Annotated in this window: 95 protein-coding genes (2 of these 95 only partly in view); 30 read left to right on the top strand and 65 right to left on the bottom strand. The window is 62.5% G+C overall.

The window, feature by feature from the left end; all coding sequences use genetic code 11:
• The 6 genes in view from lspA to F4Y38_15240 are tightly spaced (at most 44 nt apart) and all read right to left on the bottom strand, a layout consistent with a single transcriptional unit that may run on beyond the window.
• Positions 1-210, bottom strand: the 5' portion of a protein-coding gene (gene lspA / locus F4Y38_15215; protein MXY50627.1) for a signal peptidase II. It extends 276 nt beyond the left edge of the window; the window shows 210 of its 486 coding nt (coding positions 1-210); it begins with the start codon at positions 208-210; the stop codon falls past the left edge of the window.
• A gap of 10 nt (positions 211-220) precedes the next feature.
• Positions 221-595 (bottom strand): TraR/DksA family transcriptional regulator, encoded by a 375-nt coding sequence (locus tag F4Y38_15220; GenBank protein ID MXY50628.1) that lies wholly within the window; start codon positions 593-595, stop codon positions 221-223.
• Positions 585-1,343 carry a hypothetical protein gene (locus F4Y38_15225; protein ID MXY50629.1) on the bottom strand — a complete coding sequence of 253 codons (759 nt, stop codon included), beginning with the start codon at positions 1,341-1,343 and terminating at the stop codon, positions 585-587. The genes F4Y38_15220 and F4Y38_15225 overlap by 11 nt, the downstream gene beginning before the upstream one ends.
• A gap of 44 nt (positions 1,344-1,387) precedes the next feature.
• Entirely contained in the window at positions 1,388-1,873 is a 486-nt protein-coding gene (locus F4Y38_15230) for a DivIVA domain-containing protein (protein MXY50630.1), read from the bottom strand.
• A 40-nt stretch (positions 1,874-1,913) separates the two neighbouring features.
• On the bottom strand, positions 1,914-2,738 hold the full coding sequence (locus tag F4Y38_15235) for a YggT family protein (GenBank protein ID MXY50631.1): 825 nt from the start codon (positions 2,736-2,738) through the stop codon (positions 1,914-1,916).
• A 34-nt stretch (positions 2,739-2,772) separates the two neighbouring features.
• Positions 2,773-3,462, bottom strand: coding sequence for a YggS family pyridoxal phosphate-dependent enzyme (locus F4Y38_15240; protein ID MXY50632.1), 690 nt, complete (start codon positions 3,460-3,462; stop codon positions 2,773-2,775).
• A gap of 207 nt (positions 3,463-3,669) precedes the next feature.
• Here F4Y38_15240 and F4Y38_15245 point away from each other — a divergent pair, with 207 nt between their 5' ends.
• The gene (locus tag F4Y38_15245) at positions 3,670-5,211 is read left to right on the top strand and encodes a YifB family Mg chelatase-like AAA ATPase (GenBank protein MXY50633.1); all 1,542 of its coding nucleotides are present in this window, start codon (positions 3,670-3,672) and stop codon (positions 5,209-5,211) included.
• A gap of 119 nt (positions 5,212-5,330) precedes the next feature.
• A complete protein-coding gene (locus F4Y38_15250) occupies positions 5,331-6,461 on the top strand; it encodes a hypothetical protein (protein MXY50634.1) in 1,131 nt (376 codons plus the stop codon).
• Between the two features lie 34 nt (positions 6,462-6,495).
• On the opposite strand, the gene F4Y38_15255 is transcribed toward F4Y38_15250, so the two are convergent.
• Positions 6,496-7,788, bottom strand: a complete 1,293-nt coding sequence (locus F4Y38_15255; protein ID MXY50635.1) for an aminotransferase class III-fold pyridoxal phosphate-dependent enzyme — start codon at positions 7,786-7,788, stop codon at positions 6,496-6,498.
• 56 nt (positions 7,789-7,844) lie between these two features.
• Entirely contained in the window at positions 7,845-8,795 is a 951-nt protein-coding gene (locus F4Y38_15260; protein MXY50636.1) for a hypothetical protein, read from the bottom strand.
• A gap of 167 nt (positions 8,796-8,962) precedes the next feature.
• On the opposite strand from F4Y38_15260, the gene F4Y38_15265 reads away from it, so the two are divergent.
• A complete protein-coding gene (locus F4Y38_15265; protein ID MXY50637.1) occupies positions 8,963-9,949 on the top strand; it encodes an aldo/keto reductase in 987 nt (328 codons plus the stop codon).
• Positions 9,950-9,969: 20 nt separating this feature from the next.
• On the opposite strand, the gene F4Y38_15270 is transcribed toward F4Y38_15265, so the two are convergent.
• From F4Y38_15270 to F4Y38_15280, 3 genes are read right to left on the bottom strand one after another with little or no spacing between them, the layout of a single operon-like run.
• Positions 9,970-11,358: a TolC family protein gene (locus F4Y38_15270; protein MXY50638.1), complete on the bottom strand. Its 1,389-nt coding sequence runs from the start codon at positions 11,356-11,358 to the stop codon at positions 9,970-9,972.
• Positions 11,355-14,525, bottom strand: a complete 3,171-nt coding sequence (locus F4Y38_15275; GenBank protein ID MXY50639.1) for an efflux RND transporter permease subunit — start codon at positions 14,523-14,525, stop codon at positions 11,355-11,357. The genes F4Y38_15270 and F4Y38_15275 overlap by 4 nt, the downstream gene beginning before the upstream one ends.
• Positions 14,526-14,555: 30 nt before the next feature.
• Positions 14,556-15,719, bottom strand: coding sequence for an efflux RND transporter periplasmic adaptor subunit (locus F4Y38_15280; GenBank protein MXY50640.1), 1,164 nt, complete (start codon positions 15,717-15,719; stop codon positions 14,556-14,558).
• Between F4Y38_15280 and F4Y38_15285 the strand changes: the two genes are divergently transcribed.
• Positions 15,689-17,134 (top strand): hypothetical protein, encoded by a 1,446-nt coding sequence (locus F4Y38_15285; GenBank protein ID MXY50641.1) that lies wholly within the window; start codon positions 15,689-15,691, stop codon positions 17,132-17,134. The genes F4Y38_15280 and F4Y38_15285 overlap by 31 nt on opposite strands.
• A gap of 10 nt (positions 17,135-17,144) precedes the next feature.
• Here F4Y38_15285 and F4Y38_15290 read toward each other — a convergent pair whose 3' ends face one another.
• From F4Y38_15290 to F4Y38_15305, 4 genes are read right to left on the bottom strand one after another with little or no spacing between them, the layout of a single operon-like run.
• On the bottom strand, positions 17,145-19,124 hold the full coding sequence (locus F4Y38_15290; protein ID MXY50642.1) for an acetylxylan esterase: 1,980 nt from the start codon (positions 19,122-19,124) through the stop codon (positions 17,145-17,147).
• A 2-nt stretch (positions 19,125-19,126) separates the two neighbouring features.
• Positions 19,127-20,074, bottom strand: coding sequence for a transglutaminase family protein (locus F4Y38_15295; GenBank protein MXY50643.1), 948 nt, complete (start codon positions 20,072-20,074; stop codon positions 19,127-19,129).
• Complete coding sequence (locus F4Y38_15300; protein MXY50644.1) at positions 20,031-20,999, bottom strand: alpha-E domain-containing protein; 969 nt, start codon at positions 20,997-20,999, stop codon at positions 20,031-20,033. Before F4Y38_15300 ends, F4Y38_15295 begins: the two co-directional genes overlap by 44 nt.
• Positions 21,000-22,433, bottom strand: a complete 1,434-nt coding sequence (locus tag F4Y38_15305; GenBank protein MXY50645.1) for a circularly permuted type 2 ATP-grasp protein — start codon at positions 22,431-22,433, stop codon at positions 21,000-21,002.
• 433 nt (positions 22,434-22,866) lie between these two features.
• Here F4Y38_15305 and F4Y38_15310 point away from each other — a divergent pair, with 433 nt between their 5' ends.
• The 7 genes from F4Y38_15310 (at position 22,867) to F4Y38_15340 (ending at position 32,329) form a co-directional block, all read left to right on the top strand.
• The gene (locus F4Y38_15310) at positions 22,867-25,191 is read left to right on the top strand and encodes a hypothetical protein (GenBank protein ID MXY50646.1); all 2,325 of its coding nucleotides are present in this window, start codon (positions 22,867-22,869) and stop codon (positions 25,189-25,191) included.
• A 6-nt stretch (positions 25,192-25,197) separates the two neighbouring features.
• A complete protein-coding gene (locus F4Y38_15315; protein MXY50647.1) occupies positions 25,198-26,091 on the top strand; it encodes a protease modulator HflC in 894 nt (297 codons plus the stop codon).
• A gap of 16 nt (positions 26,092-26,107) precedes the next feature.
• Positions 26,108-27,442 (top strand): FtsH protease activity modulator HflK, encoded by a 1,335-nt coding sequence (gene hflK, locus F4Y38_15320; protein MXY50648.1) that lies wholly within the window; start codon positions 26,108-26,110, stop codon positions 27,440-27,442.
• Positions 27,384-28,607, top strand: coding sequence for an ABC transporter substrate-binding protein (locus tag F4Y38_15325; protein MXY50649.1), 1,224 nt, complete (start codon positions 27,384-27,386; stop codon positions 28,605-28,607). Before hflK ends, F4Y38_15325 begins: the two co-directional genes overlap by 59 nt.
• Positions 28,608-28,631: 24 nt before the next feature.
• Entirely contained in the window at positions 28,632-29,120 is a 489-nt protein-coding gene (locus tag F4Y38_15330) for a hypothetical protein (protein MXY50650.1), read from the top strand.
• A gap of 80 nt (positions 29,121-29,200) precedes the next feature.
• A complete protein-coding gene (locus tag F4Y38_15335) occupies positions 29,201-30,073 on the top strand; it encodes a hypothetical protein (GenBank protein ID MXY50651.1) in 873 nt (290 codons plus the stop codon).
• A 27-nt stretch (positions 30,074-30,100) separates the two neighbouring features.
• Positions 30,101-32,329, top strand: a complete 2,229-nt coding sequence (locus F4Y38_15340; protein MXY50652.1) for a copper-translocating P-type ATPase — start codon at positions 30,101-30,103, stop codon at positions 32,327-32,329.
• A gap of 68 nt (positions 32,330-32,397) precedes the next feature.
• On the opposite strand, the gene F4Y38_15345 is transcribed toward F4Y38_15340, so the two are convergent.
• The 6 genes from F4Y38_15345 to F4Y38_15370 form a co-directional block, all read right to left on the bottom strand.
• Positions 32,398-34,581 carry a HAMP domain-containing protein gene (locus tag F4Y38_15345; protein ID MXY50653.1) on the bottom strand — a complete coding sequence of 728 codons (2,184 nt, stop codon included), beginning with the start codon at positions 34,579-34,581 and terminating at the stop codon, positions 32,398-32,400.
• A complete protein-coding gene (locus F4Y38_15350; GenBank protein MXY50654.1) occupies positions 34,578-35,789 on the bottom strand; it encodes an ABC transporter substrate-binding protein in 1,212 nt (403 codons plus the stop codon). Before F4Y38_15350 ends, F4Y38_15345 begins: the two co-directional genes overlap by 4 nt.
• Positions 35,786-36,211, bottom strand: a complete 426-nt coding sequence (locus tag F4Y38_15355) for an ATP-binding protein (protein ID MXY50655.1) — start codon at positions 36,209-36,211, stop codon at positions 35,786-35,788. Before F4Y38_15355 ends, F4Y38_15350 begins: the two co-directional genes overlap by 4 nt.
• 2 nt (positions 36,212-36,213) lie before the next feature.
• Complete coding sequence (locus F4Y38_15360) at positions 36,214-37,377, bottom strand: SpoIIE family protein phosphatase (GenBank protein MXY50656.1); 1,164 nt, start codon at positions 37,375-37,377, stop codon at positions 36,214-36,216.
• Between the two features lie 100 nt (positions 37,378-37,477).
• On the bottom strand, positions 37,478-37,816 hold the full coding sequence (locus tag F4Y38_15365; protein ID MXY50657.1) for an STAS domain-containing protein: 339 nt from the start codon (positions 37,814-37,816) through the stop codon (positions 37,478-37,480).
• Between the two features lie 142 nt (positions 37,817-37,958).
• Entirely contained in the window at positions 37,959-38,750 is a 792-nt protein-coding gene (locus F4Y38_15370; GenBank protein MXY50658.1) for a phytanoyl-CoA dioxygenase family protein, read from the bottom strand.
• Positions 38,751-39,040: 290 nt separating this feature from the next.
• Between F4Y38_15370 and F4Y38_15375 the strand changes: the two genes are divergently transcribed.
• Positions 39,041-40,018 (top strand): phytanoyl-CoA dioxygenase family protein, encoded by a 978-nt coding sequence (locus F4Y38_15375; GenBank protein MXY50659.1) that lies wholly within the window; start codon positions 39,041-39,043, stop codon positions 40,016-40,018.
• Positions 40,019-40,157: 139 nt separating this feature from the next.
• Here F4Y38_15375 and F4Y38_15380 read toward each other — a convergent pair whose 3' ends face one another.
• The 6 genes from F4Y38_15380 to F4Y38_15405 all read right to left on the bottom strand — a co-directional run bounded on the left by F4Y38_15380 (position 40,158) and on the right by F4Y38_15405 (position 46,137).
• Positions 40,158-41,438, bottom strand: coding sequence for a cysteine desulfurase (locus tag F4Y38_15380; GenBank protein ID MXY50660.1), 1,281 nt, complete (start codon positions 41,436-41,438; stop codon positions 40,158-40,160).
• 58 nt (positions 41,439-41,496) lie between these two features.
• Complete coding sequence (locus F4Y38_15385; protein MXY50661.1) at positions 41,497-41,811, bottom strand: DUF59 domain-containing protein; 315 nt, start codon at positions 41,809-41,811, stop codon at positions 41,497-41,499.
• A gap of 32 nt (positions 41,812-41,843) precedes the next feature.
• Positions 41,844-43,241, bottom strand: a complete 1,398-nt coding sequence (sufD, locus tag F4Y38_15390) for a Fe-S cluster assembly protein SufD (GenBank protein ID MXY50662.1) — start codon at positions 43,239-43,241, stop codon at positions 41,844-41,846.
• 28 nt (positions 43,242-43,269) lie between these two features.
• Positions 43,270-44,034 (bottom strand): Fe-S cluster assembly ATPase SufC, encoded by a 765-nt coding sequence (sufC, locus tag F4Y38_15395; GenBank protein ID MXY50663.1) that lies wholly within the window; start codon positions 44,032-44,034, stop codon positions 43,270-43,272.
• 103 nt (positions 44,035-44,137) lie between these two features.
• Positions 44,138-45,571, bottom strand: coding sequence for a Fe-S cluster assembly protein SufB (gene sufB, locus F4Y38_15400; protein ID MXY50664.1), 1,434 nt, complete (start codon positions 45,569-45,571; stop codon positions 44,138-44,140).
• A gap of 47 nt (positions 45,572-45,618) precedes the next feature.
• Positions 45,619-46,137, bottom strand: coding sequence for an Rrf2 family transcriptional regulator (locus F4Y38_15405; protein MXY50665.1), 519 nt, complete (start codon positions 46,135-46,137; stop codon positions 45,619-45,621).
• A 279-nt stretch (positions 46,138-46,416) separates the two neighbouring features.
• Between F4Y38_15405 and F4Y38_15410 the strand changes: the two genes are divergently transcribed.
• Together F4Y38_15410 and F4Y38_15415 are read left to right on the top strand one after the other, a co-directional pair.
• Positions 46,417-47,508: an exo-alpha-sialidase gene (locus F4Y38_15410; protein ID MXY50666.1), complete on the top strand. Its 1,092-nt coding sequence runs from the start codon at positions 46,417-46,419 to the stop codon at positions 47,506-47,508.
• A 39-nt stretch (positions 47,509-47,547) separates the two neighbouring features.
• Positions 47,548-48,678, top strand: coding sequence for a hypothetical protein (locus F4Y38_15415; protein ID MXY50667.1), 1,131 nt, complete (start codon positions 47,548-47,550; stop codon positions 48,676-48,678).
• A 55-nt stretch (positions 48,679-48,733) separates the two neighbouring features.
• On the opposite strand, the gene F4Y38_15420 is transcribed toward F4Y38_15415, so the two are convergent.
• Positions 48,734-49,924: a D-galactonate dehydratase gene (locus F4Y38_15420; GenBank protein MXY50668.1), complete on the bottom strand. Its 1,191-nt coding sequence runs from the start codon at positions 49,922-49,924 to the stop codon at positions 48,734-48,736.
• Between the two features lie 34 nt (positions 49,925-49,958).
• Entirely contained in the window at positions 49,959-50,936 is a 978-nt protein-coding gene (locus tag F4Y38_15425; protein ID MXY50669.1) for a TIM barrel protein, read from the bottom strand.
• Positions 50,937-51,261: 325 nt separating this feature from the next.
• On the opposite strand from F4Y38_15425, the gene F4Y38_15430 reads away from it, so the two are divergent.
• Positions 51,262-51,987, top strand: coding sequence for a hypothetical protein (locus tag F4Y38_15430; GenBank protein ID MXY50670.1), 726 nt, complete (start codon positions 51,262-51,264; stop codon positions 51,985-51,987).
• A 59-nt stretch (positions 51,988-52,046) separates the two neighbouring features.
• On the opposite strand, the gene F4Y38_15435 is transcribed toward F4Y38_15430, so the two are convergent.
• From F4Y38_15435 to F4Y38_15450, 4 genes are read right to left on the bottom strand one after another with little or no spacing between them, the layout of a single operon-like run.
• A complete protein-coding gene (locus F4Y38_15435) occupies positions 52,047-54,035 on the bottom strand; it encodes an ABC transporter ATP-binding protein (protein MXY50671.1) in 1,989 nt (662 codons plus the stop codon).
• Entirely contained in the window at positions 53,995-55,266 is a 1,272-nt protein-coding gene (locus F4Y38_15440) for an aminotransferase class I/II-fold pyridoxal phosphate-dependent enzyme (GenBank protein ID MXY50672.1), read from the bottom strand. Before F4Y38_15440 ends, F4Y38_15435 begins: the two co-directional genes overlap by 41 nt.
• 54 nt (positions 55,267-55,320) lie before the next feature.
• On the bottom strand, positions 55,321-56,985 hold the full coding sequence (locus F4Y38_15445; GenBank protein MXY50673.1) for a GMC family oxidoreductase: 1,665 nt from the start codon (positions 56,983-56,985) through the stop codon (positions 55,321-55,323).
• A 13-nt stretch (positions 56,986-56,998) separates the two neighbouring features.
• Positions 56,999-57,679 carry a gluconate 2-dehydrogenase subunit 3 family protein gene (locus F4Y38_15450; GenBank protein ID MXY50674.1) on the bottom strand — a complete coding sequence of 227 codons (681 nt, stop codon included), beginning with the start codon at positions 57,677-57,679 and terminating at the stop codon, positions 56,999-57,001.
• Positions 57,680-57,876: 197 nt separating this feature from the next.
• On the opposite strand from F4Y38_15450, the gene F4Y38_15455 reads away from it, so the two are divergent.
• The 7 genes from F4Y38_15455 (at position 57,877) to F4Y38_15485 (ending at position 65,699) form a co-directional block, all read left to right on the top strand.
• Complete coding sequence (locus tag F4Y38_15455; GenBank protein ID MXY50675.1) at positions 57,877-58,833, top strand: LD-carboxypeptidase; 957 nt, start codon at positions 57,877-57,879, stop codon at positions 58,831-58,833.
• A 70-nt stretch (positions 58,834-58,903) separates the two neighbouring features.
• Complete coding sequence (locus F4Y38_15460) at positions 58,904-59,845, top strand: D-glycerate dehydrogenase (GenBank protein ID MXY50676.1); 942 nt, start codon at positions 58,904-58,906, stop codon at positions 59,843-59,845.
• 7 nt (positions 59,846-59,852) lie between these two features.
• A complete protein-coding gene (locus tag F4Y38_15465) occupies positions 59,853-61,436 on the top strand; it encodes a Ppx/GppA family phosphatase (protein MXY50677.1) in 1,584 nt (527 codons plus the stop codon).
• Position 61,437: 1 nt separating this feature from the next.
• Positions 61,438-62,166 (top strand): phytanoyl-CoA dioxygenase family protein, encoded by a 729-nt coding sequence (locus F4Y38_15470; protein MXY50678.1) that lies wholly within the window; start codon positions 61,438-61,440, stop codon positions 62,164-62,166.
• Positions 62,148-63,836, top strand: coding sequence for a dihydroxy-acid dehydratase (locus tag F4Y38_15475; protein MXY50679.1), 1,689 nt, complete (start codon positions 62,148-62,150; stop codon positions 63,834-63,836). Before F4Y38_15470 ends, F4Y38_15475 begins: the two co-directional genes overlap by 19 nt.
• 27 nt (positions 63,837-63,863) lie before the next feature.
• Positions 63,864-64,649: an isochorismatase family protein gene (locus tag F4Y38_15480; GenBank protein MXY50680.1), complete on the top strand. Its 786-nt coding sequence runs from the start codon at positions 63,864-63,866 to the stop codon at positions 64,647-64,649.
• A gap of 90 nt (positions 64,650-64,739) precedes the next feature.
• Entirely contained in the window at positions 64,740-65,699 is a 960-nt protein-coding gene (locus F4Y38_15485) for a carbohydrate kinase family protein (GenBank protein ID MXY50681.1), read from the top strand.
• A 19-nt stretch (positions 65,700-65,718) separates the two neighbouring features.
• Here F4Y38_15485 and gcvT read toward each other — a convergent pair whose 3' ends face one another.
• Positions 65,719-66,816 (bottom strand): glycine cleavage system aminomethyltransferase GcvT, encoded by a 1,098-nt coding sequence (gene gcvT / locus F4Y38_15490; protein ID MXY50682.1) that lies wholly within the window; start codon positions 66,814-66,816, stop codon positions 65,719-65,721.
• Positions 66,817-66,986: 170 nt separating this feature from the next.
• Between gcvT and F4Y38_15495 the strand changes: the two genes are divergently transcribed.
• The 3 genes from F4Y38_15495 to F4Y38_15505 all read left to right on the top strand — a co-directional run bounded on the left by F4Y38_15495 (position 66,987) and on the right by F4Y38_15505 (position 71,167).
• Positions 66,987-68,846: a hypothetical protein gene (locus F4Y38_15495; protein MXY50683.1), complete on the top strand. Its 1,860-nt coding sequence runs from the start codon at positions 66,987-66,989 to the stop codon at positions 68,844-68,846.
• Positions 68,847-68,985: 139 nt separating this feature from the next.
• Positions 68,986-69,933: a ribose-phosphate pyrophosphokinase gene (locus tag F4Y38_15500; GenBank protein MXY50684.1), complete on the top strand. Its 948-nt coding sequence runs from the start codon at positions 68,986-68,988 to the stop codon at positions 69,931-69,933.
• A 109-nt stretch (positions 69,934-70,042) separates the two neighbouring features.
• Complete coding sequence (locus F4Y38_15505) at positions 70,043-71,167, top strand: TRAP transporter substrate-binding protein (GenBank protein ID MXY50685.1); 1,125 nt, start codon at positions 70,043-70,045, stop codon at positions 71,165-71,167.
• 20 nt (positions 71,168-71,187) lie between these two features.
• On the opposite strand, the gene F4Y38_15510 is transcribed toward F4Y38_15505, so the two are convergent.
• The 15 genes from F4Y38_15510 to F4Y38_15580 all read right to left on the bottom strand — a co-directional run bounded on the left by F4Y38_15510 (position 71,188) and on the right by F4Y38_15580 (position 85,830).
• Positions 71,188-71,904 (bottom strand): hypothetical protein, encoded by a 717-nt coding sequence (locus tag F4Y38_15510; GenBank protein MXY50686.1) that lies wholly within the window; start codon positions 71,902-71,904, stop codon positions 71,188-71,190.
• Positions 71,901-72,875, bottom strand: a complete 975-nt coding sequence (locus F4Y38_15515; GenBank protein MXY50687.1) for a phytanoyl-CoA dioxygenase family protein — start codon at positions 72,873-72,875, stop codon at positions 71,901-71,903. The genes F4Y38_15510 and F4Y38_15515 overlap by 4 nt, the downstream gene beginning before the upstream one ends.
• 94 nt (positions 72,876-72,969) lie before the next feature.
• A complete protein-coding gene (gene ptsP, locus F4Y38_15520; GenBank protein ID MXY50688.1) occupies positions 72,970-74,730 on the bottom strand; it encodes a phosphoenolpyruvate--protein phosphotransferase in 1,761 nt (586 codons plus the stop codon).
• A 1-nt stretch (position 74,731) separates the two neighbouring features.
• On the bottom strand, positions 74,732-74,995 hold the full coding sequence (locus tag F4Y38_15525; protein ID MXY50689.1) for an HPr family phosphocarrier protein: 264 nt from the start codon (positions 74,993-74,995) through the stop codon (positions 74,732-74,734).
• 38 nt (positions 74,996-75,033) lie between these two features.
• Positions 75,034-76,017 (bottom strand): HPr(Ser) kinase/phosphatase, encoded by a 984-nt coding sequence (gene hprK, locus F4Y38_15530; protein ID MXY50690.1) that lies wholly within the window; start codon positions 76,015-76,017, stop codon positions 75,034-75,036.
• A gap of 10 nt (positions 76,018-76,027) precedes the next feature.
• The gene (gene raiA, locus F4Y38_15535; protein MXY50691.1) at positions 76,028-76,330 is read right to left on the bottom strand and encodes a ribosome-associated translation inhibitor RaiA; all 303 of its coding nucleotides are present in this window, start codon (positions 76,328-76,330) and stop codon (positions 76,028-76,030) included.
• 48 nt (positions 76,331-76,378) lie between these two features.
• The gene (gene rpoN, locus F4Y38_15540) at positions 76,379-77,842 is read right to left on the bottom strand and encodes an RNA polymerase factor sigma-54 (protein ID MXY50692.1); all 1,464 of its coding nucleotides are present in this window, start codon (positions 77,840-77,842) and stop codon (positions 76,379-76,381) included.
• Positions 77,843-77,857: 15 nt separating this feature from the next.
• Positions 77,858-78,592, bottom strand: coding sequence for an LPS export ABC transporter ATP-binding protein (gene lptB / locus F4Y38_15545; GenBank protein ID MXY50693.1), 735 nt, complete (start codon positions 78,590-78,592; stop codon positions 77,858-77,860).
• A 21-nt stretch (positions 78,593-78,613) separates the two neighbouring features.
• Complete coding sequence (locus F4Y38_15550) at positions 78,614-80,131, bottom strand: hypothetical protein (protein ID MXY50694.1); 1,518 nt, start codon at positions 80,129-80,131, stop codon at positions 78,614-78,616.
• A complete protein-coding gene (gene lptC, locus F4Y38_15555; GenBank protein ID MXY50695.1) occupies positions 80,028-80,639 on the bottom strand; it encodes an LPS export ABC transporter periplasmic protein LptC in 612 nt (203 codons plus the stop codon). The genes F4Y38_15550 and lptC overlap by 104 nt, the downstream gene beginning before the upstream one ends.
• A 104-nt stretch (positions 80,640-80,743) precedes the next feature.
• Complete coding sequence (locus F4Y38_15560; GenBank protein ID MXY50696.1) at positions 80,744-81,640, bottom strand: lysophospholipid acyltransferase family protein; 897 nt, start codon at positions 81,638-81,640, stop codon at positions 80,744-80,746.
• A 19-nt stretch (positions 81,641-81,659) separates the two neighbouring features.
• Positions 81,660-82,490, bottom strand: coding sequence for a 3-deoxy-8-phosphooctulonate synthase (kdsA, locus tag F4Y38_15565; protein ID MXY50697.1), 831 nt, complete (start codon positions 82,488-82,490; stop codon positions 81,660-81,662).
• On the bottom strand, positions 82,487-83,257 hold the full coding sequence (kdsB, locus tag F4Y38_15570; protein MXY50698.1) for a 3-deoxy-manno-octulosonate cytidylyltransferase: 771 nt from the start codon (positions 83,255-83,257) through the stop codon (positions 82,487-82,489). Before kdsB ends, kdsA begins: the two co-directional genes overlap by 4 nt.
• Positions 83,258-83,264: 7 nt before the next feature.
• Entirely contained in the window at positions 83,265-83,549 is a 285-nt protein-coding gene (gatC, locus tag F4Y38_15575) for an Asp-tRNA(Asn)/Glu-tRNA(Gln) amidotransferase subunit GatC (GenBank protein ID MXY50699.1), read from the bottom strand.
• A gap of 70 nt (positions 83,550-83,619) precedes the next feature.
• Positions 83,620-85,830 (bottom strand): AAA family ATPase, encoded by a 2,211-nt coding sequence (locus F4Y38_15580; GenBank protein ID MXY50700.1) that lies wholly within the window; start codon positions 85,828-85,830, stop codon positions 83,620-83,622.
• Between the two features lie 260 nt (positions 85,831-86,090).
• Between F4Y38_15580 and F4Y38_15585 the strand changes: the two genes are divergently transcribed.
• From F4Y38_15585 to F4Y38_15595, 3 genes are read left to right on the top strand one after another with little or no spacing between them, the layout of a single operon-like run.
• On the top strand, positions 86,091-87,548 hold the full coding sequence (locus tag F4Y38_15585; protein MXY50701.1) for a GHMP kinase: 1,458 nt from the start codon (positions 86,091-86,093) through the stop codon (positions 87,546-87,548).
• Positions 87,549-87,582: 34 nt separating this feature from the next.
• Positions 87,583-88,488, top strand: a complete 906-nt coding sequence (locus tag F4Y38_15590; GenBank protein MXY50702.1) for a hypothetical protein — start codon at positions 87,583-87,585, stop codon at positions 88,486-88,488.
• Positions 88,489-88,504: 16 nt separating this feature from the next.
• On the top strand, positions 88,505-89,221 hold the full coding sequence (locus F4Y38_15595; GenBank protein MXY50703.1) for a ribonuclease activity regulator RraA: 717 nt from the start codon (positions 88,505-88,507) through the stop codon (positions 89,219-89,221).
• A gap of 4 nt (positions 89,222-89,225) precedes the next feature.
• Here the strand turns inward: F4Y38_15595 and F4Y38_15600 are convergent, their stop codons facing one another.
• From F4Y38_15600 to F4Y38_15620, 5 genes are all read right to left on the bottom strand, one after another.
• Positions 89,226-91,580, bottom strand: coding sequence for an MFS transporter (locus tag F4Y38_15600; protein MXY50704.1), 2,355 nt, complete (start codon positions 91,578-91,580; stop codon positions 89,226-89,228).
• Entirely contained in the window at positions 91,552-93,072 is a 1,521-nt protein-coding gene (locus F4Y38_15605) for a sodium/solute symporter (protein ID MXY50705.1), read from the bottom strand. The genes F4Y38_15600 and F4Y38_15605 overlap by 29 nt, the downstream gene beginning before the upstream one ends.
• A gap of 129 nt (positions 93,073-93,201) precedes the next feature.
• Positions 93,202-94,647: a pyruvate kinase gene (gene pyk / locus F4Y38_15610; protein MXY50706.1), complete on the bottom strand. Its 1,446-nt coding sequence runs from the start codon at positions 94,645-94,647 to the stop codon at positions 93,202-93,204.
• Between the two features lie 14 nt (positions 94,648-94,661).
• Positions 94,662-97,910 carry an isoleucine--tRNA ligase gene (locus F4Y38_15615; protein ID MXY50707.1) on the bottom strand — a complete coding sequence of 1,083 codons (3,249 nt, stop codon included), beginning with the start codon at positions 97,908-97,910 and terminating at the stop codon, positions 94,662-94,664.
• Between the two features lie 225 nt (positions 97,911-98,135).
• Positions 98,136-98,837 (bottom strand): M48 family metallopeptidase, encoded by a 702-nt coding sequence (locus F4Y38_15620; protein ID MXY50708.1) that lies wholly within the window; start codon positions 98,835-98,837, stop codon positions 98,136-98,138.
• A 285-nt stretch (positions 98,838-99,122) separates the two neighbouring features.
• Between F4Y38_15620 and F4Y38_15625 the strand changes: the two genes are divergently transcribed.
• Positions 99,123-100,523: a sulfatase-like hydrolase/transferase gene (locus F4Y38_15625; GenBank protein ID MXY50709.1), complete on the top strand. Its 1,401-nt coding sequence runs from the start codon at positions 99,123-99,125 to the stop codon at positions 100,521-100,523.
• A 146-nt stretch (positions 100,524-100,669) separates the two neighbouring features.
• Here F4Y38_15625 and F4Y38_15630 read toward each other — a convergent pair whose 3' ends face one another.
• The 8 genes from F4Y38_15630 to F4Y38_15665 all read right to left on the bottom strand — a co-directional run bounded on the left by F4Y38_15630 (position 100,670) and on the right by F4Y38_15665 (position 111,674).
• A complete protein-coding gene (locus tag F4Y38_15630; GenBank protein ID MXY50710.1) occupies positions 100,670-102,346 on the bottom strand; it encodes a hypothetical protein in 1,677 nt (558 codons plus the stop codon).
• Positions 102,334-102,912 carry an RNA polymerase sigma factor gene (locus F4Y38_15635; GenBank protein ID MXY50711.1) on the bottom strand — a complete coding sequence of 193 codons (579 nt, stop codon included), beginning with the start codon at positions 102,910-102,912 and terminating at the stop codon, positions 102,334-102,336. Before F4Y38_15635 ends, F4Y38_15630 begins: the two co-directional genes overlap by 13 nt.
• Positions 102,913-103,010: 98 nt before the next feature.
• Positions 103,011-105,938, bottom strand: coding sequence for a formate dehydrogenase subunit alpha (locus F4Y38_15640; GenBank protein ID MXY50712.1), 2,928 nt, complete (start codon positions 105,936-105,938; stop codon positions 103,011-103,013).
• Entirely contained in the window at positions 105,931-107,604 is a 1,674-nt protein-coding gene (locus tag F4Y38_15645) for a nitroreductase family protein (protein MXY50713.1), read from the bottom strand. Before F4Y38_15645 ends, F4Y38_15640 begins: the two co-directional genes overlap by 8 nt.
• 24 nt (positions 107,605-107,628) lie before the next feature.
• The gene (locus F4Y38_15650; GenBank protein ID MXY50714.1) at positions 107,629-108,396 is read right to left on the bottom strand and encodes a phosphodiesterase; all 768 of its coding nucleotides are present in this window, start codon (positions 108,394-108,396) and stop codon (positions 107,629-107,631) included.
• A gap of 3 nt (positions 108,397-108,399) precedes the next feature.
• Positions 108,400-109,959, bottom strand: coding sequence for a leucyl aminopeptidase (locus F4Y38_15655; GenBank protein MXY50715.1), 1,560 nt, complete (start codon positions 109,957-109,959; stop codon positions 108,400-108,402).
• A 96-nt stretch (positions 109,960-110,055) separates the two neighbouring features.
• A complete protein-coding gene (locus F4Y38_15660) occupies positions 110,056-110,280 on the bottom strand; it encodes a zinc ribbon domain-containing protein (protein MXY50716.1) in 225 nt (74 codons plus the stop codon).
• A 62-nt stretch (positions 110,281-110,342) separates the two neighbouring features.
• Positions 110,343-111,674, bottom strand: a complete 1,332-nt coding sequence (locus tag F4Y38_15665; GenBank protein MXY50717.1) for a (Fe-S)-binding protein — start codon at positions 111,672-111,674, stop codon at positions 110,343-110,345.
• 209 nt (positions 111,675-111,883) lie between these two features.
• On the opposite strand from F4Y38_15665, the gene F4Y38_15670 reads away from it, so the two are divergent.
• On the top strand, positions 111,884-112,903 hold the full coding sequence (locus tag F4Y38_15670) for a dihydrodipicolinate synthase family protein (GenBank protein MXY50718.1): 1,020 nt from the start codon (positions 111,884-111,886) through the stop codon (positions 112,901-112,903).
• A gap of 7 nt (positions 112,904-112,910) precedes the next feature.
• Here the strand turns inward: F4Y38_15670 and F4Y38_15675 are convergent, their stop codons facing one another.
• The 3 genes from F4Y38_15675 to F4Y38_15685 form a co-directional block, all read right to left on the bottom strand.
• Complete coding sequence (locus F4Y38_15675; GenBank protein MXY50719.1) at positions 112,911-113,969, bottom strand: tartrate dehydrogenase; 1,059 nt, start codon at positions 113,967-113,969, stop codon at positions 112,911-112,913.
• A 98-nt stretch (positions 113,970-114,067) separates the two neighbouring features.
• Complete coding sequence (locus F4Y38_15680) at positions 114,068-114,634, bottom strand: HEAT repeat domain-containing protein (GenBank protein MXY50720.1); 567 nt, start codon at positions 114,632-114,634, stop codon at positions 114,068-114,070.
• 13 nt (positions 114,635-114,647) lie between these two features.
• Positions 114,648-115,343: the 3' portion of a hypothetical protein gene (locus F4Y38_15685; GenBank protein MXY50721.1), read on the bottom strand. It continues 210 nt past the right edge of the window; the window shows 696 of its 906 coding nt (coding positions 211-906); the start codon falls outside the window, past its right edge; its stop codon occupies positions 114,648-114,650.

Here is a 115,343-nt window from a genome sequence, read left to right on the forward strand (position 1 = left end):
GATGACCGACAGCACCAGGTAGAACCAGCGGCCGCCGAGAGTAATGCCGAACGCGGCTCCGGGATTCAAAATGTACGTTAACTGGACCACTTCCCCCAGGAGGGGATAGGACTGGTGAAGCGCCATCCCCTGCTGAACGGCTATCTTGGTAATCTGGTCCAGGATCAGGATACCGGCGCAGATGACGGCCGGCTTTGCCAAAGCTTTCAGTCCGGAGATGTTAGATCAGACCTCGTTCTTCCTTGGATTTACACTCAATGCACATCCGGGCGTGGGGTACGGCCTCGAGCCTGGCCTTGCCGATTTCTCCATTGCATACGTAGCAAAGTCCGTAAGCGCCGTTCTTGATGCGCTCCAGGGCTTCGTCGATATGAAACAGGAATCGTCCTTCGCGGGAGGCGAGGTCATAGGCCTGTTCCTGCTCCATCGATTCGGTACCCTGGTCCGCCGGGTGTTCCGAAAAGGGATAGCTGCCCGCGACATCGCGCGCCGCGGAGTTAATCGTCTTGTTTCCGAAATAGCCCAACTCATGCAAAAGCGTTTCGCGCTTTTCGAGCAGGAGCTTTTCGAATCGTTTCAGATCTTCACCCGTCATCCATACCTCCACGGCAAAGCAGACAATGATCGATGATAGCTGCCAACCTTCCGTAATCCTCACTTCGCGCGAGTATCGACGAACATAAGACTTTTCCGTCGACCGTCAAACTCTTTTCAATGACACCTACCGCGGCGACCGGCAGGCCACAGTGTGCGGCCGTGATCACTTCATCCAGCAAACCTTCGCCGACCACGTCGATTCCCGCCCGGACCCACGCGGCGAGCTCATCACAGGAACCGGACCGCGCGACCCGTCCATACACGACGCCCCGCAACTCAAGACCCAGGGAAGCCGCGCCCCTTTTGAGGCCATTCGACCAGCGTGCGTCATAGGGCGCACTCATGTCCGGATACCTCGGCCCCAGCCGTTCGTCGTTCGGTCCCCGCAGCGGATTCTCGCCGGTGCAGTTTACATGGTCGTCCACGATCACGAATGAACCCGCTTCGCAACCGAGATTCAGCGCGGAACAGCCGAAGGCGCTCAAAAGGCTTTCGGCCCGCAGCATCCGCAGGACCCGCACCGCATCGATGCGGCGTTCCGCGTCCATGGCGCTTCCAAGACAGGGGAGCAGTACCGGCCCGGCCCGGTAGACGGCTTCGAAGGGCGCCCAGGACCCGGGCGCATTCACCGCGCTCCAGGGACAGGCCTCCGGAGATACATCCGGCAACGACAGGCCAACGATCCTGTTTCCCCGCAGGTAGTCGCCTATCCTGCCGGCCAGCTGCGAGATTCGCTCGTGCGTCATTCGTTACCGTGTGTCTGCCTTTAGATATCGGGCGGCCCCGGGAATCAGCCCGGTGCCGGATGCTCGCCGCTATCCCGGTCCATGCTCCGCATGGTGTCCAGTTGCTCCTGGTGGGATTCGAGCAGAATCCTGAATTTGACCTCGTAATCCTTCCTCAACGTGGTAAGCGCGCCCAGTTCCCGCTTGATTTCAGCGACCTGGTTGTTCGCGTCGGAGATCCACCGGTCCGCCTTGTTCTCCGCATCTTTCAACACGTTTTCCGCTTCTTTCATTGCGTTGGCCTTCATGTCGTGAATGACCTTCTGCGCGGACACGAGCGCGTCCTCGAGCAGTTTCCGCCTCCGGCCCACATCGGACAACTCGCCGTCCATCTCCGCCATCCTCGCCCGCAGCGATTCGTTTTCCTTCGCGAGGTTTTCGAACGCGCCTGCGGTGCTGTTCAGAAACGCTTCCACTTCATCCATATCGTAGCCGCTGACCCAGCGCGTCTTGAACTTCCGTTCCCGAATTTCCTCCGGACTGATGTCCATGCGTTCACCTCTGTTTCCTGGTCCGCCGGTCGCGCTCCTGTCAGATCCGCAGCAACAGGGGCAGGAGACTCACCTGGATAAACCTCAGTATCAGAATGGCGATCAGCGGCGAAAAATCGATGCCGTACGTCGACGGCAGGATCCTGCGGATCGGCGCCAGAATGGGATCGCTGAAGAGAATGAGTATCTGGAACAGCGCGTTGCCCGTGTCCGGGTTGAAGAACGAAAGCACCGCGCGTACGAGTATCACGATGAAGAGCACGTCGAAAATGAAGTCGATCACGTAGACGATGCTCTCGAGGATCATGTCCACCGGAGCGCCGGCGGCCTGTGCCACCAACGCGCCGGCCTGGTACAGTACGAGACCGTGCAGAACGCCCAGCAGTACGATGCCCATCAGTGCGGAAACGTCCGGCCGCCCGATCCGGTAGCCGGTGAAACGGCGGATCGGGGCCAGGAAGAAGTGGGCGATGTTGTGCATCATATGCCCGGACTGGCTGAAGGCGAAAGGAGACTCGATGGAGATGAAAAAAGCGCCGAGGAACAGGATGGCGAGCACCCGCACCACGAAATCGAATACGTCCAGCATTCCGGCGGCCAGGGAAGTGGGCAGTGGCACGCCCATGACGGCCGTCACCAGGAATCCCCGCACGATCACGAGAGCGATTATGGCAAAAACGGGCGACCAGTCGAAACGCGGTTCGCCGCGCATGATCACCTGGCGGATGGGCCGAAGCACCGGTTCGGTCGCCGTGTACAGTCCCCGCTGGATCGGGTTCTCGCTGAAGGGGCTCGCGGCGGGCATGAACAGGCGGAGTCCGAAGGCCAGCATGTAGATGTTGATGATGAATTCGATCAGTCCCATGTAGAGTCCCGTTCACTGCCGGATAAACGGCGTTTCATGCCTGGCGTGCACCGAAAACGGCCGTACCGATGCGGACCATGTCCGCGCCTTCCTCTATGGCGACCTCGAAGTCATGGGACATGCCCATGGAGAGTACGTCCATGTCTACGCCCGCGACCCCGGCGGAAGCAATGCGGTCTCGCGTTTCACGGAGCAGCCGGAAAGCGGGCCGGGCATCTTCGGGATCGGGCGTGAACGCGGGGATCGTCATCAGTCCCCTTACGGACAGCCCAGGCAGGACGGACAACTGCTCCGCGAGCTCCAGGGCGCAGTCCGGCTCCACGCCGGCCTTCGTCTCCTCCGACGACGTATTGACCTGGATCAATACGGGCATGGTCCTTCCCGCGGCCTGCAGACGCCGGTCGAGTTCCTGTCCAAGGGAAAGGCGGTCGACGGAATGAATCATGTCGAACATCCGCACGGCGAACCTGGCCTTGTTGCGCTGCAGCGGACCGATCAGGTGCCAGGTTGCTCCGTCGTCCTGCCGGATCTTCTCGAGCGCTTCCTGGACCCTGTTTTCACCGAAATCCGTGACACCGGCCCGCCTGGCCTCTTCGATCATCGAAAGGGGCTTGGTCTTCGATACGGCGATGAGCTGAATGGACGAGGCCTCGCGGCCGGCTCGCTCGGCAGCCCTGGATATACGGTCGTACACCCGGACCAGATTGTCTTTGATCGTGGACAAAAGATCAACCTCACCGAAAAACCAGTCTGCTAATATATGCGAACAGGGGCCTGGTCGCAACAGAAATCAGTAAACTTCGAGGGTGCGAAAGGAAACGAGATCCCGCCCCGTCCCGCCGACTGATATGAATGTGCTAGCGCCGATTGAATCCATCCTGATTGGTCGGTTGATGATTCGAGACGGTACCATTATTCGAAGGAGGACAGCTTGTTATCACGTGTATCGAGCGGCGCCGTGCAGGGGATCGAAGCGATTCCCGTGGTGGTGGAAACCCACATCGCCAACGGCCTCCCTCATTTTTCGACCGTCGGACTGCCGGACAGCGCCGTGCGGGAGAGCAAAGACCGCGTCGTGGCCGCCATCAAGCAGTCCGGTTTTAACTATCCGTACCGGCGTATCACCGTCAACCTGGCCCCCGCGGACGTGCGCAAGGCGGGCACTTCCTTCGACCTGCCCATTGCCGTGGGCATTCTCGCCGCGTCGGCACAATTGCCGGCCCAGTCGCTCGAAGACACGATCCTGCTGGGTGAGTTGTCGCTGGACGGCGCGCTCCGGCCGATCCGGGGCGCACTGCCCGTTGCGCTCGCCGCGCACCGCCTCGGCGCGCGCAGGCTGATCGTTCCGAGCGAGAACGCGGAAGAAGCCGCGATGGGCGGCGGTATCGACGTCTACGGCGTGCCTTCTTTGGAATCCGCGGTCCACTTCCTCCAGGGTCGGAAGCGATTTGAACGGTCCCGGTACGATGCCGGCCCGATGCTCTCTTCCGGCGCCGATTATCCCTTCGATTTCTCCATCGTCAAAGGACAGGATCACGCCAAGCGCGCCATCGAAGTGGCCGCCGCGGGATCACACAACCTGCTGCTCATCGGTCCACCGGGTTCCGGCAAGACGCTGCTTGCCCGTTGCGTGCCGTCCATACTGCCCGATTTCACCCTGGAGGAAGCGCTGGAAACGACCCAGATTCACAGTGTAGCGGGGAAAATCCCGCCCTTTACCCCCCTGGTCACCACCCGGCCCTTCCGGGCGCCTCACCACACCATCACGGAAGCGGGCCTGATCGGCGGCGGGAGCATACCGAAACCCGGAGAGGTGTCGCTCGCCCACAACGGCGTGCTTTTTCTGGACGAGCTGCCCGAATTCCGGAAGCATGTGCTCGAAATGCTCCGGCAGCCCCTGGAAGACGGCAAGGTCAACCTGTCCCGCGTCTCCAGGTCCCTATCCTATCCCGCACGGTTTACCCTGGTCGCCGCCATGAATCCGTGTCCATGCGGATACCTCGGCGATCCGAGCCGCGAATGCACCTGTCCGCCTGCACGGATTCACCAGTACATGTCCCGGATCTCGGGACCGCTGCTCGACAGGATCGATTTGCACGTCGAGGTGCCGCCGGTGCCGTGCGGGGACCTCGGCGGCGGTTCCGGCGGTGAACCTTCCCGCCGCGTCAGAGACCGGATCAACCGGGCCAGGGAACGACAGTTGACGCGTTTTGCCGACCATCCCGGGACATTTGGTAACGCGCACATGACTCCTCGCGAACTGCGTCGGTTCTGTGGATTGGACGGCAGGGCCCGCGACTTGTTGCGGAACGCCATTGCCCGCCTGGGTCTTTCGGCCAGGGCCTACGATCGCGTGCTGAAAGTCGCCCGGACCATCAGCGACCTGGCCGGCGGGGAAACGATAGGTGCCGAGCATGTGGCTGAAGCCATACAGTACCGGTCCCTGGACCGCGGCAAATGGATGGATCACTGAGCGGGTTGCTTCGTCCATAAACAACTTTGAATCCACCGTGCCCTGTGCTATAGTAAATAAGAATTGTGAGACCTGAACGACGAACCGACAGTCCACCGAAATACCCGGGAAAGGAATCCATGCTCAGAACCGGTACGGCGTTGGCCGGCCTTTCCGCCATGCTCCTTCTGATCGCGGGATGCGGCGGTGCCGGGCAGGCGGAATCCGCCGTTTCCTTTTCTCCGGAACGCTATGCGGCCCTTGTGGATACCCTTTCAGAGCCCGGCGGGTTTTTCGACAGCGACAACCTCGTTTCCAACGAGGCCGGCTATCTCCACGTAAAGCATACGCTTAAGCGGCTCGGTGTCGAGGGCGGCGTCTACATCGGCGTGGGGCCGGACCAGAATTTCACCTACATCGCGCAGGTTCGTCCGCGGTACGCCTTCATTCTCGATATCCGCCGGGACAACCTCATCGAGCATCTGCTCTACAAGGCCATTTTCGCCCTTTCGGAATCGCGGGCGGAATTCCTTTCCATCCTCTTCAGCAAACCCATATCGCGTGCCGGATTCACTGACGGCCAGCCCACGATCGAAGCGTTGGTGACGTATTTCGATCGAACGGACGGCGACGAAGATCTATTCCGCCGCAACCTGGAGCGCATTCGGGCTCAGGTAAGGGCTTTCGAAGTCCTGTCGGGAGATCGTGATGCCCGGCGCGTGTCCGAGTTGTACCGTTCATTCTTCGAGCGGCATCTGGACCTGAGGTGGGAGTACCGGTCGGACGGGGACCGGGGCATATCCTTCATTACCTACAGGAAGTTCCTTCTGGGCCGGGACCTTGAGGGTGCTTACGGCAATTTCCTGGCTTCGGACGAAGACTACCGGTTCATCCGCGATATGCAGGCTCGCAACGCCATCATTCCCGTCACGGGAGACTTCGCGGGCGGCCACGCCCTCAAGGCCATTGGGGATTTCGTTCGGGGAAGGGAGGACCGCATCTCCGCGTTCTATCTTTCGAACGTAGAGTACTACCTCCAGCCCGAGGGCCGCCTCGACGAGTTCGCGGCAAACGTCCGGTATCTGCCGACGGACGGACGGAGCGTATTGATTCGCGCCTTCGTAAACCTGAGGCAGCGCGCTCATCCGTTACGTGTGGAACGGGAACTGATGACCACGGTACTCCAGTACACGCGCTCGTTCAGCCAGCTATTCGCCGACGGGGCCTACCGGTCCTACCTGGACCTGGGCGTGAAGAACTACATGCAGTAGGGTCGAAGCGTACCAGGATCGGAGCGTCCCAGGGTCAGAGCGTCCGCTCGACGGCTACAACTGCTTCGCGGAGCACCTTGGCTATCCTGTCCACCTCGCCTTCGCTGACGGTGTATGGCGGACTGATCGCGACGTGATCGCCGTAGACGCCGTCCATGGGTCCCGGCGCTCCCGGCATGATCAGTACGCCGCGGTCGAAGGCTTCACGGACCACCCGACCCGTCACGCCCAGCGACGGTTCGAAAGGTGCGCCTTGTGCCTTGTCCGCTGTAAACTCGACTCCGCAGAGCAGGCCCTTTCCGCGCACCGTGCTCACCATGGGCAGTTCGGTCAGCGTCTGCAGCTGTTCCAGCATCACCTCGCCCATTTCAGCGCAATGCGCGACGAGATCATGACGATCGACATATTCCTGCACGGCCAGCGCGGTGGCGCAGGAAAGGGGATTGCCGCCGTAGGTATGGCCATGTACGAAGGTTGGCGCGGTTTCATAGATGGTCTCGTAAATCTCGTCCCTCGCTATCGTCGCGGCGATGGGCGTGTATCCGCTGCTCAGGCCCTTCCCGGTAGCCATCAGGTCCGGCACGACGCCCCAGTGGTCGATCCCGAAGTCGACCCCGGTCCTTCCGTACCCGGTGACGACTTCATCGATGATCAGGAGAATCCGGTAGTGATCGCAGAGGTCCCTGACCGTGCTGAAGTAATTGTCCGGCGGCGCCATCCCGGCGGCTGAGGTTCCCAGGACAGGTTCTACGATAAAGGCGGAAATGTATTCCGCGCCGACCTGGCGGATCACGCGTTCCAGTTCGTCGGCGCTGTGTTGCGAGATGTGAGGAAAATCCAGCAGGTACGGCGTATAGTCTTTCCGCCAGGCCGACCGGCCCGACATGGACAGGGCGCCGATCGTATTGCCGTGCCAGCTCTGCCAGCATGAAATGACCTGGTACTTGGACGGGTTGCCGGATTCCAGGTGGTATTTCCGCGCGATCTTCAGCGCCGCTTCCGTGGCCTCCGACCCGCCGGACACGAAAAACACCCGGTCCATTCCCTCCGGAGCCATATCGGTGATCTTCCGGGCCAGGTCGATTTGCGGCTGACTGATGAACTGGCCGTAGGCGAAGGCGACCTTCCGGGCCTGATCGGCCATGGCCTCCGCGATTTCCTCCACACCGTGGCCTATGCTGACCACGTGCACGCCGGCACAGGCGTCCAGGTAGGCCATGCCGTCGGTATCATACAGGTAGCATCCACGGCCGTGTGAAATCCGCGGCCAGTGGTCCTTCCGCGCACGGTGGAAGATTCGCTCTGTCGGTTCGCTCCGACCGTCCATGTACTCTCCAGGAATCGCGCGTGCTGCCCGCAAATGGTGTGGTCGATCCGGCCCGCCTACCTCAGGATGCGCTGGTCGCTCAGGTCCTTGCCCCCTACGGTCTCCACGATACTTGCGCCCACGAAGGCGATTTGCTCCAGGCCCGCCAGGGCGTTAACGATATGGTACTGCGTGGGCAGGTCCCGCCATTCCGCCCGGTGGAACCGCACCTTTCCCCGGCCTGTGCGCTGCGCCGTCACCCTGCGGTTCGGGGTGGCAGATGGGGTCAGTACGGCGTACTCCGCGTCGGCCTCGTCCCATTCTCCGGTCCGTGGTATGTATTTGTAGTGCAAGGTTCCGGTAAGCTCGGTGTCCACCGCTTCTGCCACGGGGGCTTCGCCCTGGGTTGGGGGCGCTTCGGCCTCCGCCGCGGATTCCGCGACTGGCCCCGTGGGCGCTTTGGCCTCCGCCGTGGATTCCGCGACTGGCCCCGTGGGCGCTTTGGCCTCCGCCGCGGGTGGCGTTTCCATTTCCGACAGATTCATTTCCATGAAGCGAAATCCTAGCCAGTCCGCCGTGCACCGCGTCTCGCCCTTCAGCACGGATGGCGGAGGGATCGCGCAGTATATCTTCGAGAAACCGAGTTGTTCCCTCCCGGTGAGAATCGGATCGGCCAGGTTCTCCCACAACACCGCGAGGAAGGGGCCGAGGGCCCGGTCCCGTTTCCCCCTGTACTCGGCCGGGAAACTCACGCCGAGTGTATTGTAACCCCTTCCGGCCAGCCACTCGATCTCGGTCATACAGGAAACCGTCACGGTCACCGCGGGATCTCCGGCCAGCCGGAACTTCGCCGGCAGCAGCACTTCGAGCTGTTCCGGCCGGGTCAGGAAACTCACCGAATACGAGGTGGTCCGCGGCGAGTCCACACCGTCGAACCGGCCTCCATCGGGCCCCTGCCGAGGACCCGCGGCAGGGCCGAAATGGGTCGGCATCATGTGCATCCGGCCGGGCTGAAGCTTGTAGGGCATGGACGTTCTCTCACTGAAACCGCCGGTCCGCCGTCCGGTCGAGGTACGTACCGGGACGCGTGAACACACACCGGTCTATCGAATATATGCTGGCGTTGCGATGGTCGGACTATATACAATCCACTCCAGACCTGTCAAGTGGAGGGAATCGGCACACGGAGGCAGTCATGCGACACAGGATCCTCGGGAAGACCGGTTTACGGGTCAGCGAGATTGGAATGGGCGGCCTGTTCGTTTCATCCCATGGCTCGGACCGGGCCGAGGGTATTCGGGCGGTGCGTCGGGGACTGGAACTCGGCATAAACTACGTGGACACGGCGCCTTCGTACCGCGATTCCGAGGAAGTGATGGGGCTGGCTCTGGATGGGGTGACGCAACCCTTCATCCTTTCGACCAAACTCGGTGGGCGGCCCCAACCCTTCGATCCCAGGGACCCGGATCTGTTGCGCCGGTCCGTGGAGACCAGCCTGGAACTGTTGAAGAGAGCCGCGATCGACATCCTCATGATCCACGAACCCGACCGCCCCGGCCAGTACGACTGGTTTACGGACTGGGAACTGTTTCACGGTCCCGTCTGCGAGCTGCTCGAAGCGCTGAAATCCGAAGGCGTGATCCGGTACACCGGGCTGGGGGGCACCACGGCATATACACTGCCCGCCATCATGGCGACCGGCGCGTACGACGTCGTGCTTACTGCGTTCAACTACAGCCTGCTCTGGCAGGAAGCGATCCACGCGGTGCTTCCCGAAGCCGAGAAGCAGCACATGGGGGTTGTCGTGGGATCCCCCCTGCAGCAAGGGGCGCTTTCCGCGTGTTACTCGGAGCAGGTGGAGCGCGGGGCGCCCTGGTTGTCGCCGCCCCGGCGCGAGCAGTTCAGACGGCTGTACGCCCTGGTTGCAGAACTGGATATGCCGCTGCCGGAACTGGCGATCCGGTGGGTATTGTCCAATCCCGCCGTCTCCACGGTCCTGTCGGGATCGAGATCGGTCGAGGAGGTCGAGCAGAACGTCGGTTACGTAAAGTCGGGGCCGCTCCCGGAGGCGGTTCTGGACCGGGTGCAGGAGATCGCGGGCCTGGTGCCCTTCCGGCCCTTCGAGGAACCCTTCGGCCTGCCCTTCACACGCGCCTACCGGGGGCCCGGCATGGCGCGGTAGACCGCAACGAACCGGTTGCGTTACCGGTCATCCGATCGATCGTCCATCATGCCCAGGACATTCCGCAGGTTCGCGGCGGCCGTGGCGTAGTCGTACTTCGCCGTAACGTGATCGGTCTCGGCCTGTTTCAGGACGAACTGGGCGTCGATGAGTTCGAGCTGCGTGCTGACGCCGCCCTCGTACTGAACCTGCGCGATGGACAGGCCGCGGCTTGCCAGTTCGACGGCCTCCTCGCCCGCCCTTACGCGTTCCGACGCCTCCACCACGTTGAGCACGGCCTCGGTGGCGTCCACCTCGATCTGCTTCCCGAGCTGGCGTTCGACGTAACGCGACAGTTCATAGTCCGCCTGGGCCTGCATGATGCGGCCCGAGTTCTGCCTTCCGTCGAAGACCGGAATCGATACGTTGATGAGCGTGTTCCAGCTCCGGGAGAAGTCGTTGAACCCAAGTGACTTGAAACCGGGATCGTTTACCTGGGCCTGCATCAGGTATCCCGCGGAAAGCGATACGTCGAGTCCGTTTTCTCCCCGGGCGAGCCGGATCGCCGCATCGTTCATCGTGGTCTGCAACCGGGCGGCTTTCAGGTCCGATCGATTCGTCAACGCCCGGTCCACGGCCGTTTCGATGTCCTCCGGCAAGCCGGATACGTCTACGTCGAGGCTGCCGGTACACCGTATACGCGCCTTCCGCGGCAGCCCGATCAGGCGCTTTAAGTCCGCTTTCGCGATCGCGAGCCGGTTCCTGGCCTGGGTGACCGGCGGGAGGGCGTTGGTCACTTCCACCCGGGCCCTGAGTACGTCATAATCCGATACCGTCCCGGCTTCGTAAAACCGCTGTACGCCTTCGTACTGGGCCTCGGCACGGTCATAGGCCGCCGTGGAGACCTCCAGCGTGGCTTCGGCCAACAAGACATCGTAGTACCCGTCGTGGATCTGGTGCACGATGTTTCCTCTCATCCGGTCCGTGTTGGATGCCGAAATCCGCTGGTAGTAACGCGCGATTCTCAGGCCGACTCCGACCTGTCCGCCCCGATAGATGGTCTGGGAAAGATCGAGTCCGAAGTTGATTACGTTGTCGGTGCCTACCTTGAAGGTCTGACCGCCGAAATTAAACTCCGGAAGGGCCCAGTTCCGGGTGATGGAGCTGCTGAAGTCTAGCTTGGGCAGCGCTTCTGAATACGCTTCCCGCACGCGCGCCCGGGCACGGTCTTCCTCCACCCTGGTGCTCAGCAGGGCTTCGTTATTCCTGAGCGCAAGCTCGACGGCCCGATCGAGCGAAAGCACGATCTCGTCGTCCTGCTGGGCGGACGAGGGAAGTGCGACGCCGGCCGAAATGACGATCGACACCACTGCATTTATCACGGTGCGAATCATGCTATCCTCCAGCTTAACTCTCCGGCTTACGGTCATACTGCTGGTACGGGCTGCTCCACGACGGTCACGTCGTCCCGCCCGCTTTCTTCCTCTGCCTTCGATTCCCCGTCACCCCGTTCGGTCCATCCCGACACGAAGTCGTACATGACGGGAACCACGACCAGGGTCAGCACCGTGGCTATGGCCAGTCCGAAGATCACGGCCACCCCCATGGGACCCCACCACTGCGAGCTTTCTCCACCGATCTCGAGCGTGAGCGTCATGAAATTGAAGCTGAACCCGGTGGTCAGGGGAATAAGGCCGAGAATCGTCGTCATCGCCGTCAAAAGGACCGGCCGCAGCCGGGTCACCCCGCCCTGGACGATCGCTTCCCTTCTCCGCAGGCCGCGGTTTCGTAGCTTCCTTATGTAGTCGATCAGCACGATGGCGTTGTTGACGACCACCCCGGCCAAGCTGATGACCCCGATTCCGGTCATGATGATGCCGAAAGGCGTGGCCGTCACGATCAGTCCCAACAGGACGCCGATCAGCGACAACACCACGGACATCATGATGATGAAGGGCATGGTGACGGAATTGAACTGCGTGACGAGCACGAGCGTGATCATGATCAGGGCGATGAAAAAGGCCCTGGACAGAAAGTCGGTCGCTTCCTCCTGCTCGACGTTCTCACCGGCGTACCGAATGGCGTATCCCTCGGGCAGATCGAGATCCGCCAGGGTGGCCTGTACGTCCGCGAGCACATCGTTCGCGAGCCGGCCTTCCACGTCGCCTTCGATGGTCAGCACGCGTTCCTGGTCCTTCCGCCTGATGGACCCCACGCCGCCGTCCACACGGGTCCGCGCCAGGGTGCTTAGCGAGACCAGTTCGTCTTCATGGATGATATGTATGCGTTCCAGGTCGGCGAAGGTGGCCCGTTCGGGTTCGGCGAACCGGACCACGATGTCGTATTCTTCCTCACCGACCCGGTACTTGGAGGCTTCCGTGCCGTTGATGGCGGTGCGCACCGCCCGCGCGATCTCGGCGGTGTTCATTTCCAACAGGGCGGCCTGTTCGCGGTCGATTTCGACTTTCAGTTCAGGCTTGCCCGAATCGTAGTCGTCCTTGAGGTCCACCAGCCCCGGGATGTTCTCGATGCGCAGCATCACCTGGTCGGCCAGCCCGCCAAGTACGACGAAATCATCCCCCACGATTTCGATATTGACGGGCGCCGCGGTGGGCGGACCGGGCTGCGGGGTGATGATTTCCACGTCGGCGCCGATGAGACGTTCCATCCGCCGCCGGATCATCTCCACCGTTTCGAAAGAGGACTGCGCCCTGTCCTGCCGTTCAAAAAGGTCGACGATGATCCGCGACCTGTGGGGCGTTCCACCGCCGCCGCCACCGCCGGGATTCTGGGAATCCGAGGCCGCTCCCACGCTGGCGACGTACTGGTTCATGTCGGGCACGTCCTGTATGTAATCCTCCGCCTCCCGGACCACGCCGTCGGAGACGTCCAGCTGGGTGCCGATCGCCGTGTTTACGTCGATGTAAGCCTGGTTCGGTTCGGTCTCCGGGAAAAACTCGACGCCTTTGCCGATCAACCCGTAAAGTACGATCATACCGACGAGCACGCTGCAGGTGACGAACATGACCGGCGCCCTGTGGCCCAGCGCCCACATGAGAAACCGGCTGTACCGCCCGCGCAGTGCTATCAGCCACTTCTGGTCCTTCCGGGCTGTATTTACGGTGAGCAGCACGGAGCAGACCGTGGGATTGATGATGAGGGCGACGAAAAGCGAGGCGGACAGGGTGATGATCAGCGTGGCCGGGAGGTAACTCATGAAGTCGCCGATGATGCCCGGCCAGAACAGCATGGGGGCGAAGGCGCACAGCGTGGTGAGGGTGGAGGTGCAGACCGGCACGGCCACCTCGCCCACGCCTTCACGGGCGGCGCGGACCAGGGGCCTGCCTTCCTCGCGGTGGCGGTAGATGTTCTCGACGATGACGATGGCGTTGTCCACCAGCATGCCGAGGGCCAGGATCAGGCTGAAGAGCACGATCATGTTCAGGGTGTAGCCCAGGATATCGAGCACGATGAAGGAGATCAGCATGGACAGCGGAATCGCTATGGCCACGAAAAGGGCGTTACGCACGCCCATGAACATGAACAGCACGCAGACCACGAGGATCAGGCCCGAGATGATATTGTTCTCCAGGTCGCTGACCATGGAACGGATGTCCTTGGACTGGTCCGCCAGTACCGCCAGGCTTACGGTCTGCGGTAAACGCCCCCGTTCTTCGTCCAGCAGCCCCTTTACGGCGTCGGCGATCTGGATCAGGTTTTCCCCGCTGCGTTTCTGTACGTTCAGGGTAACACATGGCAGGCCGTTCAGCCGGGCGAAGGAGGTTTCTTCCTTGAAACCGAACCGGACCTCCGCCACGTCCGCGATGGATATGGGTTGACGATTGCGGGTCTCGACCACCAGCGCCCCGATCTCTTCCGGTGTCGTGAATTCGCCCGGTACCCTGACGGCGTAACGCAGGGTTCCGGTCTTGATCGATCCGCCGGGCATATTCAGGTTTTCCTGGCGAATCGTTTCGATGATATCATCGAGCTCAAGTTCGTAGTATACCAACCGGTCCGGATCGATGTTTACCTGGACTTCACGTTCCAACCCGCCGGCGACCGTTACATCCAGCACGCCCGGGATCTGTTCGATCCGCTGCTCCAGGTCCTCCGCGATGTCTTTCAGCGTTACGAGGCTGTGGGTTCCCGCGACGTTGATCACCAGGATGGGGATGTCGTCGAAGTTGATCTCCTGGATGGTGGATTCCTCCGCGTCTTCCGGAATCTCGGTCCGCGCGATGTCGACCTCTTCACGCACCTTCTGGAGCGCATTGTTGATGTCGACGTCGGTTTCGAATTCGATGACCACCGTCGAGATCCCCTCGCTGGAGGTAGAGGTGATCACCTTCACGTTGGACAGTTCTTCGAGATGCTTCTCGATCGGCTGGGTAACGAGGTTCTCGATGTCCGCGGGAGCCACGCCGAAATAGGGGGTGGCGACAAAGACGATCGGTATGGTGATCGAGGGGGTTGATTCGCGCGGCAGGGACAGGTAGGACATGAAGCCGAGGAGTATGACGGCTCCGGTCAAGACGAAGATGCTGATTCTGTTTTTGATCGCCAGGTCAGAGACTTTCAAGTACGGATACTCCAGTGGATGTGTGGGGCGAACAGGGTCACCGGGCTACATCCCTTCGTTTCTGACCTGAATGGATTCACCGTTGACCAGGTTCCGGTGGCCCACGACGATCAGGGAATCACCGACCGACAGTCCGTTGGTGACCAGGACCTGGTCGCCCGAAGTCGAACCCAGTGCTACCGGTACGGACCGGGCGACGTTCTGATCCGCCAGGAATACGATCCGCCCCTGGTCGGTGTCGATTACGGCGTCCTGGGGGATGACGATGGCTTCTGGTATGTTATCTTTGACGACGCGGATGGTGGCGGCCATTTCTGGTTTGAGCCGGTGCGCCGGATTGTCCAGTATGATCTCGAACGGTACGGTGCGGCTGTCCGGGTCCAGCGTCGTGCCTATATAGGAGATGTCCGCTTCCAGGGTGAGGTCCGGATAAGCGGGAAACGTCAGAGTAGCCCGCGTGCCGTCGGTGACGTGTTGCAGATGCCGTTCAGGGACACCGGCCACGATCTTGACCCGGTCGATCTCCACCAGGTCCATGAACTCTACTCCGGGTGCGGCCAGTTCGCCCACCTCGAGATTGCGGCTGTCCACCACCCCGGAGATCGGCGCCCGGATGATCGTCTTGCTCAGGTAGGTCTGGGCCTGCTGATGCCGCGCGAGATTCATGTCATGGCGATATTTGGTGTCGAGGTATACGGATTCCGCCAGGGCTTTCTGCTCCAACAGTCGTTTCTGGTTGCGCAGGGTCAGGCCACTGGCGTTCACGGCTGCTTCGGCCTCGTCCGCGGCAGCCGTGAGCAGCTCGTCGTCCAAACGGGCCAACACGGCATTCTGTCGTACAGACTCGCCCTTTTCGACCTCGATGCGCTCAACCAGACCGGTCGCTTCGATACTCACCACGACGCGCCGGACCGGCTTGACCTCGCCCACCAGCCTGAGGTGATTAATAAACTCCCGAGGCTCGACCACCCGGGTCACCACGTTTACAGACCGCGTCTCCTCCACGGCGGACGCTTCGTTGGCGGCACTGCCGCTTTCACTGCAGCCCGCGGCCGCCAGTACGACCGCAATGCATACGGCCGAACCCAACCAGTGCCTGGCGCGGTTGATCATCGATGTCTGCTCCTTCGCAAAATCTCGTATCTCACGTATAGTTATCAAGTATTGAACTGTTCCATATGACAACGGGCACGGGGCAATGGTTTCCATTATCTCTGCATATCTGCCGTGTCCGTTTCCAACGGCCAACACCGACTTGCCGGGACGGCCGAAATAACGTAATATCAGGACATCCTGTCAAGTACATCTATACAAAAGGGGACGGGGCGTCATTCAATAAAACCGCGGTACGTACCGAGGTCGATTCGATGTCCGGGGAACCACGCCGCGCACGTCGCCGACAGGTTATGTGGAAAACGATCAACAACATCGCGTACCGGCTCTACTTCGCGTACCGGAATCGGATATCGCGCCGTGAAAACAGGCGATGGACGGTCCGGGTTGCACGATCGCCGGACCCGGAGCCCAGACCCGTGCTATACGTGGCATGGGGAAGGATCGGAGACGTGGTCCTGGCCACCGGGCATCTCAAACGGATGCGGCGGTGGTTTCACCCCAGTCCGGTCTGGTTCCTGGGAAGGTCCCGCGTTAGGCCGCTCGTCGAACCGCACGTGGACGCCTTCCTGCCGTTCCCCGAACCGGCCGCACACCTGACCGGGTCCGGCGTCAACCCGGCCGCATCGCTCGAAGGTATCGCGGACCGGTCGTTCCGATGCGTCATCGCAGACATCCACACGTTCTACGGCGGGCTCTTCGCCCTGGATGCCGTGCTAGCCGCCGTGCGGGCGGACCACAGGTTCGTCTACGAAGGATACCACCTCGGCGAAGACCTGGCACCGGAACGGCCCTATCCGGCCGGGTTCGAGGTCGTGCCGAAGTTCGAGGACGGGGATGGCGGGGGAAAGGACAGCGCCCCAGGCCATCTACTGCATCACAACGGCCATTACATCCGACGCGTGCTGGAGCACTGTGGTGTCGAATCGGATGACGGGGAAGCGTGGCGGCCGGAACTGGATCACGTCGGATCGGGTGCCGACGCATGCCATCGGTTCGGGATCGAACCCGGGGAGTACGTGGCGTGGCAACCTCGCAGCGACAATCGGAGGAAGGACTACCCGACGGCGCGTTGGGCGGAGACGATCCGCGCATTCCCTGAATTGCAGTTTGTAGCACTGGCCGAGCCCGGCAGGGCCGATGAAGTGAACCGGACGGTGCCACCCGGCGTTCGCTTGATTGAAACCTCACTAACCGGGGTGATGAAGTTGATAAGGGAAGCACGCCTGTTTGTCGGACTGGACTCTGGACTGAGCCACATCTCGACGGTCATGGGAACACCCACGGTATGTGTCTGTCCGGACAGCCACCTCGGGTACTTCTTTCCCTATCCGGAAAGCTACGGTTTCCGCAACCTGCACACCGTCTCACATTCGGACTACCTGCCGTGCCGGGGTTGTTTCATGACCTGCCGTCACGAACCCCTCACGTCGACGATCACCCGGGGCGCCCTCTGCCTCCGCACGTTGCCTTCCCGGCTGGTCATCGAGGCCATCCGGTACGCATTGTAGTTCCGTGCCGTCAAAGTTCGGCGGCCGATCTGAGTTCGACCCGGGCGGGGCGGACCAGCGCGATGAGATCCTCGATATCGAATTCTGCCAACAGTCCAAAGCAGAACAGGGGCGAGAGGGATTCGTACCGTCCGGGTTCATCGATCAACCGGTGCAGGCTGGCAAGGCCGCGATGCAGTATAATTTTGTCGACCGCCCGGCCGCAAAGGGACGCTGCCATCAGGGCGATGACCGAGGACACGGGACCTTGCGACGCGAGCCCCAGCGGGGCCGCCACGCCCGGACGGACCGGGTCCGGACGGGCCGGGCTCATATGCTGCATGACCGCCGCGAGCTGGGCGACCTGGAGACCCAGCATCCGGCCTCCGCTCGACGCCATCATCATCGTCCACTGATGCGGTGCCTTGCCCAGTCCGCAGGCGCCCTGCATGACCACTTCCACCTCCGTGGCCGTGGCCTGGTCCCGCAGGGCTTCCTCTGCCAGGACTTCCGTCCCCTGCCGCCCTTCATCCGCCAGGATCAGAAGCTTCCTTCCGGAGCCCTGGCCCGTGGGTACGGTGGTCACGGCGGGTAGTTCCCATCCGTCCCTCAAATGGTAACAGGCGTATGCCGGCCGGCGGCCGTTTCCTGTGCGCGAAGCCTGACCGGTCACGCGTTCAACGGTCAGGGACCGGTAACGCAGCAAGGACGTCAGCCGTTCCCTGCCCGCCGCCTGCCACCGGGGGAACGCGGCGGGATTCTCCGGCGGCTTCCGGCGTTTCAGTCCACGGGCCAGGGACCGTGCCAGGGAGACGAAATCGGCGTTATCCGCCGGCGTTCCGACCCACAGTGCTTCTTCGGTGCGGACTTCGTCTTCCGAGGGAATCTCTTCTTCGCGGGACGGCGCACCAGGCCGGCCGTCCAGGAAATGCCGGTTCAAGAACCTGTAGAAACGCTCCCGGTGTTCCCGCTCGTAGTTGTGGGTGCCCGGATCCAGGTTGTTATGGAATGCAAAGGCGTCCGGTCTTCCGAGCGAAGCGTACAGCGGCAGAACAGGTTCATAGACCGAGGGACGCGCCCTGGCGGTCTGGAAGCAACAATCGTCATATTCGTTATACATCAGCAGGGCCGGACGGGGCGCCAGCAGGGCCGTGAGCATGGGATAGTCGGCCGTCACGGCGAAGTCCGAGGCGTTCTGTTCGATGTCACCACGGTCGGCCCTGTGGTTGACGCGGCTGTCCAGGCCGATGTAACCGGCATTGGGCGCGGCGAGGCGCACCCTCGTGTCCAGGGCGGCGAGCACGATCGTCTGCCAGCCTCCACCGGACAGTCCGGTCACTGCGACACGCTCCGGGTCGACCTGCTCCAGGCCCAGCAGCACCTCCAGCGCGCGGCACATGACCAGGTAGAACACGGCAATGCCGGCCACACCGCACAGATCCAGGTAGCTCGCGTTGTTGTGCTGGTAGCCCGGGCCCTGCAGTTCTCCGAAGCTCATCCACTCCGGATTCAGCGCAAACACGCCCCGGCGGACCAGGTTGACGCAACGTATCTGCTTGTAATCTACCGCCTTGCCCGGCGGGCCCACATGCCCGTTCAGGTTCAACACGCCCGGCGCCGAAACCGTCGGATCATCCGGTTCGTAAAGCAGGGCGGGAATGACCAGGCCGGGCTGACCGGGCTGACCGGGATGACCCGGCTGGCCGTCCTGACCGGGGAGTGCGCGGTAGGTCAGCTTGCGAATCCGGTACCCCTTGCCGGTTTCGATCACGTCGCTCCACTCGACGTCGGGCGCGCCGTTTCTCCACGCGTCGGGCACGCCCTTGAAAATCACTTCTTCCAGCACGGTCTGTCGCAACTTACCGGCCTCTTCCTCCCAGGTCGCGGGATCGGGAAGGTCAAATCGAGGGATACGGCTCAGCAAGTAAGCCTTCAGCGTGTCCACCGTGTGCGATTCCCCGATCGGTGTGACGGGGCCATCCTGACGCCCGGGGTTGTCCAGGTCATTCATCTTTACAGCTCCTCGTGCATCGAATAGGATGAATCGACGGTATTTTCAGGTATCGATTCCATATTCACCTCCACTTCAAGCTCGATATCGCCCCCTCCGAACAGGATGCCTCGCGTGGGGGACACGTCCTGGTAGTCCCGCCCCACCGCCACCCGTACGTGTCGTTCGTCGGCCAGCGTCGCGTTCGTGGGATCGAATCCCGTCCAGCCGGGTCCGGGCAACCGGCACTCCACCCAGGCGTGGGAGGTCGTTCCCCCTCCTGCCGCGGACTCGTCATGGAGATAGCCGGATACGTACCTGGCGGGAATGCCCCAGGTCCGCGCTACGGCGATCATGACGTGGGCGTAATCCTGGCATACGCCGCGGCCGGTATCCAGGATGTGTTCGATCGTGGAAGAGATCGTGGTGCTCCCGGGCACGTACTCGAAGCGTTCAAAGAGTGCGCCTGACAGCCGTTTCAGCGCGGCCAGCGGGTCTCCCGCGGGTGCAATGCCGTTCCGTTGCACGAACCTTTCCAGGGCGGGCGAAGGAAGGGCCAGGCCGCTGTGATCCATAAAGTCCCATTGGTGGAACGAGTCTCGCCAGCCCCGGATGGTCTCCCAAGCGCCTTCTTCGCATTCCCCGGGCGGTGTGTCCCGTGGCGTAACGTCCACCGTGGAGCGCGCGGTGATGGACAGCGACTGGTGATTGCGGTTCAGGTGAAGCTGGTGGCGCGTATTGCCGAAGGCGTCCGAGACCGGAAAGACCGTGCCTACCGGTTCCGTCCCGATCCGGAAGGCGGTGACGTGCTGCCAGCGATCCTCGAGCGGTCTGAGCGCCAGGGACATCGCGCAGTTTCGCACGGGGAAGCCATAACGGTACTTCGTGACATGCTCGATCCGGTATCGCACGTTTTCGGCCATGGCGTCAGCGGACAGACAGGGATTCCAGGGGATAGTCGATGTAGACACCCATAATCTGCTGGTGAAGCTTCCGGCTGTCGCCGTTCACCTGTTCCAGCGTGGCGCGCCATGCCGTAACGTCGTTCCTGCCGTCCCGGACGATCGCGCTAAGGGAGGCAATGAGCACCGCCGCTTCCCTGCCCGCGCCGGGAGACGGACCCGAACCGATGGCGTCCAGCACGGAGGCGATCCCGTCGAGGGACCGGCGCACCGAACCCGGAAGCAGTTCGTCCGTTACGATCAGGTCGAGCACCTGTCCGGGCTGAACCACGACGCTGTAGGAATGCACGTAGGCGTCGAAGGCGCGGAACACATGCAGCAAGTTCGCCCAGTCCGCGTCAAACGATTCGTCCTGCCCGTCCTGTGCCGCAATCTGCGACAACAGGATTGATGCGGAAAGCTGCACCCGTTCGATGTAGCTGCCCAGCTGAATGAAATGCCACCCTTCATCGCGGTACATGGTCGACTCGGCCACGCCGGTGAAGGTGGCGATATCCTTTGCCGTTCCCGCGTAGAAAGACTCCGGGGCCGTCTTCCAAATCTCCTGGATAGTCAATCCCTGCAGGCGCAGGAAGGTCATGTTCAGCGACAGCCACATCTCGGCGCTGATGTAATTGCGGACCTGCCGCGCGTTCTCCCGGGCGTACGCGAAGCAGTTCCATATGGAATCCGGATTCGTGGGTTCGAAAGTAAGATGATCGGCCAGGGTATAGGAGTCGGCCAGCGCATAGTCGTCGCTCCCGAAGGCTTCCAGCGTACCGGCGGGCGGTAACTGGTTCATGCTGCTGTACACACGGTTCCATCCAAAGTGGATCTCGCGCAGCGGACGATCCACCAGCGTTTCCACCTGCAGTTGCATCAGCCGGCTGAGGTGTGCGGCGCGTTCGAGATACCGGCCCATCCAGTACAAGCCCTGTGCGCTTCTGGACAGCATTCAGTCCCCCAGTATCCAGACGTCCTTGCCTCCGCCTCCCTGGCTGGAGTTTACCACCAGGCTGCCCTCCCGCAGCGCGACCCGGCAGAACGCACCCGGCACGATTCGCGTCTCGCGGCCATGGAGCACGAAGGGCCTCAGGTCCACGTGCCGCGGCGCGGCGCGGCCCCCGATCAGGCAGGGGGCGCGCGAAAGGTCCAGTACGGGTTGCGAAATGAAGTCCGCGGGGTTTTCCCGCAAATCACGGGCGCAGGCTTCCCGTTCATCGGGCGTCGATTCCGGTCCGACCAGCATGCCGTATCCCCCAGACTCGCCCACCCGCTTCACGACGAGTTCCCGCAGGTTGTCCAGGGTGAATTCGAGGTCCTCCGGCCGGCGGCAGATATAGGTCTTTACGTTTTGCAGCTGCGGTTCTTCGGCCAGGTAATAGCGGATCATGTCGGGGACGTACGCGTATACGCTCTTGTCGTCCGCGACGCCCGTGCCCGGCGCGTTCACCAGGGTGACGTTCCCGGCCCGGTAGACGCCCATGAGACCCGGGAGACCCAGCAGGGAGTCCGGCCGGAATACGAGCGGGTCCAGGAAATCGTCGTCCACCCGGCGGTAGATGACGTCCACCCGTTGCAGCCCCGAGGTGGTGCGCATGTACACATATCCGCCGTCGACCAGCAGGTCCCGGCCCTCGACCAGGGTCGCCCCGATCTCGTGCGCCAGGTAGATGTGCTCGTAAAACGCCGCATTGTATACGCCGGGCGTCAGCAGCACCACGCAGGGATCGTCTTCCCCGCGAGGCGCGAGTTCCTTAAGCGTTTCGCGGAGCAGGCGCCCGTACTGCTCGACTTCCCGCACCCGGCAGCTGCGGTAAAGCCGGCGCAGGTTGGCCTTGACCGCTTTCCGGTTGGCGACCATGTAGGATACGCCGGACGGCACGCGCAGGTTGTCCTCGAGCACGTGGAATCCTTCATTCGTGCGGACCAGGTCGGTGCCGCAGACCGCAACATACGTCCCGTGCGGCACGGGCACCCCCCGCATTTCGACGCGGTACTGGGGACAGCCGCGCACCAGGTCGACCGGGACGACACCGTCTTCGACAATACGGGCGGGACCGTATACATCGGCGAGAAACCGGTTCAACGCCTTCAGCCGCTGGGCAAGTCCGGCTTCGAGCTGCCGCCATTCTTCGGCGGGCAGGATCCGGGGCAGGCAGTCGACGGGCATGATGCGCTCGCCGGCTTCATCTCCGCCGTATACCGTAAACGTGATGCCTTCGCTGGAAAAGGAATGCGTGACCCGTTCCTGCATGCGAACGAGTTCTTCGACGGGAAGCCGGAGCAGTGATTCGTGCAGACTGCGGCAATGAGCGCGCGGCGTACCGTCAGGGAGGAACATCTCGTCGTAGAAAGCGCTATCCAGGTCGTATGCGTCGAAATCCATTACGAGGGTCTCCGTCTCCGATCGTCGGACCCGTGAAATCCCTGTACTGGAATCGCAAGGCTTGAAGCGGTCTGGGTTTGACCCTCACGCCTTGCTCATGCAATGCTCATATCTTGCTCATGCTTTACACCGGCTAACATGTTATATTGGGTCATGCGGCAGATCAAGGGGAAGTCTGCCGCGTGTTCAACGCCCGGCCGGCATGAATGCGGAATACGGTGCGGTATTCGGCCGGATCGATCGCGAACCTGCTTTCCGTTATGTACATTTCTATTGCACTTTCAGGTTCTCTCGGTATAATCACTTTTACACGTATCATCCGCGCGAATCCTTTGATGATATCCGTTGCTTCAGTCTGATCGTCCTGCATTCACGACCTGAGAAATAAGAACCCGAGGTTTCCGCGTCAGTCAAAACAGCGGGAGATGTATTGATGGGCGTTACGCTGGCGAATTCACTTACCGCGTATTTCGACTTCATCTGGATGTCGTTCCTGTTGCTGGGGCCGATGCTGATCCTGGGTCTGCTGCTCTCCGGCCTGATCCACGTGTTCATCTCCCGGGAAGCGATCCTCAAATGGCTCCAGGACGACAGCCTCCGGTCGGTCTCCGTCAGTTCCGCGGTTGGCGTGCCGGTCCCCCTCTGCAGCTGTTCCGTCGTTCCCGTCGTGGCCGAAATGCGCCGGAAGGGCGCTTCCCGGTCGTCCTGCATGGCCTTCCTGATCACCGCGCCGGAAACCGGAGCGGACTCCATCCTCGTCACCAACGCGTTTTTCGGGTTCATCGCCGCCGTGGTACGCCCCGCCATCAGTTTCATAACGGCCGTCGTGGCGGGCATCTTCTGCATTGGTCTGATCCGGGACGACAGCGGTGAAGTCAAACCGGGCGAGGAAGATCACGACCATCACAGCCATGATCACGACCACCACGGCCATGACCACGATCACGACCACGATCATGAACACGCGGTCCACGATCCGTTGATATCGGACAAGGACGACTGCTACGTCAGTCCCGCCGCCATGAAGGTCCTGATGGCGCGATGGATCAAGAGTATAACCACCGTGGCCTCCACCTGGAAGTTCGGATCGTGGATCAAACCCGAATTCTACCGCGAAATCGCCGGGGAACAGGCGAAAAAGTCCAGTGAGGCCGTCAAAGTGGACCGGGTGGCGGAGGAATATCCCGGTCTCGATTTCAAGAAGATCGTCAAACACATCATGCACTACGGCTTTGTAGAGATCGCCGACGATATCCTCTTCGCGCTGCTCGTCGGCATCGCACTGGGCGGCGTGCTCTTTCTCGTCATTCCGGCCGACCTGATGTCGAACGAGTACGCGCGCTGGCTGTCCTACCCCGTCATGATCATCGTAGGCGTGCCCCTCTACATTTGCGCTTCGGCCAGCACCCCGATAGCGGCCGCGCTGGTAGCCCGAGGCGTGAGCCCCGGCGCCGCGCTGATATTCCTGATGACCGGACCGGCTACCAACACGAGCACCATCGCCATCATCATGAGCCAATTCGGTGCGCGTTTCGCGGCCATCTACGTGACCACCGTCATCGTGGTTACGGCCGTGATCGGCATCGCCATCGATTTCATGCTGCTGGCGACGGGCTTCGCGATTTCGGTCAACCTGCTCCCTTCCGAATCCCCCGCGATCCAGTTCATCCAGTGGGGCGGCGCGATCTTATTAATCGCGCTGATCCTCTGGCGGTACCGCGCGGGCGCCATGCGCAGAGGGTACGAAGACATGATGGTCAACGTCCGTCCGTTGTCCAGGCCCTGGCGCAACGCCTGGAAGCGGCTGACGCGGGACCGGTCCTTCCGGGGTACGGTCTCGCCCGCCACGCCGCTGGGCATGATGCTCTGGGGCCTGCTGCTGGTCCTGTTCCTCGGCAGCGGGTTCACGACCGTGCCGCCCGGGCACGTCGGATACGGCCTGTTGTTCGGACAGGTATACTGGAAAGACCTGCAACCCGGGCTGCACTACCTGGCGCCCCGCCCCCTGGTGCGGGTGGACAAGTGGCCGGTCAAGGAAGTGAAGTCCATCATGTCCGACACCCCGTACGAGTACGTATCGGGCGACCTGAACATGCTCACGCTCACCCTGGACGTACAGTACCGCGTGAAAGACCCGTACACTTACCATTATCGTACGATCGACCCGGAGGAGATCATTGAAGACGCGGTCCGCGAGCACCTGCGCACTTTCATCAATGCCCGCGACCTCGATCGCCTGCTTACCGCATACCGGGCGGACATGGTCGACGAACTGACGAATCTCTTCGTCGTGGACGCCGAGATGCATGGAGACAAGACCATTCTAAGCACTGTCGATCTCGTGAAGGTAAGCCTGCTGGACATCACTCCGGCCGCGGAAGCGATGAACTCGTTCCGGGAGATCTCCAGCGCCCAGGAAGACCGGGAGCGGATCATCGTCAACGCGCAGAGGTTCATGGTCTCCCTGGTGCCGCGTGCCTACGGCAACGCCGAGTATGAAAGAGAGCAGGCCGATGGAGAGGCTTTCAGGAAGGTGGCGACCTCCGCGGCGGAAGCGGATGCCATCCTGGTCATTTCATCGGCGATGCGGACGGCGCCGGAAGTCCTCAGGAACATGCTCTGGCGCGAGAAGCTGGAAACCGCACTCGCGGGGAACCCCAAGATCATCGTGCCCAACCGACAGAGTTTCAACAAGGTCGCGATCTGGAAGAAGAGAACGGCGGAGGCCGCCGCCCCGGACGGCCACGACAGGAGGTAAAGGCAAATGACCGGTAAAGGACGTGGTATCCGGAGGGCCATTGTCGCGCTCGTGCTGGCGGCGATCGTCTACGACTGTTTCTACGTGATCAACGAGACCCAGCAAGGGGTCCTGACGAACTTCGGCCGGATTTCTCCTCCGGTGAAGCAGCCGGGACTGCACGTCAAGTGGCCCCGCCCGATCTCGAAAGTCTACAAGGTAGACCGAAGGCTGCAGACGTTGACCGATGTGTCCCATGAACTGATTACCGAAGACCAGAAGAATATCCTGATCAGCGGCTACCTGCTCTGGCGTATCGTGGATCCCATTCTCTACGTGGAGGCGATTCGTACCGGCGAAAACGCCACTGAAAGACTGCGGGACCTCTATCTGTCGAGCAGCGGGATCGTAATCAGCAACAAGGCCCGGGACGCCTTCATCAGCCTCGGGCTGGAACATGAAGACCTGCATGAAGCGGCCCGTGACATACTCGGCAACGTCGCGCCGATCGCCAGTGCGAACTACGGCATCGAGGTACTGAAAGCCGGGATCATCGAGTATACGCTTCCCGTGGAGAACCGCCCGGCCGTGATTCAGCGCATGATCTCGGAGCGCGCGCGCATCGCGGCCCGATACCGGAGCGAGGGCGAAGAGATGGCCATACGCATCGAAGCGCTGGCGATCAACGAACACGAGAAGCTCATGGCGGAAGCCCACGCGGAAGCCACGGCCATTCTCGGCGAGGCCGAGGCGGAAGCGATGGCGCTGCTCGGCAGGGCCTATCGGAATGACCCGGCTTTCTACCGGTTCATCCGTGCACTCGACAGTTACGACCTGATTATCGACAAGAACACGACCCTCATGCTGCCGGCCGACAACGAGCTGTTCAGGTACCTGGACAGCCGAACGGTTCCCCGGTAAAACGAGCGCTGATTCCATGACAAACGAAAACCGGCCTCTACCCTATAGCACGCGCGTCATCTACGCCCTGTTCGATTCGGCCCGGGCCTTCGGCTGGAACCGGCTGTTCTGGAGCCTGGCCGCCCTGGCCGTCGCCGCGGTGATGGCGAGTGGGTTCTATATCGTCAAAAAAGAAGAACAGGGCGTCCTCGTGCGGTTCGGCAAAGTGGTGGACGAAAACATCGGCCCCGGTATCCATTACTGCGTGCCGTTCATCTATGAAACCCACATCCGCAAGGTAAAGCGCATCGTCCGCGTGCCCATCGCAAGCGAAGCAACGATGGGGGATACGCACGTCACGTTGTTGTCCGGCGACACGAACCTGGTCGAGCTGGACGTTGCCGTGCAGTACAAGATCGATAACCTGCGAAGCTACCTCTTCGCGGTTACGGACCCGACGATGCTGATGACCATGATCGTGCGGGAGGAAATGGTCAACATCGTGGGGCAGAACTTCATCGACCTGATCCTGACGTCCAACCGGAGTATCATCGAGCGCCACCTCCATGACTACCTCGCAGGACGCCTGGAGGCGATCGACATCGGCATCGAGCTGGTCGACCTGAACATCGTGGACATCCGACCCATCGAGGAGACCGTGGAAGCGTTCCGGGACGTCAATGACGCCATATCAGAACGTATGCAGTCCATCAGCAACGCCAATCAGCGCAGGGAGAAGCTCATCGCCCGGACGAAAGGGCAGACGGAAGCGATCATCATGGATGCCCGGGCCACGGCGCGGGAACGGGTCCTCCAGGCCGAGAGCAGCGCCGGCGCTTTCACCATGCTGCTGGCCGAATACCGAAGGCAGCCGGCCCAGGTCGGTATCACCCGGTACTGGCAGCGCATGCGCACGATCTTTGCCGAGGCGAACCTGGCGGCGGTCAATCCCGGCAACGACGCGAATATCGAGGTCAATCTCATCGACGAAGGATCGGGACTGACGCCCGCCGACCTGGCTTTCGATTCACCGGGCGCCCTGGCCGCTTCCGGTCCCGACTCCCTGGACAGGCCGGTTTTTTCAACGCTTCCACCGGATATACACCGTTATGAGAACATCGACCGGGATGGATTCCTCATCGATGGAAGGTTCCATAGCCGCAACACGGAGCGGGATCATCTTCCGGTGGCCGCGCCTCGATCGCTCATTTTCGACACGCCGTCCATTTTCAGCCACGGCCACGTAACGACCAGCAGCATAGACGAGGCGAGTCAGACCGGTGAAAAAGCGCTGGCCGAGACCATGCACGAAGATGAAAGCGAAGAAGAAAAAACGGGTACCGAAGGGAGCCAAAGTGATCCAAAGCAATAGCGTGATCCCCGGCAACAGACTGTTCGGCCTTGTGTCACTTGCGGCCGCGCTCGTCATCGCTGCGCTGGCGCATCCTGCGCCGGTCCGGGCGGAGACCGGCGTAACCTCCGAAGCCATCGTGTTCGGCCAGAGCGCGTGCTTCACAGGTCCCAACCGCAACCTGGGCCTGTACTACCGGGCGGGCATCCTTTCGGCATTCGAAGAACTGAACCGCGCAGGCGGCATCAACGGAAGAACGCTCAGGCTGCTTTCGCTGGACGATGGGTATGAACCCGAGCAGGCCGCCGCCAACGCCGAGCGGTTTGCGGCGGAGAACGACGTGTTCGCGGTGATCGGCGGCGTAGGAACGCCGACCGCCAAGCGAATCGCTCCCGTGCTGCGCAGTGCCGACATCCCCTTTGTCGGGCCCTTCACCGGTGCGGATTTTCTCCGCAATTTCGACCGGTTCCCCAACGTCGTCAACCTGCGGGCGGCGTATCTGGACGAAGTCGTGACCATGGTCGATTACATCGTAAACGACCTGGGCAAGAACCGGTTCGGCGTGATTTACCAGGACGATTCCTTCGGCCGATCGGTACTGAAGAACTTCCAGATCGCCCTCGAAGCCCATGACCTCCCGATACTTGCCAAGACCGCCCATTCGCGGAATACCCACGCGGTCCACGCGGGCCTGTTCATGATCTCCAAGGCAGACCTCGACGCCATATTGATCGTGGGGTCGTACGCCGCGAACTCCGAGATCATCAACCTGTCCCACTCGCTGGGTCACGACTACATCGTGGCAAATCTCTCTTTCGTCCTTTCCCAGGAACTGAAAATGATGGTGGAAAACCGCAGTGAAAGGATCCTGGTGACCGAGGTGATTCCGGATCCGAACAGCAACAGCAGCCGGATCGCACGACGGTTCAGAAACGCGTTGCGGCCGGAATACGGCCAGGCTGAATCCGTGGCAACCCTGGTGAACGAGGTGGCTTTCGAAGGCTACATCCTGGGTAGATACGTCATCGACGTGCTCGAACGCATGGGCGGCGAATTGACAAGGGAGCATTTCCTGAGTGTCGCGCTGTCGCCCGAAAAAGTCATGCTGGACGACTGGAGCCTGGAATTTCCGCCGGGTACGAATACCGGATCCACCTATATCCGGCTCACCAACCTGGGCGAATAACAACCTGCAAGCGAGGTACGGCCATTGAAGAAGGTAGATGAGTTCACCGTCGAGGAAATCGGCGAGGAGTGGCTGCGCGAGCTATACAAGGTCGTTGCGCTCCGACGCGGCACCATGTTCAGGATGATCACCGAATCGGCCCGCCTCCTGTTGTTCGGCAATGCGGGCGGCGCCGCGCTGATCATCGGTTTCATGAGCACGGCGACGGGCGACCAGGGATCCTCCTACCACTGGTTCAGCCTGTTTTCGCTACTCGCCTTCGCCCTGGGCACCCTGGCCTCCGCCATGACGATGATCCTGGTGGCCGTGGTTTCCGTGAAGGAAACCCACGGCGCCGAGAAAGGGCTGAAGCGATTCGTCGACGGTGAGATAAACCGGTCGCAGGTCATGTTTACCATCGAAGAACAGACTTTCCGCCTCGCGGATTCGGCCACCGTTTCCGGGGTCGTAAGCGCGTTGGGGTTCATGGTCGGCGGCCTGATCACCATTGCCCTGCTCATGATTTTCTTCTAGGACCTTATGGCGCCGTCCCGACATCCTCTGTCGTCCAGGTCAATGCCAACTCCGGTCAACGTCAGGACCCGTCCAACGAGATGAACGATATCTTGCTGTTACTCCTCGCGTATTCGACGGCGATCCTCGCCGTGTCCCTTCTCGGCGGCAAGCTTTCGGCCATCGTCACCATGACCCACACCCGGACGCAACTGGTCATGAGTCTCGTGGCGGGGTTTCTCCTGGGCGTCGCCATGTACCATCTGCTGTTGCACAGCCTCGAAGATATCCCCGGTCCGCATGCCGGTGAAATCGCCGTGGGTTGCGCGGTACTGGGCGTCATCATGATCATCGTACTGCTGCGTATCTTCCGGTTTCATCAGCACGAACCAGACCAGGAAGCGGTCCGGATACCGGATCACCATGACCACCACGACCACCAGGGTGCGATGGACGTCAATCCCCGAAGCGTGTTCGGCGTCGCCACGGGCCTCGGCCTGCATACCATCACCGAGGGGATCGCCCTCGGCGCCAGCATGCGCGTCGGCTTGATGCACGACGGGGGCACGATGCTCGCGGGACTGGGCGTGTTTCTTGCGATCATGCTGCATAAGCCCCTGGACGCGTACTCCATCATCGGACTGATGCGGGTATCCGGTTACGGGAACCGGACCTGCACGCTGACCAACATCGGTTTCGCCCTGCTTTGTCCGCTCGTCACCATATTGACCTTTTTCGGCGTCGGCCTCCTGAGTCAACTCGACGAACTGCACGTCGTGGGTTACGTCATGGCCTTCGCCGCCGGTGTTTTCCTGTGCATTTCACTGAGCGACCTGCTGCCCGAGATCCAGTTTCACAGCCATGACCGCGGCATTCTCATCCTGGCCTTCCTGATCGGCATCGGTCTCGCGTACGCTCTTTTCCATTTCGAATCCGAGACCATGCACGGGCTGGACACGTTGCATTCCCACTAGCATCACCCCGCACCGCGAGCAGCGCCCATGTCGACCTCCACCCAGGGAACGGATTTCGGCGTGGATACCGAAACCCGTGTATTCCACGTCGAGGGCATGACCTGCAGCGCGTGCTCGGCGCGGGTAGAGAAGGTCCTCTCCCAGGTCCCCGGTGTCGCTGCCGCTCACGTAAACCTCGCCCTCGAACGAGCGACGCTAACGGTTGCGCCCGGCGTGGAAGGCAACGCGCTGTCCGGCCCCGTGGCCGCCGCGGGGTACCGGCTGAGCGCAGTTCAGGACGACCGGCACGAGCCCGAAGAGGATCCCGGACAGTCCCGTCGGGACCGTGTCGCCATGGTCGTCGCGATTTGCGTGACGATTCCCTTCCTGCTGCAGATGCTGGCCGGGCTGCTGCGGAGCTGGACCGGTTTCGACGGGCACATGCCGGTATACGCGGAAGCGACGCTCGCGACCGTGCTGCAGATCGGCATCGGTGCCCGTTACTACCGGAGCGCTTTCCACGCGCTGCGCGGCGGCGGTGCGAACATGGACGTCCTGGTGGCCCTGGGAACCACTTCGGCCTACGCGTACAGCGCCTACCTTGCTTACAGCCTGGGCGCCGGCGCGGCGGGTCAACTATACTTCGAAGCCTCCGCGATCATCATTACCCTCGTACTCATCGGCAAGCACATCGAAAGCCGGGCGCGCCGCAGCGCGAGCCGGGCGATTCGGGAATTGCTGGCGATCCGGCCGGTTACCGCGCGGGTACGTACGGCGGACGGCTCTGAGCGGGATACGCCGGTACATGCCTTGCAGCCCGGCGACGTCGTCATCTGCCGTCCGGGCGACCGGGTGGCCGCGGACGGCGTCGTGCTCCGGGGCGAAGCCGAAGTCGACGAAGCGCTCATCACCGGTGAGAGCGTCCCGGCACCCAAACACCCGGACGACACGGTAATCGCCGGATCGATGAACATCAACGGCCTCCTGGAAATCGAAGCCCGGGCCGTGGGCAGCGATTCGACGCTAGGGCGGGTGATCCGCCTGGTCGAAAGCTCACAGGCCGCCAAGCCGGCCATCCAGCGTTTGGTGGATCGCGTAAGCGCCGTATTCGTACCGGCCGTCGTCGGTCTGGCCCTAATCACCTTCGTCGCGTGGGTTCTTTCGGGGGCCGGCCTGGAACCTGCGTTGATCAATGCCGTCTCCGTCCTCGTCATCGCCTGCCCCTGCGCACTGGGCCTGGCGACGCCGACGGCCATCGTGGCCGGTGCGGGCGTGGCGGCCCGGGCGGGCATTCTGGTCAGGGACATCGAATCCCTGGAACAGGCCAATGACTTGACGCACGTCGTTTTCGACAAGACGGGCACCCTGACCGAAGGCCGGCCCGCCATCGCATCCGTTACGCCCCTGGCCGAGCGGAACGAAGGCGATCTGCTTCGCATCGCCGCGTCGCTGCAGCAGGGCAGCGAGCATCCCCTGGCCACCGCGTTTCTGCGCACGGCCACGGAACGGGACATCGCCCTGGCCGACGTAAGTGGATTCAGGAGCATGGTGGCGAAAGGGGTCCAGGGAGAAATCGAAGGCGCAGGCTACTTGCTTGGAAACCGGAGGCTCTTCGATGAGTGCTGTCCGGGCATCGAGCCTCCCGACGCATGGGATAGCGGGGGTTCCACCCTGGTCTGGCTGGCGGCCCGAACTGATGCCGGATGCGCATTCCTCGCACGCTTCGAACTCATCGACGCGTTGCGGCCCGATGCGGCCTTGGCGGTGGATGGTCTCAGGAAGCTGGGGGTCAAGCCTCTGCTGGTGTCCGGCGACGCGGAGGCCGTCGTGGAGCGTATCGGACGGCAGGCCGGCATAGACGAAACCTACGGTGCTGCTACGCCGGAAGAAAAGGAGCGTATCGTAAGCCGTTTGATGGAGAGCGGCGCCAAAGTTTGCATGGTCGGAGACGGAATCAACGACGCGCCCGCCCTCGCCCGTGCGTCCGTGGGGATCGCCATGGGCTCCGGTACGGACGTGGCCATGGAAACGGCCGCGATCACGCTGATGAGACCCGATCCGACCCTGGTGGCCGGGGCGATCGACGTAAGCCGGAAGACGATTCGGAAAATCAAGCAGAATCTGTTCTGGGCGTTTATCTACAACGTAATCGGACTGCCCCTCGCGGCGCTGGGATTCCTCGTCCCCGCATTCGCCGCGGCGATGATGGCGTGCTCCAGCGTCAGCGTCGTCCTGAACTCGTTGACGCTCCGTTCCTGGCGTCCCGGAAACAGGTAGGTTCAATGGTATCCGGACCACGAGCGGCCGGACCACGAGCGGCCGGTCCATCGGGGCATCTAACCTGTTCAGGCTGATTGGTCGGAAGGGGATGTGGCGGGGGTTTCCGGCCCGGTCTCGACCGCGGCCATCGGCAGCCTGATGGCCATTTCGGTGTAATGTCCCGGTTCCGAATCCACCACGATCGAACCACCGTGTTCGCGGACGATATCGTTCGACAGGGCCAGGCCGAGGCCGGTGCCCTGGTCGGTAGGCTTGGTGGTAAAGAAGGGGTTGAAGATCTTGTCGATCACGTGAGGCGGTATTCCCTTGCCGTTGTCCTTTATCCGGACGACGATCTGATCTTCCTCGCGTCGGGTGGACAACCAGATGCCGGGGACGTAACCGGATTCAGTGTCCGGATCCTCCCGCTTCTCGTTGGTGGCGTGACAGGCGTTGTTTACCATGTTCAGGAATACCCGGGCCATTTCCTGGGAGACGATCTCGATCTCACCCAGATCGGATTCGAAGTCTTCGTGGATTTCGAGCTGGAAGTCCGCGTTCGATGCCCGTGCGGCGTGGTAGGCGAGGCGGGCGTGTTCTTCCAGGAGAGCATTGACGTCGGTCGATTGTTTCTCTCCCGAGCCGCGGCCCATCTGAAGCATATCGCGCACGATGCGGTTGGCCCGTTCGCCATGCTCCCGGATCCGGCGCAGGTTTTCCGTCAGGTCGCCGCCGATCTCGCGGATCAGCCCGTCCTGCTCCTCGTCGATCGTGCCGCCGGCCGCTGGCAATTCTTCCTTCATTTCATCGAGAAGTTCTTCCGAAGACTCCGCGAAGTTCTTGACGAAGTTCAACGGGTTCTGGATCTCGTGCGCCACGCCCGCGGTGAGCTCGCCCAGGGCCGCCAGTTTTTCCCGCATGACGATCTGATCCTGCGCCTTCTGGAGTTCCGCCAGCGTGCTCTCCAGCTCGTCGTTCTTTCCGCGCAGTTCCTCGGCCAGTTTCTCCACGAGGTTCAGCCTTTGCGCTTCGATGGAGTGAAGCCTGAAGACTTCCAGCGCGGCGGCCATGTCCGCCACCTCGTCGCGGCCGTCCAGTTCGACTTTCTGCTTCAGATCCCCCCCCGCCATGCGCCGCATGTGTTCCGATAGAAACTCCAGCCGGCGCAGCAGCACCTTTCCGACGAACAGCCACGCGATCAGCAATGCGCCGGTCAGGCTGACCGCGTTCAAGGCGAGGAGCAGCTGCCTGCCCACCTGGATCGTCTGTGTCGATGCAATCGTGGCGGCCTCGGTACTCTCCTGTGCCGAATTCACGAGACTTTCCACCTCGGCCACCAGTTCGACGGACAGATCCCGGTTGTTTTCGATCAAGGCCCGCTGCTGGGCGATCAGGTCGAGATCCTCGCCGCGAATCTCGAAGATCTTTCCCTGGCCGCTGCCCAGTTCGAAGAGCTGGGTGAATACCGGTTCGAGCCGTTGCCGAAGGGGCGCCGTACCCAGGCCGGCGAGGCTTCTCTCTACGCCGCCGTCGGCCGACTCGAAGCGCTCCAGCAGGGGTTCCAGCCGATCGGCGTCGGACAGATTGAAGACGTTGGAAAGGATTCGGGTACTGACGGTCGCTTCGGCCTGCAGATCGGCCAGGTGCCTGTATCGTTGCAGTTCCTCTTCGGAGAGATATTCCTCGCGGGGCGCCACCGGCTGATCAATATCCCGGTATCCCGTTACCGTGTAGAACAACTGGTTGTCAATCGCCGGGACCAGGATGCTCGTCAGCTCGAATTGCAGCCGTTCCAGTTCAAGACGAAGTTGCCGGCCCTGCGCCTGGAGTTCGAAGCGCCTGGCTACGGACTCCTCGATCATTTCGATATTCGACATCAGCGTGTTGCCGGCTTCACGGATGCGCAGAAAGCGTTCGTCTTCCATGCCGTAGCCGGCGATGGCTTCCAGCTGCACCGCGAAACTTTCCCGCTCTTCGGAGATGCTCGCCGTTACGGATTCGAGTGCTTCGGGAGTTTCAGCGGCCGTCAGGCGCGGCGCGGCCGCCGCCAGCGTTCCGCTCCGCTGGGCTACGCCGAAGGCCGCCGCGATCTCGGGTACGGCGACCTCGTTTACTTCGTGCTGGGCTTCGCCGACCTCGTTGAAGGCGAACCACGCCACCATACTGGTCATCATGGTCAGCGCTACCGCCGCCCCGATGCCGAGATACAGCTGCCCCGATATGCGGGATGGACCCTTGTCGTACAACCACAACAGCCACTGCTTGATCATGGCATCACGTCCCGGAGGGTACGTATGGGATGGTAACGGCCATCCTGTCCAATCACCGTAAGGAAGACCGCGTCCGAACCCTGATTGTCCCCTTCGCCGAATTCAAGACGGAGACCGCCCATGTCGATCGTTCCCGCCCGGTTCAGGCTTTCCATGAGACAGGAGCGCCTTACGTCGGGGCCGCAGCCCTCGAGGGCGTGGATCGTCAGCTTGCCGGCGAGGTATCCTTCGAAGGAAACGAATCCCGGGGTCGTGCCCGGCGCGTGCGCGGAGAGCGCTCTGCGGTACTGGACGGCGATGGCGATGTTTCCTGCCGCGGGAAAGGGCACGACCTGAGAGACCAGGACACCGCGGCCGTCGGGGCCCAGTTCACCGGCCAGCGCATTGCTCCCTACAAACGAGATCGTTGCGAAAACGGGATTGAAACCCACGTGCCGAGCCCATGAAATGAGCGTGGCCACCGGCTGGTAGGCGCCGATCACCACGACAGCGTCCGGTTTTCCCCGCTGCAAATCGAGCAGACCGGCCTTGATCGCGGTAGTGTTCCTGGGATATACGCCGATCGCCACGGGATCGAGCTGCCGGCGCTCCAGCGCGCGCCGTACGCCGCGGTATCCGACCCGGCCGAAGGAATCGTTCTGATACATCACGCCGATGCGCGTGATGCCGAGATCGCGCGAAAGCCGGTCGACGATTTCCTCGGTCTCCTGGAAATAGGAGGCGCGCAGGTTTATGACGCCCGTATCCGTGTTGTCTCGTAAAAAAATCGCGCCGGTGAATGGCGCGATATAAGGTACGCCGGCCTCCGAGGTAATGGGAACGGCCGAGCGGGAGGTGGGTGTTCCGACGGCGCCGATCAGCGCGAAGACCCCTTCCTCCTCGATCAGTTTGCGGGTATTTTCGATCGCGGCTTCCGGTTCATAGGCGTCATCGAGCGTGATCAACTCGAGCCGTCTTCCGTGTACGCCGCCCCGGCGGTTCGCTTCCTGGAAGGCCGCCTCGATCCCGAGGTTCATATTCCGCCCGAGTTCGCGGGCCGGACCGCTGAAGGCCGCGGACTGGCCGAAGAGTATGCGTTCGGCCGTCACACCGGGCTCTTCAACCTGAGAGGCGTTCGCGCCGCTGTTTTCGGAGGATAGAGCGGGAGAGAACGCCGTCGCACAAAGGGCGAGCAGGACGACCGCCCAGTGTTCGCGCGTTCGTCTCATCCGTTTTCCTTCCGTTTGACGATCGTGAGTATGTTCCTGTTGTCTTCCCGCCGGTAGCTCAGTTCATCCATCATGGTCCGGACGAGGTAGATGCCCAGGCCGCCCACGGGCCGATCGTCGAGTCCGGAGTCGACATCCGGTTCCGGCGAGTCGGTCAGGGGGTTGAATGCCCGCCCTTCGTCGCTCAACTCGATCGTCAGCGCCTCGGAATCCGAGCTCATCACGATTTCGAATTCATGATCGGGATCGCCGCCGTGGCCGTGCGTGACGATGTTCACGCCCAGTTCCTCGAGGACCAGCTTGACCTGGTAGACCATACCCGGCGGCCATTCTTCGGACTCGCCGAGTTCATCCACCGCTTCGTAGATGCGCTCCAGTTGGTCGAGCTTCGTGGGCAGGCTCAGGGACAGTCTTCTGCTCATGATCAGACCTGGCGTTGAAGCACGGTAACACAGGTAATGTCATCCGATTGCGGCGTTTCTCCGGCGAAATCATGGACCGCCTTGAACACCGCTTTGTTGGCGGCTTCCGTACTGTCGGGAGGGGCATCCGTGAAAACCGCCTGCAGGCGGTCCATCCCGAATTCCTCCCCATCGGCGTTCATCGCTTCCGTTACGCCGTCGGTATAAAGCAACAGGAGATCGCCCGGGGAGAGCACAACGACGGACTGGCCGAAATTTACGCCCGGAAAAACCCCGAGCGCCAGGCCGTCCGTACCGGGGAGAAGGGTCGACGAGCCGTCGGAGTGCACCACCAGCGGAGGATTGTGCCCTCCGTTGGAAAAGTCCACCTGTCCGGTCTGGGGGTTGTATACCGCGTAGAAAGTCGTGACGAACATGGCCGCTTCGTTTTCCTCGGTAAGCAGGTCGTTGACCTCCTTGAGCACGGCACCCGGTTCAATGGCGCCGATCGCCGAGCCCTTCAGCAGGGTCCTGCTGGACATCATGAAAAGGGCGGCGGGAACGCCCTTGTCGGATACATCGGCGATGGCCAGGCCGATTTTGCCGCCGGGCAGGCCGAATACGTCGAAAAAGTCGCCGCCGACCTCCCGGGCCGGTTCCATGTTCGCGAAAATCTCGCAATGATCGGATTCGGGGAACTCGGTGGGCAGGATAGACTGCTGCATCTTGCTGGCCACGTTCAGTTCGTTCTGCAGCCGTACAAGCTTGTCCCGCGACTCCAGGGCTTCGCGCCATTCCTCCATGTTCTTCAGCGTACGCTCAATCGTTACCCGCAGGTCCTGGAAATCGATTGGCTTGGTAATGAAATCGAAGGCGCCCCGGTTCATGGCCGTGCGGATGTTCTTCATGTCCCCGTAGGCGGAAACCACCACGGCGCGGATGTCGGGGGCAATGTTCGGTATCTGCGCCAGCAGCGTTAGGCCGTCCATCCGGGGCATGTTGATATCGGAGAGGACCATGTCTATATCGGGCACTTCGTTCAGGCGTTCCAGGGCTTCTACGCCATTCTGGGCGAAATACAGCGTATACAGGCCGGAACGCACGTCACGGCGCATGCGCTGCCGCATCAGGTGTTCGAGATCCGGCTCGTCGTCCACAACAAGGATTTTGTACGGAGTCTGCGTCATTTCACCCCCGGAAACCGCCGCGGACTATACTGTTTCGCTATACGCCACACAGCGCTTTGGAATCAACGCTGCGACGCAGTGTGGAAACAGATAGAGGCGTTTACCGGCCGATCTTATCCACTGCTTCGGCCTGGGAATCGTGAATGGATATGATCTTGTCGAAACCGCTGATTTCGAAGACTTCCCGGATCGGATCCGAAAGCGAGCACAATGCGAACGCGGCATTACGCTTCTGGAGCAGTCGCGCGATCAGCAGGATGACCCTCAGGCCCGCGCTGCTTATGTAGGACAAGGCACTGAAATCCAGCAGCACCTTGCTGTCGTCTTCACCGATGGCGCCGTTGAGCGCGTCTTCGAATTCCCGCGCGTTGGCGCCGTCGATTCGACCTTCAACCTTCGCAATAAGTACTTCGTTTGCTCGGTCGACACTGATCTCCATGAAACCAACCCCCTTTACAGGTTTATAATACTGCCTTGTTCGGCAAAATCAGCAATCTGTACTCCATAGGTTTTCCCTGGTTTCTGTACATCTGGACCTGCCTGGCCCGGTCCGGCCAGGATCTGCCCGGCCACGCGTCTGCTCAACCCGACGCCAGGATGGGATGCAGCGGTCCTCCGAACGGTTCGCCCGGTTTCAGGTTCTGGTCGCCGCCCGCGTCCCATCGGCCGTTGTAGTTCACGTATTCCGGTATGTAAATGATCGCCAGGGCTCTCCTGGGCGATGCGGTGCGATTCGGCGTAGCGTAATGGAACGTGCATCCATGATGAAAAGTCACGCCGCCCGCTTCCATGTCCATCACGACGGGTTCGACTTCGACTTCGACGTCCGTACTCTCGATATCTTTCAGGACGCTAGCACCTTCCGTGCTCAGCGGCACCGGCGCCAGCCGGCCGTACTTATGCGATCCGGGTATGAACTGCATGCAACCGTTGTCCACCGTTACATCGTCCACGGCGATCCATGCCGACAGCGCGCCGACCTGTTCCATGGGCCAGTACGGTGCGTCCTGGTGCCAGTTGGTTGCCTTGCTCTGTTCACCGCCGGGCTTGATCAGTCCATGGTCATGGTAGATGACCAGGCGCCTGCACTTCGATATCTTCCGGGCGATCTCCGCCAGCCGCGCGTCAAACGAGTATTTCCGGATGACCTCGTAGTCGACCCACAGGTTGACCATCTGGTTGAATACGCGGTTGTAATCGTCGTCCGACTCGCGTCCACCGCCCAGAATACGTTCTCTCTTCTCGACGACCGTCTTGTCCAGCGCGTCGGCCAGTTCCGCGATTTCCCGCTTCGAGAAAAACCCCGGAATCTGGAGATAGCCATACTCCTGAAAGAACTCAACCTCATCGGCGCCAATGTGATTTGGATTCATAACGCTGTAGAACCCGGGGACTGGAACGCATAACTCATATATAGTCCAAGCCTATACAAATCAACAACAATAAACATTTCAGTGCAGAATTTCGCACGAATAACGTAAATTAACTTACGAGCAAGAAATTTCAACCCCTTTTCACAACTCGTGGGTTTTATTCGACATTACGGCGCCCGGCCGGAATGTGTACGGCGCCGGCCGGAAACGGTACAACACCCGGCCGGAATGTGTACGGCGCCTGGCCGAAATCGATTCATCCATCATCGTTCAACCAGGAGGACCGCACCATGTCGACGGACCGATACCGGATCGGCGTCCAGGACTACATCGACTACCACCGCGATGGCTACCTCGTCGTCCGTGGACTCGTATCTGAAGCGGAGGTGGAGGACATACGCCGCCATACCGAAGAACTCATGCATGGCCGGATTACCATCGACGAGGTCGATCCGCCGCCGCCCGGACTGACCTCCGAACAAATGGGACAGCACTGGCTGCGCATACACATGCTCCACCGTAAGCACGCGCTGCATGAGCGGTTTCTGCTGCAGCCCCGTATCCTGGACGTGCTCGAAGCCCTGATCGGTCCGGACGTGCTGGCGCTCCAGACCATGTTGTTCCTGAAGCCGCCCGGCCGCGAAGGCCAGGGTTTTCACCAGGACTCGTACTACATTCCCACCTATCCCGACACGCTGATCGGTTCCTGGCTGGCCGTGGATCCCGCGGATGAAGAAAACGGTTGCATGATGGTCATACCGGGATCGCATCATGAACCCATTTATCCGGATGAAAACAAGCTCGGCCAGAACCATGCCGACGGCGCCATCGGAGACCTCGGGATCATCGAGGGCGCCAGTGCGACGGATGAGTCCCTGAACGGATTGGCCCCAGTGGCCGGGAAGTACACCGGTCGCGAGGTGGCTGCGCGGATGGCGCCGGGGGATGTCCTGTTCTTTCACGGCCATCTCCTGCACCGGTCGCACGAGAACCGGACCGGGACTCGGTTCCGCCGGGCGTTCGTGGGCCATTACTGCAACGCGAGGTCCTGGGTGCCGTGGAACCATGGCGCCGAATTCGAGGGGCCGACCGCGAATCACCTTCACATCCTCGCCAGGGGAAACTCCCACCTGCCCTTCGCCAAGCCGAAGTTCGGCACGGCGTGCGACGCCCTCAACCCCAGGGAAACGGCCGGAGGCGTGCGGCCCGCGCGCATGATGGGCGACATGCCCAAGTCGACCGTGAAGGGCGTCATGGTACCGCGTTGACGGATCCGACATCAGGCTGGAAACGGATCAGGCTGGAAACGGATCAGACGGGAACCGGAGACCGGCCGTATGGACCTAGTACGGCGGGAACCGGAGATCGGCCGGATAGACCAGGTACGGCGATCGGACTTCCGGACGATTACGCGCCGAAGAGGTTCCGCGCCCGGTGGATGGCTCCGATCATGGTATCGATTTCTTCGGAGGTGTTGTAGAAATACAGGCTTGCCCGCGCCGTGGCGCCGTAGGGCGTCCCGATTCGGCGCATGAGGGGCTGCGCGCAGTGGTGCCCGGCGCGGATGGCGATGCCCTGGCGGTCCAGCACCGTGGACAGATCGCTGGGATGCATGTTGTCCAGGTTGAAGGAGATCGCTCCTCCCCGGTCCGGCGCGTGGCCGTAGACCGTCAGTCCGTCGATTTCCTCGAGCCGCTCGATCGTGTAGTCCGTCAGTGCTCGTTCGTGGGTGTGTACGTGTTTCATCCCGACGGCGGAGAGGTAGTCCACCACGTCGCCGAAGACGATAGCATGGGCGATATTTGGGGTGCCCGCCTCGAATTTCTCCGGGATGTCCGCGCAGGTGAACCCATCGAGGCGGACTTCGTCGATCATCGAACCACCGCCCATGTAGGGATCCATCGTTTCGAGCAGCTCCTGCCGGCCGTATAGTCCGCCGATGCCGGTCGGACCGCACATCTTGTGGCCGGAAAACGCGAAGAAATCGCAGCCTAGCCGCGCCACGTCCACCGGCATGTGCGGCACGCTCTGCGCGGCGTCCACGAAGACCAGCGCGCCGGCGGCGTGGGCCCGTTCCACGATGGCTTCGATGGGATTGACGGTGCCCAGCACGTTCGACATGTGCGCGATGGACACGATGCGCGTCCGCTCCGTGATCAGTTCGTCCGCCTGGTCCATGTCGAGCGACCCGTCATCGCGGATGTCGAAATACCGAAGCACGGCGCCGGTTTCCCGCGCAAGCATCTGCCAGGGCACGATGTTGCTGTGGTGCTCCATGACCGAAAGCAGGATTTCGTCGCCCGCCCCGACGTTCTTCCGGCCCCACGCGCTCGCCACGAGGTTGATGCCCTCGGTCGTATTCCGCACGAAGACCAGGTTCCGGGCCGGCGCGTTGATGAAGCGCGCCACCCGTTCGCGGGCGGCCTCGTAGGCGTTGGTCGCCTCCTCGCTGAGCGTGTGGAGCCCGCGGTGCACGTTGGCGTTCAACCGCGTGTAGTAGTCGTCCAGGGCGTCGAGCACGGCCCGGGGTTTCTGCGACGTGGCACTGTTGTCCAGGTAGACCAGCGGCTTGCCGTGCACCTTCCGGTCCAGGATGGGGAAATCTCCGCGGTAACGCCGGGCGTGTTCGTCAGACAGGCGTAACGTGTCATCCAGTTTGCGTGGCGTTTCTACCAGTGCTTCTTCCATGATTCCCCAACCATTTGCAATGGCTATGGCGACGGCTGCATGCGATAGCCGTCTGCGATCAGTAGTCTATGCCGAGTTCGAGCTTGGCGTCCTCGGTCATCATGTCGATATGCCAGGGCGGCTCCCAGACGATCTCGATCAGGGCGTCCGACACTTCGTCCAGTTCCTTGACCTTGGTTTCCACCTCGGCGGGCAGCGACTGGGCGGCCGGGCAGTTCGGCGATGTGAGCGTCATCTTGATGTTGGTCATGCCATCCTGCCGCACGTCGATTTCATAGATGAGTCCCATTTCGTAGATGTTGACCGGGATCTCGGGGTCGTAGCACGTCTTCAATACGTCCACAATCCGTTCTTTAACAACATCCGTATCCATTCGTCAGCCCCTGTGCGCGTGTAAGGTATCGGCTATCTTTCCGTCCGGCCCCGGGCCGTCGAAAGATCCCGGATGGTGGTTTCGAACAGCGTATCCAGCGAGGTACGGACGGCCTCGATCCCGAGCCGCCGGATCAGGTCGGCCGCGAACCCGTAGGTAAGGAGGTGGCATGCGCTGTCATGAGACAGGCCGCGGGTCCGCAGGTAGAAGATCTGGTCCTCGTCGAGCTGGCCCACGGTAGCGCCGTGGGTGCATTTCACCTGGTCCGCGTAGATCTCGAGCTGCGGCTTGGTGTGTATCATCGCGTCTGACGAGAGCATCAGGTTCTTGTTCAGCTGCTTGGCGTCCGTTTCCTGGGCATCCTGGTGCACGAATACCTTGCCGTTGAAGACGCCGCGGGACCGGCCCTCGAGGATGCCCTTGTACACCTCGTAGCTGTCGCAGTTCGGCATGGCGTGATCGATGGCGGTGTGGTTGTCCACATGCTGGTTGCCCGCGACCAGGAACAACCCGTTCATGCGCACCACCGCGTGCTCGCCCGCGAGCCGGGCGTTCGTATCGTTCCGGGTCAACGCGCCGCCCATGCTCATATTGAAGGTGGAGATCCGGCCGTTCCCCTCCAGGTGAAGCTGGGTGGTGGACAGATGGGCGGCTCCTTCGCCTTCCCGGTTGATCCGGTAGTGTTCCACGTTGCCGTCCCGCCCCACGGAGATCTCCGTTACGGCGTTGGTAAGGTAGGCCTGATCCGTCATGCCGGAGTAACTCTCGACCACCTTGAGGCTTGCCCCGTCGCCCGCCGCGATGAGCGTTCGCGGCTGTGTGGCCAGGGGCGCGTCTTGCCCGGTCGTTACGTAGTGCACGTGCACCGGGGTTTCCAGCGCTCCCCCGCGCGGTACGTGGACGAACAGGCCGTTTTCGATCAGTGCCGTGTTCAATGCCGTCAGCCCGGCGCCTTCGTAATCGGCATAGCGCGCGAGGTGCGGATGGACAAGCTCCGGATGCTCCACGAGGGCATCGGCAAGGCTGCTTGCCACGACGCCCCGGGGCAAGTCCGGTCCGTGCGACAACGCGGGTGCGTGCACGCCGTTTACGAATACCAGCCGATGCCAGCCGTCCTGGCCGAACTCGTAAGGCGCGAGCGCTTCCTCGTCCAGCTTCGCTTCCGCTGGTCCGCCTGGCCGGCCTGGTCCGCCTGGTGCGGCCTGGTAGGAGGTATCCGCGATCTGCCGGAGATCGGTGTATATCCAGTCTTCCTTGAGCGGAAAGGAAAGCTCGCGGGCGACCGGCATGCCGAGTTCCCGGAAGCGCTTCATGGCGTCCGAACGGATCCGGTGCAGCCAGAGCGGCGCATCCAGGGACCGGATGCGGTCGTAAGCGTCGTAAAACGTGGTGTATCTACTGGTCGTCGCCTGCTTCAGTGATTCCGTCATTTCGTTGTTCCATGCTCCCTGGATGAATTCAACCCGCGGCTTCCACTTCTTCCCGTATCCACTCGTAGCCCTTTTCTTCCAGCTCGAAGGCCAGTTCTTTCCTGCCCGACTTCACGATCCGGCCCTGGTACATGACATGGACGTAGTCCGGCACGACGTAGTCCAGCAGCCGCTGGTAGTGGGTGATGACGATCATCGCGTTGTCCGCGGTGCGCTGCTGGTTGATCCCGTGGGCCACGATGCGCATGGCATCGATGTCCAACCCGGAATCGGTCTCGTCCAGAATGGAGAGGGTCGGTTCGAGCACGGCCATGTGGAAGATCTCGTTGCGTTTCTTCTCGCCGCCGGAGAAGTCCTCGTTCACCGGGCGCCGGGCCAGTTCGGGGTCCATGTCGACCTGCTTCATCTTCTCGTTCAAAAGCCGCCGGAACGCGCCGGCGCTTATCTCGGGCTCGCCACGGTACTTCAAGCGCTCGTTCATCGCCGCCCGGAGGAAGTAGGCGTTGCTGACGCCGGGGATCTCCACCGGATACTGAAAAGCCAGGAACATGCCCTCGTTGGCCCGTTCCTCGGGGGTGAGCTCGAAGAGATCCTTGTCCTGGAACCGTACCGTGCCGCCGGTTTCTTCGTATTCCTCGTGGCCGGCCAGGATCTTTCCCAGCGTGCTCTTCCCGGAGCCGTTGGGTCCCATGATCGCATGGACCTCCCCCCGGTCTACGGTCAGGTCGATCCCGTTGATGATGTCCTGGTCCTTGATCCCGCCGCGTAGATTCCTGATTTCGAGTAATGCCATCTCGCTTGCTCTCTCCTCTTGTGATCCGCGGTTTTGGGCCTGGCCGACCTGGATATGGCCGTCCTTGGGCATGGCCGTCCTTAAGCCTGTCCGCCCGTCCTTGTCAACCCACGCTGCCTTCCAGGCTGATCCCGAGCAGCTTCTTCGCCTCCACGGCGAATTCCATCGGAAGTTCCTGGAAGACTTCCTTGCAGAACCCGTTGATGATCATGGAAATGGCGTCTTCAGTGGATATGCCCCGGGTCTTGCAGTAGAAGAGCTGGTCCTCGCTGATCCGGGCCGTCGACGCTTCGTGTTCCACGTTCGCCGAGTTGTTTCCCACGTCGATATAGGGAAAGGTATGGGCGCCGCAGCGGTCGCCGATCAGCATCGAATCGCACTGCGTGTAGTTCCGCGCCTCGTCCGCCTTCTTCAGGACCTGGATCCGTCCCCGGTAGACATTCTGCCCGTTGCCCGCGGATATCCCCTTGGAGACCACGGTGCTGCGCGAGTTCTTCCCCACGTGGATCATCTTGGTCCCCGTGTCGGCCACCTGCTTGTTGCGGGTCAGCGCCACGGAATAGAACTCTCCGATGGAATGGTCGCCCTGCAGGATCACGCTTGGATACTTCCACGTGATGGCCGATCCCGTTTCCACCTGGGTCCAGGAGATCTTGCTGTTATCCCCCTTGCAGGCCCCGCGCTTGGTCACGAAGTTGTAGACGCCGCCCTTGCCCTGTTCGTCGCCCGGATACCAGTTCTGCACCGTGGAATACTTGATCTGTGCGTCTTTCAGGGCGACCAGTTCCACGACCGCGGCATGCAGCTGGTTCTCGTCCCGCATGGGCGCGGTGCAGCCTTCCAGGTAGCTCACGTAGGAACCCTCGTCGGCGACGATCAGGGTGCGCTCGAACTGGCCGGTTCCGGCTGTGTTGATGCGGAAGTAGGTGGAGAGTTCCATGGGACACCGGACGCCGGGCGGGATGTAGCAGAAGGAACCGTCGCTGAAGACGGCCGAGTTCATCGTCGCGAAGTAGTTGTCGCGGTAAGGCACCACGGTGCCCAGGTACTTCTCTACCAGGTCGGGATGCTCCTGCGCCGCCTCGGAAAAGGAACAGAAGATGATGCCCAGTTCGGCCAGCTTGTCCTTGAAGGTCGTGTGGACCGATACGCTATCGAAGACCGCGTCCACGGCCACGCCCGCGAGCACCTTCTGCTCTTCCAGCGGGATGCCGAGTTTGTCGTAGGTCGCCAGCAGTTCGGGATCCACCTCGTCGAGGCTGTTGTACTGCGGCGTGTTCTTCGGTGCGGCATAGTAGACGATATCCTGGTAATCGACCGGCGAATAGGTCATGTACTGCCAGTTGGGCTCCTTCATCGTGAGCCAGTGCCGGTAGGCCTTCAAGCGCCATTCCAACAGAAACTCGGGCTCTTTCTTCTTGGCGGATATGAACCGGATGATATCCTCGTTGAGCCCCGGCGGCGCCGTTTCCATCTCGATGTCGGTCACCCAGCCCTCTTTGTATTCCTGCTGGGCCAGCGTTTCGATGGCTTCCATTACGTCTCCTTGAAACGATTATAACCTGTCTTACTGAACCTGCCGTGCTAACGGCCTATCTGGATCGTGCCGCCCATCGCCTGGTCCCGCATGGTATCCTGGGAGACCTGCTCCACCACCTCGAGGACCCGGTGTTCGGTCTGCAGCAGGTCCATGAGGGTAATGTGATCAAGCACGCCGGACATGTACCGGGCCAGGACCGTCCACACCGGCCGGATGGCGCAGGCGTTCAGGTGCGCGCACGCCTCCAGGTGGCCAGAGAAATGATCGCACATGTGGCTGTCCGGGCTGGTAATCACGATCCCCTCTTCCGAACTCAGGGCGCGCATGACTTCGCCCAGCGTTATGCTTCGCGGTTCCCTGGCCAGCGCGTAACCTCCCCGGATCCCCCGCACGCTTCGGACGAGTTCCGCCCGCCTGAGGATCATCAGCAGCTTGGATACGTAGTCCAGGGAAATGCCTTCCGACTCGGCAATCTGCCGTCCCGTAACCGGGTCGCGGGAATGGTATCGCGCCAGCTGCAGAATGCACCGGAGGCCGTATTCTTCCTGGGCGGTCACTTTCATGAAAACGTCTCCTTCGCGGGCTGATTTGACGTCAAATTGCCTATGTGAATATAGCAAACCTGACTTTTATGTCAAGTATTAAATCCGGTGCGTATCGAAGCGATTGTCGCGTGCGTATTCTGCAGTGCTGAACCGTGCCGGGCGCTCAAGGAGTGACGCCGCCATTACCTGCTCGATCTCCTTGACATCGATGGCAGCCGGCGTTACCGTCGGTTCCGAATCCGCTTTGCCGAATCCGCTTTACCGACCGAACGCTCAAACGAAGGAAGCAAAACATCCATGCCCGATAAACTCGATGTACGCCTACTCCCCGGTACCCGGACCGTCGACGCGGTGGCGGGACAGGGTTATTTTCCGGTCATTACCCGCCTGGACGGCGATGAATTGCTCATGGCCTACCGCGGCGGCGCCGCGCACATGGGCCTGGGCGGACGGCTGGACGTGGGACGCTCCACAGACGGAGGGCTGACCTGGTCCGCGCCTGTGACGGTAGCCGACAGCGAACGAGACGACCGCAACCCCGCACTCGGCCTGGCGCCGGACGGAACGCTGGTGCTCGCCTACCACTGGCAAGGCTCCTATGACGAAAAGGGGGCCTGGAAACCGGAAATGGGCCGGGCCGATACCCGGGTCGTTTTCTCCACGGACGGCGGCCGGACCTGGAACGGCGACGAACTCATCGATTACACCCCGATCAACGGTGCCTCGCCCTTCGGCAAGATCTTCACCGCCAGCGGCGTCATGCACATGCTGATCTACGGCGGTTCGCCGTGTTGCGAGCCTGGCGAGGGCACGGTCAGGGTCGGCCCCGCGACGACGCCGACGTACATACTACGGTCGACGGACAACGGCCGTTCATGGGGGGAACCGACCCTGGTGGCGCTGGGACTGAACGAATCGGACGCAGCCATCCTGCCGGACGGCCGCTGGCTGTTCGTCGCCCGATCCGAGGAACGCGCGGAGCAGGCGCTGTATTCCTGCGTGTCGGAGGACGGCGGGTACACCTGGCGCGGGATCGGCCGGGTCACGGACGCAAAGGAACACCCGCCGGACCTCACCCTGTTGTCCAACGGCTGGCTGCTGCTCGTCTTCGGGCGCCGGCATCCGCCCTTCGGCGTGGAGGGTCTGATAAGCCGGGACGGCGGGACGACCTGGGACGACCAAAGACTGGTGCTCGACGATACCCTGCCCGGCGGCGACATCGGCTATCCCTCCACGGCCCGCCTCGAAGACGGCCGGCTGGTCACGGCCTACTACACAGCGGGGACGCCGGACCGGCAGTGGGAGATGTTCCGTGCTTCGGACGTCGCCTGCAAGGTCGTATCTTACGATGAATCCAGCCTGATCCACCACTGGACCAAAAACGCGTAACGACTTGTTCACGAGTGGGTTACGGTTCTGGAGACTTGCGTGCGAGTCCTGGATTGCGGCACGGTCTGCGACGGCCATCCAATCCCCGATTACCGCAGTATCTGTGCCTTCACCACCATCAACCGGCTGCAAGAAGGCACGTTGCTCGTGTCGGGACGGTGGGGGTCGGCACGCGATTCGGTGGACGGGCACGCCTGCATATGGGCGTCGCCGGATTGCGGCCGGACCTGGGAACTTCGTTATGACGGATACGGGAAGGGATCCTGGGGCGGCACACCGGGCGAAATGAAGGGGCTGACCAGTACGGAGCTTTTACCGGGCAGACTCACGGCCACGGCCCTGTGGGTCGACCGTTCCGACCCGGATCTTCCCTTCATCCACCCGGTAACGCAGGGCCTGCTGCCCATGCGCATCCTGCACGTCGAGTCGGCGGACGACGGCTGCACCTGGAGCCCGCCGCGGCCCATGGACACCTCGCCCCACCTCGCCACTTCACCCTGTTCGCATGCCGTCATCCAATTGCCCGGCGGCGTCCTTGCACAGCCCTACGAACAGTGGAAGGAATACGAGGACCCGACACCCGGCCGGCCCGCGGCGCGGCTGCGCTTCTCCCGGGACGGAGGCCGGACCTGGCCGGAGTTCGTCACCGTGGCACGGCATCCGGACAACGCGCTGGCCTACTGGGACCAGCGGCTGGCCATCCACTCTGTTGACGGGCGCCTCGCCGCCACGTTCTGGACCCATGATTTCAGGATGGGGTCGGACATCGATATCCATATCGCTTACGGAACCTCGGATGGAAGGTCGTGGACCATCCCTCGGAGTACCGGCCTTCCCGGCCAGCACTGCCAGCCGCTGTCCCTGGGCGGCGACCGGCTGTTGGCCGTCTATTCGCGGCGGCGGGATCCTCCGGGCATCGTGCTGTCCATCAGTGAAGATTTCGGGGAGCACTGGGATCGCGAGCGGGATCTCCTGGTCTACGACAGCACCGTTGGCACGGAATCCGGCGCCGGGGGCGGGCGAACCCAGTCGGAACTGTGGGGCGACATGGAACGCTGGCGTTTCGGGCACCCCCGGATGGTGCGGCTGCCCGGCAACGAGATCTTCGTCGTCTACTACGCCGGCGATGATGCCGTCAAGACCGCAAGGTGGGCGCGGGTGGGCGTTTAGCAGACGATGATGCACTCAAGACGGCACGTTAAACGCGGGTGCGCGTTTTATTGTATCAGCCCCGCACATCCCGCCACGGCCGGGCCATGATCTGTTCGAAACCCTCCGGATCGATGTCCACACCGAGTCCCGGTCCCTGGGGCACCGCCACGCAACCTCCCTCATCAAGCATAAAAGGCTCGGCGAAGTAGCCCTTGCCGATGAACGTCCTTCCCCCCTCCCGCCAGCAGTTCACCTCGTTGTGTTCCTGGACGAGGAAATTCGACGCGCAGGCGTCGATCTGGATGGACGCGGCCAGGGCCAGGGGGCTCAACGGGCAGTGCAGGGCGAGTTTCGCGTAGGCGCTTTCACCCATCACCGCGATCTTGTGGCACTCGGTGATGCCGCCGGCGTGGCACAGGTCCGGCTGCATCACGGACAGGGCGTTCTTGCGCAGGGCATCGTAGAAGATCCACTTGCCCATCCACCGTTCCCCTGCAGCGATGGGGACTTCGCTGTTGCGCGCGATGTCCGCGAGCACGTCGACCCGTTCCACGGGCATGGGTTCCTCGATGAACAGCGGACGATGGGGCGTGAGGGCGGAGATCATCTGCTTGGCCATCACGGGGTGGGGATTGTGGATGTCCACGGCCACCTCCACATCGGGACCGGCGCCCTTCCGCACGGCGGCGTAGGCTTCGGCGATCCGGTCGACTTCGGCGGTAGGCTCCAGCCCGGTGCCCATGCCCACGTGCAGTTTCATACACCGGAAGCCCCATTCTTCGACGATGACCCGGGCCGCTTCCTCGTGGCCCTCCGGGAAATTCCAATCCGGTTCCAGGGAGGGATCCCAACCTGCATCGTAGGGCTGTCCGGGTTCCACGCACCAGGGCAACTGGCCGCCGACCGCGCGGTACATTCTAATCCGGTCGCGGCAGGCCCCGCCAAGCATGCCGTGGACCGGCAGTCCCGCGGCCTTGCCCGCGAGATCCCATAGCGCCATGTCGATCCCGCTGATTGCGCTCATCTTCACCGGACCGCCAACGTAGCCGGAACCGCCCTCGTACATGGTATGCCAGAGCGATTCGACGCGGCAGGGGTCCTTCCCGACGAGCAGCGGCTCCAGGCGCCGCACCTCGGCAATGACGCTTTCGGGGTGGTTTTCCAGGTAGGGCTCGCCCCAGCCGAACAACTCGGTGTCCGTGTGAATCTTCAGCCACACCCAGCTCGGTGGAACGCGAAGGATTTCAAAATGGGTGATTCGCATGTTCGATTTGTCTCCCTGTGGTCGGGTCGTTTGCCTACCGGCCGTAGACCGTCTGGATCGTGGCGCGGATGTAGCCGTTCGCAAAGGCCCTGCCCGCCCATCCGGCCCGTGCCTGGGGAAACCCCGGCGTGTGGTCCATGCCGAAGGGTCCGAAGTACCCGTTATCGCGGTAGGTTTCCATGGCCCGGCGCATATCCACTTCGCCTTCGTCGATGAAGACTTCGGCGAACCTCGGTAATTGACCCCGTACGTTCCGGAAGTGGACCAGGGCGATCTTGTTCCGGGAGGCCATCTCGGCAATGATATCGTAAACCCGCTGAGGACCAGCCAGTTCGGTCATGCAGCCCTGGCAGAAGAGCATCCGGTGATGATCGCTGGGCACCGCGTCGAAGATGCGTCCGAACTGCTCCAGCGTGGAACAGATCTGCGCGACGCCGCCCAGTGGTTCGGGAATGGGCGGGTCGTCCGGGTGAAGCGCCAGGTCGACGCCGGCCTTCTCGGCGGCCGGGACCGCGGCGCCCATGAAGGAGACCATGTTGTCCCACATCACGGTCTCGGAGACGGGCGGTTCGTGGGGCGGAGGACGGTTCCGGTTGAATTCGGCATAGTCGAAGGTGCTGTACACCGCGCCGCCGCGCCCGATGTCGGAGGTGGTCCGGAAATTGCCCATCGGCTTGAAATTCCAGGCCAGGGTCGGTATCCCCGCCTTCCCCAGGCTTTCGATGAGCTGCAGGAAGGCGCCCAGTTCCTCGTCCCGGTCCCCTGTGGCCAGGGTGATCCCCTCCAGGACCGGCATGAAGACGGTCTGCAGCTTCAATCCGTGGGACTCTGACTTCTCCCGGGCCCGTTCGAACAGTTCCGTGCTCTCCTTGCCGGCCCTCACGTGCCGTTCGGCCTCGGATGCTCCCCCCGTCCTGAGGTCCAGCTGGATCATGTCCACGCTTATCGCGCGATAGAAACTGAGCGTTTCATCATCGAAATCGGTCCAGTTTACGACGTCGTGCAGATACATCGGGTTCCTCCAATGCGGTCATGGCGGACTGGGTACCGGGCCTGCCCAGCCTGAACGCCGGGGATGTTCAGCCTGAACTCGGGGATGGCGGTCTGATGTCAAGATAGACCGGCCGGAAGGCTCGGCAACTGCGAAATGGGCAGATGAATGTCCATATCCGCAAATTGGGCTATCGAAAAGGGACATCGCACATTATAATCGTGGTTGCCCGGACCGTGCAAGGACGGTTCAGACGGGACAGGCAGGTCCACAGAACCTTAATACTCCAATGAATTCACTCTAATACACTCTAATGAATGGCAGGCAATCAAGACAGGAGAAGCAAATGGCGGAGCGCAACCTGAAACAGCGCATCGGCACGGGCGAGCAGATCATTGGCGCCAATGTGGGCATGGACCATACGCTGGACCAGTTGAAAAAGATCGTCGAATCCGGACAGTTCGATTTTCTCTGGGTGGATGGACAGCACAGCGCCTTCAGCGAGGACAGGCTGGTGGAATTCTGCGACCGGGCCGATACACTGGACGCCGACGTCATGTTCCGCATCAAGCACACCTATCACAGTTACCTGGTCGGCAACCTGCTCGATCTCGGCCCCGCGGGGATCGAAGTGCCCCAGGTTGAAACTGAAGCGACGGTCGAGGAAGCGATCGACTTCTTCTACTATCCTCAGCAGGGCATGCGAAGCTGGGGCGGCGGGGCGCGGCGCAAAGTGAGCGAAGTCGGGGACGACCGGCTGCAGTACGCCGCATGGTGGAACAACTACGGCGTGCTGATGATGCAGCTCGAATCAATCCCGGCGGTGACCGGTGCGCGGCGGCTGGCCAGGGCGGGCGTGGACTGCCTGTCCTTTGGCCCGAACGACCTCATGTACAGTATCGAAGCACACCCGCAACACCCTTTCCGGGACGTGGACGACTGCGTCCGGCACGTGGTCGACCAACTCGGGGATTCGGAAACGATGGTGTGCTTCAGGAATTATGCGCCGGAGAACCGACAGCAATACGCCGACATGGGGGTCACGGTCTTCCTCGAATCGCCGGTGCTGTAGGGAAGACGCCGGCGCTGTAGAGACGGTCTTATGACGCAAAGACCTTGGCGACGGCATCTCTACTCGAAATCCAGCGACTGGGCCTCGTACATCCTTGCGAACAGGCCACCCTGTTGCACCAATTCCTTCGGCGTGCCCGATTCGGCCAGCCGGCCTTCGCTGATGACCAGGATGCGGTCCGCGTGCCGGATCGTCGACAGGCGGTGGGCGATGACCAGGACGGTTCGGCCGGCCCTCGCCTGTTCGACGGCGATGCGGATCTCCTCTTCCGCCAGGGCGTCCAGGGCCGAAGTGGCCTCGTCCAGCACCAGTATCCCGGCCGAAGTTCGCATGAGGACCCGGGCCATGGCGATGCGTTGCTTCTCGCCACCGGAAAGTGCGACTCCACCCTCACCCGTCGTGGTCGCGTACCCCTCCGGCTGTTTCTCAACGAACGCGTGCAGCGCAGAAGAACGCGCGGACTGCTCCACCGCCTCCATATCGTATTTCTCATTGGGGTAGGCAATGTTGTCTGCCAGAGAATCGTTCCAGATGAAGACATCCTGAGGTACGACGGCGATTCGCGACCGGAGCGATGTGAGCGTCATTTCGCGGATATCCGTTCCCCCGATCGAAATGCTCCCCCTTTCGGGTTCCTGAATGCGAGTCAGCAGGTCGATGATCGTGGTCTTTCCGCCGCCGCTCGGTCCCACGATGCCGACAAACTCTCCCCCGTTGACCGTAAATGACAGATCCTTTACCTCGTATCCCCGATCATAACTGAACCATATGTTGGAAAACGCGATTACCGGAGGTTCGAGGTCGATTCGTTCGGGCTCGCGTCCACGGCCGAATCCGGCCTCCGGGGGAAGTGCGAACAGACCGTCGAGACTCTTCACGGAGACGTCGATGAGCTTCGTACCGGTATAGGTCATGAGCACAGACCGCAACGCGGCTGAGGCTCGCGGCGTGTAGGCCATGACGGCCACGAGACTGCCTATGGTGATTTCCCCGTCTATGACCTGGAAAGCGCCATAACCGAGAAGGGCGCCCAGGACCAATCCGTTGATTACTTCGTTTGGGAAATTGAGCACCAGATCGTGGAGAGCCGATCCCCGCATCTTAAGCCGGGTGTGTCTTTCAAACAGACCTCCGCTTTTCCGCCTTGCATGGGCCTCCCCGTTAAACAGGCGTATCGTTCGAAACGCGCTGACCATCTCGTAGAGAAAACTCTCAGCGGCTTTGCTCTGTTCGTTCGATTGACGGTCCATCTCCTTCGAGTACCTGGACAGGAATCGCGTGGCGAGATACGTCGATGGCAGGGCGACACAGAAAATCACCGCGAGTTCGACATTCAGCAGGAATACCATGGCCAGCGTTCCCGTCAGCATGATCGAACTTGAAAAGACCGGGAGCAGTTCCTGTGCGATGTAGAGCTCTCCAATCCTGCCGGTATCTCTCGTCACGCGAAAAACGATGTTCCCCCTGGGAACTCTTTCCAGGGCGTCCAGCCTGACATGCAACAGATGGGCAAGGACCGCCTTGCGCAGGGCAAGGGTTACCCACGCTCCGATGCGGACCCGCAGATGTCCCTGGAAGTAGGTGAAACCAATTGCCACCAGGGGCGTGGCGACCATGGCCGCCAGCAGTCTCCACGCCAGCGTCGTATCGGACTCCGGAATCGCCGTGTCGAAGAGCATCTTGAAGAACAAAGGCTGGATCAGCATGACGGCCGACCCCGCGAGCATCAGGGCAACCACCGCGACGATGGCGTATTTGCGATGAAGCAGCGCTTCCCGCACGAAATGGGATGTACGTCTCCCTGAATCGGATACCCGGTCTGCCCGTATGTTTTCCCGATCGTTCGAAACCATGTTTTCGCTCTCCGCTGGTCGACGTTGGGTTCGGAATGCCTCGCTTCTTGTACTAGACGATGTTCCATTCCCGGCGGCACACAAACAGGCAAAGCCCCCGGCAGCAGGAACCACCAGGGGCTTGGTCTTGTTTATTTCGAAACCGATCGCGCAGCTAGCCCTGACCCGATCCTCCCAGAATGTCCTCGAGTTCATTCACGAAGACCTCGAGTTCATCGGGCTTGCCGATGGTCACCCGCAGGTGATTGGCGAGGAGATCGACCTCCCGGGTGCGGTATCCGGAACCACCCCGAACCATGACGCCGCGCCTGAACAGTTCACCGGACATCCGGCGGCTGTCCCGCCCGACGTTCACGATCATGTAATTGCCGTGACTCGGCGTGTATTCCAGTCCCAGACGGTCGAACTCGGCGGACAGGTAGTCCTTGCCGTCGTTCACGACCTTCAGCGTACGGTCGACGAATTCAACGTCGTCAATGGCCGCAAGCGCCGCGTGCATGCCCAGCGTGCTCAACCCTCCGCCGAAGAATCCCATGTGCGCCATCAGCATATTCATCATGCGCTGGCCGCCGACGGCGTAACCGATGCGCATGCCGGCCAGGCCGTAGATCTTGGAGAAGGTACGGGCGACCACCACGTTTTCCCGCTCCAGGGCGAGTTTGACGGCATCCTGGTAGTTCGGGTCGCGAACGAAGTGGATATAGGCTTCGTCGATGAGCACGATGGCCTGCTCGGGCGCCGCATCCACCAGGGAAACGAGTTGATCGTAGGGCACGATCGTTCCGGTGGGGTTGTTGGGATTGGTGACGACGATCAGGGATGTCGTCGGGGTGATGGCAGCTTTCATGGCGCCGAGATCATGCACGAAATCACCCGTGGTCGGCACGCGGACGACACTGACGTCTTTCCCCATCATCTGAAAACTCTGAAAGCCCCGGGCGACCGATCCATATCCCGGTACCGCCTCGATGCATTCCCCGCCGTTCCCAGCGGCGATGACAGCGAGCGCCTGAAGAATGGGACCGGAACCCGGCGTGACCATGACCCGGTTCAGCTCACGAAAACGCATGAACGACCGCATGTCTTCAAAACTCAGTTCGAAACCCTCTACGCCCGGGACGTCGTGCATCTTGTTGAGGCGGACGGGCAGGTCCACACCGAAATCGTACCGGTTGATTTTGTGCAGGTTCTCGGCGATGGCCGCCACAGCACGAGGGGACGCGCCGAGGGGGTTCTCATTGGAACCTATATTTACCCGGCCCGGCTCGACGCCGTATCCGCGGACGTCGCCGGCCTTCTTTCCGGTCGCCATCGCCTGCGCGATCTCCCACGCAGAGCCGGTTGCCACGGCGCCGGCACCCAAAAGAGCACCCTTCATGAACCGCCGCCGCGTAAAGCCGTTCTTCAGTACACTCGCGAAACCCATGATCTTGCCTCCACAGTTAAAGTGATTTAAACACGTTTTAAAAGCCCGATCCCGCTACCTGATATTGAGCCTTGCCATCTGGGTGACGATGTAATCCGCGCAGCGGAAGGCCAGCGCCTGAATCGTCAGCGTCGGGTTGCTCTTGCCGCTGGTTACGAAGGACGATCCGTCCACGATGAACAGGTTGTCCACGTCGTGGGCCTGGTTGAACTTGTTGACCACCGACGTCGCCGGATCGTTGCCCATGCGGCAGGTGCCCATGAGATGGGCGTCGCCGCGGGGTACGAAGTTCGGTGAGGCCACGACCCCGTGGGCGCCGGCTGCATCGAGCAGTTCCCGGGCGCGTTCGCGGAAGAAGTCCCCGAGTTTATGTTCATTGGGATGCACATTGTAGGTCACGCGCGGGACGGGCAGGCCCCACTTGTCGTTGACGTCGGGGTCGAGGTCGATCGTATTGGACTCCTGGGACATGGACTGCATGCTGGTGAGGGCGACCATGTACCGGGTGTAGTTGTCCATGATCCACTTCTTGCGCCGGGCGCCCCACCTGCGCAGGCGCGGCATGTTCAGGTTGGCGAAAGAGATGGTCTCGCCGTCCCCCCGCGGTTCGAGCACGCCCCCGCCGAAGAAACCATACTTGTCCGGGTCCGGGTCGTAGAAATCCTGTATGATCCGGGTATCCATGACGCCCTTGTACTCGTTCAGGTCCTTCTCGAAGAAACCCCGCGCGGACTGGTAGTAGTTGAACATCAGATGCTTGCCCACCTTGCCGCTGCTGTTGGCCAGGCCGTCCGGGAAGAGATTGGATTTCGACATGAGTAGCAGGCGGGGAGTATGGACGCCGTTGCAGCACACGATGACCGCGCGGGCTTCCAGCCGGTGCTCGCGCAGATCCTTGTCCAAATAGATGACCCCTTCCGCCCTGCCGTCCTCGTCGACCACGATCTCCCGCACGCAGGCGTCGGCCCGGATCTGGCAGTTGCCCGTACGCAGTGCCTGCGGAATCATGGTGACCAGCATGCTGGACCGCGCCTGGATGGTACAGACGTAGCTTTCGCAGAATCCGCAATTCATGACCGGCGATCTTCCGCCGTATTCCCGGGAGTTGATGGCCAGGGGCGCCGGGTAGGAATGCCAGCCGAGTTTCCGGGCGGCCAGGTCGGACAGGGCGCCCGAACTGGTCCGCGGCACCGGGGGCATGGGATAGGGGCGGCGGCGCGGCGGATCGAAGGGATTGGCGCCGGCCAGGCCCGAAATACCGATCTCGTACTCGGCCTTCTCGTAGTAATGTTCCAGGTCCCAGTAGTCGATGGGCCAGTCCTGCACGTCGGCGCCGTCCAGGTCGCCGAAGAGGCTTCGCTCTTTGAAATCGTTCTCGTGAAGCCGCCATGAAATGCCGGTGTAGTGGAGCGTGCTTCCGCCGACGGTGCTATGCATGTGGATCCCGTGGTCTTCGGTGGCCTGCACGTCCGCCGACTGCCGGTACGTATTGGGCTGGTCGTGGCGGTAGATGTTGGGATGGTCCGGATTGTTGCTGGCTGGATGCATGGCCTGAAGCTCGTCCTGGTCGAAATGGCGGGTCTTAAGAAAAGATCCCATTTCCATGGCGACCACGCGCAGCCCCTTCGTACTCAATTCCTTCGCCAGGACCGCGCCCGCGGCACCGGTGCCGATGATGATTACGTCCGGCCGTCGTATGTTGGGATTGGGTAGGGACATGGAGGCTTCGGAATTACTCCTCGCCGATAATCCGGCTCTTCATGGGACCGTCGTAAGGTTTCCATTCGGGATATTCGATTTCCGGAATGGTCATGTCGAATTCGCTGAAGGGGGGATCGTAGCCGAACGGCGCCCTGCCCGGAAACCGGATCAGCTTCCAGCCGGTCTCGCGGTAGTTGCCCCCGTAGGACGGATCGCTGAACATGCCCTCCATGGTATGGGTAACCACCATGCGCAGGAAGTCCCGGGCGCCCATGGGGGCGTCCTCCGGCCAGGTCCCGGGAGACCTCGGTCGGTCTATGCCCATCAGCGCCCGACGTTGTGTCCTGGCGTCCAGTTCCAGGAAAGGCGCTTCGTGCGCATTCAGGCAGTACTGATCGAAGACGGCCAGGCCCGATTCATACGTCTCCCTGTATTCGGCCCGGTGTGCGCCCAGCGCCCGGTCGATATAGACGACTACCCGGGCTTCCGCCGCGCCCGGACCGTTGTCGTCGGACGGCATGATCATCCGGGTCAGCGCGTCGACGGTACGTCCCTGGTGCGCGTCCAGGTGCTGCCACGCGTGTTCGAAGGGCGGCGCTTCCTGGGCATCCAGCGCGCCGGTACGGGACAGCACGCCGAGGGTGATCACGCCCCCGGTCGCCTGCGCGGTGCTGGCGATAAACGAACGGCGGGAAAAGCGCTTCTTCGTCATGGTTTCAAGGCTCCGGAATCCGGCGTTTTTCAGGTCCGTACGCACATCAGGAATGTATACACGATTTAGCCCGGTTTATTCAAACTATCCGCTCCAAAAATACGGATGGACACCGGGTTGACAACAGAATTCGACCACGCACAAACCGGCGGGCAAAGAAGTTGACGGCGATACCCGCGAATCTATATTCATTTAGCATGGATATTCTGAAACCGCCGGCATTGAAACCGGGCGATACCATCGGGATCGTCGCACCGGCCAGCCGCTCCGCCCTACCGAGTGCCCTGAAGAACGGCCGCCGGTCGATCGAAGCCCTCGGATTCCGCACGGAGACCGCCCCGCACCTTTCGGACCGGCACGGATTCCTCGCCGGCAGGGACGCCGACCGCCTGGCCGATCTCCGGGCCATGTTCGCCGACCCGGAAATCAAGGGCATCGCATGCCTGCGCGGAGGATACGGGTCCGTCCGCATGCTGCCCGACCTGGATTACGACGTCATCCGCGCCCATCCGAAGGTATTTGTCGGCTACAGCGACATCACGGCCCTCCACGGGGCGATTAAACGGCATGCCGGACTGGTCACCTTCTGGGGTCCCATGGTCTCTTCCGACATGAGCCCCGTGTTTCAACCGTATAATCGGGATGCCTTCGTGAAGGCGGTTGCGGGAACCGATCCCATCGGTGAGATTCCACACCCCGACGACATGCCGCCGGTGCAGACCATACAGGGCGGCCGGGCCAGCGGACCGCTGATCGGGGGCACGCTTTCGTTGCTCGCGGCCGCGGTGGGAACGCCCTACGAGTTCGATTACGACGGCGCCATCCTTTTCTTCGAGGACGTGGGCGAAGAGCCCCACCGGATCGACCGGATGCTCACGCAACTGCTCCAGTCGGGCCGGCTGGCCCGCGCCTCCGGCATCGTGATCGGCGAATGCGCCGGGTGCGGCAGTGCGCCGCACAACCCCGCGTTCCCTTACGGCAGTTTCAGTATCGAGGAAGTGTTCATCGACCGGCTGAAACCACTGGGGATTCCGGTAGTCTACGGTCTGGGAATCGGCCACGGCACGTACAAGGCGACGCTGCCCCTGGGCGTGCGGGCCACCCTCGACGGGGATGCCTGCACCCTCACGATCGACGAGCCGGGCGTCGTTTAGGCACATCGTTAGCCAAACCGCCCGGTCCGGACGCCCGTCGTATCCCGGTTCGGCATGAGCAGGAACCTCCATGGGCATTCACATACTACTGGACGTACCCCTGCCGGACTCGGTTATGGAACTCTTCGATGACGGAGACCGTTTCCATATGCTCGACGACCTGGCCGACGGTGACGAACGGTGGCATCTCGTCGACGCCTATCTCACCTATGGCCATCCCCCCACGGACGGGGAAGTGATGGACCGCATGCCGAACCTGAAGGTCATCAGCAATTTCGGGGTAGGCGTCGATCATATCGACACGGAAGCGGCCCGCGAGCGCGGGATTCCCGTGGGCAACACGCCCCACATGCTCGACGGCGCCACGGCGGATATGACCTTTACCCTCCTCATGGCGGCGGCACGGCGCGTCGTCGTGGGCGACCGGTTCGCCCGAAGCCCGGGGTTCACCCATTACGACCCCAGCATCCTTCATGGATACGAAGTGCATGGGAGCACCGTCGGCATCATCGGCATGGGCAGCATCGGGAAGCAGGTAGCCCGCCGGGCGAGCGGTTTCGACATGGAGATCGTCTATCACAACCGGAAGCCGGACCCGGATGACCATCTTTACCGGGCCCGGTACGTCTCGCTGGAGTCGCTGCTCGAGGTCTCGGATTTCGTGACGCTGAACTGTCCGCTCACGGAGGAAACGCGGGGACTGATCAACAAAGCCGCGTTGCGACGCATGAAAAAGACCGCTATCCTCATCAATCTGGCCCGGGGCGCCGTCGTGGATCATGACGCCCTTCACCATGCCCTGAGCAACGGCTGGATCGCCGCGGCGGCGGTGGACGTCACCGAACCGGAGCCTCTGCCGCGGGACCACCCCCTGCTCAAACTGGACAACCTGGTGATCGCGCCGCATCTGGGCAGCGCGACCACGCGCACACGCGACGCGATGGCTCGAAGGACGGTCGAGAACCTCAAGGCGGGACTCGCCGGACGGCCCCTCGCGAGCTCCGTCGTATGAGGCCCCATTGTATTCCTTCGCGCCGCTCGATCGACGGGTCGCCATAATCGATCTGGGTTCCAATACGGCCCGGCTCATGATCGCCCAGTACACGCAAGACCGGGTTTTCAAGATCACCGACGAAGTCAGCAGGCGGGTCCGCCTGGGTGAAGGCATCGCTGTGGACGGGCGGCTTCGCTCCGCGGCGCGGTCCCGGGCGCTGGACGCCGTCCGCATGTTCAAGTCGTTCTGCGACGCGCAGGACATAGACCATATACTGCCCGTGGCCACCGCGGCGGTGCGGGACGCCGGGAACGGCGTCGGCTTCCTCGAGGAGATCGCCCGCGGCACCGGGTTGAACTTCCGGCTGATCAGCGGCGAAGAGGAGGCGTTCTACAGCACCGTGGGCGTGATCAACAGTCTGGGTCTCTTCGACGGGATCATCCTGGACGTCGGTGGCGGCAGCGCGGAAATCGGGTTGGTCCGGGACGGCGCGTTCGCGAAGGGAGCATCCACGCCCTTCGGTACGGTCAGGACCACCGAGACCTACTTTCCCGGACCGGAGGTTACCACCGGACAGACGAAGCGGCTCGATGCGGACATCGACCAGGCGCTGGAGGATATCGACTGGCTCAAGGCCCGCGGAACGGTACCGATCGCCGGCGTAGGGGGCGTCGTCCGCGCCCTGGTCCGCATCGACCGGATGGAACGCAAGTACCCCCTCGGACTCGTGCACGGTTACGAACTGAAACGGCGACGGTTGGAAAAGCTGATTGGGCGCATCGCGTCCATGCCCGTCTCCGAGCGGTCGCGGCGGATCCCCGGGTTGCAGAAGGAAAGAGAGGACATCATCCTGGCCGGCGCCATGATCGTGGCCTCCGTCATGCGGAAGACCGGCGCGCGAAAACTGACCGTGAGCGGCCAGGGCCTGCGCGAGGGGCTGTTCTTCGAAGAGGCGTTCAAGCCCTCGTCGAGACCGAACAGCATCGGCAGGTTGCGCCGGTTCACAATCCTGAACCTGGCGCGGCTGTACGGCTACGAGGGCGCTCACACCGGCCACGTCGCCCGTTTGTCGCTCTCCATGTACGATCAGCTCCAGGAAACGCACGGTTACGGCAAGAGCGAACGGGAGTACCTGTGGGCCGCGGCCATGCTGCACGACATCGGCACGGTGATCGACTACTACGATCATCACAAGCACTCGGCCTATATCATCCTGAACGCCGGCCTGCCCGGATTCGACCACCGTGAAATCGTGATCATCGCCTGGCTCTGCCTCAATCACCGGCGGGGCAAGCCGGACTTCTCCCGGTACCAGACCCTGTTGAAGAAGGAAGACCGGAGCATGGTGTACCGGCTGTCTTCGCTGCTCAGGCTGTCCGAGTACCTGGACAGAAGCCGGTCGCAGATCGTCGAGGACGTCAGGCTGGAGACCGGTAGCAGGAAGGTGCGCATGAAGGTCGTTCCACGGGACGGCCGGGACGTCACCGTCGAGTTGTCGGAAGCAAGAAACCGCGTGCAACTCTTTGAAGAATGCTTCGGCAGGCGGCTCGCTATCGAGCTGGACCGTACGGGCTACCCAGACCGCCCGGACCGGAACGGAGGCCCATGATATGATACTGAACGACGGGCAACAGCGGTTTTTCAGCGATTTCGGTTACCTGGTCCTTCCGGGCCTCCTGCGCGAGGAGATTCCCTGGATCTCCGAGGAATTCGAACGGGTGTTCCGTGAGGCCGGGATCGTGCACGACGGTACCGCCCGGTCGAGCGTGGGGCGCTTTATCGAACGCAGCGAACGACTCTGTACGTTGCTCGACCACCCCGGTGTCGACGGCTTGCTGTCGGGCCTTCTGGGGGAGGACTACAACTATCTGGGCAGCGGCGGCGAGCTGTACGTCGGTGACGGCATGTGGCATCCGGACTGCCATGGTGACCCGGTTGTCCAGGTCAAATGGGCGATGTATCTCGATCCCCTGACCCCTGAGACCGGCGCCCTTCGATTCGTACCGGGTTCTCACCGGCAGGGATGGCAGGGCAATCTCGATACCCAGGCACTCTGGGGCATGGGCATGGAGGAAGTACCCTGCGTCGCTCCGGATAACCAGCCCGGCGACGTCGTCGTGTTCAACCAGATGACCCTGCACAATGCTCTTGGCGGCGGAAACCGCCGTCGCATGCTGAACATGACGGCCTGTTCGTCCTGCCGTTCGGAGGCCGAACTCGCCTTTCTTCGGCGCAGGCTCCCTGCCGACCGGAGCGAACTGCGATGGGACCTGATGCGCAGGACGGCGACGCCGGAGCGGATGCGCCACCTGGAACAGCCATGGCAAATACTGGCATAAAGGGAATAGACCTTAACCTGACCCGGTACGGCGACACGGAATTCAGCCGATATCTGCGGCGGGCGTTCCTGTCTTCCGCGGGCTATGATGGCGAAGACCTCAACCGCCCGATCATCGGCGTCGCGGACACGTCATCGGATTACAACACCTGTCACCGGGACATGCCGGCTCTCGTGGAAGGCGTCCGGCGCGGGATCGCCCAGGCCGGCGGTCTCGCCCTGGCCTTCCCCACCATCTCGCTGGCCGAAACGCTGCTTTCGCCCACTTCCATGCTCTTTCGCAACCTGATGGCCATGGGCACGGAGGAAATGATCCGGTCGCAGCCGATGGACGGCGTCGTGCTGCTGGGGGGCTGCGACAAGACCGTGCCGGCCCAGTTGATGGCCGCCGCTTCGGCCGGCCTGCCGGCGATCTCGCTGGTGACCGGCGCCATGCGCACGGGGAGCTGGCAGGGCGAACGTCTCGGCGCCTGCACGGACTGCCGGCGGTATTGGCTTCGGCATCGGGCGGGTGAAATCGACCGGGAAGAAATCGAAGAAATCGAACAGTCCCTGTGCCCCACGGGCGGAACGTGCATGGTCATGGGAACGGCCTCGACCATGGCCTGCCTCACGGCGACGCTGGGGCTGATGCTGCCCGGCGGCGCCACGCCGCTCTCCGGATCGGGCGACCGGCTTCGGCAGGCGGTGATGTCGGGCCGGCGCATCGTGGATCTGGCCCGGTGCGGCGCGGTTCCGCGCAAGTTCCTCACCCGGGCGTCGTTCCACAACGCGTCGGTCGTGCTCGCGGCGCTGGGCGGGTCCACCAACGCGGTGATTCACCTCATCGCCATTGCCCGCCGCGCCGGCGTCCCCCTTACGCTGGAAGACCTCCACGAGGCGGCGCGGGAAACGCCCGTGCTGGTGAACTGCAAACCCGTGGGTACGGGATACATGGAGGATTTCCACAAGGCGGGTGGCCTCCCCGTACTGTGGAAGGCCCTGGAATCCAGGCTGGACCTCGATGCCATGAACGTGAACGGCGTGTCCCTGGGGGATATCCTGCAGGACACGCCCCCGCCTTCCGACTGGCAGGATACCATAGGCACCCTTGCAGCACCCATCGGTCCACCCGGCGCCCTGGTCGTCCTGCGTGGCAGCCTGGCGCCCGACGGGGCCTTGATCAAACGGGCCGCCGCCGCGCCGGACCGCCAGCGCCACCGGGGCCCGGCCGCCGTATTCGAATCCCCCGACGACGTGGCAGCGCGTATCGACGACCCGAAACTGGGACTGACCCCCGATCACGTGCTCGTCCTGCGAAACGCCGGTCCTGTGGCCATGGGGATGCCCGAAGCCGGTTCGCTGCCCATTCCGGCTTACCTGGCGAAAGAGGGGGTCATGGACATGGTGCGCGTCTCCGATGCGCGGATGAGCGGTACGGCCTACGGTACGGTCGTGCTGCACTGTTGCCCCGAGGCTGCTGCCGGCGGTCCGTTGGCGCTCGTCCGGGACGGCGATCCGATCGAACTGGACGTGGAGGACCGGCGGCTCGACCTGTGCGTGCCCGCGGAGGAGCTGGCCCGCCGGAAGGCCGGACACGTCCCTCCCCCGCCGCCCGACCGGGGTTGGCGCCGGCTGTACGCCGAACACGTCCAGCCCGCCCACCTGGGGGCCGACCTGGATTTTCTATGAGTCAGATTCGTTAGCAACCAGTTTGCGATGCGCTCTGCGCCGTTCGATCGAGAAAGGAATGCTGTCATGGCAGATAACGGGATTGACCTGAAGCTGCGCCGCCAGGAGCTGGCGCGCGACAACGGCTTCGCAACGTGGAACACGATCACGACCGAAACCCGCTGGGAGCCGGAACGCACCGCGCTCGTACTGTGCGACATCTGGGACGCCCACTGGTGCCGCGGTGCGGTCGAGCGGCTGAACGCGTTGACCCCCCGGATGAACGAGGTCGCGGCCGCCTGCCGGTCCCGGGGCGTCCTGATCGTGCACGCCCCGTCCGATACCCTGGATTTCTACCGGGATACGCCCGTGGTGAAAAGAACCGAATCCGTGCCGTCCGTGGATACGCCGCCGGACCTGGACCTCCCGGACCCGCCGCTCCCCGTGGATGCGTCCGACGAAGGCGCGGACACGGGCGAAACGGAGACCTTCAGCGCCTGGTCCCGGCAGCATCCGGACATCGTCATCGACCAGGAAAGGGACCTCATGTCCGACAGCGGCGCGCAGGTCTACGCCTGTTTCCGGCACTACGGAATCCGCAACATGTTGATGATGGGCGTGCACACCAACATGTGCATCCTGCACCGGACCTTCGGCATAAAGCAGATGGTCCGCTGGGGCGTTCCCGTGGCGCTGGTCCGCGATCTCACCGACGCCATGTACAATCCCGCCATGCCGCCCTACGTCAGCCATGATGAGGGCACCCGCCTGGTGGTCGCTTTCATCGAGAAGCACTGGTGTCCCACCGTGCACAGTTCGGACATGCTCTCGTAACGACGGGAAGGGCAAGACCGTGACCAGACGGAAGGACCGTCACCTCGTAGAATCGTGTCGTTCCGTGCGGCGGGGTTTCGGGGACAGCCAATGAATCGTGCGCTGGACGTGTTGGCGGTCGGGGACGGCAACCTCGACGTGTGGATGCGTGTGCCGCGCCATCCGGACCGGCACCGTGGAGGCGTTCGGGGATCCGGCGTGGTCGGTGAGGCCTGTCAGGTCGGACCGGGCGGGGCGGCAGCGAACGTGGCCATGGGCATGGCTCGGCTGGGCGCCAGTGCGGCCTTTGTCGGCGCGATCGGCGACGACGCGCCCGGTTCCCAATTCGTGAAGGGCATGCGGGCCGTCGGCGTAGACACGTCCCATCTCCACGTCATGGAGAGACGGGCGACTTCGCTGGCCTGTATGTTCGAGACGCCGGACGGCGAGTACGCGTTCTACGTGTGCCCGGGTTCCCGGACCATACCCTCCCACTGCCTGGCCGGCGACTTCGTCCGGTCGGCGCGCATCCTCTATGTCACCGGCCATGTGCTGACCGAAGACGAATCGACCTGCGCGGTCATCCTCGACGCGATGGCCACGGCCCGCGACGCCGGCGTTACGGTGGCCCTCGATCCGGGAAAGTACTGGCTCAATCCCGCGTTGGAATCCCGCGTGCACGAGGCCGTGAAGTATACGGACATCATCCTGCCCAACCAGGAGGAAGCGGAACAGCTCACGGGCCGGCATGCTCCCCGTGACGCCGCCGCCGACCTGCTGGAGGCGGGCGTCGGCATCGTATCGGTGACGCTGGGTGGCCGTGGTTGCCTGGTGGCCACTGAAGACCGCATGGTCGAACAGCCTGCCTTCCGCGTCCGGACCGGGTCCACGGTCGGCGCGGGCGACGCGTTCGCCAGCGGACTGCTTTACAGTTTTCTATTGAAGGAGAACCTGGAGGAAATGGCGGCTTTCGCCAATGCCGCGGCGGCCATCAAGATCGGTACGCCCGGCGCGTCGGAGGGTCTGCCCGGGTCGGATGAGGTAAGGGCCTTCCTTCGGGAAAACGCATAGCGTGATTCGGCCGGTCGACCTACTTCCGGCTCCCCGTATAGAAGGGAAGTGTCACCACTTCGGCGGCGATGTGCCTGCCTCGGATGCCGATGGCCAGGCCCGTTCCGGGTTCCGCCAGTCCGACGGGCACGAAACCCGTGCCAATCCCCAGCCCCAGCGTGGGTGAAATCGCTCCACTGACGACCCGGCCAACCGGAACCCGGTCATGGAGGATCTCATAGCCCTGCCGGGGTATCCCCCGTTCCAGCAACTTCAGTCCGACCAGCTTTCTTTTGACGCCTTCACTACGAACTCCCAGCAGGGCATCCCGGCCGATGAAGTCCGGTTTCTTCAGCTTGACCGTCCATCCCAGGCCGGCTTCGATGGGATTGATCGATTCGTCGATCTCGTGCCCGTAGAGCGCGAGTCCGGCTTCCAGACGCAGGGTATCTCTTGCCCCGAGTCCGCAGGGCTTCAAGCCCCTGGAAGCGCCGGATTCCAGCAGGAGGTCCCATAGCGCGGCCGCATGCTCCGCCGGATACCAGATCTCGAAGCCGTCCTCGCCCGTGTATCCGGTTCGAAAAATCCGGGCATCGATGCCTCCGACCCGGGTTTCGACAAACCCCTGAAACCTGAGCGCATCCAGTCCGGCCTCCGCCAGCGGATCTAGTATCTGCTCGCTGCGGGGGCCCTGCAACGCGATGAGCATGCTCTCCTGGCTCAGGTCACGGATTTCGACGTTGTACGCGACGGCATGGCCGCGGAACCAGTCCAGGTCCTTTTCCCGGTTGCCCGCGTTGGGAACGACCAGCAGCCGGTCCGGCATTCGATATACCAGGAAGTCATCGATGACGCCGCCGTCGGTCCGGCAGGCCAGGGTATACTGGGACCGATAAGGCTTAAGCCGTTCGACGTCATTCACCGTGATGTGGTTTGCGAAGGGAACGGCATCCGGTCCGGATATCTCTACGCGGCCCATGTGAGAGACATCGAAGAGACCGGCCGTCGTGCGGACCGCGTGGTGTTCAGCCAGAATCCCCTCGTATTGGACCGGCATCTCCCAGCCGCTGAAAGGCACCAACCTCGCGCCCAACGCCACGTGGCGGTCATAGAGCGCGGTTTTTCGGAGTTCCGCCATGCAACGCTCCCCCTGCAAGGTCCCGGTTACCACCCATCGCATTTAACGCAAGGGCTTCCCGCGGTGTCAACACAAAAACGAGATTCATGACAGGGCTTCGACTGATATGAACAGGCGGGCATCGAGGGTCAAGTCACGCGAATCACCATCATCAAAAGGAGTTCCTTATCATGATACGTAAACACCATCTCGCCATCACCGTTCTATGCCTCTGTTTCGCGGGGAAGGCCGCGGGCTCGGGCATCGTCATTTCAGAGGTACTGGCCGATCCCCATTCGGAATCCAAAGGAGAGTTTGTCGAGCTTTACAACATGGGGGACGAACCGGTGGATCTCGAAGGCTGGCCACTCGGCGATTCGCGGGACGTGAACGACACGATTACGGACTTCACCGGCCCCCATGACTTCGGCCTGGCGGGTACGGTGCTGGCACCGGGCGCATACGCGCTGGTCGTAGATCCGGATTACGAAGGCGAATACAACGAGCGAGTTGCCGCGGCAGGCGATCCCGTCAGTCTACTGATGCTGACCATCAAGGGAGACCGGACACTGGGCAACGGGCTCGGGAACAGTGGAGACCTGGTCTTCATCAAAAGAGACGAGGTTACGATCGACCAGTTCGCGTGGACCGAATCGGCCGGCGGGAACGGCATCTCGTGGGAGCGGCCCCGATTCGACCTTCCCGCGGACGAGTCCAACCGTTCGCCGTCCACACATCCCGGCGGATCCACTCCGGGGTTCCGAAACAGCACGGCGAGCGATCCTCCCGTCATGCCCGGACCGGAGGAGCCCGAGGAACCCACGGAACCCGCGCAGCCGGAGGAGCCGGAGGAACCGGAGGCACCCGCACAGCCTGAGGAACCCGCACAGCCTGAGGAACCCGAAGAACCGGTGGAACCCAGTGAACCCGAGGAACCCGAGCAGCCGATAGAACCCTCAGAGCCGGAAGAGCCAGCGACACCCGAGGAACCGGAGGAGACAGCGACACCCGAGGAACCCGCGGAGCCAGAAAAGCCCACCGATCCCGAGGTACCCGCGCAGCCAGAAGAGCCAGCAACGCCCGAGGAACCGGAGGAGCCCGCGCAGCCCGAGGAACCCGCGCAGCCAGAAGAGCCAGCAACGCCCGAGGAACCGGAGGAGCCCGCGCAGCCCGAGGAACCCGCGCAGCCGGAAGAGCCAGCGACGCCCGAGGAACCCATGGCGCCTGTAGACACCGGGCGCTCGATGGAAAACGTGGTCATCAATGAAATCATGTTCAACCCGGGTCCCAACCGGACCGAATGGATTGAATTGTACAACAAGGGGAGCGGTGCGGTTGATCTTGCCGGCAGCGCGTTGCGGCTGGATCACTTGGAACGGGTGCGCCTCATTTCCTCGGGCGGCTTGTCGATCGAGGGCCAGGGCTACGTCGTCATTGCCCATGATGTCGCCCTGTTCCGGGAAACGCATCCCGGCTTCGGCGGTATCGTGGTGGAAGCGATGGGCGGCTGGGAAAGGCTACGGAACAGCGGTGCGACGATATGGCTGCTGGACGCGGTGGGAAAACCCGTCCATGGCGCGGAATACGACGAGGCCTCGAATCCCGACCCGGGTCGTTCCGTGGAATTGGTGAACCCGGACTTCGATCCACCGGTCTGGGGACCATCGGCCGACACGGGCGGCGGTACTCCGGGACGGCGAAACGCACTCTATGTTTCCCGAATACCGGACGGCGTCTCCGTGCATTTCAGCAACAATCCGTTCTCCCCGGATGGCGACAACTTCGAAGACGTCTGCCTGGTGACAATCGACCTGCCCGCACCCCACGGTATTCTGCACGCCATGGTGTTCGATATCCAGGGCCGTTTCCTCAGGACGCTCATCGATCAGACGACGGTAGCCAGCCGACATGTCTTTACCTGGGACGGAACGGATCAGCACGGACGCGGGCTGCCTGCAGGTCCGTACATCCTATACGTGGAACAGATGCTGCCCACACTCGACAGGTTGACGGCTTCCAAGCATCTGGTCGTGATCGCCGCTTCGCCGTGAACGGCCTGATTACGCCGTGAACGGCCGGATATTGTACTTGACACGAGACCCTGGTTTCCCTTGATTGACGGTGGCTTCAAGCAGCATCGTTCCAGGCCGCCCGGAGCTTGAATCGGGTCGCGCGTACAGAGACGGATACATGAACAGTATCGTGGTATTCAGCGGCTCTTCCCATCCCGCGCTGTCGGAAGAGGTCTGCCACTATCTGAACGTGCCGCTGAGAGCCAGTGCCCTGACGCGATTCAGCAACGACTGCCTCCAGGTCCAGTTGAATGCGAACTGCCGGGAAGGCGATGTCTACATCATTCAGCCACTGGGTCCTCCGGTGCAGGAGAACCTGGTTGAACTGCTGTTGATGCTGGATGCCGCCCGCGGGGCGTCGGCGGCGCGCACCACCGCCGTGCTGCCCTATTACTCTTATTCGAGATCCGACAAGAAGGACGCTCCCCGTATTTCGATCGCCGGTCGCCTTGTCGCCGATCTGCTGGGAACGGCCGGCGCCAATCGCATACTCACCCTGCAAATGCACCAACCGCAGGTGCACGGTTTTTTCAGTATCCCGGTAGATCATCTGAACGCGATCAAGGTACTGGCCCAGCACTTCCAACAGCGGGATCTGAGCAATACGGTGGTGGTTTCTCCGGACCTGGGCAACGCTAAGAACGCGGCCCATTTCGCGAGGCAGCTGATGTTGCCGGTGGCGGCTGGCAACAAGCGCCGCATCTCGGATGAAAAGGTCGTTATCGACATGATCGTGGGGGACGTTACCGGCAAGAACGCGATCATCATGGACGATGAGATTGCAACCGGCGGCAGCATCATCGAACTGATCCAGCGGTTGGAAGAACGCAATGTACAGCGGGTTTCCGTCGTTTGTACGCACGGCATATTCAGCGGAGGAGCCATAGAACGGTTCAGGCAGTGTTCCCGGATCGACGAGATCGTCACGACGAACACGGTACCCATCGGTGAAGACAAGCGGCTTTCCCACATGGTCATCCTTTCCGTCGCTTCGCTGCTGGCGGAGACGATTCGAAGGATCCACAACGGAGAATCGGTGAGCAGCCTGTTTGCCGATACGATGTAGGGTACGGCCGGGCGGGCTGCTTCCGGCCGGGCGGGCTGCTCCCGCCCGGCTGCACGACGCGGGACGACATTTTAAAACCAAACGCGGGACTAACCCGATTCATGGAGGAATGAGGATGGACAAGTTAAAGCGGCGCGAGTTTCTGAAGACGGCATCCACGGCCGGGTTGGCCGGTGGGGCCGCACTGATGGCGGGTTGCGGATCCGGGCAGGAAAGCAGTGGTCCCGCCATCCGCACGGACAGGACCTATGAGTGGAAGATGGTCACCACCTGGACGCCGAATCTGCCCATATTGCAGGAGAGTGCGCGACTCCTTTCCCAATGGGTGGAGGAAATGTCAGAGGGGAGGATGAAGATCACGGTGTATGCGGGCGGCGAGTTGATTCCGGCCCTAGAGGGATTCGAAGCGGTCAGCCAGGGTGTGGCGGAAATGGGCCACGGCGCCGCGTACTACTGGGCGGGGAAAGCGCCCGCCACGCAGTTCTTCTCTTCGGTACCCTTCGGGATGAACGCGCAACAGGTCACCGCCTGGCTCTACAGCGGCGGCGGGCTGGAATTATGGGAGGAAATCTACGCCCCATTCAACCTGATCCCCATGCCCGCGGGCAATACCGGCTTCCAGATGGGGGGCTGGTTCAGGAAGGAAATCAACACCGCCGACGACCTCCAGGGACTGAAGATGCGGATACCGGGCCTGGGGGGCGACGTGATCAAGCGGGCGGGCGGCTCGGCCATACTGTCCCCCGTCGGCGAGATCTACACCAACCTCGAACGCGGCGTTATCGACGCGACCGAATGGATCGGTCCGTACCACGATTACCTCATGGGCTTCTATCGGGCGGCCCAGTACTACTACTATCCGGGTTGGCATGAGCCGGGCACCGTGACGGAACTCATGGTCAACAAGAGCGCCTTCGAGGAACTACCGGCCTATCTGCAGACGGTGATCCGGACCGCGGCGGCGCGGTCGACGCACTGGGTGCTGTCCGAATTCGACGCCCGGAACAACGAGTACCTCCAGAAGCTGGTCAATGAAGAAGGGGTACAGCTCAGGCGCTTTCCGGATTCCGTGCTCACGACGCTCAAGGAATACTCGGAGGAAGTCATCGCCCAGTTGGTCGAAACGGACGAAGACAGCAGGCGGGTGTACGAATCCTTCACGTCTTTCCGGAACACGGTTGCCGGATGGACGGACCTGGGAGAGAAGATCTACTACTCGGGCGCCATGGGATAGAGCGGTAAGACGGCAAGACGCTATCCGGTGAAAACGCCTTCGATACGGGCGATCCAGCCCGTCATCGCGTCGCAGTACAGCAGGTCGTCTCCGCAACGCGCCAGGCCGTGCGGTTCCGGATGATCAGGGCCGATACGGATCTCGTCGCGCACGTCGCCTGTCTCGACGTCCATCTTCGCGATGACGCGGTCCACCTTGAACACCATCCACAGTGCGCCGTCACCGGTCCTCACGACTCCGTGGCCGGCGTCGTAAGGCAATGGAATGACGCGCTTTACCGACCAGTCCGAAATGTGGACCTGCGTGAGCGTCTTCTCATGGAGCGTGCTCAGCCAGATCGTGCCCGTTTCCACGAAATCGTAGTCCAAGCCATGGGTGCCGCCGGGTGCGGGTAGCGGACGGCGTAGCAAGTTAGCGCCTGTCCGCGGGTCGACCTTGAGGATCTCGCCCGTCCCGGGCGGCGCGTCGGTCTCCCTCGAAAATCGCCACCGTTCGCCCGGACCGTTCGCGGCCAGCCACAGCCCGCCTTCGCCATAGGACATCCCGCTCGTGTTGGAGGATTCCGTCGGCAATTCGCGCAGTATCCTGCTGACCCCGTACTCGTGGGGAGCTTCCAGGGCGAGGAGCGCGATGCGATCGGTGAATTGATCGACAACCCACAGGCCTTCGTCGGTGACCTGCAGGCCGTTGGGTGCACTGTAAGGCGCCCGCATATACCGGGTGATCCGTGGGTTCATGCCTCTTTCCTGTCCTTGAGACGGGTCCAGCCCCTGCCCGGGTTGTAGGGCTTCGCCTCGTGGTAGCGGTCACGCAGTTCCCTGAAGGCTTCCGGCGTCGTGACCTCCCGCTCGGGATGACTCGAATCCCGGATCACGAAATCGGCCTCGCTCGGATAGCAGGCCATGGTGACCGGGTCCCGTTCCGGCGTGTAGGTCGCCGGGTCCTCCTCCGAGTTGTTCGGCGCGTCCATGGACTGGTACCTCAGGTCGATACTCCAGCGAACGATCCCGGTATGGTTCACGAAGGAGGCGTGAGGGGTCAGATTGGTCATGAACAGGACGTCGCCCCGTTTCATTTCCAGGGGAATGGGCCGGTTCTCAGGCAATTCGTCCCCGGGGATCTCCAGGTAGCCGCCGTGCCCGCCCGTGTAGTGCCGGAACACGCCGCCCTTGTGGACTCCGGGAATCACGTGCAGGCAACCGTTTTCCACGGTCGTGTCGACCAGCGGGATCCAGCAGGTCACGATCAGGTGCCGGTCGCAGTGGGGCAGGAAGTAGCCGGAATCCTGGTGCCAGGGCACTTCCGTCCGCGTATGCCCCGGTAGCTTCGGTCGGATTCGATAGGCGGAAGCGCCCACGATGTCCGGACCGATCAGGTCTGAAACACAGTCGACCAGGTCCGTATTCCGCAGCAACTCCAGCATCGACTCGCCGTTGAACTGCCCTCCGCCCCGGCCCATAATCATCGCAAGGACGGCCTCGCCGGCTTCTTCGGACTCCCTGTAGATATGTGCCAACCGGGTCTCGAATCCCTCTTCCTCGTAGGGGCTGGCCAGTTTTCCTTCGACGTGCAGCCGGCGCGCGCCTTCGTCCACGATGCCGCTCAGGGCGAGGATCAGCGGCCGCAACGCGGCTTCGGAAAGCAGTCCGGCTTTGACCAGGTATCCCCGCGTATCGAATTGCGTGGTTTCTGCCTGAGATAAACCCATTTACGCCTCTCTTGTTCCCTGGTCCGCGCCGGCGCGCCGGGATGTCCCGGTGACGGCAGGCCGGCCAGGCTGACCGGGCCGGCCAGGCTGACTGTCAGATGCGCATCATGTCTGATACGTCCAGCTCGGTCTTCGGCTGGTAGGGTTTCAGGAAACGCATGATCTCTTCCGACGTGGACAGGTCCAGCGCCTCCCGGGTGATGGCCTTGAGTTCCTGGTAATCCGCCGAGCGGATCAGGCTCTTGATCTCGGGTATGTCGATGGGGCTCATGCTGAGCTCGTCAACGCCGAGGCCAAGCAGTATGCAGGCCGCCAGGGGATGCGCGGCCATGGCGCCGCACACGCCGACCCAGATATCGTTGTCGTGCGCGGCGTCGATCACCGACGCGACCAGGCGGAGCACGGCCGGGTGGCACGGATTGTACAGGGAGGCGATGCTCGGATTGCCCCGGTCGGCCGCCACGGTGTACTGGATCAGGTCGTTCGTGCCGATGCTGAAGAAGTCCACCTCCTTCGCCAGGTCGTGGGCCGTCAGTGCGGCCGAAGGGATTTCGACCATGATGCCGGTCGACATCGACGGGTCGACGGGCACCCCGTCCTCCAGCAGTTCATTCCGCGCCTCTTCAAGAAGCGCCTTCGCCCTCCGAAGCTCCTGCAATCCCGATATCATGGGGAACATAAGACGCACGTTTCCCTCCGCACCGGCCCTCAGGATTGCGCGCAACTGGACCTTGAACATTTCCGGCCGGTCCAGGCAGAGCCGGATACCCCGCTGGCCCAGGGCGGGATTGGCTTCGTCCGGCATCTGCTTCGGCATCTTGTCCGCCCCGAGGTCCAGCGTCCGAATGATCACCTGGTTCGGCGCCATGCGCCGCGCTATGCGCTGATACGTCAGGGTCTGATCATCTTCAGAAGGCAATTCGTTGCGAACCAGGTAGAGGAACTCGGTACGGTACAGGCCGATACCGTCCGCGCCGTGGTTCAGGACGTCTTCCAGTTCAGCCGGCAGTTCGATATTGGCCGACAGTTCGATGCGCCTTCCGTCCCGCGTCTCCGCGGGCAGGTCGTGGAGTTCCTGAAGCTCATGCTCCAGCACCGACAACTGGGACTTCGTTTCCCGGTACCGCCCGATCGTATCGGCATCCGGATCGAGATGGACCATCCCGCTGTTGCCGTCGATGATGATCATCATGCCGTCCGAAATGGCCTGAGTGGCGATATTGGTCCCGACCACCGCCGGCACGGCCAGACCGCGGGCGACAATCGCCGTATGCGACGTCTGACCTCCGGCATCGGTGATAAAGCCGCAGACCGCATCCCGGTCCAATTCCGCAGTATCCGACGGGGACAGGCTGTGCGCCACGAGTACGATCTCCCCGTCCGTGGCCTCGATCCCGGAATGCGCGCTGCCGGTGAGCTTCGCCAGCACCCGGTAATGCACGTCTTCGAAATCGGCTGTCCGTTCCCGGAAGAATGGATTCTCTATCGAAGAGTAATTGGCGATCCATCCTCTCATCACATCATCGAAGATATACTCCGCGTTGGTCCGTTCACGCCGGATGCGCACGATGGTGACATCCACCACTTCCGGATCTTCGAGTACGGCCTGGTGCGCGCGGAAGATCTTCCCGACGTCCTGGTCGAAATCCACTGCGATGCGGCGCTGCAACCGGGTGAGGTCGTCCAACGCCTCGTCGACGGCGGTGCGGAATCGGCGGATTTCCGTCTCCACGCCGTCGGCGGGGATCGGACGCTGGTTTATGGCGGCGAAGCGGCGATTGTAGACAAAAGCGCGTCCTATGGCGATACCCGGCGATGCCGGTATGCCGTTCAGTACGCGACGCTCTTCGCTCATGCTACGCCTCCTGATCCTGGTCGAACATGTCGGTAATCGCCTTCAGGGCATCCGTTTCGTCCGGTCCATCGATCTCCACCGTAATCGAACTGCCGTGCTCGGCGGCCAGCATCATGACCCCCAGGATGCTCTTTCCATTCACCGGCATGTCGTCCTTGACCAGCGTGACTTCCGACTTGAATCTGGACGCCGTGCGAACCAGTTGCTCGGCGGGTCGCATGTGCAACCCCTTCCTGTTCTTTACGGAAACGGTTTTCCTTATCAAGTCGCTGCCCGATCCATTCAGAACTGCGTGACATGATTCTACTCGTAGTCTTCCCTGCGATACCGGATCTTTTCGCCTTCCTTCATGACCTCCAGCACCCGCTGATTCAATATGGACGCCGGGTTGATCCCGACGACTTTCAGGAGATGCCGGAGTGCGACGACCTCGGAAATGACCGTCAGGTTCTTGCCCGGGTTGATGGGAATCCGGACATAGGGCAGTTCCGCGTCGAGCAACGTCGTGGTCTTCTCGTCGAGCGCCGTACGTTCGTATACCACTTCGCTGTTCCAGTCCTCCAGGTTGACGACGACTTCGATCCGCTTGCGCACACGGATGCTGCGTATGCCGAACATGCTGGTGACGTCGATAATGCCCACGCCGCGTATTTCCATGAAATGCTGCGTGATCGTGTTGCTCGTCCCCATGATGACGCCGCGCCGCATCCGGTATGCGGTAACCACGTCGTCCGCTACCAGCCTGTGTCCCCGTTCCACCAGGTCGAGGGCCGTTTCGCTTTTGCCGATTCCGCTGCGTCCCGTGAACAGTAGACCCACGCCGTACACGTCTACCAGGGCGCCGTGCACGGTTGTCATCGGTGCGAAGTAGGGTTCCAGGTACTCGATCAGGGACTGCGCGAAGGCATCCGTCGTCAGTGAAGTACCCAGGACGGCGGTATCGAACCGCTCGGCGGTCTCGGTCAATTCCAGCGGCGGATCCATGCCCTTCGTTATCACCATGCAGGGAAAGCCGAGGTCGAACAGCCGATCCAGCGACGCAAGCCGCTGGTCCGAGGACAGGCTCTTCAGGTAGGATAACTCGGTCTCCCCCAGGATCTGGATCCGGTTGCTGGAAAACCGCTCGACAAATCCTGCCAGCGCGAGTCCGGGGCGGTTCGTCTCCGCGTTCGTTATCTTCCTGGACAGCCCCGTTTCACCCGTCAGCGGGGACAGTTTCAGGTCGACCTGCTCTACCAGGTTATTGATCAGCAGGACGCGCGATTTCAGGGGCGATGTCTTGGCCATCGTCCATTACCTAGTGACGCCGGGTTCTGTGATCGTGCAGCTTGCCATTGTGCTTCTTCAACTGGGTTTCCATCTTGTTGACCGCCTGGTCGAGCGCCGTGTAGGCTTCGGCGTTCTCCTCTTTGCTGGTCAGGACGTGCCCTCCGACGTGCACGTTCAGTTCAACCATGTACCGGTATTTTTCCTGCGAGACGATAAGGTCCGCACTCAGGATGTTGTCGCTGTATCTGTTCAAACGGTCGATCTCTCTGTCCGCATGCTCCTTGTAAGCGTCTGCCAGTTCGCAGTGTCGGGCCGTCATGGATTTCTGCACGTTCGCCTCCCTTCGCCGTGTGGCTGATTCGCTGTATGGCTGATCGGGTCAGATCCTTCTGCGCATCCGCGCAATGGGTATTCCCAGGTTCTCGCGGTACTTCGCCACCGTCCGCCGCTTGATCTGCACGCCTTCCTTCGTGCGGAGAATCTCCTCTATCGCCTGGTCGCTCAACGGCGCGCGCGCGTCTTCCTCTTCGATGATCCGCGCGATGCGGTCTTTGACCGTCTTGGTCGCCAACTGGCCCGCCGCGGCTTCCCCAGTCTCCGCGTCCGCCTTTTTCTTCAATCGCCCGTCGAAGAAGAACCTCAGCGCGAAAATCCCCCGGGGCGTCTGTACGTACTTGCCTTGCGTGGCCCGGCTGACGGTCGTTACATGCAGCCCCACCTGGTTGGCCACTTCCTGCAGAATCATCGGCTTGAGACCGGAAAGGCCCGCATCCAGGAACTCGCGCTGGGCCCTGACGATGCAGTTCGTCACCTTCAACAGGGTCGACCGCCGCTGTTCGATCGAGTTGACGAAGTGGTTCGCCTCGGTCAGCTTACGTCTCACGTAATGCCGGTCTTCTTCAGAGGATTGCGCGTTCCGGTTCAGGATGGCCTGGTAGGCATGGCTGACACGCACCCTGGGCAGGTTGCGATCGTTGAGGTAAACGAGGTATTCGCCGTCCACTTTCTCGACGATCAGGTCGGGATGTATGGCGATAACGGATGAATCGCTGACGGCCAGCCCCGGGTGGGGATTGAGTCCGGCGATCACGTTCAGGGCGTCGCCGATTTCCTGCTCGGACGCCCTTATCTTCTTTCGAATCGAAGCGATGCGCCGCAACTTGACGTCGCGCCAATGTTCCGATACCAACCGGTATGCAAGCGTATCGCTCAAGTTCAACGCTTCCAGTTGAAGCATGAGACACTCTCGCAGGTCCCGCGCGCCGACGCCGGTAGGCTCGAGGGTCTGCACGACCTTCAGCACCCGTTCCGCCTCGTCGAACGGCACGCTGGATTCCAGCGACAGGTCCAGCAGCGGCACGTCGAGGAGACCGCTGTCATTCAGGTTTCCGATCAGGTATTCGCCGATTTCGCGGTCCTGGACGGAGAGGTCGAGAAGCCGCAATTGCTCGTTCAAGTACTCGGTGAGTGTCGTATCCGACTTTCCTTCCCGTTCCAGTATGTGCTGATCTTCCCTTTTTTCCGTCTCTTCACGGGCATCCATCTGGTTGTGCATGCCGTCCTGAATGTAGGCGTCCCAATCGATTCGGTCCCGTTCGGACGCGGGGTCCCCAGGATCGTCCTCGCGCGCCGCATCCGGCTCCTCGCGCGCCGCATCCGGCTCCTCGCGCGCCGCATCCGCCGCCTCGCCCGCCTCTTCCTCGAGTTCCAGCAGCGGATTCTCCTCGATTTTCTCCTTGATCTCCTGCTCGAGTTCCAGCGTGGTGTACTGCAACAACTTGAGCGAGTACATCAACTGGGGAGAAAACTGCTGTCTGGTCTGGGGCTGAAGTTGAAATTCCATGGGCGTGCCTTCCGGTTACTCCAGGCGGAACCGCTCGCCGAGGTAGATACGGCGCGCTTCGGGGTCCTCGGCCAGGTCTTTGGCCGTTCCCGATATATAGATCCGGCCGTCGGCCATGATATAGGACCGGTCCGTGATCTGCAACGTTTCCCGTACCATGTGATCCGTCACCAGGATGCCCAGTTTACGTTCCTTCAGGCGTCCGATGACTTCCTGTATGTCCTCAACGGCAATGGGATCGATGCCTGCGAAAGGCTCATCGAGCAGAATGAACTTCGGTTCGGTCACCAGGGCGCGGCTGATCTCGGTTCTTCGCCGCTCGCCGCCCGAGAGGGTATAGGCTTTGTGCTTGGCCAGATGCGCGATGCCGAAATCCTCCAGCAGATCTTCCATCTTTCTGCGCCTCGCCTTGCGGGTCATGGGCAAAGTCTGGAGAATGGACATCAGGTTCTGTTCCACCGTCATCCTGCGGAAGATCGACGGTTCCTGGGCCAGATAGCCGATCCCCACGCGTGCCCTGCGGTACATCGGCCACCGCGTGATGTTCCGGCTTTCCCCGGATTCGCGGTCATCTATGAGCACCCGTCCCGACCCTGGCTTGATCATGCCGACGATCATATAGAACGAGGTGGTCTTCCCCGCCCCGTTCGGCCCGAGCAGTCCGACCACCTCACCCTGGTCTACACGCAGGCTCACATCATCGACGACGCGGTGATTCTGGTAGGACTTCACCAGGTTCTCAGCTCGCAGGCACTGCACGGATCCTCCGATTCAACGTTTGCCGTCTTCGTCTTCCGGGTTGAGATAGGACCCGTCCACACCGCCATCCGCGTTCACCTTGACCGGTTCGCCTTCATTCAGTTCGATCACGATTTCCTTCGCCCGGACCACGTTGTGGCCGGTCGGGCCACTTTCGAGCGCAGACGGATTGTAGGTACTTACCGCGTTCCCTTGCGCGGTAATCATCCTCACCGATTCGCCCTCGAAGTCCACGACCATACTGCGGCCTTCAATGGTACTGCGGCCCGCCTGGTCAGCCTGGCCCGCCTGGTCGGTCTGGTCCGCCTGGCCGGTCTGGTCCGCCTGATCGGTCTGGATGTCTGCCTGGCCGGCCGGCCGGTCCGCCATATCGTCCGTCCGATTCGTCCCTTCTTGCTCTTCCGCGGTATAGGAACCCCGGGCGTTGCCCGTAACCCGGGCGCGTGCGACCTCGCCGTCCTCCATTTCAAGGATGATCTCATCCCCGGTGATCTCGCTGTGAACGCTGCGTATCACCGGATTGCCGAGGAGATCGATCTGCTGGCCTTCGCTGTCGAAGCGCAACGTATCGCAAATCCCCTCCAGCGTTCCCTTCACGACGCTGACCGAATCGAACACGTCGGCGGTCCGGTCTTCGAAGGCGTAGGTCATGCCCTTCCCGGTCGCCACGATCTCGCCTTCATCGCCTTCCAGTCGCTTGACCAACTTGGGCTCCCCGCTGAATCGAGCGCTGTCCGTCGCCTTGAAATACTCCGCGTGTTCACAATAGATCGTCACGCCTTCGCCCTCGTCCACCACGATGACGGATTCCTTGGCCAGCGCTTTCAGCAGGGAGCTGGTTTCGGTGAAATAGTACTCAAGACGAAAGCCCTCGATGTTGACCTTGCTTTCGTTTTGCCCCCAGGTCATGTTCGGCTTGCCCGTCGCCACGGCGAGGTGGGGATCCTGGGTGAATACCATACGATCGCCCGTCAGCACCACGCCGTCCAGCGCGTCGTCGAGCCTCACCCTCCCCGTTCCGATGGCACGCTGGTCCTCCTCGAAGTATTCCGCGTAGTCGGCGGTGAGCGTGGTGGTCCCGCGGATCATGCGTACGTTTCCGAAAAGACGTACGAAGCCGTTCAAGCGATCATAGATCACCCGGTCACTCGTCAGGACGGTATTTCCGTGCTTGAGCCGCACAGACTCGAACAGGTCGAAAACCTCGTCGCCACCGGTTGCCTCGAAGCTGCCCGCTTCCTCGATTTGCACCGGTTCGCGGCGTTCCTGGCCCTTCGCCTGAGCAGCGGAAAGCACGATGAAACAGCAGACCGAAACCAGCCACGTGACGGACCCTGTTCCGTGATACAATATACCGGAATCTACGTTGGACGTCAAGGATGCGTGCCCCCCGTGACGGCGGTCGAAATACTGCTCTGCGAAGGGGTCATTGCGGTTGCGCATCCGGCAGAAAACGGCCTTTGATGTTGCGCTGGATGATATACCGGCGCATGCCCGGATCGGCTTCAAACCCATCGCCCGCAATAACATCCGTGTCCCCGGTCAAGCGTACGGCGGCATCCGTTACGATGAGATTCGCCGCGTTCAACCAGGTCAGGGAATCGGTTTCGAGGATGCCCCGCTCCGTGCTGTGGACCGTTACGCCGCCCCGGACGCGCAGGTCGTGGGTCTGCCCGTCGATTTCGCCCCAATCCGCTTCGAGCGTGGAGGCCAGGCTGCCGTCTTCTTCAAAGAACTCGACGTAGATGCCCTCATCAATGACCGTGATGTTGGTTTCCGAGAAATAAAGGCGGTGCCCCGCCCGGATCGTGGCTTCCTGCCGGCCGTCCCGGCTCAGGTATATGGTCGTGTTCCACGCTTCCTGGTCCGGCAGCACATCCTGCGCGCCTTCCTCCGGAACCGGCGGATCGACGGGTTGACACGCGGCCGCGCACAGGACGACAGCCATGGCCAGGTGCCACGGCCGGAAGCGGGCGTGCCTATTGGATGCATGGTCATTCAGGCGGGACGGAACATGCGGATCGCGGGTAGTCGGCATGACTGAATATACCTGATTTCATCCGTACCTGCAAGATCAAGTTGGGCCGTTGACGCCGGATCAAACCTACTTGGACACCTTGTCAGTTCTCCATGGACGCAGCGTCAGGCCTCCTTGGACACCTTCCATCGGTCATGCATCCATACCCACTGCGCCGGCGCTTTCCTGATGAACCGTTCCAGTTCCCCGGTATACGCCCTCGTCGTTGTTTCCACGTCTTCCGGCGTCCGTCCGGTGGGCCGGATCGGCGGCCGGACCGTCACGAGATGCGTGTCGTCCGGCAAACGGTGAATGGCCATGGGCACGATGGGCGCGCCCGTCCGGTCCGCCAGCACCGCGGGGCCGGTCGGAGTACGCGCCGGGTGGCCGAAGAAGGGTACCGCGATGCCGGCCCCCCGGGTATCCTGGTCCACCAGGAGCCCCACCACATGCCCCTTTCTCAGCGCGCGAAGTATGGCGGTAGTGGCCCGGTCGCGGGGCACTACTTCCAGTCCGCTCCGCACCCGGTTCTCCCGCAGGAGCGCGTCCAACCTGGCGTCGTAAAGCGGGGCCGCCACCACGGTTACCGCGAATCCCTTGAGCGCCAGGAACGCGCCCATCAGTTCGAAGTTGCCCAGGTGGGCGCTCACCGCTACCACGCCCTTCCCCTCGCCATAGGCCGATTCCAGTTGGGACAGGCCTTCGGCCTTGACCAGTCCGTCCACGTTCTCCGCCGTGACCCGGGGCAGCCGGGCGACATCCACGACATTCCGTCCCAGCTCCCGGAAGACAGTCCGGCCCAGCCGCCTGATCTGCCCGTGCGACTGCGCTTCGCCGTAGGCCAGCGTCAGATTGGAAAGGGCAAGGCGCCGGGGACCGCGGGCGGCCAGGTACGCCAGTCCGCCGATCCACCCACCGACGGACAACGCCTGCTGCCTCGGCAACGCATTCATCAGGCCGATAATCGCGCACACCGCCTGATAGATCACGGCATTTCGCATGCGCTTGATCAGAGAGGCCAAGAGTGCACTCGCATGGAAGTCAATCCACGGTGTGGGGCCGCACGACTTCGTCGATCGCCTTGAGGCTTTCCAGCAGAGGCTCCAGGCGGTCGAGCGGCAACATGCTCGCGGCGTCGCACAGCGCCTCGGAAACCCGGGGATGGGTCTCGATGAATACCGCTTCGCATCCCGCGGCCACCGCGGCACGGGCGAGGGGTTCGATGAATTCGGGGGTGCCGCCGCTCGCGTCGCTGCTCGGACGGCCGTATAGCCTCACCACGTGGGTGGCATCGAATACTACGGGGTATCCCGTCCGGCGCATGATGGCCAGCGACCGCATGTCGGCGACCAGATCGTGATATCCGAAAGAGACGCCCCGTTCGGTCAGGAGGATGCTCCTGTTGCCCGCGCTTTCGATCTTGGACACGACCGACGCCACGTCTTCCGGCGCCAGGAACTGTCCCTTCTTCACGTTGACGGGCTTTCCGGTCCGGGCCAGGGCGAGGGTAAGTTCCGTCTGCATGGACAGGTGCGCGGGAAGCTGCAGAACGTCCAGGACCTCCGCGGCCTCGTCTACCTCAGGCAACGCGTGAACGTCCGAAAGCACGGGCACGCCCAGGTCCCTGACTTTCCGGAGTACGCGCAACCCCTCGTGCAGCCCGGGCCCCGCGTAATAGGCCGCCGAAGAACGGTTCGCCTTCGCATAGGATGATTTGAACACGAGCGGGATGCCCAGCTGCCCGGTTGTGGCGATCAGGCGTTCCGCGGTCTCCATGACCACGGCCTCGCTCTCGATCACGCAAGGCCCCGCGATCAGCGCCAGCGGCCGTCCGCCGCCTATGGCCACGTCTCCCACGAAGACTTCTTTCACGACGCATCTTCCTCCCCGGCCAGCCTGCGTTCCGCTTTTAACAGATCTTCGGGCACATCGACGCCAAGGGGGGCGTAGTCGGTTTGCCGCACGGTGATGCGGTATCCGTTTTCCAGGGCCCGCAACTGTTCCAGCCGTTCGATCCGCTCCAGGGGTGTCGGTTCAAGCCCGGCGAACGTGAGCAGGAACGATCGCCGGTACCCATAGAGACCCACGGTGTTGTAGAACCGGTGTTCGTGCAGGTATTCCCCGTCCGGCCGTTCCCCCGGCCAGGGCAGTGGCGAGCGGGAAAAGTACAGCGCCAGACCCCGTCTGTCGAAGACCACCTTGCCCATATGGGGATTGAGCAGGTCCTCCGTCCTGGTGATCCGGTGCGCGAGGGTCGTCATGGGCAGGTCCGGATCGTCGACCAGGGGCTGCACCACCGTTTCGATGGCTTCAGGCGTGATCAGCGGCTCGTCTCCCTGGATGTTGACGACCACGTCCGTATCCATCTCCCGTACGGCCGCGGCCAGCCGGTCCGTACCGCTCGGGTGATCCGGCGCGGTCATGATGGGTTCGCCGCCGAACCCGCGGACCGCGTCCGCTATGCGCCGGTCGTCGGTCACGACGTACAGATCAGTGAGGCAACGCGCCCGGCTGGACCGCTCATAGGTATGCTGTATCATCGGTTTGCCCCGCAAGGGCGCCAGCGCCTTGCCGGGGAAACGCGTCGAAGCGTAGCGGGCCGGTATGAGGCCCGTGATTCTCGGGATATCGGATCCCATATCGTCTTCAGATTACCTTGGGCACCGTGAAATGGCCGCGATCGGACGCCGGAGCGTTCCGCAACGATTCTTCCTGGCTCAGCGACTTTCCGGCTTCGTCATCGCGGAAGACGTTCTTCAGCTGCAGCACGTGGGAAGTCGGACCTACGGCCGTCGTGTCGAGCGTATTGAGCTTCTCCATGTACGCGAGTATGGCGTTCAACTGATCCACCAGCTGTTCCCGTTCTTCATCCGAGAACTTCAGGTGGGCCAGTGCCGCGACATGGTCGACGTCCTTGACGGTTACCGTCATGGTTTGTTGCCCCTTCGCATGCACCGGATCGACCGGCGCTTATTCAATATATCAACACATCGATTTATCATTATATCATTTCCAGGGCGGCGTATTTCACGATCACCTTCTTGGTCGTATCCGAGAAGCGTATCGTCGCCCGCAGGTCGTCGCCGCTTCCCGCGACCTGTATGATGCGTCCCTTACCCCAGATAGGGTGTTTGACATCCTGTCCCTGGGAAATCCGCACCCTGCCCATGGGCGTCTCCACGGTCCGGGGGGTCGTGATATCGTCTTCGAACGGGGGGACGGAGACCTTTTCTTCCTGCGGCCAGGACGACCGCGAATAGAGCCGGCCGGTACTCTCCCGTGAAACCAGGTCGTCGGGAATCTCGTCGATGAAACGGGACCGCAGGGAGGTCTGCGTTCCCCCGAACCTTCGACGCAGATTGGCGTGAGTGAGGAACAGTTGTTCCCGGGCGCGCGTGATGCCCACGTAACAGAGCCGCCGCTCCTCCTCCAGGTCGGTGGGGCTTTCCATGGCGCGCGAAATGGGGAAAAGGCCGTCTTCCATGCCCGTGATGAAGACGACGGGAAACTCCAGACCCTTGGCGTTGTGCAGGGTCATGAGCGTGACGCAGTCCACGGATTCGTCCCACCGGTCGATATCGGTTACCAGGGCCACTTCCTCCAGGAAATCGTCCAGACCGGAGACCGGCTGTCCCTCCTCCGGCCGCTCGGTCGCCTCTTCAAGGGCGGCCATCAGCTCGTTCACGTTCTGCACCCGGGTCTCGGACTCCACGTTTTTCGCGGCCTCCAGTTCCAGTGCCCGCAGGTAGCCGGTCTTTTCGAGCACACGCCTGGCCGCCTCCGCGCCCGATATCTCTGCCAGGCGCGACCTGAGACGCAGCAGAAACTCCCCGAGTTCCACGGCGGCGCGGTGCGCTTTACCCGAGATGCCCGCTTCGCCGGCATGGTACAGCGCTTCCAGGTAGTCCATGCCGCGCTCGACGGCCAGTTGCTCGACGCGGGACACGCTGACGGCGCCGATGCCCCTGGCGGGGGTGTTGACCATGCGGCGGAAGCTGATGGCATCCCGGCCGTTGACCAGGACCTTCAGATAGGCCAGGACGTCCTTGACTTCCTTCCGCTCGAAGAACCGGACGCCGCCCACGATCACATAGGGCAGGCCGGCGCGGCGCAACTCGTCCTCCAGCGTACGCGACTGTGCGTTGGTTCGATAGAGGAGGGTGAAATCCCTCAGCACCCGGTTGGAATCGTTGCGCATCTCCTGGATCTTCCGGGATATCCACCGGGCTTCATCCCGGTCGTCCATCGTCTCGACCAGGCCGATCTTCTCCCCGCCAGGGTTGTCCGTCCACAGCTCTTTCCCCTTGCGGCCCTTATTGTTGCGGATGACTTCATTGCCCGCCTTCAGGATCAGCCGGGTGGAACGGTAGTTCTGTTCAAGCCGGATGACCCGGGCCTCGGGATAGTCCTTTTCGAACTCGAGAATGTTCCGGATGTCCGCGCCGCGCCAGGCGTAGATGGACTGGTCGTCGTCCCCTACCACGCACAGGTTCCGGTATTTGCGCGCCAGCCGGTTGATCCATTCGTACTGGGCGCGGTTGGTGTCCTGGTATTCGTCCACCAGGATGTACTGGAACCGTTCCTGGTACCGGTTCAGCAGGTCCGGATGCGTCGCGTATCCTATCGCCAGCCGCATGATGAGGTCGTCGAAATCCAGCGCGTTGCAGTCTTCCAGGGCGTGCTGATACGCTTCATAGACCCGCGAAACCACCTGCTGTTCAAAGTAATCCGTGTTCTGCGCCTTGTACTCGGCGGGCGATAGGAGCTGGTCCTTGGCTCCGCTGATATAGCTGCGAACCGCCTCGGGGGAATAGCGCTTGTCGGAGATCTCCAGGTCCTTCATCATCCGGCGGATGAGGGCCAGTTGATCTTCGCCGTCGTAGATCACGAAATCGCGGCGGAAGCCCAGGATCTCCGCTTCACGGCGCAGAATCCGGGCCGAGAGGGAATGAAAGGTGCCCACCCACTGGGGGACGTCGCCCTGTCCGAGCATCCGGTCGATCCGTTCCTTCATCTCGGCGGCCGCCTTGTTGGTGAACGTGACAGCCAGGATGTGATAGGGATCGATGCCGAGATGTTCGACGAGGTAGGCGATCCGGTAGGTCAACACCCGGGTCTTGCCGCTTCCGGCGCCGGCGAGCACAAGCAACGGCCCATCGACGTAGGACGCGGCCTTGACTTGAGCGGGATTCAGTTCGCCAGCGAGGTTCATTCACCGTTCCCAAACGGCCAAGAGAGAAGTACAGTCCACCCGGAATTCAGCCAGCTTCATCCATCTGGAAATTTCGGTGAGCAGGGCGATACCATAATACACGGCCAAAATCGGTCCTGTCAATACAATCATGGCCCGGACGACGACCGTCGAAGGGCGTCCAAGCCAAAGTTTCGTTGAATATCCAGGGCAGTCGGATATATTAAGGCGGATCGATTCCAACCCGATTGTCCGGAGCATGAAACGCGGGATCACTGCAAATGCTGGATCGCCTGACGGATCGTGGAAACCTGCCCGCCGACGCGGAGGCCTTCGAGCACGCCCTGGCCTGTACGCCAGAGAGCCCGTTCGGCCCGCTGGGGACGCGCTTCGCGGCTGGGAAACCGATTTACGTCGTACGGGCGCCCGCGCGGCTCGACTGCATGGGCGGCATCGCGGACTACAGCGGTTCGCTGGTCTGCGAGATGACCCTCGACCGTGCCGTTCTGATGGGCCTTCAGGCCCGGGTCGACCGGAAGGTGGTCCTGCACAGCGCCGGCGTGGACGGACTGGGCCTTTCTCCGGACGTTGCACTGGCGCTCGACGACCTGGCGCCGGGTTCGGGCACCGTGGATTATGATACCGTAAAACGGCGCTTCTCCGGCACGCCGGAATCCGCCTGGGCGGCCTACGTTGCCGGGGCTTTCAGCGTGCTGCAGGGCGAAGGGCATATGGAACGGTTCCCCCACGGCGCCACGATCGTGCTGGGGAGCAACATACCGCTTCGGGTCGGCGCGTCCTCGTCGGCCGCGCTGGAAATCGCGGCCATGCATGGACTGAACCTGCTCTACGGGATCAACCTGAACGGGATGACGCTGGCCGTCCTTTCCCAGAAGGTGGAAAACCACGTGGTCGGCGCGGCCTGCGGCATCATGGACCAGGTCACCTGCGCAATGGGTACCCGGGGCCACCTCCTGTCCCTGCTCTGCCAGCCCCATACCTTGCGGGAACAGATACCGATCCCGGACGGCGTACGCTTCATCGGCATCAATTCCGGCGTCCGCCGTGAAATCAAGGGCGCGAGGTATACGAATAGCAGAATCGGCGCGTTCATGGGCCTCGCGATCCTGCGGGATCAGCTGCAATCCGGCAATGGAGCCGCCGCGAATCTCCGCCTGGGACACCTGTGCAACCTGTCCACGTCCGAATACGTGGATTCCTGCCGGTCCCTGCTGCCATCGAGCATCACGGGCCGGGCGTTCATGCGGCGGTACGGAAACACGCCCGATCCCGTGACGACCGTCGATCCGGAGGTTGTGTACAAGGTGCGCAGCCGCGTGGAACACCCGGTGTACGAACACCGCAGGGTGAACGGCTTCACCGAGTGCATCCGGCGGGCGGGGTCTTGTGAACAACCGGCACTCCTCAAGCGGGCGGGCAGGCTGATGTACGCTTCGGACTGGAGTTACACGCACCGGTGCGGGCTCGGGTCCGCCGAAACGGCCTGGATCGTCCGGGAAACTAGGAAACTGGGGGTGGAAGCAGGTTTTTACGGCGCCAGGATTACGGGCGGTGGAGCAGGCGGGACGGTCGCCGTCGCGGGAAACGACCGCATGCTGGACCATCTGGATCGTCTGCTGGAACGTTACGGCGAAGCGACCGGGATCGAGGCGGAGCTTTTTACGGGAACTTCGCCCGGCGCCCTCGAGTTCGGGCACCGAGTCTATCGGATCACCTGAACTTTCACGGCGGGTTTGAAGGAGTTGGACCAGGTTGAATAAAATACGAAAGGCGGTCATCCCCCTGGCGGGGCACGGGTTGCGCATGTTGCCGGCGACCCGCGCCGTGCGCAAGGCGCTGTTCCCCATGGTGGACGTTCGGGGACGGGTATGCCCCGTGCTGCAGCTGATCATCGAGGAGGCGGTCAACGCGGGCATCGAGGAATTCGGCCTGGTGACCGCGCCGGAAGACGAGGCACTGATCCGCGCCTACTTTTCGCGGTTGCCCGGTCCGTTGAAATCCGCGATCGGAAACCGCGCGGACCTGCTCGCGGCGGCCGAATTCCCCGGCGAACTTTCGGAGAAGCTGACCTACATTACGCAGGATCGTCCCCGGGGGTTCGGCGACGCGGTCCTCCGCGCGAAGACCTGGGTCGGCGGCGATCCGGTCCTGGTCATGCTCGGCGATCACCTTTACCTCAGCGGGGAGGACCGGTGCTGCGCGGGTCAGTTGCTGGACGCCTACGCGGATCTGCAAGCGCCGGTATCGGGGGTGATTCGCAAATCCATCGAAGACATCCACCACTTCGGGACGGTTTCGGGCCGTCCCGTGCCCAGGTGGAACGGGCTATACGTAATCGACACCGTGATGGAAAAACCCGGACCGGACCTGGCGCGAGAACGGCTGCGCATGGAGGGCATGCCGGCGGACACCTACCTCTGCTGGTTCGGACTGCACGCCATGACGCCCGATATCTTCGATTGCCTGGTGCGGATGGAAGGAGGCGGCGCCACGGAAGGCGGCGAACTGCAACTGACCGGAGCACAGGCCATGCTGTCGGCTCAACGGGCATACTTCGCCCTGGAAATCAACGGGGATCACTACGACACGGGCTCGCCTCGGGGCTATGTGGAGGCCATGACGGCTTTCGCCTGTCCAACCGACCTTACCAACCAGTGAAAGGAAATCCAACACCATGTCCGATCAGCAAGCACCATCGCGGGAAACGCTCGAATCCCTGCTCATTCCGAGTACGGCCACGCTGACCTCCGTACTCACGGAATTCGGCCTGTACAACACGTTCATGCAGGACGTCGCGCCCCTGGCCCCGGGCATGCGCGTGGCCGGTCCCGCATTTACCCTCCGGTATATACCCGGCCGGGAGGACATCACGCACGTGCCCGTGGACAACCTGACGGACATGCAGCGGATCGGTATCGAAAGCATCGGGCAGGGCGAGGTGCTCGTGATCGACGCGCGGGGCGACACCCGGGCCGGCGTCATGGGCGACATCCTCGCCACGAGGATCCTGCAGCGCGGCGCCGCGGGGGTGGTGAGCGACGGCGCGTTCCGGGATACGCCGGCCATCGTGGAGGCCGGGCTCGCCGCGTATGCAAAGGCCAAGAACGCCCACAACAGCAAGAGCGTGCACTACCCGAGCGATATACAACGTCCCATTGCCTGCGGCGGCGTAGCCGTGTTCCCCGGAGACATCATCGTGGGCGACGCGGAGGGCGTCGTAGTGATCCCGCGCCACCTTGCCGAAGATGTGGCGGCAAAGGCCGTGGCGCAGGAGGACCGCGAAGTCTTCATCCTGCAGAAGATCCAGCAGGGAGCCAGCATCATCGGCGTTTACCCGCCCGATGAAAAGACCCTGGCCGAATACGAGGCCTGGAAGGCGAAAAAGGGCTGATACTTCAGTCGGTGTCGGTGGCCAGGTCCGCCATCCGCTGAAAGGCCACGACCGCCAGCAGTCTCTCCTCTGAGTGCAGGGTTCTGTTACGGCCTTCCGATTCCAGGTCCGCCAGGACCCTGTACGCCAGTGCGATCTCATTCGGGCGCGCTGCTGGTCCTTCCGCCGGCGCCATATCTTCGGTTGCATGGTCCGGGCGGTCCGGGCGGTCCGGGCGGTCCGTCCCCGCTTCCGCAACGATGTCCCGTGCGATCTCCACGAGCCGCTTCAGCACCTCACCGGTCTGTTGGCGCTCGAACGCGCTCAGGGCACGGTCGACGGCCTCCGTGAACCGGTTCCTTGCCGCTCTCTCGACACGCGACCAGCCACCCAGTTGCCGGCGGACGGTTCGGAAAATCCGCACCGTCGCCCGGTCCTGGTCCATCTCGCCGGACTGTAGCAATCGGTACAGCAGATCCGGTGCGCCGAGGAGATGCCCCGCCGACATGACCAGGACACCCCGCTCAAGGCTGGTTTCGCTGCTCCGTATGAGGTCCTGAAGCCGTCCCAGGATACCGGTATTGCCCATCCTGGCCAGCGTTTCCAGGGCGGACTGAACGATCGCGGGATCCCGCTCATGCTCGAGCAGGGCTTCCAGCGCGGTTTCCGCGCGGCGGTCCCCGATTCGATCCAGGGCGAGAATGGCGCTTCGCCGGATGCCCGGACGTTCGTCGTGCAACAGGGTCACCAGGATGTTGAGACTGAGCGACGAAGGCACCGCGCCCAGGGCTTCCACGGCTTCTTCGGCGATGTCCGACGATGGGCTGCCCACGCATTCGAGCAGCGGATTGACGGACTCCACCGCGCCGATCCTGCTCAGGGACTGCACGGCCTCCCGGCGTACGTTGCGGTCGCTGTCCTCCAGCAACGCGATCAGTTCGTCCACGGCCAGGTGACTGCCCGTTTCGCCCAGTTCACGGGCGGCCCGGGCCCGGACCGAGGGATTGCTCGATTTCCCCATGCGCACCAGGTGCCACAGGGTCGCGATGGGATTCCCCTTGCGCACGCGGTTGATCACGTCCCGGGAAGAAACCTGCGAATCGGAGGTCACACGGGTCAGCAGGCCCATGTAGGCGACGCGAAGCGCCCCGTTGGCAAGAAAGAGGTATTGCAGACCCGCGAAGGTGTAGCCGAAGAAGGAGACGGCGGGGATGGAGGTACACAGATCGGCGGCAATGCCGCCCAGTACGGCGCCGCAGGCCGCGCACCCTCTCGATACCGCGGAGTAGCATCCCAGGAACGCGGAGCGGTTGACCGCCGGAGCCGTCTTGACGATGAGATTGAACCGGGCGGTACCCCACCCCGCGCTCATGCTGCCGCCCCAGACCTGTACCAGCGGCACCATGATCCAGTAGTTTTCCAGAGTCACGAAACCCCAGCCCAGCGGAAACAGAGCCAGTCCCACGGCGGTTAGCGACATGACCGGCTTGTACCCGTACTTGTCCGCCAGGTAGCCCCAGAAGGGATTCATGATGATCGTGGCGATGGTCTGAATCGCCGAGTAGATCGCGATCTGGGCGTAAGAGACCTCCAGCGTCCGCAACATGTAGACCGTGAAAAACGGCGCGGCGATCTGGGCGATGAGGAGCCGACCCGAAACCAGGAACATCAGTCTGCGAAAGGGACCGTGCCGGAAAGGCAGGCGAAGCAACTGGTTCGAAGGGACATGCTCTCCCCGGCTCTTCTGAGGTTCGGGAATGCGGGACCATGCCCAGACCCCGAAGCCGGAGAAGACCACGGCCACGATGAACAGGGTGGTGAAGCCTCCCTGCTCATCTCCCGCGGCGTACGTACTCAGGAAGAACCCCGCGCAGACCGACGTGATCAGTCCGGCGGACGCCGTCAAACTGCGCTGCCGGGCGACGAAGCGGCCGCGCATCTCGTCGGGTACCAGGTCGGTCAGCCAGGACTGACGGGCCGGAGAAACCAGGGACATGACGGCCTTCGAGAGGGCGATGCAGCCCATGAGCGCCAGCACCTGGTAAACCTCGAAGAAGAGAAAGGGGATGAAGGCGATGGGCAGCCAGAGCGACGAACTGACGGCATTGGCGGACAGGCACAGCGGCTTGCGCCGTTGCAGTCGCTCGATCAGCAGCGGCGAGAAGGCTTGTAGCAACTGGCCGATGGAAATGGACGCGGAAATAAAACCGATCATGGCGCTGGATGCGCCGAGATGCAGCGCGTAACCCGTGGTGTAGACACCCGTGGTAATCGCCGAATGCACCGACTCGAGCATGCCGTTCACGTTCCACATGCGCATCCCGCGCGCCGTCTGCAGCCGGGTCAGTTTCTTATCCTGTTGCATGATTCGATTTCCCATTCCGCGCCAGAATCCAGCTGACCGCCGTGCCGACCCCGAGGTTCACGGCCAGGGCCACGGGACTGATCCACATGAAGCTGACCGGGTCGTTCCCATTGGGCAACATGCCGAAGAGCGGACCGGAGAAGGCGATCAGCGATGCGGTGACGACGCCGCACACGGCGCCCGCGACGACGCCGGCCGGGCGGGCGAACGGCACGAAAAGCGCGAAGAAGAACAGGGCGAATATAGGCGTCGTCAACAGGTTCGAGGTCTTGTTGGTCACCGCCGTGATGTTGCCGGGCACCAGTTCCATCAGCGAACTGGCGCCCACGGCAATGGCGCCGATGACGAAGGCGAGCGTTTTCGCCGTACGCGTCAGCTGTTTCTCGGTGGCCGGGGACCTTCTGAACCGGTCGATGAAATCCGTCGAAACCACGGCCGTAATCGCATTGACGCCCGAGTCCAGGCTCGACATGGCGGCCGCGAACATGGCGGCGACCACGAATCCGGACACCCCTGGCGGGAGGTAGTAGGCGATGTAGTGGGGGAACACATGGTCGGCCTGTCCGTCCAGGTCGGCGCCGGCGGGCAGCAGACCGGGTTGGTCCTGGAAGAAGCCGAGAAGGGCGAAACCCGCGACCCACAGGGTGATGCCGATGCAGAGCCCCACCAGTTGCTGGGTCAGGTAGGACCGCCTGGCCGCACGGGCGTCGGTGGTCGCCATAAAACGCTGCACCACGGTCTGGTCGCCCCCGGCCGTGGCGATCGCCCACGTCATGGACGCCATCATGGATCCGATAACGGTCAGGCGCACGGACGGGTCCAGGCTGAAGACGGGCTGTGCGTCCCAATGGGGCTGCCAGGAGCTCGGAATCCAGCTGAATCCGTCGAAATGCAGGGTAACCGTGACGATCACCAGTATGGCGCCGCCGAGCATAAGCAGGGTCTGGAGCGTGTCGGTGATCACGACGGCCCGCAGCCCGCCCAGCGAGGTGTAGATGACCGCGACGAGCCCGGTAACCAGGGTGATGACGGGGATCCAGTCATCGCCCACGCCCAGCATGACGGTCATGGCCTTGGCGGACAGGTAGATCAGCAGGGCCATCCAGACCAGCCGGAGCAGGATGAACATCACCGCGCCCAGAAGGCGAATGCCCACGCCCAGCCGGTCCTCCAGCAGTTCGTAGGCGCTGGTCACGCGCGTCCGCATGTAAACGGGAATCAGCCCGTAACCCACCACCACGAAGATGATCGGAATCGTCAGGTAGTTGAGCATCCAGACCGGCCCCTTGCCGATGGCCTCGCCCGGAATGGACAGGTAGGAGATGGTGCTGAGCAGCGTGGCGAACAGCGAGAAGCCGATGAGCGTCGGCGGCATGCGGCCTCCGCCGGTGAAATACTCGCTGACGGTGCTTTGCCTGCGGCTGTAGTAATAGCCCAGCGATATGGTCGCCAGGGCGTATCCGATGATGATGGTCCAGTCGACGGGCGTCAGTCCGCCGGGAGTCATGGATCCTCGCTTCCAATTCGTTGTGTATACAATGTATCTACAGGTCGACGTACCAACAGGTCGACATACCTACAGATCGATGTACCAACAGGTCGACATACCTAACAGGTCGCCGGGCAGCCCGTGCGGCTAGGGCACGGCGGCGACCCGGACGAAATCCGTGTGGCCCGGTCCCGCCGACGGCGATCCGCCGACGATGACGATGTGGTCACCCCGGCTGAGGCCGCCGGCCTCGCGGGCCGCGTCGAGCGACGTGCGAATCATCCCGTCCGTCGTGTCGAACTCGGCGCACAGCACCGGTTTAACGCCCCAGACCAAGGCGAGGCGGCGGACGGTCGCCACTTCGGGGCTGACGGCGATGATCGGCACGCTGATCCGGTGTCGTGCGGCCAACCGGGCGGTGTGCCCCGACCGCGTGCAGCAGACGATGGCCTTCGCGCCTGCTTCCAGGGCCAGTACGCAGGACGCATGGCTGATCGCCTCCGAAACCCCGGGCATCCCGCGCCGCTCCAGGTTGCCATGGGCCGTTCGCTGGAACAACCTGGCTTCGGCCTGTTCCGCGATGGATGCCAGCGCTCGCACGGCCTCCACCGGGTAGGCGCCGGTGGCGCTTTCTTCCGAGAGCATCACCGCGTCCGATCCGTCGAGAACCGCGTTGGCCACGTCGGCGGCCTCCGCCCGCGTGGGCCGTGGGCTCTCGACCATGGACCGCAGCATCTGCGTAGCCGTGACGACCGGCTGCGCGGCTTGCAGGGCCTTGGCGATGATGTCCTTCTGCACCAGCGGGACATCCTCGTACGGGATTTCCACGCCCAGGTCCCCCCGCGCGACCATGAGCGCATCCACGGCCGGGAGGATATCGTCCAGCGCATCCACGGCCTCCGGTTTCTCGATCTTCGCCATCAGGGGCAGGCTCGACCCCCGGCCGTCCAGCAGCCTGCGTGCGCTCAACACGTCATCCCGGTTCCGGACAAAGGAAAGCGCGGCCATATCCATCCCCATGTCGAGCCCTTCCAGCAGCAGTTCCCGGTCCTTTTCCGTGAAGGCGTTGATACCCTTTGCCCCACGCGGGACCGTGATGCCCTTGTGATCGGAGAGCGAACCGCCGAGGAGTACTTTGCATCGTATATCGGGCGGTTCCACCGCCTCGATACGCAGTTCGACCAGGCCGTCGGCCAGCAACAGGCGCTGTCCCGGGCGTACCTCCTCCGGTAGGCCTGCGTAATTCACCGACACCCTGGCCCGGCTGCCGGGCACTGGTTCCGCAGTCAGGGTGAAATCATCGCCCGCTCCGAGGTGAACGGGACCGTGCTGAAACGTCCCAATGCGGATCTTCGGGCCGGGCAGGTCCTGGAGGATCGCGACGGGCCTGCCGAGGTCGTCCGCGACGGACCGGATGTGGTGGACGCTGCGCCGGTGATCGTCCGGGGCGCCATGGGAGAAATTGAGACGGAATACATCTACGCCGGCCTCGAGTACCTGGCGGATCATCTCGGGCGAACGGATGGAGGGACCCACGGTGCAAACGATTTTGGTACGTCGCATCGGTCCGTCCTTTCGCGGGCCGGGCCGCATCAGGCAACCGAAGCCTACTTCAACACCCCGATGCGGGCGACGTGCTCACCGAGCCTGAGTTCGCCGGAATGGACATCCCCGGGTACGGGCTCGTCACGAAGCACCGTTGACAACGTTTCCGTCCTGATGTAGTCGGCGTGGGTATCGATGGCCTCGGCCAGGTCGCCGTCCGCCTCGTAGAAGAGCGTGATCCGGTCGTCCACGTTGAAATCGGCTTCCTTGCGAAGATTCTGCACGTGGCGGACGAAGTCCCGCATCAGTCCCTCGAGCAGGAGTTCGCGGGTTACCGTGGTGTCGATGGCGACTGTGCATCCGAAGCCCGATGTCACGGACAGCCCGTCGGCGTCTACCCGTTCGACCTCGAGCTCATCGGGCGACAGATCGACCCGTTCGCCATCCACGTCGAGCGTGAGGACCTCGCCGCCCGCGACGCGAGCGCCGGTCTCGTCTCCGTCCAGTGCCTCGAGCGCCTGCCGCACGGCGTTGAGCCGCTTGCCGAACCGGGGTCCCCACTTCGAAAAGACCGGCTTCACAGCGTATCCGCGAAACGCGTCCTCGCTGTCGACCAGATCGAGTTCCTTCACGTTCAGTTCTTCCAGGACCTGCGCCCGCAGCCGCTCGATGGTTTTGCCCTGCCGGGCATTCGCGGGTTTCACCAGCAGCCGGAAGGCCGGCTGGCGGACTTTCATCCGGGCATCGTTGCGCGCGGAGCGGCCCAGTTCGATCACCAGCATCAGGTCATCCATGTCGTCCATGAGATCCTGGTCGATCAGTTCGCCGGACGCCTCAGGGTATGCGCAGAGATGGACGCTTTCCGGTGCCGATGAATCTACGGGCGGGACCAGGCTCCGGTAGAGTTCCTCGGCGGAGAAAGGAAGTATGGGCGCGATCAGCCTGCTCATCGTCACCAGCACTTCGTAGAGCGTCTGGATGGCCGACTGCTTGTCCGCGTCATCGCCGCTCTTCCAGAAACGCCGCCGGCTCCGGCGGACGTACCAGGTGGAGAGCACATCGATGAACCGTTCCGTTTCGCGGACTACCGCCGCCGAATCGAAGTGGTCCATCCGGTCGTTGCAGTGGCGAATCAACTGGTGAATCCGCGAGAGTACCCACCGGTCGAGTTCGCTGCGGCCCGTTGCGGGAGCGGAAGCGGAAATCGGCGGGCAATCCGGAAGGTTGGCGTAGGTCACGAAGAACGCGTAGACGTTCCACAGCCGCAGCATCTTCCGGGTCACCTCCTCGGCGGGCCCGTAACCGAAACGGAAGACCATGTTCAGGGGAGCGCCGGCGTACTGCCACCTCATCACGTCGGCGCCCATGCGACCCGTGGCGTCCTCCACGGCGATGGCGTTGTCGCCGCTCTTGCTGAAGGGCTCGCCGTTTTCGTCTCTCATCTCTTCGTAGGTGAGCACGGCCTTGAACGGCGACCGGTCGTAGAGGGTCACCGACATGAACAACTGTGAATAGAACCACAGTCTGATCTGTTCCCGCATCTCCGTGATCCAGTCCGCGGGAGACCACGATTCCCAGGTGGATTCGGGACCGGGCGAGGCAACACCCTCCTTGTCTCTTTCGGCTTCCGGTCCACGCTCCGACCGGATCGTGCCTTCGATCCCCCTGTGCTCCGGCAGATAGTTCAAGGTCGAAAAGGGCACGATCCCGGCATCGAGCCAGCAGTCGCCCACTTCGGTCACCCTTCTCGCGGCCTCGCCGCACCGCTCGCAGGTGATTTCGATTTCGTCGATCCACGGGCGGTGGAGTTCGGGCAGATCGTCGACGAGGGCGGGATCCACCGCCCGTTCGCGCAGTTCGGCCGTGCTGCCTATGACATTGATATGGTCGCATTTCCCGCAACAGTAAAAGGGCAGGGGCAGTCCCCAGAAACGCCGGCGCGAAATGCACCAGTCTCCCATGTTGTCCAGCCAGTCCTGCATCAGGAGCCCGCTGTACTCGGGTACCCACCGGACCGTGTCGGCGGCCCGCTTCATCGGCGCCCTGATCTCGTCGGCGGAAATGAACCACTCGTCGGCCAGGCGGAAGACCAGCGGGGTTTTGCACCGCCAGCAGAAGGGATACCGGTGCGTATAGTCTTCCCAGCGGAACAGTACGTCCCTGGATTCCAGCTCGCGCTTGACGCCCTCGGCCGAATCCCGAACATGGGTGGCGGCGAGCGGACCGATGTCGTCCGTGAAATAGCCGTTTTCGTCGATCGGCACGATGATGGCCAGGTCCAGTTCCTGTCCGAGCTGATAGTCCTCGGCCCCGCAACCCGGCGCGATATGGACGATCCCAGTGCCTTCCTCGTCCGAGACCATGTCCCACGGGACGGTGGCGCGGTTGACCTCCCGCTGCGCGGGAAGATCCTCCAGCGGACCGTGGAACGGCAGGCCGATCAGGTCCTCCCCCTTTACCGTCTCGACGACTTCGGCTTCCGGCGGCAATACCGTCTCGACGAGCGATTTCATCAGGTAGTAGTGCGCGCCGTCCAGGACCGCTTTCGCGTATTCGGCTTCCGGATGCAGCGCCAGGGCCGTGTTGGCCGTCAGGGTCCACGGCGTGGTGGTCCAGACCAGGAAGTACTCGTCTTCACGGCCGCCAACGCGGCAGCGGAAGAAACAGGAGGGGTCGGTCTGTTCCTGGTAGGAGTCCACCAGTTCGTGCTGGCTCAGGCTGGTGCCGCACCGCCAGCACCAGGGCATGGACCGGTAACCCCGGTATAGCCATTTCCGGGCGTCACAGGCCTTGAGAAAGTGCCAGATGTGTTCGATGTTGTTGTCGTCCAGCGTGTAGTAGGACGCCGGATGGCCGTCTTCGTGGTACCACTGCATCCAGTGGCCCATGCGGATGGACTGCCGCGTGATCCGCTCCGCGTACTCGTCCACTCTCGCGCGGCACGCCCGGGAGAACTCCGCCAGGCCGAAGGTCTCGATATCCCGCTTCGAATCGAATCCCAACGCCCGCTCGACCTCGACTTCCACCCAGAGTCCCTGGCAGTCGAACCCGTTCTGCCACCGCTGGTTGAACCCCTTCATGGCCTTGTAGCGGCAGTACATGTCCTTGTACGTCCGACCCCAGGCGTGGTGGACGCCCATGGCGTTGTTGGCGGTAATCGGGCCGTCGATGAAGGACCAGGTGGGGCGATCCGCCAATTGCGCGCGCAACTTGTCGAAAATCCGATGCTCCGCCCACCACGCGAGAATGCGCTTCTCCATGGCGGGGTATTCCATCTTTCCGTCAAAGGGCTTGAACATCTGGCCAGACACTGGTAACTAGATACTCCAAAGGTTAAACGGTTTACGACGCCTCCTGCTGATTTAGCGCCACCCGGCATACGGAATCTTCTGCCTGAAAGAGCATATCGGCCGAACTGGAACGCCGGTCTGAAAATAGGCGGTAAGGGTCTGTTACACAAGGTAATTCTGGCCGGCGGGAGGGTGGATGGTCGGGCCGGCGGCCGGGCTGGAAACAACGATCACCGGGCGGTGATTTCAGTCCTTTCCTTCCATAATCGGGAACCGGTTCAGCTCGTCCCTGCGCATACGCCAGTCGGGCATGTACCGGTCGAGGATGCCCCAGAAGCGACGATTGTGGGAGGGCTCGATCAGGTGGGCCATTTCGTGGACGACCACGTACTCCAGGCATCGCATCGGCTTCTTGGCCAGCTCCAGGCTCAGCCAGATCCGGCCGTTTCGGACACTGCAACTTCCCCAGCGGGTTCTCATCTTCCGGATCCGCCATTCCTTCACCGACACGCCCATGAAGGGTTCCCACGCCGTGATCAGGCGCGGGATGCTCGTCTTCAACCTTTCGCGATACCAGGCGGCGAGCAGGTCCGCCCGCTCGTCCCGGCCGGTACCCGGACGAACGCGCATTTCCAGCGTCGAATCGCCCATGAGCCCGATGTGCGGCGGCCCTTCATGGGTGGTGACGTGCAATACACAGGCAATCCCCTCCACGAAATGGTGCTCTCCCGACGCGAAGACCCGGGCGGATTCCCGCTCCCTTTGGCGCTGTCTTTCCTGTTGCCGCCGGACCCAGGGCATCCGATTCGCCACGGCCTGGCGGATCGAATCGTCTCCGATGCGAAGCGGCGCGGATACCCTCAGGCGTCCGTCGGGCGGACCTACCCTGAGGTACAGGTGCCGGATTCGCTTCCGGTGGACTTCCACCTCGATATCGTCCACGCGCAAACGATATACCTTTGATGTCCTTGCCGCGGCGATAGGTTGCTCGCTTTCGGTCCGAGTCTTCGGCGGCCGGAACCGGTCGTTTCGGACCCGCCGTGAGTGCCCGTGTTCTCCTGACGATTCCGCAATATAGGACGGAAGGCGGACCTGCAAAAGGAGAACAAAGCGTTCCCCCCGACCGACTAACCAGTTTGACTTTGATCATGGCAACCCGTTAATATCCAGATTCACGATGAATCCTCCGAAGTCTGCAGCCGTACGAACCCTTAGCCAGGAAAGGGACGCGATTTGAGCCGCGATAAGCCCAATATCCTGTTCTTCTTTACCGACGACCAGCGCTTCGATACGATAAACGCGCTGGGGAACCCCCTTGTTCACACGCCCGCCATGGACCGGCTGGTCGCCCGGGGCGTTTCCTTAACGCACGCCCATATCCCCGGCGGTACATCGGCCGCCATATGCATGCCCAGTCGGGCCATGCTGCATACCGGCCGCACCCTGTTTCATCTCGACGGCGCCGGCGCGGACATACCGCCGGAGCACACGCTGATGGGGGAATACCTGCGGTCCCACGGCTACCGTACCTGGGGCACGGGTAAATGGCACAACGGCGTCCCGTCCTACGCCCGCAGTTTTTCGGACGGCGCGGAGATCTTCTTCGGGGGCATGGACGACCACTGGAACGTACCGGTCTTCGACTACGACCCGGAGGGGAAGTACGACGGCAAGCTGCTACAATGTCCGGATGCCTTCCACTCGAACAAAGTGAATGTACGGAAGGGGGACCACGTGCACGCCGGGCGGCACTCCAGCGAGATCTTCGCCGACTGCGCCGCCGAGTGGCTGAAGGAATATGATTCCGAAGATCCCTTCTTCATGTACGTCTCGTTCATGGCGCCCCACGATCCCAGGACGATGCCCCGGGAGTTCCTGGAAATGTATGATCCCGAGGACATCCCGCTGCCGCGGAACTTCATGGGCGGTCATCCCTTCGATAACGGCGACCTGAAGGTACGTGACGAAGTCCTGGAGACGTTTCCGCGCGATCCGGCGAGCGTGCGGCGCCACATTGCCGAATACTACGCGATGATTTCCCACCTGGACGCGCAGATGGGGCGGGTCATGCAGGTGCTGGAAGACCGTGGCATGGCGGACGACACCATCGTCGTCTTCGCCGGGGACAACGGCCTGGCGATCGGCCAGCATGGGCTGTTCGGCAAGCAGAACATGTACGAGCACAGCATACGCGTGCCCCTGGTCTTCTCAGGACCAGGCATCCCGCGCGGTGTCCGGCGCAGCGCTTACGCGTACCTGCTCGATATCTTTCCCACCCTGTGCGATCTGACGGGACTGGACACGCCCGGTTCCGTGGAAGGGGTGAGTCTGGCGCCGACGTTCGATGATCCCGCCGCACGCCCGAGAGACACGGTGTTCGCGGCCTACCGCCAGTGGCAGCGCATGGTGAAGGACGACCGGTTCAAACTGATCGAATACGTGGTCGACGGGCGCCGGACGACCCAGCTGTTCGACCTGGAACGCGACCCGCTGGAATGCCGCAATCTGGCCGGCGAAGCCGCTCATGCCGACCGGCTTGCAGGCCTTCGTTCCAGGCTTTTCGACTGGCGGGATGAATGGGGTGACGGGGACAGCGAATGGGGCCGGGCCTTCTGGGGTGGGTACGGCTCGTGAGGAACGGCTTGTGAAGGACGGCTCGTGAGGCATCTCACCCGGCGAATTCGAGGCACGGATGATATGAAGATCGGGCGACGACGTCCGAAAGTCCGAACGCGGCCGCCCGATCGGGTTCCACCTTTCTGATCTTACCTTTCCGTTCTTCAGGCCGCGGCCGCCCGGTTACCTGAGCTTCGGTACAGCGCTTGCCCCATGGCGCCCAGTCCGATGATGACCAGCAGCAGATTGATGACCCAGCCCACATAGGGCAGGCTGACGGCGATCAGGACCAGCACCAGGCCGGCGAGCAAGGGCAGCAGCATCGATCGGATATCGTGCTGTTTCGGCCGCAGGAGCGCGTTGCCCAGGAAATGGGCCACGACGATCTTGGACACGTACAGGCTCAACGCCCAGACGGCGGCAATGACCAGTCCGGCGGGCAGCCCGATGAGCGTCACGGCGAGCACGACCGCCAGGACCGGCGTGGCCGTGACCAGCACGAACCCGAGTCCCGCGGATGTAAGTATGCCATTCAGATTGTCCAGCGGCACGCGCCTGAGCGCGGGAAGGGCCCAGAGCAGCAGCAGACCCGACAGGAACGCCGTGACCAGCCACAGGGCCGTCCACGCGATGGTCCAGACGGACAGTATCCCGTCCTCGTCCGAATCCTGGCCCGGTTCGGGCACTTCCACGTTGGTTTCGCCGGCAACGTTCGCGGCGGAATCCACCTCCAGGCTCTCCTCATCGGGCAGCCCCACGTCGAGATTCCCGCCGATGGCAGCGGAAGATTGTACCGTTGCCAGACGGCCGCCGAAGGTTACGTCCCGCTTCACCTCGCCCGAAATCGTCAGTGTATTACCGAACACCGTGACGTTTCGGCCGACCGAACCGCCTACATGGATGTTTTCCCCGAAGGCGAAGAGGTCTCCTTCGATCGTTGCGTCAGGGCTGGAACGAAGCGACTGCGCGAATCCGTAGACGCTCTGACCGATAGAGTCTCCAATGCGGATGAACTGGCCGAACCCGGCGAATCCGCCACCCGCCCGTCCATCTACCTCGATGGTCCTGCCGAATGAATAGATGTCCCCATGGACCGAACCCGCGATTTCGATTGACTGGGCGAAGACAATCAGGTCTCCCGTCACTTCACCGTCGATCGTGACCACGCGGCCGGAGGCGATGAGGGTATCGTCGATGATTTCTCCGATATTGACCGAGACGCTTTCGCCGGATCGTATTTCGATGGCTTCCGCGGGACGGGCGTGTCCCAGCATCAGCAGCAACCCTCCGAGCACGACCAGCGTGCCGGTCGGTCTCCGCAACAGAAGGTACAGTGTAGCCAGCAGCATGATGAACGCGACAGCCAGGCCTACATCGCTTATCAGTGTAACCATGGTCGTACCTCCATTCTGGTAGTATTCGATGAAATAAGCTCCGGTGCTGAACAGCATGGACAACTGTCCGGAAACGTTCAGTGGATTCAGCCACTCTATGCTCCATGGAAGTTCCAGTCCCATCACCCAGCCAATTCCTAACCGCATCAGAGCCGCGATTCCGATAACGAGCCCCAGCAGCTTCAGTATGTGGATGGGCGAAGGCACGGAAACCGGTGTCGGTTGAGTTTCTCCAAGAAAGGCCTCCGTGTTTCCCACGATTTCGAAGAGAACGTCTCTCTCCCTGCGGAACGCCTGCACGAGGCCCTGGCACCGGGGGCAGTTTTCCAGGTGAGCAGTGAACGCCCGGGCTTCGGAACCGGCCAACTCGCCATCGGCATAGGTCGAGCAGACGATTTCGGATGGACACGCGTCCTGGTGCAATGATTCGTCGGTCATGGTCGGCATAATCCGGTCAACTCCTCTCGCAATCGTCTTCTGGCGCGGTAAATCAGTGTCGCTACCGTGTTCCGGTTCAGATTGAGCGCGTGGCCGATTTCGTCGTAGGTGAACTCGTTGTAATAGGCCAGTACGAGCGGCACGCGGTACCGGTCCGGGAGCGACTGTATTGCCGATCGCACCTGGTCCCCCTTTTCCGCCCGCACCATGATCTCCAGCGTATCCTCGGAAACCTTCGACGGACCGACCTGGTCGGGATCGGCGGATTCATAGAAATTCACCTCGCGGTTACGGCGCCGCAACCGGTCGAGACAGTGGTTGGTCGCCGTCTTGAGCAGCCAGTTAAGGGGCGATTTCGACGCGTCCATGGTGGACCGGTTCCGGTATGCCCGGAGAAAGACTTCCTGGGTCGCGTCCTCGGCTTCGTACACGGACTTCAGTAGATATCTGCAAAGCGCGAGAATCCGCCGGTGATGCGTCCGGTACGTCTCGTCAAATTCGAAACCCGTTGCGCTTTCGCCGCTCGCGGTCGTGTTCACAACCCTACTACGAATGGCGGAACGAGATAGTTTCATTTCCTGTTCCCCGAGCGAGGCCCCAGGCGCGTCATGATCTGTGAAACAGCAGAACGGATGTGGGATGAGTCGTGTCGGCGGCCTGCGGGAGACGCGTGCTAATCACTCGATGGCACAGGTTTCACGGCCACCGCACAGAACTTGAACTCGGGGATTTTGCCGTCGGGGTCCAGGGCATCGTTGGTCAGGATGTTGGCCGCGGCTTCCTTGAAGTGGAAGGGGATGAAGACGTTGCCGTCGGCCACGCGGCCGGAAGCCTTCGCTTTCAGCGTTATGGCGCCCCGGCGAGAGGATACGGACACCGGGTCGCCTTCTTCGACGCCCAGGCGTTCCAGGTCCCCGGGCGTCATCTCGACGAAGGGCTCCGGCGAAATGGCGTCGAGGGCCCGGGCGCGGCGCGTCATGGTGCCTGTGTGCCAGTGCTCCAGGACGCGGCCGGTATTCAGTACGAAGGGGTATGCGTCGTCCGGCAGTTCGTCCGGCGGCGCGAAGGATACGGGCGTGAACCGGCCACGGCCCCGGGGAAAGGCGCCGGTGAACAGCACGGGTTCTTCCAGGGGCCAGACCACGGTTTCCCGTTCCATCGCCTCGTAGGTGATGCCATTGAATATCGGGGTCAGCGCGACGATCTCCTCCCAGACCGATTCCGGTCCGTCGTATGCCCAGCGCGGGCCGCTCCCCCCCTGTTCCATGCGAATCATCCGGTTGGCCAGGTCGATCAGGATGTCCCCGTCCAGGCGGGCCTCGCCAGGCGGATCGATCGCCTGCCTGCCAATCTGCACCATGCGGTTCGTGTTGACGTAGGTGCCCCGCTTCTCCGCCGCGGTGGAGGCGGGCAGAATCACGTCGGCGAACTCCGCGGTCTCCGTCAGGAAGACGTCCTGCACGACGAGGAACGAGAGCCGCTGCAGGGCCTTTCTGACCTTGTTCATGTTCGGGTCCGAAAGGAAGGGATTCTCGCCCATCATGAGCATGCCCGCGATGCTTCCGTCGAGGGCGCCGTGCATGATTTCCACGACCGTCAGTCCGGAGTCCGGATCGAGCGCGGTATCCCATGCCTCCTCGAAACGCTTTCGCACCTGCGGGTCGTCCGCGGACTGGTAGCCGGGATAGAACCTCGGAATCAGTCCCACGTCCGAGGCGCCCTGCACGTTGTTCTGGCCCCGCAGCGGGTGCAGGCCCGTACCCCGTCGGCCGATGTTGCCCGTCATGAGGCAGAGGGAGATCAGTGCCCTCGCATTGTCCGTGCCGTTGACGTGCTGGCTGATGCCCATGCCCCAGAAGATCATCGCGCGCTCCGCCCGGCCGTACTCCAGGGCAATCTCCTCGATTACCGTAGGCGGAACGCCCGTGATCCGGGATGCCATCTCGGGCGTATAGCGTGCCAGGAAGGGTTCCAGGGCCTCGAAGCGTTCGGTGCGGCGCGCGATGAAGTCCCGGTCCTGCAGGCCCTCCCGCAGGATCACGTGCATCAGCCCGTTCAGCAGCGCGATGTCCGTGCCGGGCTTGAACCGCACGTACCGGGTCGCGTGATCGGCAATGGTCGGCCGCCGGGGGTCGAGCACGATCATCCGGACGCCCCGGGCCACGGCCTGTTTCATGTAGGATGCGGCGACGGGGTGGTTGTCTTCCGTGTTGGAACCGATCACGAATATGACATCGGTTTCAAGGACTTCCTGGAAGGCGTTGGAGACCGCGCCGCTGCCGATCGCCTCGGTGAGTGCCGCCACGGAAGAGGCGTGACAGAGGCGCGTGCAGTGGTCGACGTTGTTGGTGCCGAAGACCACCCGGATCAATTTCTGAAACAGAAAGGCCTCTTCATTGGTCACCTTGGCCGAACCGAAACCCGCCAGCGCGCCCGGACCCAGCGAGTTTTTGATCTCCAGCAGCCTGCGCGCCGCCAGGTCCAGCGCTTCGTCCCATTCGGCCTCGCGGAACACCTCCCGTATGCGGTCGTTCCATTCCGGTGAACGGAGCGAACGGCGGAAGTCCCGGTAGTCCTTGAAGTCCGCCGACAGCGGCTCTTTCGGATAGGCGTCTTCCCGGCGGACGAGGGGCCTGGTGAGCCGCTGGGGATGGTGCGTGTAGTCGTAACCGTACCGCCCCTTGACGCACAGCCGGCCCTCGGTGTGGGTATCGTCCCTGCCGGTGACGCCCTCGATTCGTCCGTTGCGCACGTGGTACGAGATCCCGCAGCCCACGCCGCAATAGGGGCAGATGGAATCGACCCGCCGCGAATTCTGCTCGGTTTCTTCGGGGTTTTTAGACGCGGCGTCGGGGTCGGTCCCAAGGGTATCGGACCCGTTCGCCGCGGCGTCGGAATCTATCGCCACAGAATCGGACCCGTTCGCCACGGAATCGACCAGGCGCTTGTCGGTGAGGGCGCCCGTGGGACAGGTGGCCACGCATTCACCGCAGGAGACGCAGGAAGACCCGCCCAGAGGCAGGCCGTTGTCGAAGGCGATACGCGTATCGCAACCCTTGCCCGCTCGACCGATGACGTCGTTCACCTGCACGTCGTCGCATGCGCGGATACACCGGTCGCACAGGATGCACGCGTTCAGCTCCACCGCGATGACGGGAGAGGACAGATCGGGCCGTATGGGCGGGTTGGCGCATGTGGCGGCGTTCGAGGATGCGGCGGCGAACCGCGACGGATCGGATCGAAGTTGAACACCCAGGCGTGCGAGTTCATCCTGTTCGGCGGGCTTTCGGCGGACTTCGGCATGCGGCTGCCCGGCCTCCATCAGTTCCACAAGGGTCCGGCGCGCCCTGCGCACCCGGTCCGTATCCGTGCGCACGGCCATGCCTTCTTCGACCTGCCGGATGCAGGCCGCCGGCAATATACGGGCGTTTTCCACGTCGACTACGCAGACGCGGCACACGGCAACCGGCTCCAGTTTGGGATCGTGGCAAAGGGTGGGGATGTCGATACCGGCGGAGCGCGCCGCTTCCCAGATCGTGGCGCCGGCCGACGCGGTCAGGCTTCTGCCGTCGATGGTCAGCGTGACGGTGCGGTTATTCATCCGGACTGCCCCCGGTTTTCTCCCCATGGCCCACTGGTTGACAGCCGCGCGATGCGAAGGCGGAGGGGAAATGCCGGAGCACCGAGGTAAGGGGCAGTGCGGCGGCCTGACCCAGGCCGCAGATCGAGGTGAGTTCCATCGTCTCGGCGACGTCCGCCACGGGTTCCAGCGCATCGGGCCGGGCGTCTCCCTCCAGGATCGTGTCCAGCAACCGGACCAGGTGCGCCGTGCCCGTCCGGCAGGGCACGCACTTTCCGCAGGACTCGTTGCGGAAGAATGTCACCGCGTTCCGGGCCATATCCACCATGTCCGTTCCTTCGGCCAGTACGATGACCGCCCCGGAACCCAGCATGGAACCGGCATCGGCGAGCGGTTTGAAATCCAGGGGGATATCCGCCATGGACGCCGGCAGGAAACCCGATGACGTTCCCCCCGGAGAGAAGGCCATGAGTTCGCGTCCCCCGGCAATACCGCCCCCGTAGTCCCGGATGAGATCGCAGACCCTGGTTCCGAGTGGTATCTCGTATACGCCGGGCCGGTTGACGTGGCCGCTCAGGGCGATGTACTTGCGTCCAACGGCGCCGTTTACCCCCTGGGACCGGAACCAGCCGGTGCCGCGCCGAAGGATAGCGGGCACCCACGCAAAGGTCTCGACATTGTTTATCAGCGTGGGCTGTCCGTGAAGCCCGTGCGTGCCGGGAAACGGCGGCTTGTTGCGGGGCTCGGCCCTTTTCCCTTCCATCGCTTCGAGCAGGGCCGTCTCCTCGCCGCAGATGTACCCTCCCGGACTGTCGAAGATCTCGAGGTGAAACGAATGCGCCGAATCCAGCAGGCCGTCTCCCAGGTAGCCGGCCGAATAGAACGCCTTGATCGTCTGCTCGAGCACTTCGCGCTCACGGTCGTATTCGTGGCGCAGGAACAGGAATCCCCGATCGGCCCCTACGGCGAGACCGCCCAGGATCAGGCCCTCGACAACGAGATGGGGGTAATGGTATAGGATCTCGCGGTCCTTGAACGTGCCAGGTTCGCTCTCATCCGCGTTGCAGATCGCGTACTTGACGCCGGACGCCGTCTTTCGTACGAGTTCCCACTTGACGCCGGTCTGGAATCCCGCCCCGCCCATGCCGCGCAGCCCACTGTCCTTGATGGTCTGCACCAGGCCTTCTGCGTCTCCGCGCGAGACCCAATGTTTCAGGGATTCCGCGGCCATCGGGTGATCATAGGGATCGATGCATCCCGGATTGACCGCTCGCCGGACGGGCTGGCGGGCGATCTTCCCGTCGGCGGCCAGGCGGGAAACATACCGGCCGAGTCGCTCCCCGGTCATGGACAGATAGCTGCGGCCGTTGATCGAGACCGCCGGCGCGCCGTCGCACTGGCCGAGACAGGAAACCGCGGAGACCTCCCACTGGTCCAGGCCGGCATTGCGCACGGATTCCCGCAGGGTCTCCAGCACGTCGCAGGCCCCGTGGAGATGGCAAGAAAGATCGGTACAAACGCGCAGGTCGGCCGAGGGAGGCGGTTCCAGCCTGAAATGAGGATAAAAGCTGGCCACGCCATGGATCTCGTAAAGCGGAATGCCCTTGCGTTCGGACAGGGATTTCAATTCCTCTTCGGGCAGAAATCCGTGACGCGCCTGTATTGCTCTCAGATCATCGATCAACATGAACCGGGTCCGGATAAGAAACGGTTACTGGCTGAGCTGGTGTATCGAGGTCTTCCAGCGCGGGCCGTCGATATCGACGATGCGGAAGGCCGCGGGCTCGTCCGTCGCGATGACGCGGGAGCCGTCCGGCCTGATCACGGGGTCCTTCCGAAACTGCAGGCCCACACTCGGCGCCGTCAGGACCGTGGCGCAGCCCAGGTCCATGCGGAAGTCATGGTGCACGTGGCCGCACAGAATCAGACGCAACGCGGCCGCGGCCCCGCAGATGTGCAGAAATCGCTCGTTATCCAACAGGATCAGTTCATCCATCCAGGCAACGCCGACAGGTACGGGCGGGTGATGCATGCAGATGACCGATGGCAGGCCGGTAGCAAGCTCTTGCTCCATCCAGTCCAGCTGGTCGTCGTCCAGCCTTCCCGAAACCTCGCCCTCGTCCTGGGTGTCGAGCACTATAATCCGGTAGCCCGACCGGTTCAGGGAATAGTAATAGGGGGCCGAATCCGCCCCGGTCTCTTCCAGCATGATCATCCGGAAGACCGGCCTGTAGTCGTGGTTGCCCAGGGCCATGTGACAGGGAAAACGAAGACGGGTGAGGATGTCCTTTAAGGCCCGGTAGGATGCTTCGGTTCCGTCGTTGCTCTGGTCGCCCGTCATCACGACGAGATCGGGTGAGGGGCTCAACCGGTTGACGGCGTTCACGGCGGCCCGAAACCGTTCCAGGGTATCCTGTCCGTGCACGGGCTGTTGTTCCGCGGGAACGATGTGGGGATCGGAAAGTTGGACGATGCGCATGGATCAGCTTTTCCAGTCCTTTACCAGTTGCAGCAACAGGCGCACCCCCACTCCCGTGGCTCCTTTCGGGCAATATGGCTTGCCCGCATCCGTATATGCGGTCCCCGCGATGTCCAGATGTACCCAGGGACGTTCGATGAACTTCGCCAGGAACGCGCCCGCGGTCAGTGCGCCGGCCCACCGTCCCCCGGTGTTCTTCACGTCGGCGATATGGCTCTTGATCTGGTCGTGGTATTCCTTCCACAGCGGAAGCGGCCAGACCCGTTCTCCCGCGGCCTCTCCGGCGGACTGTACCCGGTCCTGCAACCCGTCGTCGTTGCCCATCATCCCGGTCGCGGCATAACCGAGGGCGACGACGCACGCCCCCGTCAACGTGGCCAGGTCGATCACCGCGGCCGGGCTGTACCGATCCGCGTACTCCAGGGCGTCGGCGAGTACGAGGCGCCCTTCGGCGTCTGTGTTGATCACTTCGATCGTCTTGCCCGTGCGGGTCGTTATGATGTCGCCGGGTTTCAGCGCCCTGCCGTCCGGGAGGTTTTCGGTGGCCGGAACGAGTCCCACCACGTGCAGGGAAGGTTTCGACAGGGCGATGGACCGCATCGCGCCGATCACGGCGGCCGCACCGGACATGTCGTGCTTCATTTCCTCCATGCCGCCGCTCGATTTGATGGATATACCTCCGCTGTCGAAGGTGATGCCCTTGCCGATGAATACGAGCGTATCCGTCCCGTCGGACGCTTCACCATGTTCCAGCACGATAAAGCGAGGCGGCTCCTCGCTGCCCGCGTTGACGGCGAGCAGGGCGCCCATGCGCTCCTTTGCGATGTCCTTCCGCGTCAGGACGCGGCAATTCAGTCCAGTTTCCCCGGCCATCTTCCGGGCGGCGGCGGCCAGCTTGCGCGGGGTCATCGCATTGCCGGGCGCGTTGGAAAGATCCCGTGCCATGGTCGTTCCCTCGGCGCTTATCTGGCCGGCTTCGATCCCGTCCCTGATTTCATAGGCCTGCGCCCGTTGCGGCGTCACGACGGCCACCGAATCGAGCCCGGGTCGATCTTCATCGCCGGATTTGAAGTCTTCGTACCGGTATGCGCCAAGCAACAGGCCTTCCACCGTGGCCTGCGCGCAATCCCGAAGATCGAATACCGGTGCGCCGGGTGCGTCCGGTCCATTCGGTCCATCCGGTCCGCCCGGTCCGCCCGATCCGTCCGGCCCGTCCGGTCCGTGCACGACTATGGACAGTTCGGATACCCCGAGTTTCAGCGCCCTTCTGACGGCTACGCCGGATGCGCGCCGTGCCGTTTCAAGGGAGAATTCATCGCGCGATCCGAGTCCCACGAGGATAATACGGCCCGGCGGCGCCTGGCCGAGCGGATACAGCACCGCGACTTCCTGGTCTCCGCCCTTGAAATCTCCCAGTGCCAGCACGTCGCGCAGATACCGGTGCAAGGCGGATTCAATGACCGCGGCGTCGCTCTCCTCGAGCCGTTCCTCCTTGAACAGCCCAATAATCACAGTAGTGTCGGCTTCCGATCCGATCCGTCCGATTTTCACGTCTATTTGCATGCGCTTCTGTCCGTATTGGAGCGTTCCGTGGTCCCGTGCCGCAAATCGGGATACCAGTCCGAGTGCACTGCCGTCCAGTGAAGGGGATTCATGAGATCAATGATGGCATCCGCAGGCTGGTCCACATGGCGCGGAGGGAACGGGTGCCGGGGTTGCCTCGGCGTCTTTTGCCGATACCGCCGTTGCGAAAGTGGAGAACTTCTTGACCACGTCGTCAGCTGAGCACGTGGGACAGGAAATGCTTTCCGATGCGGCCGCGTTCATTACGAGCATTTCGAAATCCAAGTCACAAAGGGTGCAGTGGTATTCAAAGACTGGCATGGCAGGATACGCTCCTGTTGGGGTTGCGGCGCCGGGCCGGAGCCCGTTCGCGTTTGATCCGGTTACGCTCCGTCAGATGCGGCTTGCTGAACGTTCACTTCTTCCTCGTGCTTCAGGCGGTAGGCCCGGTCGAGCAGTTCCACCGGGTGAAGCACCTCGATCTCACCGCCGTCCCGGTTTATGCCGTGCCGGATCTGCAGGATGCAGCCGGGATTGCCGGTGGCCACTACGTCGGGCGCAGCCTGCCTGACGTGGTTCATCTTGCGCGCGAGCAGCCGGTCCGCCATGGCGGGATGGGTAATGTTATAAATGCCGGCGCTGCCGCAGCACCAGTCCGATTCTTCCAGTTCGACGAGCTCGAGGCCGGGAATCAGGCTCAGCAGGTCCCGGGGCTCTTCGCGGACGCGCTGTCCGTGGGCGAGGTGGCAGGCATCGTGATAGGCGACCCGTGCCCGGACCGGTCCCATGTCCTCCTTGACGGGTATCCCTGCGAGAAACTCGTGAACGTCTTTGACCTTGTCCGCAAAGACGCGGGCACGGTCGTGGTAGTCCGGATCCGCGGCCAGCAGGTCGCCGTACTCCTTCAACTGCGCGCCGCATCCCGCGGCGTTGATGATGACGGCATCCACTTCCGCCCGCTCGAAAGCATCGATGTTCCTGCGGGCCAGTGATTCGGCCACCACGCGCTCGCCGCTGTGTACCTGCAGCGCGCCGCAGCAGGTCTGGGCCTCGGGAAGGACCACGTCGCACCCGTTTTCGTTCAACACGCGGACCGTAGCGGTATTTACGTGGGTGAACATCTCGTTCATCACGCATCCCGTAACCAGCCCCACCCGGTAGGCCGCCGTCTCCCGTGCAGGAGAGAACGGCCGTAGCTCCGCCTTCATCGAAGCGCTGGGCATGTCAGGCATCATGGCCTCCATGCCGCTCAGGCGGGAAGGTAGCCATTTCGTCAGGCCCAGATTGCGCGCGAGTTTTTGTATGCCAAGCGCCTGGTACCAGCGTAAAGGCAGGAAAACCACGGAGAGCAGGAATCGGGACGGCAGCAGACGCTCGAACACCAGGTTCCGGAAAAGCCGGCCGAGCAAGGGCCGCGGCCGCTTCTCGACGATCTCCGCCCGGGCTGCTTCCACGAGGCTGCCGTAGTGGACACCCGCGGGACAGGCCGTTTCGCAGGCCCGGCAGTCCAGGCACCCGCTTATGTGCGTCTCGAAGTGATCCGTCAGTTCGATACGCCCGTCCGCGTAGGCCCGCATCAGGTGGATGCGGCCGCGGGGGGAGTCCATTTCCACACCGAGTTCGGTATAGGTCGGACAGGCGGGAAGACACAGTCCGCAGTGCACGCAATCCAGAAACTTGTCGTATTCGTGTACCAGTCTGTTCTGCGTGCTCATGCTATGCGGATTCCGTTCTTGCGCGGGAGGGTGCACCGGCCGGCCTATTTGGAAGGATGCATCGGCCGGTCTATTCGCATCGGTCGGCCTTTTCGGCCGGGTGATGATCGTAGTATAACTATAGTTTAACCGTATATTGTCAAGCAGTTTATGGCCATTCCGCAATGTGAAATAACCCTTCCAAAATCCTCCGTTCGATTTACCTTCTCATGATACGCGCGCTGTTGCGCTTCAGCGTGTCGACGCTCGTTGACGCTCCCACTCTTGTTGCGCGACCAGGGAACATCCATTACGTAAAACCGTCTTTATTAAAAACTACGAGTCGACAGGAAGGAGCCGATTGCATGTCCGCGTTCGAAGGTATTCTGCCCGCTATCATCACCCCGATGCACAGCGACGGCAGTTTCAATGAAGAGGCGTTCCGCCGGGTCATGGAATTCAATATCGAGGCCGGTGTCCACGGATTCTGGATCGCGGGCGGGACGGGGGAAAGCATCCTGCTCAGCGACGAGGAGAACATGCGGATCGCTACGGCGTCCGCGGACCAGTCCCGGGGCCGGGTAAACAATATCATGCATGTCGGCGCCGCGACCACGGAAAGGGCGGCCCGGCTGGCCGAACATGCCGCGGGCGCCGGGGTGGAGGCCATCTGCTGCGTGCCGCCTTTCTTCTATGGCCGGACCGACGAAGCCATCGCCGAACACTACCGCGTCGTAGCGGCCGCGGCGGACCTTCCCCTGTTCGTCTACAACCTGCCCCAGTCCACGGGCGTGGAGATCACACCTGCACTGATGAAGAAGATCCAGGATAAGGTGCCGCAACTGACCGGACTCAAGCACTCGTCGCAGGTTTTTGCCAACGTGCGCAGCTTCTCGGCCATGGGGCTGAATTGCCTGGTAGGCAACCACCAGTTAATGCTCCCGGCCCTGACGATCGGCGCTACGGGCTGTGTGGACGGACCGCCGGTTATAGCGCCGGAATACTGGGTGGAAATCTGGAAGGCCTACCGTGCGGGGGATCTCGTACGGGCCCAATCCGCGCAGGACCGCGCCAGCGGGGTGTGGGTCTCTCTGGGCGCGTGCGGCGGCGAGTTCCATTCGGTAGCCAAGGCGGCCCTCAGCGAGCGGTTGGGCATCGAATGCGGGACGGCGCGACCGCCGGGAAGACCCTTGTCGATGAAACAACGGGAAGCACTGCGCGGGACCGTGGCCGAACTCGGTCTCGTGTAACGGACCGTCATTTCGATAGTCGCCTGACGATGTCGTCGCCCACTTCCACGGTACTCGACCCGCCCCCGATGTCGGGCGTGCGAACCCGCCCTTCGGCGAGGTTCTCCGATACCGCTTCGCGAATGGCCGCTCCGGCCCTTTCGTCACCCAGAAACTCGACCATCATGGCCGCCGCGAGGATCGTGGCTATGGGATTGACCTGGCGCTTTCCGATGAGTTCGAAGGCTGACCCGTGGACCGGCTCGAACATGGAGGGATGAATCCGTTCGGGGTTCAGGTTCGCGCTGGGCGCAAGCCCCATACTGCCCACGGTGATCGCCGAAATATCGGTCAGGATGTCGCCGAAGAGGTTCGAGGCCACCACGACGTCAAAATCCTGGGGCCGGCGCACGAAGTCCATGGCCGCCGCGTCGATGAGAAGGGATTCGGTCTCGACGTCTCCGTACTCCGCCTTCACGCTGTCGAATACCTCGTCCCAGAAAACCATGCCATGGCCCTGGGCGTTCGACTTCGTGATGGACGTGACCTTGCGCCGGCCGTCACGGCGCCGCGCTTCCTCGAAGGCGTAGTGGATGATGCGCTCGGTGCCGTGCCGCGTGAAGACTGAGGTCTGAACCGCGACCTCCTGGTCGGTCCGTTGATACACCCGCCCTCCGATATCGGCGTATTCCCCTTCGGTATTCTCCCGGATGACCACCAGGTCGATGTCGCCGGCCCCCTTTCCCGCCAGGGGAGACTGCACGCCCGCGTACAGGTAGGCGGGCCGGACGCAGGCATACTGGTCGAATCTGCGCCGAATCGGGAGAATCAGGTTGTTCAGGGTGATGTGGTCCTGCACCTCCTCGTCGCCGACCGCGCCGAAGAAAATGGCGTCGAAGGTCGCGAGCCGTTCCAGCCCGCCCTCGGGAATGAACCTTCCCGTCCGCTTGTAGCGATCGGAACTCCAGTCGAAACGGGTGAAACGAAAGGCCGGGGCCCCCAGAGCTTCGAGCGCCTTGATGCCTTCCTCGATGACTTCGGGACCGACGCCGTCTCCGCCGATCACGGCGATTTCATAATTGGGCATGTTAGAATGAACCGATGTGCCTTTCCAGGGTTAGTCGTCAGGGAAGCGTGGATCAGGGGGATTTCACTCAGGTCGAGGCAGCAAGGCATGTGCGCTGTTCAGGAGTCGACGCCTCCGGCGGAACATTCTTCGCAAATCCACGCGGCGCGGGTCATCCCGCCCGCGGGGATCTCCGTCTCGTAGTCCTGTAAAACCGGCACCCGGGTCCTGCCGCAGAAGTCGCATTTGCCGGTCAGCTTTGGATGCCTGCCAGCCGGCTTTTCCTCACGGATCCGGGACACCATGTCTTCATTGAGAAACGGTTTGGCGAACTGCCGCGCGAATCCGAGCACCTGACGGTCCGTTTCGGTATCCAGCGCACGGCGGACGATGGGTTCGAAGGCCGGATCGGTGGGACAGCCTCCGTCCTCCAGCGTATGCCATGCCCGCCGGCGGACCCGGGCGTCTTCATCCTCCATCATCCGGTAAAGCGCCTTCCAGACTTCCTCGTTTCGGTGACGGACGTGGCACGGACACATGTAGGTCGCGGCAACGATACGGTCTTCGGGATCTCCGCTTTCGGACAGGCGCAGGAGTTCCGCGATGTCTTCACGGCTCACGCGTTCCTCGCCCGGCTTCCGCCAGGCCTTCTGGTGACGGTTGAGTCCGCTGTTCCGTCTGCCCATCGCTTTGTCCTGGTCAGAGTTGCTGCACGGGATTGGAGAGCACGCCGATCTGGGGAGAGGCGATCATCACGATGTCGTCCTCTCGCAGTCCCAGATCGTTCGGCACGATGATGCCCGTGCCCGTGGAAACGACCGTACCCGCGGGGATCAGGTTGTCCCGGTAGAGGTACTCGTTCAACTCCTCGAAACTGCGCGCCAGCTGCGAAGTGTTGGCCTCTCCCTCGAACACGACGGCGTCGTCCCGCAGAATCCGGCAATGAATGTCGATATCGTAGGGATCGTCGATCTCGTCCGCGGTGACCAGCGCGGGTCCGAGCGCGCAACAGCCCTGGTAGATCTTGGACTGGTTGAGGTAGAGCGGATTCGCCTTCTCGATATCCCAGGCCGAAACGTCGTTGCACAGGGTGTAGCCGACGATTTCGCCTTCATCGCCCAGCACGTAGGCCAGTTCGGGCTCGGTGGCGGTGAAGTTCGAGTCGCCGCGCACGCAAATGGGCGCGTTGGGTCCGGAACAACGGGACGCGGTGGCCTTGAAGAAGGATTCGGGCCGGTCGGACTGGTATACCTGGTCATAAATGGTCTGCTGGGCGTCGTCGTCCCTGAATTCGGCGCTCCGCTTGTAGGTCACGCCAAAGCCCCACACCTCGGGCGAGAAGATCGGTACCATCAGGTGCGGGACGCCCACGTCCGGCGTAACGTCGAGCGATTC

The sequence above is a fragment of the Gemmatimonadota bacterium genome, assembly GCA_009838645.1.
Lineage (GTDB): Bacteria > JAAXHH01 > JAAXHH01 > JAAXHH01 > JAAXHH01 > JAAXHH01.

Coding starts and splice junctions, on each gene's coding strand:
- F4Y38_15220 (MXY50628.1), bottom strand. CDS start 595: ATGACGGGTGAAGATCTGAAACGATTCGAAAAGCTCCTGCTCGAAAAG.
- F4Y38_15225 (MXY50629.1), bottom strand. CDS start 1,343: ATGACGCACGAGCGAATCTCGCAGCTGGCCGGCAGGATAGGCGACTAC.
- F4Y38_15230 (MXY50630.1), bottom strand. CDS start 1,873: ATGGACATCAGTCCGGAGGAAATTCGGGAACGGAAGTTCAAGACGCGC.
- F4Y38_15235 (MXY50631.1), bottom strand. CDS start 2,738: ATGGGACTGATCGAATTCATCATCAACATCTACATGCTGGCCTTCGGA.
- F4Y38_15250 (MXY50634.1), top strand. CDS start 5,331: ATGCTCAGAACCGGTACGGCGTTGGCCGGCCTTTCCGCCATGCTCCTT.
- F4Y38_15255 (MXY50635.1), bottom strand. CDS start 7,788: ATGGACGGTCGGAGCGAACCGACAGAGCGAATCTTCCACCGTGCGCGG.
- F4Y38_15260 (MXY50636.1), bottom strand. CDS start 8,795: ATGCCCTACAAGCTTCAGCCCGGCCGGATGCACATGATGCCGACCCAT.
- F4Y38_15265 (MXY50637.1), top strand. CDS start 8,963: ATGCGACACAGGATCCTCGGGAAGACCGGTTTACGGGTCAGCGAGATT.
- F4Y38_15270 (MXY50638.1), bottom strand. CDS start 11,358: ATGACCGTAAGCCGGAGAGTTAAGCTGGAGGATAGCATGATTCGCACC.
- F4Y38_15285 (MXY50641.1), top strand. CDS start 15,689: ATGACAACGGGCACGGGGCAATGGTTTCCATTATCTCTGCATATCTGC.
- F4Y38_15280 (MXY50640.1), bottom strand. CDS start 15,719: ATGGAAACCATTGCCCCGTGCCCGTTGTCATATGGAACAGTTCAATAC.
- F4Y38_15290 (MXY50642.1), bottom strand. CDS start 19,124: ATGAATGACCTGGACAACCCCGGGCGTCAGGATGGCCCCGTCACACCG.
- F4Y38_15300 (MXY50644.1), bottom strand. CDS start 20,999: ATGCTGTCCAGAAGCGCACAGGGCTTGTACTGGATGGGCCGGTATCTC.
- F4Y38_15305 (MXY50645.1), bottom strand. CDS start 22,433: ATGGATTTCGACGCATACGACCTGGATAGCGCTTTCTACGACGAGATG.
- F4Y38_15310 (MXY50646.1), top strand. CDS start 22,867: ATGGGCGTTACGCTGGCGAATTCACTTACCGCGTATTTCGACTTCATC.
- F4Y38_15315 (MXY50647.1), top strand. CDS start 25,198: ATGACCGGTAAAGGACGTGGTATCCGGAGGGCCATTGTCGCGCTCGTG.
- hflK (MXY50648.1), top strand. CDS start 26,108: ATGACAAACGAAAACCGGCCTCTACCCTATAGCACGCGCGTCATCTAC.
- F4Y38_15325 (MXY50649.1), top strand. CDS start 27,384: ATGAAAGCGAAGAAGAAAAAACGGGTACCGAAGGGAGCCAAAGTGATC.
- F4Y38_15335 (MXY50651.1), top strand. CDS start 29,201: ATGAACGATATCTTGCTGTTACTCCTCGCGTATTCGACGGCGATCCTC.
- F4Y38_15340 (MXY50652.1), top strand. CDS start 30,101: ATGTCGACCTCCACCCAGGGAACGGATTTCGGCGTGGATACCGAAACC.
- F4Y38_15345 (MXY50653.1), bottom strand. CDS start 34,581: ATGATCAAGCAGTGGCTGTTGTGGTTGTACGACAAGGGTCCATCCCGC.
- F4Y38_15350 (MXY50654.1), bottom strand. CDS start 35,789: ATGAGACGAACGCGCGAACACTGGGCGGTCGTCCTGCTCGCCCTTTGT.
- F4Y38_15355 (MXY50655.1), bottom strand. CDS start 36,211: ATGAGCAGAAGACTGTCCCTGAGCCTGCCCACGAAGCTCGACCAACTG.
- F4Y38_15360 (MXY50656.1), bottom strand. CDS start 37,377: ATGACGCAGACTCCGTACAAAATCCTTGTTGTGGACGACGAGCCGGAT.
- F4Y38_15365 (MXY50657.1), bottom strand. CDS start 37,816: ATGGAGATCAGTGTCGACCGAGCAAACGAAGTACTTATTGCGAAGGTT.
- F4Y38_15370 (MXY50658.1), bottom strand. CDS start 38,750: ATGAATCCAAATCACATTGGCGCCGATGAGGTTGAGTTCTTTCAGGAG.
- F4Y38_15375 (MXY50659.1), top strand. CDS start 39,041: ATGTCGACGGACCGATACCGGATCGGCGTCCAGGACTACATCGACTAC.
- F4Y38_15380 (MXY50660.1), bottom strand. CDS start 41,438: ATGGAAGAAGCACTGGTAGAAACGCCACGCAAACTGGATGACACGTTA.
- F4Y38_15385 (MXY50661.1), bottom strand. CDS start 41,811: ATGGATACGGATGTTGTTAAAGAACGGATTGTGGACGTATTGAAGACG.
- sufD (MXY50662.1), bottom strand. CDS start 43,241: ATGACGGAATCACTGAAGCAGGCGACGACCAGTAGATACACCACGTTT.
- sufC (MXY50663.1), bottom strand. CDS start 44,034: ATGGCATTACTCGAAATCAGGAATCTACGCGGCGGGATCAAGGACCAG.
- sufB (MXY50664.1), bottom strand. CDS start 45,571: ATGGAAGCCATCGAAACGCTGGCCCAGCAGGAATACAAAGAGGGCTGG.
- F4Y38_15405 (MXY50665.1), bottom strand. CDS start 46,137: ATGAAAGTGACCGCCCAGGAAGAATACGGCCTCCGGTGCATTCTGCAG.
- F4Y38_15410 (MXY50666.1), top strand. CDS start 46,417: ATGCCCGATAAACTCGATGTACGCCTACTCCCCGGTACCCGGACCGTC.
- F4Y38_15420 (MXY50668.1), bottom strand. CDS start 49,924: ATGCGAATCACCCATTTTGAAATCCTTCGCGTTCCACCGAGCTGGGTG.
- F4Y38_15425 (MXY50669.1), bottom strand. CDS start 50,936: ATGTATCTGCACGACGTCGTAAACTGGACCGATTTCGATGATGAAACG.
- F4Y38_15430 (MXY50670.1), top strand. CDS start 51,262: ATGGCGGAGCGCAACCTGAAACAGCGCATCGGCACGGGCGAGCAGATC.
- F4Y38_15435 (MXY50671.1), bottom strand. CDS start 54,035: ATGAACTCGAGGACATTCTGGGAGGATCGGGTCAGGGCTAGCTGCGCG.
- F4Y38_15440 (MXY50672.1), bottom strand. CDS start 55,266: ATGGGTTTCGCGAGTGTACTGAAGAACGGCTTTACGCGGCGGCGGTTC.
- F4Y38_15445 (MXY50673.1), bottom strand. CDS start 56,985: ATGTCCCTACCCAATCCCAACATACGACGGCCGGACGTAATCATCATC.
- F4Y38_15450 (MXY50674.1), bottom strand. CDS start 57,679: ATGACGAAGAAGCGCTTTTCCCGCCGTTCGTTTATCGCCAGCACCGCG.
- F4Y38_15455 (MXY50675.1), top strand. CDS start 57,877: ATGGATATTCTGAAACCGCCGGCATTGAAACCGGGCGATACCATCGGG.
- F4Y38_15460 (MXY50676.1), top strand. CDS start 58,904: ATGGGCATTCACATACTACTGGACGTACCCCTGCCGGACTCGGTTATG.
- F4Y38_15470 (MXY50678.1), top strand. CDS start 61,438: ATGATACTGAACGACGGGCAACAGCGGTTTTTCAGCGATTTCGGTTAC.
- F4Y38_15475 (MXY50679.1), top strand. CDS start 62,148: ATGGCAAATACTGGCATAAAGGGAATAGACCTTAACCTGACCCGGTAC.
- F4Y38_15480 (MXY50680.1), top strand. CDS start 63,864: ATGCGCTCTGCGCCGTTCGATCGAGAAAGGAATGCTGTCATGGCAGAT.
- F4Y38_15485 (MXY50681.1), top strand. CDS start 64,740: ATGAATCGTGCGCTGGACGTGTTGGCGGTCGGGGACGGCAACCTCGAC.
- gcvT (MXY50682.1), bottom strand. CDS start 66,816: ATGGCGGAACTCCGAAAAACCGCGCTCTATGACCGCCACGTGGCGTTG.
- F4Y38_15495 (MXY50683.1), top strand. CDS start 66,987: ATGATACGTAAACACCATCTCGCCATCACCGTTCTATGCCTCTGTTTC.
- F4Y38_15500 (MXY50684.1), top strand. CDS start 68,986: ATGAACAGTATCGTGGTATTCAGCGGCTCTTCCCATCCCGCGCTGTCG.
- F4Y38_15505 (MXY50685.1), top strand. CDS start 70,043: ATGAGGATGGACAAGTTAAAGCGGCGCGAGTTTCTGAAGACGGCATCC.
- F4Y38_15510 (MXY50686.1), bottom strand. CDS start 71,904: ATGAACCCACGGATCACCCGGTATATGCGGGCGCCTTACAGTGCACCC.
- F4Y38_15515 (MXY50687.1), bottom strand. CDS start 72,875: ATGGGTTTATCTCAGGCAGAAACCACGCAATTCGATACGCGGGGATAC.
- ptsP (MXY50688.1), bottom strand. CDS start 74,730: ATGAGCGAAGAGCGTCGCGTACTGAACGGCATACCGGCATCGCCGGGT.
- hprK (MXY50690.1), bottom strand. CDS start 76,017: ATGGCCAAGACATCGCCCCTGAAATCGCGCGTCCTGCTGATCAATAAC.
- rpoN (MXY50692.1), bottom strand. CDS start 77,842: ATGGAATTTCAACTTCAGCCCCAGACCAGACAGCAGTTTTCTCCCCAG.
- F4Y38_15550 (MXY50694.1), bottom strand. CDS start 80,131: ATGTTATTGCGGGCGATGGGTTTGAAGCCGATCCGGGCATGCGCCGGT.
- lptC (MXY50695.1), bottom strand. CDS start 80,639: ATGCCGACTACCCGCGATCCGCATGTTCCGTCCCGCCTGAATGACCAT.
- kdsB (MXY50698.1), bottom strand. CDS start 83,257: ATGGGATCCGATATCCCGAGAATCACGGGCCTCATACCGGCCCGCTAC.
- gatC (MXY50699.1), bottom strand. CDS start 83,549: ATGACGGTAACCGTCAAGGACGTCGACCATGTCGCGGCACTGGCCCAC.
- F4Y38_15580 (MXY50700.1), bottom strand. CDS start 85,830: ATGAACCTCGCTGGCGAACTGAATCCCGCTCAAGTCAAGGCCGCGTCC.
- F4Y38_15585 (MXY50701.1), top strand. CDS start 86,091: ATGCTGGATCGCCTGACGGATCGTGGAAACCTGCCCGCCGACGCGGAG.
- F4Y38_15595 (MXY50703.1), top strand. CDS start 88,505: ATGTCCGATCAGCAAGCACCATCGCGGGAAACGCTCGAATCCCTGCTC.
- F4Y38_15600 (MXY50704.1), bottom strand. CDS start 91,580: ATGGGAAATCGAATCATGCAACAGGATAAGAAACTGACCCGGCTGCAG.
- F4Y38_15605 (MXY50705.1), bottom strand. CDS start 93,072: ATGACTCCCGGCGGACTGACGCCCGTCGACTGGACCATCATCATCGGA.
- pyk (MXY50706.1), bottom strand. CDS start 94,647: ATGCGGCCCGGCCCGCGAAAGGACGGACCGATGCGACGTACCAAAATC.
- F4Y38_15630 (MXY50710.1), bottom strand. CDS start 102,346: ATGCCGACCATGACCGACGAATCATTGCACCAGGACGCGTGTCCATCC.
- F4Y38_15635 (MXY50711.1), bottom strand. CDS start 102,912: ATGAAACTATCTCGTTCCGCCATTCGTAGTAGGGTTGTGAACACGACC.
- F4Y38_15640 (MXY50712.1), bottom strand. CDS start 105,938: ATGAATAACCGCACCGTCACGCTGACCATCGACGGCAGAAGCCTGACC.
- F4Y38_15645 (MXY50713.1), bottom strand. CDS start 107,604: ATGTTGATCGATGATCTGAGAGCAATACAGGCGCGTCACGGATTTCTG.
- F4Y38_15650 (MXY50714.1), bottom strand. CDS start 108,396: ATGCGCATCGTCCAACTTTCCGATCCCCACATCGTTCCCGCGGAACAA.
- F4Y38_15655 (MXY50715.1), bottom strand. CDS start 109,959: ATGCAAATAGACGTGAAAATCGGACGGATCGGATCGGAAGCCGACACT.
- F4Y38_15660 (MXY50716.1), bottom strand. CDS start 110,280: ATGCCAGTCTTTGAATACCACTGCACCCTTTGTGACTTGGATTTCGAA.
- F4Y38_15665 (MXY50717.1), bottom strand. CDS start 111,674: ATGAGCACGCAGAACAGACTGGTACACGAATACGACAAGTTTCTGGAT.
- F4Y38_15670 (MXY50718.1), top strand. CDS start 111,884: ATGATACGCGCGCTGTTGCGCTTCAGCGTGTCGACGCTCGTTGACGCT.
- F4Y38_15675 (MXY50719.1), bottom strand. CDS start 113,969: ATGCCCAATTATGAAATCGCCGTGATCGGCGGAGACGGCGTCGGTCCC.
- F4Y38_15680 (MXY50720.1), bottom strand. CDS start 114,634: ATGGGCAGACGGAACAGCGGACTCAACCGTCACCAGAAGGCCTGGCGG.